We start from the raw sequence: 113,861 nt of genomic DNA on the forward strand, positions 1-113,861 counted from the left end.
CCTCCCCGGGTGCGCGCTCATCACGCCCAGCGAGAGCGAGGCCCGGCTCCTGTGCCCGCCGCCGTACGCCGGGCCGGACGAGGTCGCCCGGCGACTGGTGAAGACCCTGCACGCGCAGGCGGTCGCGGTGACGCTGGGCGCCGACGGCGCCGTGTTGGCGCGCGAAGGCGGCCACCACAGCAGGATCCCGCCGCCCATGCTCTGCAGCGGCCACGACGTGTGCGGAGCGGGGGACAGGTTCGCGGCGGCGGCGGCGCTGGCGCTGCGCGACCGGCGGCCGGTGGAGGACGCGGTCGCCCTCGGGGTCGGGGAGGCCGCCAGATTCGTCGAAGCCGGCGGAGCCGCGGCCATCAGGCCGTCCTGCGCGCAGATGGGAGACAGGCCGCGCACGCCCGCCGAGGTCGCCGACCTGGTCAGGGCCAACGGTGGACGGCTCATCGCCACCGGCGGCTGTTTCGACCTGCTGCACGCCGGGCACGTGAGTCTCCTGCGCAGGGCCAGGGCGCTCGGCGACGCACTGATCGTGTGCCTCAACTCCGACGCCTCGGCCAGGCGGCTCAAGGGCCCGAACAGACCCGTGGTCGGGCAGCAGGACAGAGCCGAGGTACTCGGCGCGCTGGGATGCGTCGACGCCGTCATGATCTTCGATGAGGACACCCCGGCCCAGGCCATCGAACGGCTGAGGCCGCACGTGTGGGTGAAGGGCGGCGACTACTCCGGGAGAGAGCTGCCGGAGGCGGCGTCACTGCGGAAAGTGGGCGCGGAGACGGTCGTCCTGGCCAGCGTGCCCGGCAGATCCACGACTGGGATCATCGCCGCGATGCACGCGGCGTGAGGAGGGAAACGCATGCTTGGAGACATCCTGATCACCGGCGGCGCGTCGGGCCTCGGCCACGCCGTGGCCGAAGCGGTCGCCAAGGCGGGAGGCAGGCCGCTGGTGGTGGACCTGCGCGCCGCCGACGGGTTCGACCACACGGTCGCCGACCTGGCCGACAGGAACGAGGCCGAACGCGCGGTGCGGGAGCTGGCCGAGCGGGCCGGCGGCCTCGACGGCGTCGTCACCGCGGCGGGGGTCGACGCCTGCGGCCGGCTGGAGGACGTGACCGCCGACGACTGGGAACGGGTGATCAAGGTCAACCTCATGGGGACGGCCGCGACCGTCCGGGCCGCGCTGCCGTACCTGCGGGAGTCCTCCGGACGGGTGGTGACCTGCGCCTCGACGCTGGGCCTGCGCGCGGTGAGCGACGCGACGGCCTACTGCGCGGCCAAGTTCGGCGTGGTGGGCTTCACCAGGGCGCTGGCCGCCGAACTGGCCGGCCAGGTCGGGGTCACGATGCTGGTCCCCGGCGGGATGGCGACGCACTTCTTCGACGGGCGGCCGGAGCAGTACAAGCCGGGCCCCGACGCCCGGCTCAACCGGCCGGAGGACGTGGCGCAGACCGTGGTGTTCGCGCTCTCGCAGCCGCCCGGCTGCGAGGTGCGCGAGCTGGTCGTCTGTCCGTCCACGGAGACCTCGTGGCCCTAGACGTGCTGGCGCTGCGCGGGCTCGGGCTCGGTGACCTGCTGACGGCGGTCCCGGCACTGCGGGCGCTGCGCCGCGCCTTCCCCGCCCGCCGCCTCGTCCTGGCCGGGCCGCCGGCGCTCGCGCCGCTGCTGCCCGTCGACGAGGTGGTCGAGGTGCGGGGTCCCGGCCCCGTCCCGTACGACGGGGCCGAGGTGGCGGTGAACCTGCACGGCCGCGGCCCGCAGAGCACGCGGGCGCTGCGCGCGACCCGTCCGGGACTGCTGCTCACCCACGGCGGGGACGGCCCGCCGTGGCGGCCGGACGTGCACGAGGTGCGCCGCTGGTGCGACCTGCTGGAGTGGTACGGCATGGCGGCCGACCCGGCCGACCTGTACCTGGGACACGGCGACAGGAGCGGGCCCGTGGTGGTCCATCCCGGCGCGGGCGCCCCGTCCAGGATGTGGCCCGCAGAGCGGTTCGCGGCAGTGGTGAGCGCACTACGGGCACGCGGCAGGGAGGTGGTCGTCACGGGAAGCCCGGCCGAGCGGGAGCTGGCCGAGCGAGTCGCCGGCGACACGGGAGCCAGGGTCGCCGCAGGCCGCACGGACATGCGGCAGCTGGCCCGGCTCGTCCGCGACGCCCGGCTGGTGGTGTGCGGCGACACCGGGGTCGGACACCTGGCCAGCGCCTACCGAACCCCTTCGGTGCTGCTGTTCGGGCCGGTCTCTCCCGCGCTGTGGGGGCCGCCCGCCACCGGGCCGCACATCGTGCTGTGGAAGGGCCGCACCGGTGACCCGCACGGACGCGAGCCCGATGCGGGCCTGCTGGAGATCGGAGTCGACGAGGTGATCGAGGTGACGACGCGATGCGAGTCGTGGTGACCGGAGGAGCCGGGTTCCTCGGCTCCCACCTGTGCGAGAAGCTGCTGGACGGGGGAGCGGAGGTCGTCTGCATGGACAGCTTCCTCACCGGCTCCCCGCGCAATCTCGAACACCTGCTGGACCGTACGGGGCTGCGGATCGTCGAGTGCGACCTGACCGGCTTCGTGCACGTGCCCGGCGAGGTGGACCTCGTGCTGCACTTCGCCTCGGCCGCCTCGCCCGCCGACTACCTGAAGCACCCGATCGAGACGCTCAAGGTGGGCAGCCTGGGCACGCTGCACGCGCTCGGGCTGGCCAAGGAGAAGGAGGCCCGGTTCGTGCTCGCCTCCACCAGCGAGGTCTACGGTGACCCGCTCGAACACCCGCAGCGCGAGACGTACTGGGGCAACGTGAACCCCGTCGGGCCGCGCAGCGTCTATGACGAGGCCAAACGCTTCGCCGAGTCGCTGACCACCGCCTACCGCAACTCCCACGACGTCGACACCGGCATCGTGCGCATCTTCAACACCTACGGGCCCCGGATGCGGCCCTTCGACGGCCGGGCGATCCCGACCTTCATCAGGCAGGCGCTGGCGGGCGAGCCGATCACGGTGACCGGCGACGGCAGCCAGACCCGCTCCATCTGCTACGTCGACGACACCGTGGACGGCATCCTGCGCATGGCCGGCAGCGACTTCGCCGGACCCGTGAACATCGGCAATCCCGACGAGCTGACGATGGTGGAGCTGGCCGGCCTCATCCGCGAGCTGGCGGGGTCGTCGTCACCGATCGAGTTCATCGACAGGCCCGTCGACGACCCGAGCGTCCGCCGGCCCGACACCAGCCTGGCCGAGACCGAGCTGGGCTGGCGGCCTGTCGTGGGGGCGGAGGAGGGCCTGCGGAGAACCATCGCATGGTTCTCCAGGCTGGACAGCCCCGTCCCCGCCACCTGACCGGCTCCCGCTCACTCCGGTGGCGCGGTCATGGGTGCGGCGGCCAGCGCTCGCGCGACGGTGACCAGGTTGGCCGCCATCGCGCGAGCGGTCTGGTGCGACCACTCGTGGCCGCGCTCGTCGTCCAGGTAGTCCGGCCCGGCGCCCGGCCGACTGGAGCAGCTTGTCGTGCACGGCGGGCCAGTCGTCGCCCGGGCCCATGTCGGTCTGGACCCCGGGACGGATGTTCAGGTCCACGGCCCTGATCGTCTCCACGTCGACATCGCGTTCGCGCAGTTCGGCACTGACGACCACGGCTCGCATGCTTGGGGCCTTCCCGATAGACGTTGAAGGCCCGCATACCCAAACAGGGCCTGTCAAACGGTTTGACGTTAACCGCGACCCAGAACGGGCAGAGGGCGACACCATGAGCACGATCGAGTACTCCCTAGACGTCAAGGTCCCGATCCGCGTCGCCTACAACCAGTGGACGCAGTTCGAGACGTTCCCCGAATTCATGGAAGGGGTGGAGTCGGTCAAGCAGCACACCGACACCCGCGCCAGCTGGCTGGCCGAGATCGCCGGGGTGAAGCGCGAGTTCGAGACCGAGATCACCGAGCAGCACCCCGACGAGCGCGTCGCCTGGCACACCCTCGACAAGCCCCACCACGCCGGCGTCGTCACCTTCCACCGCATCGACGACACCACCACCCGCGTCACCCTCCAGATGGAGTACGACCCCGAGGGCTTCGTCGAGACCGCCGGCGACTGGCTCCAGATCGTCCGCATGCGCGTTCAGGGCGACCTGCGCCGCTTCAAGGACTACATCGAGACCCGCGGCACCGAGACCGGTGCCTGGCGCGGCACCGTGCCGCCCCAGCACGCCGGCGACGCGGTCCCTCGGCCCGATGCCCCGCTACCGGGGACCGGCACGCCGTCGCCGCGCCCCGGCCCCGGCTACCCGCCGCCCACGCAGCCCGGCCTGTAGTCCACTCGGCCGCGCCTCCCGCCCGGGAGGCGCGGCCGATTCGTTTCGTGGCTTTCAGCTGGGTAGATGGCAGACAAGCCAACCGCGAACAGTGGCAAAGGGGGAAACATGCCTCGCGGATCGAGCCGGAAACGGGAACGACAGTACGAACACATCAAGAACAGCGCCAAGAAGCGGGGCGAAGGCGACAAGCGGGCCAAAGAGATTGCCGCGCGGACCGTGAACAAGGAACGCGCCAGGGCCGGTGAGTCGCGGACCGCCAGCCGTACTTCGACTCAGGACATCTCCTCGAGCCGACGCGGAGGGCTGCGCTCCCACTCCGGAGCGGGCGGCCGTACGCGGGATCAGCTCTACGAGGAGGCCAAGCGCCGCAACATCAAGGGCCGCTCGAAGATGAGCAAGGCGCAGCTGGAGAAGGCCCTCGGTTAGCCGGATTCCCTGCCGGAGAGCCGTGGGCGCGCTCCACGGCGTTCCGGCAGGGTGTCAACCGCGCCAGTCCAGCTCGCCGCGTCCGGCGAGGAACTCCTCGGCCACCGGCCATTCCAGGGGGCGCGGCATCGGGTAGGTCGTGCGGATCCGGGCCAGCTCCCGGTGGGCGCGGGCGAGGCCGGCGAAGTCGCGCGGGTAGGCGCGGGTGTCGACACCGGTGAAGACGCCCAGCTTGCGGGCCCGCGCCAGCATCTTCCGCCAGTCCTCGGCCGAGGCCAGACCGATGGAATCCACGCCGTGGGAGAACAGGATGAGCCTGATCTCGTCGAACGCTTCCGCCCGGTCGAGGTAGTCCTGCACGTGCGCGAGCGACTGCTCGGTGTTGAACACCATCCAGTACGGGACCGACCCGCTGCGCAGCGCCCACCAGGGCTCCATCAGCAGGAAGGACTCGACGAGCAGCCGGTCACCGGGCAGGTCGCGCCGCCGGTACCAGGTCCGGTACAGGTCGGCGACCACCGGGCTCAGGTCCTCCGGCTCGCCGAAGCGCATGCGGACCAGCCGCCACCGGTTGCGTTCCGCGAGCTCTTCCAGGTCGGTGAGCAGTTCGGGCTGGAATCCCCACTCCGCTTCCGGGCTGTCGCCGTCGGCCGGGGGATATTCCCAGCGCGACCGCCCGGCTCGGTAGCGGGCGAGGTAGTCGGCCACGCGCGGGCCGCCGTCCTCGTACTCCTGCCTGGTGGCGCCGCCGAGCGCGCCGTGCTGGAACACGTGGCGCTCGCTCACGGTCGTGGTGGGCCAGCGCAGCGCGCAGTCCACGACGACCAGCGTGGCGCCGGGCGGCAGCGACGACTCCAGGAACGCACGGTAAGCCGCTGCCAGGCGGCGCCATTTGATCCGGAAGTACGTCATGCCGGCGATCATCAGCCGGTCCTGGTTGGCGTCGTGCATGTGGTGCAGCACCAGGTCGGGGTTCGCGTTGAGCAGCGCCTGGCCCGCGGCGCGCGTCTTCGCCAGATCGCCCTGCGGGTCGTCGGGCCGGACGCCGTGGCGGCGGACCGGGATCAGCAGCGTCTGCGGCAGCCACGGCGCGGACAGGGCCGCGGCCAGGTGGATCATGGCGCCGTTGGAGGACCCGATGAAGGCCACCGGGTACGGGCGGCGCGGATAGTGCCCGGTCACCCATCGCGCCAGGTCGGCGGAGCGGAGTTCGGACACCCGGCGCATCGGCACGGCCTCGGCCCATCCGCTCAGCGCGTACGCCTTCTCCTGGAGCGCTCGCGGCAGCTTCGCCGCCCCGCCGAGCACCGCGGACGCCACGCCCTCCAGCGCGGCCGGCCCCTGGCCGATCAGGGGCATGTCCTTGCCGTGCAGGAAGCGCGACAGCGCACGCAGCATGCCGGACGCCGAGTCGAACGACGCCACCGCCTTGGCGGGCCTCATGAGCCGGCCTCCCGCAGGAAGGCGGCGACCTCGCGGGCCAGGCCGTGCGGGTCGCGGTAGGGCACCATGTGGGGCAGTCCTTCCATGACCGACAGCCGCCCGCGCGGCAGGAGCCGGGTGACCTCCTCGGCCCAGGCCTGGCTGACCATCCTGTCCTTGCCGCCGCGTACCACCAGAACGGGCACGTCCACGTACGGGAGCTTGTCCTCGATCCGGTCCCGCATGGAGGCGCCGAAGCTGGCCAGCACCCGCCGCAGCCCGGCGTCCCGGTAGTCGGCGACGTTCAGCGGCGTCATGCGCGGGCTCTCCCGCACCGAGTTACGCAGCCACTGGCCGGCCAGGCGGACGGCGGACCGCGCGTGCGGATCCACCGTGGGGCCGACCAGCACCAGCGCGCCGATCAGCCCGGGGAAGCGGGTCGCCAGTTCGACCGCCACCTGGCAGCCGAAGGAGCCGCCCAGCAGGCAGGGCTGCGCCGGCTCGGCAGCCTTCAGCCAGGCGGCCAGCGCGTCGGCGAGCCCCGTCACGGTCGGAAGGTCATCGGGCTTGTCGCTACGCCCGAAGCCGGGCAGGTCGACGCTCCAGGTGTCGTGAGTCCGTCCCAGGACCTCGACGAACGGCAGCATCTCCCGGCTGGAGACCCCGGCGCCGTGGACGCACACCACCGCGGGTCCGGGGCCGTGTCTGCGCCAGCTCGCCATGGTCAGGTCCATGACGGTATGGGTGAGCGGTTCGAGCGGCACGCCTCTCCTTCCTCGAAGGCGCCCCTCTACCCGGATCGTGATCGCACGAACCCCACCGGGTGATCTGTCTCCGTAATGCCAATTTCACGTAGAGCAGTCGTTGCCGACCGAACGAAGGTCTGTCCATTTTTGGGGTTTATGTGTTTCTGTGTCTGCTTCGCGGGCAGGGTGGGACCGATCGGGTCAGCCGAGTAAGGAGGGCTGGTCATGAAGGACAGGTGCCGAGTGGCGCTGGCTCTCGCCGCAGGTTATTACCTGGGCCGGCGTCGCAAGCTGCGCTGGGCCACCGCCCTGGCGGCGGCCGGGGTGGCCGGTGCGTTGCGGAAGAGCAATGGCGGTGGGGGCCTCCTGGGGCAAGGGCTGAAGATTCTCGGCTCGTCCCCGGAGATCGAGCAACTCACCGGCCGGCTGCGCGGAGAACTGCTTGAGGTCGGCAAGGCGGCCGCGGTCGCCGCGACGAGCAGGCAGATCGACTCCCTGAGCGAGAAGCTGCACGGGCGAGCCGAGTCGATCCGGCAGGGAGGCCGGCCGCGTGTCGCGGAGGAGGAGCCGGAAGAGGAGGAAGAAGAAGAGTACGGCGAGGAGGCGTACGACGAGGAGCCTCCGGAGGAGAAGCCCCGCGTGCGGCGGCCGAGAGTCGGGCAGGTGCCTTCCGTTCCGCCGGTGCGCAGAGGGCGGAGGTGAGACCCATGGCGCAGGAGAGCAAGGCCGGGCCGGCCCAGAAGGTCGCGCAGGAGGTGCTGCCGAAGGACCTCCTCATGGAGGGGGCGCAGAAGCTGGTCCAGGCTCTGGTGGAGCGGGCGCTGTCGTCTCTCACCGATCGGCTTGAGGGCATGACGGGCCGGCTCACCGACTTCGCGGAGGGTGGCGGAAGCGGCGGACTGTTGAGCGCCATCACCGGATCGGAGGGCGTAGGTCCGGGGAAAATCCTCGGGAAATCGCTTCTGTCCGGAGCGGGGACGGCAGTGAAGGAGACGCTCAAAGGACTGGGGAAGAAAGGGAAGAAGGCCGGGAAGGCGCGGATCGTCAATATCGTCGAAGGGATTGATGTGGGGGCCCCGATCCGGGTCGTCTATAACATGTGGACCCAGTTCGAGACTTTCCCGGGCTACATGAAAAAGGTGGAGAACGTCGACCAGGAATCCGATCAGAAGGTCAACTGGAAGGCGCAGATCTTCTGGTCCCACCGGACCTGGGAGTCGCACATCGTCGAGCAGGTGCCCGACCGGCGGATCATCTGGCGGTCGAAGGGGCCCAAGGGCTACGTCGACGGCGCGGTGACCTTCCACGCCATCACTCCCGACCTCACCCGCATCCTGCTCGTCCTCGAATATCACCCGCAGGGCGTGGTCGAGCGCGTCGGCAACATCTGGCGGGCGCAGGGCAGGCGGGCGCGCCTGGAGTTCAAGCACTTCCGGCGGCATGTGATGACGCAGACCATGCTGCATCCGGAGGAGGCGGAGGAAGACGGCTGGCGTGGCGTGATCCACGACAGCAAGGTCGTCAAGACGCACGAGGAGGCCGTCGAGGAGGAGCGGGCCGAAGAAGAGGAAAGGCCGGAGGAAGAATACGGCAAGCCCGAGGAGCCGGAGGCAGAAGAGAAGGAAGAGGAGCCCGAAGCAGAAGAGAAAGAAGAGGAGCCCGAAGAGGAAGAGGAAAGAGAGGAGGAGCCTGAGGCCGAGTACGAAGAGGAGCCGGAAGAAGAAGAGGAAGAAGAAGAGAGAACCCGTCGCCCCGCCGAGACCGCCAGGAGTCAGGGTGCCCGGCGTCCGGTGCGACGGCGTCCCGCGGAAGAGGAGGAAGAGCCCCGGCGGCCGGTGCGCCGCAGGGTGGCGACCCGACGTGGGTGATGCCGCCGGCAAAGCGGGGTGACGATCGAGGAGCGAGGAAATGACTGTACAACCCGCGGCGGGCGGAATGGCAGAGCGTCCGACCCCGACGGGTCTGGCGGACGTGATCGACACGATCCTCGACAAGGGACTGGTGATCGACGCCTACGTCCGGGTCTCACTGGTCGGCATCGAAATCCTGACCATCGACACGCGCATCGTGATCGCCAGTGTCGACACGTACCTGCGCTTCGCCGAGGCCGTGAACCGGCTGGACCTCGCCGAACAGGGCCAGGGCCTGCCGGAGATCATGCAGGAGATGAAGGGCGGCCAGATCGGCGACAGGACCAAGGACATCACCCAAGGGGTGCTGGAAGCCGCGGGGGACAAGCTGCACGAGCTCGTCGGCGATTTCACCGAGGACTCCGAACGCAGGCCCGCCCGGCGTCGCCAGAGGGAGGAAGGCTGACCATGGCCGAGTCTGTCGACACCGCCCCCTCCGCGACCGAGGAGGAGCGCACACCCCTGGACCGGGGCCTCAGCACCTACGTCTACGGGATCGTGCCGGAGGACGTCCAGGTCTCCGACGAGGCGCGCGGCGTGGGCACCCCGCCGGCCCCCGTGCGCCTGGTACGGCACGGCGAGATCGCGGCCCTGGTGAGCGAGGTGGCGATCGACCGCCCGCTGGGCACGCCCGACGACCTCGTGGCGCACCAGCAGCTGCTGGACGCCACCGCGGCCGAGGTCCCCGTGCTTCCCCTCCGTTTCGGCGCGGTGCTGACGAACCGGGAAGCGGTGGTGGGCGAACTGCTGGCCCCGCACCACGACGAGTTCCGCGCCGCCCTCGGCGAGCTGGAGGGACGGGCCGAGTTCGTCGTCAAGGGACGCTACGACGAGCGGGCGGTGCTCATGGAGGTGCTGAACGAGAACGTCGAGGCGGCCCAGCTGCGCGACGAGATCAGGGGCAAGCCGGAGGCCGCGACCAGGGAGACGCGCATCCGGCTCGGCGAGTTCGTCAACCAGGCGGTCAGCGCCAAACGGGAGGCCGACACCGAGGCCATCCTCGACAGGCTCGCCCCGCTCAGCGTCTTCACCGTCGTACGTGACCCGTCCCACGAGCAGGACGCCGTCCACCTGGCGCTCCTGGTCGAGAACGACCGCCAGGGCGAGCTGGAGGACGTCGTGGAGGAGTACTCCAGGCTGTGGGCGGGGCGGATCGAGCTGGAGCTGCGCGGCCCGCTGGCGCCGTACGACTTCGTGGTGAGCTCCGGGGAGGGCGGCTGATGGGCCTGATCAGCCTCGTCTTCGGCTGGCCGCTGGCGCCGCTGCACGGCGTGATCCGGCTCGGTGAGCTGATCCAGGAACAGGTCGAGCGGGAGATGCACGATCCGAAGGTGGTCAGGCACCGGCTGGAGGAGATCGAGGCGTCCCGGGCCGCCGGCCTGATCTCCGAGGAGGAGGAGGCCCTGGAGATGCAGGAGGTCCTGCAGGGCATGATGGGCGGCCCCGGTCCGGTCGAGCCGATGTGGCGGGATCAGGGGAGGTGATCCTGTGCCTGAGAGGCGAAGGTCTCGCGAAGAGGGGGTTCCGCCTCCGGGGCGTTCGAGAGACCCCGCCGGCGAGACCACCGAGCGGCCGAGGCGTCGCCCTCGTGGCCTGTCCGCCGCGACCGCGGGCGAGTTCGGGCTGCAGCACATCGCGGACCTGACCCACAGGGAGACGGAGGGCGTGACCCGGGTGAAGCCCGAGGACGACGGGTGGCTGGTCAACGTCGAGGTCGTCGAGGACCGGCGCGTCCCCTCCTCCGGCGACATCCTCGCACTCTACGAGGCCGAGCTGGACACGGAGGGCGATCTGCTCTCCTACCGGAGGCTGCGGCGTTACCGGCGTGGCAGCGGCGACTACCAAGAGGAGCCGCGATGACCGAGCAGTACCGGCCGGGGGTCGTGGGACGCCAGTCCTACCCTTCCTCGGTGTCCTCGGGGCGCGAACCGGCCAACCTGGGCGACATCCTCGAGCGGGTCCTCGACCGGGGCGTGGTGATCGCCGGGGACATCCGCGTGAACCTGCTGGACATCGAGTTGCTCACGATCAAGCTGCGGCTGATCATCGCCTCGGTCGACACCGCCAGGGAGATGGGCATCGACTGGTGGGAGCACGATCCCTGGCTCACCGGCAAGGACCAGGCCCTCGTCGAGGAGAACCGCCGCCTGCGCGACCGGGTCGCGGCTCTGGAGGAGGGCCGGCCCCGGCGCCGTGCCATCGAGCCGATCGAGGGCGAGGTCGAGTCCGTGGAGGACCGGCCGGTCAGAAGGACGGAGGCGAGAAGGGACGAGCGCGGTGGATGACGCGGGCACGTACCTCTACGCCGTGGCGAGCGACGTGGCCGTCCCCTGCCCGGAGGGCCTGAAGGGAGTGGCCGGCCGGGACGTGCGCGCCATTGCCCAGTCCGGTCTCGTCGCGTACGTGAGCACCGTCCCGCTGGACCAGTTCGGCGAGGAGCCGCTGCGGCGATCCATGGAGGACCTCGACTGGCTGGGCGCGACCGCCCACGCCCACCACCACGTGGTGGAGGCGGTGGCGCGGCTGGGGCCGGTGGCCCCGGTGCGCCTCGTCACGGTCTACAGCGGCGAGGAGCAGGTCCGCCGCCTGCTGGAGGAACGGCACGACGACTTCGCCGACACGCTCGCACGCGTCGCGGGCCGGCAGGAGTGGGGGGTGAAGGCGTACGTGGTGAAGACCGAGGCCGCCCCGGTGGCGCCCGAGCCGAGCGGCCCGGAGCCGGCCAGCCCCGGCACCGCCTACCTCAAGCGGCGCCAGGCGAGCCTGCGCACCCGCGAGGAGTCGTGGCGGGACGCGGGGCAGCACGCCGAGCGCATCCACGACGCCCTCAGGCGCGTCGCGGTCGCGAGCCGGCGGCATCGGGCGCAGGACCCGCAGCTTTCCGGCAGGGACGAGTGGATGGTCCTCAACGGCGCCTACCTGGTCGACGAGGAGCGCGCGGAGGAGTTCGCACAGGCTCTGGACGAGCTGCGCGGGCACGGGATCGAGCTGGAGCTCACCGGCCCCTGGGCGCCCTACTCGTTCACGGTTCTGGAGGAGGGAGGCCCGCGGTGACCCACGACGCACCCCCGCGCGGCGCCGTCCTGGCCGCGGAGGAGCGCCTGCCGGCGGAGCGGGTGGCGCTGGTCGACCTGCTGGACCGGCTCCTGGCCGGGGGCGTGGTGGTGAGCGGGGACCTCGTCCTGTCCATCGCGGACATCGACCTGGTACGCATCTCCGTTCGCGCGCTGATCATGTCGGTTCGCGAATCCGACACTTTCGGGAGCTTCGATGGCGAGACCAGGAGATGAGCCGGCCACCCGGGTGCGCGAGGCGCGATCCAGCCGCCTGCGCATCGAGGCCGACCGGGAAGCGGTGGAACGTGACCTGTCGCGCCTCGTCCTCACCCTGGTCGAGCTCGTGCGCCAGCTGGTGGAGCGGCAGTGCGTGCGGCGGATGGAGCAGGGCGACCTGTCGGACGAGCAGGTCGAGGTGCTGGGCGTGACGTTGATGCGGCTCGAGGAGGCCATGACCGAGCTGTGCGAGCGCTTCGACCTGTCGCCGTCGGACCTGAACCTCGACCTCGGGCCGCTCGGCACGCTCCTCCCCGAGGACCGCTGACCCGGCTCAGGGGTCGCTCTCCCGGTAGAGGTCGTGGACCGAGGCCAGCTCGTGCTGGGGGACGCGCAGCAGGATGCCGAGGTCGTCGATCCTGTCGACGTGCTCCCACGGGACGTAGCGGGTGTGGCGGTGCAGCACCTGGAGCAGGGCCCTGACCAGCCAGGGGCCCTTGATGGCCGGGCCTCGTTCGTAGCCGAACAGCCGCCCGGTGTGGCGGGTCACGACGATCAGGCCGGCCACCCGGAAGGCGTTGTGGACCTGCAGGAGCAGGGGCCCGTCCTGCACCAGGCGCACATCGGCGACCTGGCCGACGGTCCGGCCCGCGCTGTCGCGGACCGGGCGGGAGAGCAGGTCACTCAGTCTCATGCGATGCTCCGGGGATGGGGTCGACGAGGTGGGTGCGGACCCAGCGTTCGAGCGCGGGCCGGTCCAGGTCGCCGCCGACGTGTACGGCACTGGCGATGCGGCTGACGTCCGCCATCGGGATGCGGGGCGGGGCCTGGGCGCCGAGCAGGCGGGCGACGCCTGTCATGAGCCTGCCGAGCACTCCTCCGATGCGCGGCCCGAGCGCGAGCGGTCCCATCAGAATCGCGGTGACGTACGGCCGGCGCTGATCGTCGAAGGCCAGCTCCAGATCGTCGACCTTGCACACCAGGCGGCCGTCCCTGTCGTGCACGACCTGCCGGTCGAGCAGGTGCAACTGGGCGTGCAGGACGCGTGCTTCCGTCATTGGCCCGCCTTCGTGGCCAGCATGAGGGGGATGGCGGCGATCGACACCGCGACGAGGAGGATCATGAAGACCGTGCCCAGGGTGTTGGAGAAGCCGCCGTTGACCTTGCTCCCCATGTAGTCCCGATCGTTGGCGATCATCAGCACCGGCAGGTACGTCAGCGGCAGCGCCGCCGCCGAGAACACCAGCGAGTACTCGGTCACCATGATCGGGTCGATGGTCGTCAGGATCAGCGCGGTCGCCACGATCATCACGATGAGCACCGTGGCGTGGAAGCGGCCCGCCTCGCGCGGGCGTACCCGCTTGCCCCACTGCCAGCCGAAATACTGGCTCAGGCAGTAGCCGGACGACAGCGCCACCTCCAGCGTCGCGCCGAGCGTGGCCGCGAACACGCCGAGGATCACCAGCGCCAGCCCGATCTGGCCGGCCCCGAGCGCGACCGGCAGCACCATCTGGTCCAGCGAGTCCACCTGCACGTGGACCGGCAGGAACACCGTGGCCGCGCACGCCACGACCGGCACCCACAGCAGGTAGTTGACGCCGGTGGCCAGCTCCAGGGCCAGCGCCGCGCCGCCGATCTCGGCCGCCACCGTCATCGCCAGGATGAAGAACGACGCGCCCAGGTTCGCCAGCCCCGCCTTCGGGCCGAGCCGCTCACGCACCAGGTCGAACACCGCCCGCCCCGAGACCGGCGCGATCCGGCCCGACATCTCGGCGAACACGCAGATCCCCAGCACGCCCAGCAGCACCACCCACGCCAGCGACATGCCGAAGCGCGAGCCCACCAGGGCGTTGGCGACCAGATCGCCGATGTCCACGAAGCCGCCGATCGCGGTGAGGATTCCGAGGGTTATGCCCAGGAACCGCTTCATTCGTGCTCGTCGAACCGCCGCAGGCTCTCGCCCAGCCCCGCCAGCTCCCGCGCCGCTCCGGCCGGATCCTCGTCGTTGACGCCCTGCACCTGCTCGGCCGCCGTCGTCAGGAGCACCTTCAGGTACGGCCGGGTCAACTTGCCGTTGCCGCCGACGGCCAGCCGCACCACCTCGACCGTCGAGCCGACCGCCTCCGCCGACGAGGCCGCCTTCAGCTCGTAGTCGCGGTCGTTCCGCGCCGGACTCGAACACCCCGTCACCAGCAGGCACACCAGCGCTAACGCCCACGCTCGCCTCATGCGCGGCGCCGCGACAGCAGGTACGCGAGCGTGCCCAGCAAGGCGAGATACTGTCCCCAGGCCATCAGTAAGACAAGGCCCTCATCCATCATGAACATCGACTGCCCGAGCCGACGACGAACAGTCACGGATGATGACGCTGCTCAAAGGCAGGGCACTGACGGCCTGGGGACGGATTCAGTTCAGGAGCGTCCCCGGCCGGTGAGGGCATCGCGGATGCGATCCACCAGCCCCGCGCCCGGTGCCAGCAGCTTGTTGGCCGGCGGGGTGTCGGGCGCCGACGGATGCGGCCTGGTCGGAGCCAGCTTCTTGGCCCGCTGCACCTTGGCCCCCAGCTCCGTCAGCTCCTCGGGCGCGCAGGCCTCGCGCAACCGCGGGAACAGGTCGTTCTCCTCCTCCCGGACGTGCGCACGGATCTGGCTCATCAGCAGATCCGTGGTGGGCCAGAACTCGGCGTCGCCCGGCTCCAGCCCCTCGAGCCGGTTCATGGTCTCTTCGGCGTCGGCGTGCTCGGAGATCTCCTGATCGGCCAGCTTGCCGCCTCCGGGGACGTGCTCGCGGACGGCCGGGTACAGGTACTGCTCCTCGGCGATCGAGTGCCGGACCAGTTCGATGACCACCTGCTCGGTCAGCGTCTTGGCTTGCTCGCCGATCGCGCCCCTCATGTGGTCGAGCTCGGAGAACATCTGCTCGACCTCACGATGGTCGGTGACCAGGACCTCGATCACATCTTGCTGCGTGTTCATGAGAGCCTCCTCTCGCGGCCCCCATTCCCACTGACAGTGGCCGAAACCTGCCACGGCGAGGCTGTCGTCAGGCGACCGTACGGCCGAACCACACGTTGCGAGCGCGGAAATAGGTGTCGCCGTCAGGACCGGGGCGCTGGTCGGCCCAGCCGTCGTCGCCCTCCTCGATATTGGAGGCCCAGGAGCCCATCTGCAGATTGATGATGAGCCGCTGCGGGACATCGGCCCAGCCGTATCCAGTGTGGGTGTCCACGTAATCGCCGTCGAAATAGTAGTCGAGCTTGACGTCGGCGCCGCTCTTGTACATCCAGACGCGATACTTGTGAAACCCGTCATTGGGGTCGTCGACGGGGACCTCGGAACGCTGGTACGTCGCCGCTCCACCGGCCGTCTTGTAGTGCGTGTTGAAGAAGTTGACGGCCTCGCCCTGCTCGTTGACGCCGACGTATTCCAGGATGTCGCTCTCCGGCGGCCACGCCGCCCCGATGCCGGTGGTCCAGAACGCCGGCCAGATGCCCGGCCCGGTCTGGGTCTGGAACTCGCCTTCGATGTCGTACTCGGGGAACTCGTCGCTGACGATGATCTCCGGCTTGGCGTGGATGGCTCCGGAGCGGTACCACAGCGGGGCGTGCGGCTCATGCGGGCTTGTCCCGGGCGAGGCGGACAGCCGGGTCGCCTTGAGGGTCAGCACGCCTTGACTGAGGGAGACCTGGCCGGCGTCCATTTGCGCGGCGCCATTGTGGGTGTCCTCGTCGCCGTCCCAGGGGTACAGATGATTCCACGACGCGTTGAAGGCCGTTTGGCTGTCGAAGGAGGATTTCTCGACGAGGTTCTGCCAGGTGGCCGCGCTGCGGCGGGCGCGACTGGGGGCTGAGGATTCGGCCTGGGCTCCGGAAGGTATGAAGGAAAGCCCCAGGCCCATGCCGCCGGCTGCCGCCGCCGAGGCCAAGAATTTACGCCGATTGATTTCCTGATCGGACATTTCTTCCTTACGCACGATGAGAGTGGGGGAATGCCACCGGCGGCCCTGATCGGGTTAATGATCATGGTCAGGCGGACTCAGTATGCCTCATCGTCCGTCACATCCGCCACCACAGTCCCGCCCTTATCGCGGTTCGGATGGCCCTGGCGTACCGAGGTTGATGGAGCCGGAGACGTCGCCGGCCTGGATGACCGTGCCGGTGATGCGCGCGTTGCCGCTGATGGTGTTGCTCACGTCATGCTTGTACTGAAGGAGCCGGGCCGTTTCGCCGGCCCAGTCCGCCAGTGACCGCTGGAACTCGTCATCCGCGTGCGCGTGCTCCACCAGGACGCGCGTCGTCTCTTCCGGTGACCTCGTGTCAGCCTGCTCCAGGGCGGCCGTGACGGCGGCATCCGTGCCGAACCGTCGCCGTACGAGAGCCGTCAGCGAGCCCCATGCGCTCTTGCCGGCCTCGCCCGCGGCGCCGCCGACGATGGCGGAGACCACCGCCGTCAAGGTGGCGATGACGCTCGGATCCATCGCTCCTCTTTCACGTGTGAGAGGTGTCCTTCGAGCGTAGAGCCGCACCGGGGCGAGCGAGCGCGGGACAGGCACTCATGCCGATCGGTTATGGCTTCCCTTGCCAACGTCCCGGCCGGGGGAACACTCCTGAATCGTGACCGGCGAAGAGCGTTCATGGGCGAGGCGGGCGTGGTGAGCGCCGACGGGGGCGGAAGTGTCCGCAATGAGCTCTCCGGGCAGGTGACCGGCGCGGTGGTGCAGGCCGCGGACGTCGGTGTCATCAACATCGGCGCCGTGCCGCCGGCTCCCGTCCGGGTTCCGCGGCAGGTGCCCGCGGAGCCGCCCGGTTTCGTCAACAGGACCCTTGAGCTGTCGTTGCTCGATCGGCACCTCGCCGACGGTCCCGCCGTGGCGGTCATCAGCGGCCTGAAGGGGGTCGGTACGAGCGCGGTCGGGCGGCGCTGGGCCCACCAGGCGCGAGAGCGCTTCAGCGACGGCCAGCTCTACGTGGATCTCGGGGCGTTGCGGCACGGCGGAGCGACCGGGGTGAGCGACGTCCTCGCCGCCTTCCTGCGGGCGCTCGGTGTCCACGAGAGCTGGATCCCGGAGGAGTTGCCGGAGCGGGCGGCCATGTTCCGCTCGATGACGGCGGGGTCGCGGCTGCTCGTCCTGGTGGACGACGCGGAGCACGCCGCGGAGGTGACTCCGCTGTGCCCGGCCTCGCCCGGCAGCGCCGTCGTGGTGACCAGCCACCGTCAGTTGCGCGGGCTGCTCGCCGCGGGCGCGGTGCCCATCACGATCGGCCCGCTGGACGTCGAGCAGGGGCTGCGGCTGCTGGCCGGGATGCTCGGGGAGGAACGAGTCGACGGCCAGCATGCGCATGCCATCGAGCTGGTGCGATTGTGCGGCGGTCTGCCGATCGCCCTGCGGATGGCCGGTGCGCAACTGCTGCGGCACCCGGCATGGTCGGTCGAGCGGCTGCTCCGGGACCTGGCCAAGGCGGAACGGCGTCTTGACCGGGCGGCGTCGGAGGACGGGGTGTTCGTGGACGCGTTCTTCGAGGCTGTCTATGAGGGATTGCCGGAAAGCGCCGCCCGGCTCTACCGGCTGCTCGGCGTGCTGCCCGGCAGCGCGTTCAGCCCGGGGCTGGCCGCCGCCGTGCTGGACGACGAGCCGGATCAGGCGCTGGACCTGCTGCTCGACGCGCATCTGGTGGAGGAGTTCGCGCAGGACCGCTACCGGATGCATGACCTCGTACGCCTGCACGCGGCCCGCCGTGCGCGAAGCGTGGACCCGCCCGAGACGCGTGAGCCGGCGCTGCGGCGGGCGGCCGAGTGGTATCTGACCGGGGCGGCCGCCGCCGACGCCGCGATGGGCAGGAGGTTGCGGCTGGCCGACCACGGTGAGCGGCTTTCCGGCGCCGGCTGGTCGTTCGCCTCGCGAGGTGAAGCCCTCGACTGGCTCGACGCCGAACGCGCCGACCTGCTGGCGGTGCTGCGCGCCGCCGCCGCGCGCGGGTGGGACGAGATCGTCTGGCAGCTGGCCGAAGCGCTCTGGCCGCTGCACCACGATCGCGGCTATCACGCCGACTGCGCCGAGGCCAACGCTCTGGGGGTGGAAGCCGCGCTCCGCCTGGAAGCTCCCGCCGTGGAGGCGAGGATGCGCAACCAGGTGGCGCGCGCCCAGCTGATGCTCGGCGAGCTCGACCAGGCTCGCGATCAGCTCGTACGGGCCCGGCGGGCGGCACGCGCGTCCGCCGACCCGAGGATGGAGGCGGTGATCCTGGAATCGCTGGGCCGGGCCGCCCTCATCCAGGCGGAGCCCGATGCCGCCGCCGAGAGCTTCGCCGCGGCCCTGGCCATTCACGAGCGCGCGGGCAACGGCCGAGGGGTCGGCATGCAGCAGTACCACCTCGGCCTCGCCCACCTGGACGCCGGCCGGCACGGGGAAGCGGCGGCCGCCCTCGGTCGCGCCCTGCCCCTCATGGTCGCCGCCGGAGACGCGCTCAGCCAGGGGCGGATCCACCTGGAGCTGGCCAGAGCCCAGCGCGGGCTCGGACGTCGTGCCGACGCGATCCGGTCGGCGCGGGCCGCCGCGGAGATCACGCGCGAGTGCCGGGTGCCGGTGAAGGAGACCCAGGCGTGGGAGCTCCTGGCGGAGCTGGCCGAGGACGGCGGTGACCGCGAGGAGGCGGCGGACTGCCTGCGGCGGGCCCTGGCGGTCTGCCTCGCCTCGGGCAACCTGCCCAGGGCCGAGACGTTGCGTGCCCGCCTGGCCGCCGTGGACCGTCCCTGATCTCAGGCGTCACAAGGGCCGGCGTCGATGACGGCCTGCCGGCCGCCCACCCGTACGGTGATCCCGGAGCCGAGCTCCTCCAGGCTCCGGCCCCGCACCAGCCAGCCGTACACCGCGGACGGCAGGCAGCGGGGATCGACATCGCCGAGGGTGCTGACCCGCAGGCGTTCTCCTTCCCTCAACGTCAAGTCGATCGACCGGTCGCCGGCGATCTCGGCCGTCATGAAGCAGCCGGGGTACCGTCGCAGCGTCTCCTGAGCCCAGCCGGGCCGCGTGTCCCGGCCGACCACGATCGCGGCGTTCTCCAGCAGCCGCGGGTTCACCTCCTCGGCGTCCACGACCAGATGCGGGTCACGCACCTGGCCGCCGGGTCGGCGCTCCAAGACGGCGGGGTACCGGCGTACGGTCACGCAGTCGTGGCCGACCACCGCTTCCACCTCGAAGGAGAGCACCTCGTCGCACTCGGGCAGCGGATCGGCGAGTGGCCGGGCAACCGCGGGTGCGGCGGGCTCGGGCAGCTCCATCAGCCCGTACGCCAGGCGCCGCAGCAGGCCGTCCGCCTGGCCGGGCAGGCCGAGGGTACGGCCGGTGATGTCGTCGTGCGGTCCGTGGGTCGCCATGACCTGCTCGATCTGCGGCAGGACGGCGCCGGCCGGGTTCAGCCGGGGCAGGGTCCGGGACAGCAGGGCGGTGGGGGAGTCGGGGTCGAGTTCGTCCGCCTCCCGCCCCGAGGAGGCCAGGAGCACCGGACGGCCCAGGGCGGCGCCGTAGAAGGTGACGGAGCCGTGATCGCCGACGATGACGTCCGAGGCCACGAGCGCGGCCTGCCAGCCCTGCTGCGGCGGGAGCAGCAGCAGGCCGCCGTCACGGGCGTCGGCCAGCCACAGGCGTACCTGCAGTCCGCCGTGGCCGTACCAGGCGTTGGGGTGTGCGGCCAGCACGACCTGGTATTCGTCGACGGGCAGCTCGGCCACCAGCCGGGCCACCAGGTCGCCGTTCGCGCCGAGCAGGGAATGCTCGCCCCACGTGGAGCTGACCAGGACCAGCTTGCGGTCCGGGCCCACCTGCAGGGCTCGCCGATAGCGGTCGCGGCGGGCGAGGTTGGCCCGGATCCGGTCGAACACCAGGTCGCCGACCACCACGGCCCGCGGGACCGCCTCGGGGCAGTCGCGCTTCAGCCGCGCCAGTTGCTCGTGATGCGACAGGGCGATGGCCGCCGGCACGATCCTGCCCTCGTGGACGAGCTGGCGCCGCGCCAGGCCCGAGACCCCGCCCTCAGGGCCGTCCGCCGGGTTGAGGAGCCGGTTGTACCCGGCACCGTGCGGCACCACCAGCAGCGGGGCCTTCAGCTGGTGCAACGCGCCGTTGGCGCTGGCCGAGACGGCCAGGTGGAACGGCGTCTCCACGGCCTGCGACCAGGGCACGGTCCGCGCCTGGACGCTGCGCAGGTAATCACCGACGCCGTCGCCGAACGCCGAGCCGGCCGCGACGGTGAACAGCACCTGCACGCGAGGGTCGGACCGGAACAACGGCAGGATCTCGAGCAGCCGGCCGGCCGAGGTCACCGTGCGCGCCACCGCGAGGACCGTGCGGCTGGAGCCGACCGTGCGCCACCGGGACGCCTCGTCCCCGACCGGCACGCGAAGCCGGCGCTCGCCGCTCACCGCCCCTCCTCACAAACTCGCATGATGAAAGTTTCAGCAGCGTTCGCCGCCTTATTCAAGGTCGGCGCGGATGCCCCATCCCCGGCGCCGGGCGCGTTGTTGCGAAGCGGACCGGTCGGGAAGAACGTTTGGGAGCGCTCCCATTCATAGAGAAGTCACGGAGAACCCCCATGTCCATCCCCTCGTGGCGCAGAGCCGCGACGGCCGCGGCCGCCGTGCTGCTCGCCGGGTTCGGTCTCGCCACCGTGCAGACCGCCGCTGACGCCGCCGTGTCGTGTTCGGCCACCTACTCCAAGGTCTGGGACAACGGCAGCGCCTTCGGCGCCAACATCACGGTCACCAACACCGGTGACCCGTTGACCACGTGGTCGTTGGGCTTCGACTTCCCCGGCAACCAGGTGATCACCCAGATGTGGGAGGGCGTGCCTACCCCGGCCACTCCCACTCCGGCGGGTGCGGCCGTCACCGTCAACCCGACCTCCTACAACGCCGCCAAGGGCACCGGGGCCACGTGGACCGTCGGCTTCAACGGCACGTACACCGGCGTCAACACCCCGCCGCCCAGCGTCTCGTGCGCCGGCAACGGCACCGGAGGCCCGCAGCAGCAGGCTCTGGTGGTCTCCGCGACCAGCGTGAACGTGCCCGAGGGCGGGACCGCCGGCTACACGGTCCGCCTCCAGTCGCAGCCGTCCGGCAACGTGACGGTCACCAGCACCGCGGGCACCGGCGACAGCGACATCACCGTGAGCGCCGGCGCCTCCCTGACCTTCACCACGGCCAACTGGAACACCCCGCAGAGTGTGACGCTCCGCGCCGCGCAGGACACCGACAGGTTGAACGGCACCCGGCCCATCAGCGTCGCCTCCTCCGGCCTGACCAGCGTCACGGTGAACGCCACCGAGGCCGATGACGACGACGGCACCAATCTCCCGGCACCGAGCCTGCGCGTCTCCGGGAACAAGCTGGTCGCCAGCAACGGCAACACCTACCGGCTGCTGGGCGTCAACCGGGCCAGCGGCGAGTTCGCCTGCGTGCAGGGCAAGGGCATGTGGGACAGCGGCCCGGTGGACAAGGCCTCGATCGACGCCATGAAGGCGTGGAACATCCACGCGGTCCGGATCCCGCTGAACGAGGAGTGCTGGGTCGGCACCAACGGCTCGCCCAGCGGCGCCACGTACCAGCAGAACGTCAAGGACTACGTGAACCTGCTCGTGAACAACGGCGTCACGCCGATCGTGGAGATGCACTGGAACTACGGCCAGTACACCGGTCAGGGCGCCGGCTGCTCCGACACCGCGGCGACCTGCCAGAAGCCGATGCCCGACGCGCAGTACGCGCCCACGTTCTGGACCGGCGTGGCGAACGCGTTCAAGGGCAACAACGCGGTCATCTTCGACCTGTTCAACGAGCCCTACCCGGACGCCGCCGCGAACTGGAACGCGACCGCCGGCTGGACCTGCTGGCGCGACGGCGGCACCTGCACCGGCATCAGCTACCAGGTGGCCGGCATGCAGTCCCTGGTCAACGCCGTGCGCGCCACCGGCGCCACCAACGTGATCATGCTCGGCGGCCTGACCTGGTCCAACGACCTGAGCCAGTGGCTGACCTACAAGCCGACCGACCCGGCCGGCAACCTGATGGCCGCCTGGCACACCTACAACTTCAACGCCTGCTCCAACGTCTCCTGCTGGGACAGCCAGGTCGGCGCCGTGGCCGCGCAGGTGCCCGTGCACGCCGGTGAGATCGGGCAGAACTCCTGCGCCCACGACTACATCGACCAGGTGATGGCCTGGGCCGACGCGCACGGCGTCGGATACACGGCCTGGACCTGGAACCCGTGGGGCTGCAGCCAGGGCAACGTCCTCATCACCGACTACAACGGCACCCCCACCAGCACGTACGGCGAGGGCTTCAAGGCACACCTGCTCACCCAGAACCCCTACTCCTAGAACCCCCGGCCCGGCCCGCCACCAGGCGGGCCGGGCCGCCCGCACACGGGGAGTCACCGATGCTTCGCCGATCCCACCTGTACGCCCTCCTCACCGCGCTCCTGCTGGCGGTCACCCTCGGGGCCGCCCTGCCCGCCACGTCCACGGCGGCGCCCGTGCGCATCATGCCGCTCGGCGACTCCATCACCGCCGGGCCCGGCTGCTGGCGCGCCATGCTCTGGCACCGCCTGCAGACGACCGGCTACACCGGCATCGACTTCGTCGGCAGCGACCCCGACGGCGGCTGCAACTACGGGTACTCCTACGACGGCGACAACGAGGGCCACGGCGGCTATTCCGCCACCGGCATCGGCGACCAGAACCAGTTGCCGCCGTGGCTGGCCGCGGCCAGGCCCGACATCGTCCTCATGCACCTGGGCACCAACGACATGTGGGGCGGCTTCATCCCGACCAGCACCGTCCTGGCCGCGTACACGAAGCTGGTCGGTCAGATGCGGGCGAGCAACCCCAATATGAAGATCATCGTGGCGCAGATCATCCCCATGAATCCGTCCGGCTGCCCCACCTGCGCGGCCAGCGTGACGGCGCTCGACAACGCGATCCCGGGCTGGGCCGCCGGCCTCACGACCGCGCAGTCGCCCATCGTCGTCGTGGACCAGTGGACCGGCTTCAACCCGGCCACGGACACCGGCGACGGGGTGCACCCCAACGACGCCGGCTTCCAGAAGATGGCCGACCGCTGGTACCCGGCCCTCGCGCGGGTGCTCGACGGCGTGATCCCGCCGACAACGCCCACCCCCACCCCCACCCCGACCGTGACCCCTACGTCCGGTGACGGCCGGTGCACCGCCACCTACCGGGTGATCTCCCAGTGGGGCGGCGCCTTCCAGGCCGAGGTCACCGTGAAGAACACCTCCACGCGCGCGGCCTCCGCCTGGACGACGACCCTCACCTTCGCCGACGGCCAGCAGGTCCGCGAATCGTGGAACACCGCGCTCACGCAGAACGGCGCCACGGTCACGGCACGGAACGCCGCCTACAACGGCGGCCTGCCGGTCGGCGCGTCCACCGCGTTCGGCTTCAACGCCACCTGGAACAACGCGACCAACACGCCGCCCCAGGTGAGCTGCGTGCTCAGCTGAGCCCCTCGGCCAGCGAACGTGGGCGCAGGTCGGTCCAGTGCCGCTCGATGTAGTCCAGGCAGGCGGTGCGGCTGTTCTCGGGGAGGACGACGGTCCAGCCGGCGGGGACCTCGGCGAAGGAGGGCCACAGAGAGTGCTGGTTCTCGGCGTTCACCAGGACCAGGAAGCGGCCGTCGGCGTCGTCGAACGGGTTGGTGGTCATGCTTGATCCCTTCTGGGTTCACCGGGCCACGGCCAGGCGGTAGTTCTCGTCGGTGGTGAGCAGGTTGCGATGGGTGTCCTCCGCCGTGATGACGCCGTCGTCCAGGACGAGGACCCGGTCGGCGGCGTCCAGGAGGGCCGGGCTGCTGGTGATCACGATGGTGGTGCGGCCCCGGCGCAGCTCGGCGACGTTGCGCGCGATGAGCTGTTCGGTGACCGCGTCGACGGCCGTCGTCGGGTCGCGCAGGACGAGGATGTCGGCATCGGCGGCGAGGGCGCGGGCCAGGGACAGCCGCTGGCGCTGCCCGCCGGAGAGGTTGGCGCCGCGGTCGCGGACGCCGTAGTCGAGCCCTTCGGGGTGCAGGGCGACGACGTCGATCAGCATGGACGCCTCGACGGCCTCGGGGACCAGGCGGCCGGTGCCCGCCGGGTCGATGTTCGTGCGGAGGGTGCCCGCGAAGATCTCCCCGTCGTACGGGTTCACCAGCATGCGCTCGCGGACCGCCTCGACCGAAAGGTCCTCCATGTCGCGCCCGCTGACCCGCACCACGCCCTCGTACGCGCCGGGCGGGACGTTCACCGCCAGGATCGACGCGAGATCGGCCGCCGCTCGCGGCCGGTAGGCGGCGATCGCCACGAACTCGCCGGCGGACACGTGGAACTTCAGCTCGCGCAGCGACCCGAACCGGACGCCGTCGACCTCCAGGTCTCCGCCCGCGGACGGGTGCTCCGCCCCCGGGGTCATCACCGCGGGCGCGGCCAGGACCAGCGCCATCCGCTCGGCCGACGCGCGCGCGATCATCACGTACTTCGGCATCTCCGAGAACAGCTTGAGCGGTTCCATGATGAACTGCGCCAGCCCCACGGCCATGACGAGCTGCCCGATGGTGATCCGGCCGTCGAACGCCAGCCATCCGGCCGTCAGGGTCACAGCGGTGGCGAGGACCGCGTTGAGCGTCTGCGCGGCGCCCGCGTACGCGCCGTTCACCTTGGCGACGGTGACCGCCTGGCTCCTCGCCTCCGTGCTGACCCTCCGGTAGGACAGGAACGCCGCGTGGGTGCCGCCGAAGCCGTGCAGCGGGCGCAGGCCGGTGATCAGGTCGGCGACCTTCGCGCCCGCCCGCGCCACCCGGGCCTGCTGTTCGCGGGTACTGGCGCCGATCCGCTTGGACAGCACGCTCAGGATCGACAGGATCGCGACGGTTCCCACGATCACCAGGACGCCGAGCCACACGTTGGCCGTGCCCAGCGCGACCGCCGTGACCAGCACCGCGACCAGCGAGCTGACCAGCAGCGGCACCACCTCGATGATGTCGGCGGTCTGGTCGGCGTCCTCTGTGGCGATGGTCAGGACCTCGCCGGACCTGAGGTCGACGTCCCTGGCCACCGGTTGGAGCCCGCAGGCGGCGACCCGCACCCGCCAGCGGTGCGCCTCGGTCGTGTTGGCCTTCTGCAGGATGCGCATCCCGAACCGCCACGACAGCGACACGGTCGTGATGATCACGGCCAGCGCGGCGATCGACACCGCGAGCGAGCCGAGGCTGCGCTCCCGCATCGTGTGCTCGACGATCAGGCCGAGCGCGATGGGGAAGGCGGTCTCGCCGGCCTGGTACATGCCCATGAGGACGGTGCCCCAGGCCATGGCGCCCGCGTTGCGGCGCAGTGCGGTCCGGAGGATGCCGGACCCCGTACGGTCAGGAGTTGTCATCGAGGTGCCGGGCAATCGCTTCGGGGGTCCGCAGGGTGAACAGGTCACGAATGGTGATCACGGGACCGTACTCGCGGCGGAGCAGCCCGATCAGCCGCACCGCCAGCATGGAGTGCCCGCCGAGGGACACGAAGTCGCTCACCGCGCTCACCTCGTCGTCGTCCAGGTCCAGCGCCTCGGCGAAGAACCCGCACACCACGGTCTCCGTCTCGGTCACCGGGCCACGCTCGCCCGCCGTGGTCAGCGCGCCCAGCGGCCTGGCCTCCGGCAGCGCCCTGGCGTCGGCCTTCCCGTTCACGGTCAGCGGGATGGCATCGACCTGGGCGTAATGCGTGGGGCGCAGGAAGTCCGGCAGCCCGGCGCCCACCTCCGCGGCGACGGTCGCGAGGTCGGAGTCGCCCAGCACGAGGTAGGCGGCCAGCCGGTACGCGCCGTCGACCTGCGGGTCCGGCTGGGCGACGGCGGCGGCGAACCGCACCGCCGGGTGCGCCTCGAACGCGGCCTCGACCTCGCCCGGCTCGACCCGGTGCCCCCGGATCTTGACCTGCTGGTCGGTGCGGCCCAGGTACATCAGGTTCCCGTCGGGCCGCCGCACCACGAGGTCCCCGGTGCGGTACATGCGCTCGCCGGGTTCGCCGAACGGGCACGCGACGAACCGGTGCGCGGTCTGGGCGGGCTGCCCGAGGTAGCCGCGCGCGATGCCGATGCCCGACACGTACAGCTCGCCTGGCACGCCGTCCGGTACGGGCCGCAGCCACGGGTCCAGCACGTACACGTCGGTGTTGTCGATCGCCACGCCCACCACCGGGTCCTGGCACTCGAAGGTGCCGACGCCGAGGGTGTTGATGGTGTACTCGGTGGGGCCGTACAGGTTGTAGCCGACCGTCCCCTCGGTCTCGGCCAGCCGACGCCACAGCGCCGGGGTGACCGCCTCGCCGCCCAGCAGCACCAGCGCGGGCCGCCGCGCGGGGTCGTCGAGCAGCCCCTCGGCCACCAGCTGCTGCGCGTAGGTGGGGGTGACGTTGATGACGTCGATCCCGTGCTCCAGGCAGTACTGGACCAGGCGGGGCGCGTCGCGCCGCAGCTCCTCGTCGCAGATGTGCACCTCGTGGCCGTCGGCGAGCCACAGGAGCTCCTCCCACGACATGTCAAAGGCGAACGACACGGTGTGCGCGATCCGGAAGACCCGGTGCGCGTGCTGCGCCAGCACCGGTTCGAAGATCCGGCGCTGGTGGTTGATCAGCATGTTGGTGAGGCCGGCGTACTCGGTCACCACGCCCTTGGGCTTCCCGGTCGACCCGGAGGTGTAGATGGTGTACGCCGGGTGCCGCAGGCGGTCCGGGTCGTCCGGCGCGAACGTCGTGAACGGCTCGGCCTCGGGCAGGGGGCGGTCCAGCTCGATCAGGTCGCCGGTCAGCCGGGGAGAGACTGCGCTCACGGTGAGGATCACGTCCGGGCGGGCGTCCGCGACGATCGCGGCGATCCGCTCGTCCGGGTGATCGAGCTCCAGCGGCACGTACGCGGCCCCGACGCGCAGCACGGCGAACAGTGCCACGATCGAGTCGAGAGAACGCGGGATCGCCAGCCCCACGGTCGTCTCGGGGCCGATCCCGCGCCGGGCGAGCACCCCCGCCACCGCCCGGCTGCGGTCCCTGAGCTGGGCGAACGTCATGGTCCTGCCGTGGGCGACGAGCGCGACCCGCTGCGGGCTGCCGTCCGCCGCCTGGTCGAATCTGTCGACCACGGTGTCCGTGCCGACCTCCGTCCGTACGGCGGGCCCGGGCTCCGGCCCCAGGCCCCGCAGCGCGCCCACCGGGCCGGTCGAGCGGGCCAGATCCCCGAGCACGCGCACGTAGTCGTCCAGGAGAGCGCGGGCGCGCTCCGCGTCGTCGTCGCGATGCTCCAGCTTGATCGTGAGCCGGTCGCCGGGCGTGACGACCCAGGTGAACGGGTAGTGCGTGGAGTCCTCGGCGCGCACCTCGGTGATGCCGTGCCTGGCGTTCATCGTGGCGAGCGCGTCCAGGTCCAGGAAGTTCTGGAGCACGAACAGGTTGTCGAACAGCGTGTCGTGCCCGCTGGCCCGCTGGATCTCACCGAGCCCCAGGTGCTCGTGCTCCATCGCCGCGACCCTGGCCGCCTGCACGGCGGACAGGTACTCCCCGACCGTGTCGTCCGGCCGGGCCCGCGTCCACATGGGCACGGTGTTGAGCAGCACGCCGACGATGTCGGACAGGCCCTCGCCCTCCCGGCCGGAGACGGTCACGCCGAACACCGCGTCGCTCCGGCCCGTGTGCGCGCCCAGCAGCAGGCCGAACGCGCCGGTCAGCACCGAGTTCAGCGTGACACCGTGGGCCCTGGCCGCTTCGCGCAGCAGGTCCGACTGCTCGGCCGACAGCGTGCGCACGAGGGCGCGCGGCAGCTCGTCCGGCAGCGACGGCGAGGGTCCGGCGAGCAGCGTCGGGCCCGGGAGGCCGGTCAGGTGCTCCGCCCAGAAGCGTTCCGACGCGGCGAGGTCCCTGGCGGCGAGCGCCCGGGCGTAGTCCTCGAAGCTCGGCGTGGCGGGGGCCGGGTCCAGCGGCTCTCCCGCGACGATCGACTGATAGGCGTCGAACAGGTCCCGCAGCACGATCTCGCGTGACCAGCCGTCCCACAGCAGCAGGTGGTAGCTCAGCAGCAGGCCGTCGCGGTCGCCGGGCAGGCGTATCACGGTCAGCCGGATCAGCGGCGGCTCGCCCGGGTCGAAGCCCGTGTCGCGGTCACGGGCGCGCAGGGCCTCGACCGCCGAGTCCGTTTCAGTGTCCGTTTCCGTGTCCGTCGAGAGCGTGACCGTGCGGACGTCGACCCGCCGGCCCGCCGCGAGGACCTGGACCGCGTCACCACCGGCGTCGGTGGTGAAACCGGCGCCCACGACCGGGTGCCGCGCGATCACGTACGCCATCGCCTCGGCCAGGGCGCCGGTGTCCAGACGCCGGTCGAACGTGAAGTAGTTCTGGGCGACGTAGTGCCCGGCCGGGCCCGCCAGCTGCGCCTGGAAGAACAGGCCCCGCTGGAGCGGGGTGACCGGCGCCGTCCACTCGGCCGTCGCGGCGGCGTCCGCGATCCGCTCCAGGGCGTGCCGCCAGTGCTCGGTGAGCTCGTCGGGGACGCCGTCGGCGAGGGTGAAGGCCGCGCGCAGGCTTCCGGTGGCCGCGTCGATCCAGGCGTTGACCTCGACCGCGTACGGGCTCCCCGGGTCTCCGCCGGTGATGTGGAGCGCCTGGGACTCGCTGCCCCGGCCGAGGTAGTTGAACAGCACCTGCGGGCGCGCGTTCAACAGCGGTGCCGTCTGCGGGTTGAGGTACCGGAGCCGGCCGTAGGCGACGTGCCCCCGCTCGTCCGGCTGGCGTTCCGCGACCTCGCGCGCCGCCGCGACGGGGTCGGTGTGCGCGGTGAGCCGTACGGGCGCGATGGAGGTGAACCAGCCGACCGTGCGGGTGTAGTCGTGGTGTTCGAGCGCGGGGACCCGGCCATGCCGCTCCAGCTCGATCGCGAGATCGGTGGGCGAGGGCTGGACGTACGTCAGCGCGGTCCGCAGCGCGCCGCACAGCAGCTCGGTGACACCGACGCCGAGCGTGGCGGGCGCGGTACGGGTCACGCGGGCGGTCACCTCGGGCGCGATCTCGACCACGGTCTCGCGCAGCCCCTCGACCACGGGCAGCAGCGGGGGCGCTTCGAGCGTGGTCACCCAGTGGCCGAGGTCGTCGATCACCTGGGCGGACCCCGTTGCCAGCGCGTCGGCGTACTCGGCGTACGACGTGGTCGGCGGTGACAGGGCCGCCCCGCGCATGGCGGCGGCCAGGTCGTCCAGCAGGACCAGCCAGGACACCGAGTCGACGGCCAGGTGGTGCACGGTGACCACCAGGGTCCGGCTCGCCGCCAGCCACGAGAACGCGATCATCTCCCCGGACCCGGGATCGAGCCGTCCGGCGGCCTCGTTCGCGACGGCCGTCGCGTCGGTCGCGTCGGTCCGGGCGACGGTGACCTCGCGGGCGGGTTCGGTGCGCAGGGCCCACACGCCGTGCTCGACGCGCAGCCGCAGCCGCAGTGCCGGGTGCGCGGCCACGACGGCGTTCGCGGCGCGCTCAGCGTCGGCGAACCCGGTTCCCTCGGGCGCCACCAGCGTCCTGGCCTGGGCGAACCGGGCGAGAGAGCCGCCCAGCTCCCGCTGGCGCAGGATGATCGGCGTCGGCGTCAGCGGGCCGTCCTCGGGGCCCGCGGGCATGGACCGCGTGGTCTGAGGCGTTCCCAGGTGTCCGGCGAGTGCGCGCGGCGTCCTGAGCAGGAACACATCCCGTGGAGTGATGTGCAGGCCGAGCGCCCTGGCCCGGTTGACCACGGTGATGACGACGATGCTGTCGCCTCCGGCTCTGAAGAAGTCGGTGTCGCCGTCCACCTCGCAGCCGGGCAGCGCGTCGGCGAAGATGCCGACCAGCGCGGCGAGCTCGGAATCGCCCGCGGGCACCGGCGGGTCGTCCCGCTCGGCGTGCTCGCTGTCGTCCTGCGCGGCGTGTTCGCTCAGGGCCTTGCGGTCCAGCTTGCCGTTGACCGTCAGCGGCAGGGCGTCGACCAGTAGCACCCGGCGGGGCACCATGTGGGCGGGCAGCTTCGCCGACAGCAGGCCGGCGACGTCGCCAGGCACCCGGCCCACGACATGCGCGACCAGGTGGTCGCCGCTGCCGGCCCCAGCGACGGCCCCAGCGACGGCCCCAGCGACGGCCCCAGCGACGGCCACGGTGACGGCCGCGTCGACCACGCCGTCGAGGTCCCTGATCGCGGACTCCACCTCGCCGAGCTCGATGCGGAACCCCTTGAGCTGCACCTGGTCGTCGGCGCGGCCGGCGAACTCCAGCTCGCCGTCGAGCGTGCGGCGGGCGAGGTCGCCCGTGTGGTACATCCGGGAGCCGTCGCCCGCGAACGGGTCGGCCACGAACCGGCTCGCGGTGAGCCCCGGCCTGCCCAGGTAACCGAGCGACACCTGGTCGCCCGCGACGTAGATGGCGCCCACCCGGCCCGGCGGCACCGGCCGGAGCCGGTCGTCGAGCAGGTAGGTGACCAGGCCGGGGATCGGGCCGCCGATCGGACTGGCGTCAGGGCTGGCGTCGGGGCCGACGGCGAAGTCCTCGTCGGTCAGCACCCGGTGGGTGACGTGGACGGTGGTCTCGGTGATGCCGTACATGTTGACCAGCTCGGGCGAGCGCGTGCCGTGCCGCTCGACCCAGCCGCGCAGCCGCCCGAGGTCCAGCGCCTCGCCGCCGAAGATGATCCGGCGCAGCGCGGCGACCGGCTCGCCGGCGTGCCGGTCGGCCTCCATGAACTGGTAGAACGCCGACGGGGTCTGGTTGAGCACGGTCACTCCGCGCTCGCGGACCAGCCGGTGGAAGTCGACCGGGGAGCGGGTCAGCCCGTACTCGGGCACCAGCAGCTCGCCGCCGTGCGCCAGCGCGCCCCACAGCTCCCACACCGCGAAGTCGAAGGAGTAGGAGTGGAACTGCACCCACACGTCGTCGGGGCCGAAGTCCATGTCGGGCCGGGTGTTCGCGAGCAGCGACACCACGCTGGAGTGCGGGACGACGACGCCCTTGGGCCTGCCGGTCGATCCGGAGGTGTAGATCACGTACGCCGGGTCGTGCCAGCTCACCTCGGGCGCGGTGGTGTCCACCGGCAGCTCGTCCCCCTGGACGAGCACGCGGGCCGGCACGCCCGCCCTGGCCGCCAGCTCCGTGAAGCGGTCCCGCTGGTCCCGGTCCACGAGCACGACCTGCGGGGCGGCGTCGGCGAGGATGTACTCCAGCCGTTCGTCCGGGTACGCCAGATCCAGCGGCACGTACGCCCCGCCCGCGCTGACGATCCCGACCAGGGCGACGACCTGCTCGACGGAGCGCGGCACGGCGACGGCGACCCGCTTGCCCGGCTCGACCCCGGCCGCGCGCAGCGCCGAGGCCAGCTCGTTCTTCGCCCGCGCCAGCTCGCCGTAGGTCAGCGACCGGGTGCCGCCGTCGAGACCGCACTGGGTGACGGCGGTGGCGGCCGGGTCGCGCTCCGCGGCGGCGTCGAACAGCTCGCCCAGGGTCACCGGGGTGACCCGTGCGGGGTGCCCGGCGCCGTCCGGCACCAGGTCGTCCAGCCGGGTGAGCAGGCCGGTCAGCCCCCGGGTGAACGCGCGCAGGATCGCCCGGGCGCGCGTCTCCCGCAGCAGCTCGCTGTCGTAGATCAGGTTGAAGCGCGGACGGCCGTCGCGTGCGCGCTCCACCACCAGCGTCAACGGGTAGTGCGGGGCGCCCTCGTTCACGATGCCGGCGATGGCGAACTCGTCGCCGGGCCTGCGCAGACCGTCCACGTCGGTCGCGACGTCGAACACCACCAGCGTGTCGAACAGGGGACCGCCGCCGGCCTGGCGGCCGATCCTGGTCAGGGAGACATGCTGGTGCGGCAGCACCGCGCTCTGGTGGTCACGCACCGAGGCGAGCAGCTCGCGCGCCGTGGTGGCGCCGTCCCATCGGACGCGTACGGGGATCGTGTTGATGAGCAGGCCCACCATGTCCTTGATGCCCGGCACGTCCGCGTCACGCCCGGACACCGTCGAGCCGAACACCACGTCCTGGCCGGGCAGGACGCCGCCCAGCGTCACCGCCCACGCGCTGTGCACGGCGACGCTCAGCGGCACACCCGCCGACCGGGCGGCCGCGTCGATGTCGTCGTCCGGCTCCACGGTGGTCTCGGCGAACCGGCCGGACGGGGTGTGCCCCTCGGCGACCAGCGAAGGGCCGGGCAGACCGGCGAGCTGATCGCGCCACACCCGGTCGCTCTCGCCGTCGTCGCGCGCGGCCAGCGAGCGCACGTAGTCGGCGAAGCCGCCCTGCGAGTACGCGGTCCACGGCGCGTGATACTCGGCCAGCAGCGCGCGCAGCATCGGGGGCACCGACCAGCCGTCGGCGATGATGTGGTGCACGGTCTGCACCAGGACGTTCCCTCCGGAACCCGTGCGGATGAGGGTGAATCGCATCAGCGGGCCGGTGGCCAGGTCGAACCCGGCGCGGCGGTCCCGTTCGGCGTGGTCGCTGATCTCGTCCTCGGTGATGCCGGGGCGCTCCAGCGTGGTGAACGGCGCCTCCACCCCGCTCTCCAGCACCGAGACCACGCGGCCGTCGGCGAGGGCCACGAAGCGCGCGGCCAGGTTCGGGAACAGCTCGAAGAGCCGGGTGGCCGCCGCCGCGAGCCGGCCGGCGTCCACGTCGCCGTCCAGCGTCATGATCTGCTGCTCGACGTAGCTGCCCGCCGAGTCGTCGTCGAAGACGGAGTGGAAGTACAGGCCCTCCTGCAACGGGGTCAGCGGCAGGATGTCCCGCAGCGCCGGGCCGTCCAGGGCGTCGACGTCGGCCTGCGTGAGAGACACCGCGGCGAAGTCGCTGGGGGAGTGGCCGCCCTGGTCGAGCGCGGCGAGCCCGGCCAGGGCCGCCCGGAAGTACTCGCCGATCGTCGCGATGTCCTCCTCGGCGAACACCCCGTCCGGCCAGGAGATGGTGGTGAGCAGCTCGTACTCGCCGCTCGCGCCGGGCTCGGCGATCGCGTTGAACTCCAGGGCGCGCGGCAGCCCCATCCCCGGGTCGCGCTTCTCGCCCAGCTGCCCCGTGGCGCCCGCGAGCCGCCAGTCGCCGGACGCGCCCGCGTCGTAGCGGCCCAGGTAGTTGAACAGCACCTGCGGGGCGGGCGCGTCGAACCCGGCGCCGGTCAGGTAGCGCAGGGCGCCGTAGGACACGCCGTTGCTCGGCACCCGGGCGAGGTCCTCCTTGACCGCCTTGAGCGCCGCGGACAGGTAGTCGGGCGCGGTGAAGTCGGCCGTCGCGCCGGGGTCCACGGTCACCGGGAACAGCGTGGTGAACCAGCCCACGGTCCGTGACAGGTCCGGCTCGTAGCCGGCGGCGTCCGCCACGAACCGTCCCTCGCGGCCGTGGCCCTCGAGTTCGATGTGCGCGAACGTCTGGTCCTGCCCGAGGTCGCGGCGCCACCGGGCGAGGGCGACGGCGAGCGCGGTCAGCAGCACGTCGTTGACGCCCGCGTGGAACCTCGCCGGGATCTCGCCCAGCAGCGCGGCGGTGACCTCGGGGCCGACCGCGACGACCTGAGCCCTCTCGCGCGCGACGGTGTCGGACGCGGACAGCGGACGCCTGCCCAGCGGTCCGTCCGACCCCGGCAGGGGCCGCTGGAAGTAGTCGCGGTCCGCGTCGAAGGCCGCGCGCTCCAGCAGCTGCGTCCAGCGCCGGAACGACGTGCCCACCGGGGGCAGCTCGATCGGCGTGCCCGAGGTGAGCTGCCGCCAGGCCGTGGCCAGGTCCTCCATCAGGATCCGCCACGACACGCCGTCGATCACCACGTGATGGGCGACCAGGACGAGTTGCCGTGCCGCGCGCCGCCAGACGGCACGGAGCATCACGCCGTTGTCCGGGTCCAGCCCGCCGGTGGCGAGCTCGACGCACTCGTCGAGCGGCCGGTCGCTCTCCTGCCACTCCACGACGGCCCGGTCCGCCACCGGGATGTCGAAGCCCCATCGGTCGCCGCGCACCAGCTTGGCACGCAGCATGTCGTGCCGCCTGACCAGGGCCGCGAGCAGCTCGCCGAGGGAGTCGGCGGTCAGGTGGGCCGGGGTGTTCAGCACCACCGACTGCACGAAGCCGTCGATCGCGTCCGTGCGCTCGCCGAGCCACTGCACGATGGGCACCCCCGCGACGGGGCCGGTCGCGACGTCCCCACGATCCACGGTGGAGACGTCGTCGCGGGTGGCCGCCGCCGCCAGCGCTCCCACGTTGCGGCAGGCGAAGATCTGCGTCGCCGTGACGTGGAGGCCCGCGTCGCGCAGCGCGCTCAGCAGCGAGATCGCCAGGATGCTGTCCCCGCCGAGCCGGAAGAAGTTCTGGTCGACACCGACCTCGTCCAGCCGCAACACCGACGCGACCGCCGCGCACACCAGGCGCTCGTTCTCGGTGGCCGGCGGGACGATCGCGCCCGTCTCGATCGCCGGCTCCGGCAGCGCGCCCCGGTCCAGCTTGCCGTTGGCGGTGAGCGGGAACTCCTTCATCACGACGACGTGCGCGGGCACCATGTACTCGACCATGTGCTCGGCGGCCCACGCCTTGACCTCGTCCGCCCGCAGGTCGCCGCTCCCGGCCGCCGGGATCACGTACCCCACCAGGTAGGTGCCGCCCGCCGCGTTCTTCTTCGCGACGACGCAGGTGTGCCGCACGCGGGGGTGCTCCGCGAGGCCGACCTCGACGTCCTCGATCTCCAGCCGCATGCCGCGGATCTTGATCTGGTTGTCGGCCCGGCCGAGGAAGTCCAGCGACCCGTCCGGGGCGAACCGCGCGAGGTCGCCGGTCCGGTACAGCCGGGACCCGTCGCCGGCGAAAGGGTTCGCCACGAACCGGGACGCCGTCAGGGCGGGCGCGTTGACGTACCCGCGGCCCAGGAGGAAGCCGCCCACGTACAGCTCGCCACCGACGCCGACCGGGACCGGGCGCAGCTCCTCGTCCAGCACGTACAGCTCGGTGTTGGGGTTGGCCTTGCCGATCGAGGTCGACAGGCGTTCGGCCGCGCCCCGGTAGATGACGTGCGAGACGCCGATCGTCGTCTCGGCCGGGCCGTAGCCGTGGTACATGGGAATGTCGAGCCGGGTGCGGAACCGCTCGTACAGCTCCGGGGTCAGCACCTCGCCGCCGCACCACACGTGCCGCAGGCTGTCCAGCCGCCCGGAGTCGCCCGCGATCTCCAGCAGCACGTCCAGCATGGACGACACCAGGTACGTGAAGGTGACGCGCTGCTCGGCGATCACGCTCAGCAGGTGATGCGGGTCGCGTTCGCCGCCGGGCCGCAGGACTACCAGCCGGCCCCCGCACACCAGCGGCAGGAAGATCTCGTTGATGGAGATGTCGAACGACAGCGGCGCCTTGAACAGCGACGCGTCGTCGTGGCCGAAGCCCAGGATCTCGCGGGACTGCCACAGCAGGCGCTCGCTGATCGCCTCGTGCCGGATCATCGCGCCCTTGGGCCGCCCGGTCGAACCGGACGTGAAGATCACGTACGCCAGGGCGGGACCGGGGACGGCGATCTCGGTGTTCTCCGTGGGACAGCAGCCGAACCGCCAGTCGTCGAGGTCGACGGCCAGGGCCTCCGGTTCGCCCGCGTCGTGCTCGCCGGAGTCGTTGAGCTGCGCCACGACCCCGGCGTCCTCGATGACGACCGCCCGGCGCGCGGCGGGCCACTGCGGGTCGAGCGGCACGAACGCGCCTCCCGCCTGGAGCACGCCCAGCAGGCCGATCACCATCTCGGCGGAGCGGCCCAGCGAGATGCCGACGATCTGCTCGGCGGTGAGCCCGCGGTCGATCAGGTGGTGGGCCAGCTGGTTGGACAGCTCGGCCGCCTCGCGGTAGGTCAGCGACCGGCGCTCGTCGACGATGGCGACGGCGTCCGGCCTGGTCCTGGCCTGCTCGCGGAACATCTCCACGATGGTCGGGCGGACCCGGTCGACGTCGTTGTCGTTCCACCCGGCCAGGGTCGCGAGCCGCGCCGCCACGCTGGAAGGGCCGATGGTGCCGATGGGCCGATCCGGGAAGTCGGCCAGGTCGTCCAGCGCGAGCTGCGCGTCGGCCGGCGCGACGCCCTCGGGGACGGTGATGCTCCGGCCGTCCGCGCCGACCTCCCAGCCGGCGACCCCGTCCCCGCCGTTGTCGGCCCATCCGAGGACGTCGGCGAACAGGGTGCCGGAGGTGAGATCGAGACTGTCGGGGCTCTGGCCGCTCGCCCAGTAGGCCAGCCCGATGGCGCACGCCTTGGTGATGGTTCGGTCGGAATAGTCGCCGGTCCGCCGGCGCACATCGGCCAGCCGCGCGGCAGAGAGCAGTGCGAGACGAGTGCTCGGTTCCGTCATCGAAGACTCAGCCGTCCCTTTCGAAGGATGAAGGTTCTTGCCACGCGCGCCACAGCCGCGCGTACCTGCCGCCCAGAGCCACCAGCTCCTCGTGGGTGCCCTGCTCCACGACGCGTCCCGCGTCCAGCACGGCGATGCGGTCGGCCGCCATCGCCTGGGTCAGCCGGTGCGCCACGAACAGCGTGGTGCGGCCCAGGCACGCGGCGGCCACGGCCCGCTCCAGCTCGGCGGCGCCCTGGCTGCCCGCCTCCGCGGTCGACTCGTCCAGCACCACCACCGGAGATCGGCCCAGTACGAGCCGGGCCAGGGCGATCTGGGCGACCTTGGTGCCGTCGAGCCGCTCACCGCCCTCGCCGACCACGGTGTCCAGCCCGTCGGGCAGCGCCGCGACCCACGTGTCGGCGCCGACCCTGCGCAACGCGTCCATCAGCTCGGCCTCGGTCGCCTCCGGCGCGGCCAGCCGCAGGTCGTCGGCGAGCGGACCGGAGAACACGTGCGTCTCCTGCGTCAGGATGCTCACCAGGGCCCGCGCGCCGGCCTCGTCCAGCCCGGCGAGGTCGGTCGATCCGATACGCATCGACCCGGCCTGCGGGGTCCCGATGCCCGCGATCAGCGCCGCCAGGGTCGACTTGCCCGCGCCCGTCGCCCCCACCAGCGCGAGCGAACCGCCCGCCGGGATCACCAGATCGACGTCCCGCAGGACCGGCCGCTCGGAGCCGGGATAGCTGAACGTCAGCCCCTCGACCACCACGGGGTACGGCCCGGTGTCCGCCGCCACCCGGCCCACCAGCCTCTCCTCCGTGGCCTCGCCCAGCACTCCGACGAGCCGGGTCAGGCTCGCGCCCGACTTCTGCGCCTCGTCGAAGGTGAACAGGATGGCGCCCAGCGGGTTGAACAGCCGGTGGAACAGCAGCGGCGCCACCGACGCCTCGCCCAAGGTGACGGCGCCGGCCTCCAGCAGGACGTAGCCCACCACGAGGATCAGCACCAGCCCGATGAACTCGGCGCGGTTCTCCCTGCCGACGAACCGGCCGAAGAACCGGAACACCTCGACGCCGAGCTCGCGCACCCGCCACGACTCGCGGGTGACCTGCTCGCGGAAGGCCTCCTCCAGGCGGTAGGCCCGGACGGTGTCGATCCCGTTCAGGCCGCTGATCAGCGCCTGCGCGCGATCGGCCTGCGCCTCCCGCTGCTTCTGGTAGAGCGGCGCGGACCGGGGGAGATACCAGCGCAGGGCCAGCGCGTACGCGGGCAGCGCGCCGGCGCCCGCCAGGCCGAGCCGCCAGTCCAGCCCGAACATGCCGGCCGTGGCGATGACGACCAGCACCCCCGACGAGAACACCGTGGGGACCGCCGTCCGGATGCCCTTGGACACCACCGCCACGTCGTCACCGACCCTGGACAGCACGTCGCCCCGGCCGACCTGCTCGATCCGCGCGCTCGGCATGCCCAGCACCGCCCGGACGGCGCCTTCCCGCAGCCGCGCGAGCAGGTCCGCGCCGAGCCGCCCGATCAGGTACGTCGAGGCCGTGGTGGCCGCCGAGCCGAGCAGCGCGGCGGTCACCATCAGCACCCCGACCGTGACCAGGATCGAGCGCGGCTCGCCGTCCACCACCCCGTCGACCACCCGGCCGAGCAGGAGCAACGGCAGCACCTGGAGCGCCGCCGCGGCCACCGCGGTGAGCACGGTGGCGCTCGTCAGCCAGGGCACCTCGCGGCAGTACGCCGCGACCCATCGGGTGGCCTCGCGTCCGGTCGCCGTGCGCAGGATGGCCGGGGCGACGCGCGTGTCCGTGGTGCTCACACCTGGACCACGGCAGGCCGGGGACAGGACACGTTCACCGGCATCACTAGACGGCCGACTTGACGAGCTCGTCGATCGCGTACGGCAGGGACAGCAGCGTGCCCTGCGACATGGCCGCGCCGATCGCCGGGCCCTCGCTGTCCAGCAGGTACGACACCTTGCCGCCCTTGACCGCGGGCAGGTTGGCGAACAGCTTGAAGTTCTTCAGCGCCGTCTGGTCCGCCTGGTCGGCGATGACGAAGATGTGGTCGACGTCGATCAGGTCGATGCGCTCGGGGGACAGCACGGTGTAGAAGCTGCCGCCCGCGATCTTGTCGATCTCGGTCGCGCCCTTGAAGCCGATGCCCGACACCAGCCGTCCGCGCACGTCGGTGGTGGTGAACGGCGCGACCGAGTTCTTGTACCAGGACACCGCGACGGCGGTGCGGTCGGCGAACTCCGGGTGCTCCTTGCGGGCGGCGTCGAGCTTGTCCTGGATGCCCTGCACCAGCTTGGCGCCCTCGTCGGCCTTGCCGAGCGCCTTGGCGATGTGCAGCGCGTTGTCCTGCCACGGCGCGCTGAACGGCTCCTTCTCCGTCTTGGTGCGGCCCACCGTCGGAGCGATCTTGGAGAGCCGGTCGTAGGCCGCCTGGTCGATCTCGGAGTAGACCGCGATGATCAGGTCGGGCCGCAGGGCGGCGATCTTCTCGTAGTTGGGGCCGGAGTCCCCGTTGTTCATGATGACCTCGGGGCGGGTGTCGCCCCACTTGTCCTTCACCCAGGGCCACTGGGTGTTGATGTCGGGGGTCTTGCCCGGCGGGTTCGGGTACTGGTCGACCATGCCGACCGGCTTGATGCCGAAGGCCAGGATGGCCTGGTCGTCGGTGTAGCCGACGGACACGACCCGCTGGGGGGCCTTGGTGATCTGCGTGGACCCGAACGCGTGCTCCACGGTCACCGGGAACGCGCCGCCGCCGCCGCTCGTGGCGGCCGCGGTAGTGCTGCTGCTCGGCTTGTCCGCCGAGCCGGAACCGCATCCCGCGATGAGGCCCGCGCCTAATGTCGCAGCGGACAACACCGCTGCGACCCGCCGCAAGGTCTTCGTAACTGTTGTTCGCTGGAGGAGCATTCGGAATCCCTTGCTTTCGTGCAATCCACTGGAACCGTAACACGCGGATATTAGGTTAGCCTAACCTTACTTCTTTAGGTTCGCCCGCACCAGGAGGTACACGAGGAAAGGGCCGCCGATCGCGGCGGTGACCAGGCCGACCGGGAGGCTGACCGGCAGCGCCGTACGCGCCACCAGGTCCGCGCCGAGCAACAGCAGCGCGCCCACCAGCCCGGAGGCCACCAGCGGCGGCGTCGGACACCGCGACAGACGCATCGCCACCTGCGGCGCCACCAGCGCGACGAACGGGACCGGACCCGCCGCGCTCACCGCCACGCCTGCCAGCAGCACCGCGCACAGCAGCAGGACCGCCCGCACCATCGAGTACCGGACGCCCAGGCCCGCCGCGACCTCGTCACCGAAGTGCAGCGGCCTGAGCTGGAACGCCACGCACGACACGACGGCCATGAGGGCGAGCGCGCACCACAGGGCCACCCAGACCTCGCCCCACGACCGGTTGTCCAGCGAGCCGACCAGCCACGCCTGCGCCCGGGCCACGTCCCGGATGTCGGCCGTGACCAGCAGCCAGATCGTGATCGCCTCCATCACGGCGCTCACCGAGATGCCGATGAGGATGAGCCGCAGGCCGTCGATCCCGCGCCGCCACGCCAGGAAGTACACCAGCAGCCCGGTGCCGAGACCGCCCGCGAGCGCCGCCGCGGACAGCCCGACAGAATTGACGATCGCCGTGGCGGCCCCGCCCGACACCGTCACCAGGAACACCGCGACCGCGCTCGCGCCCCCGGTGATCCCCAGCACGTCCGGGCTGGCCAGCGGGTTGCGCGCGATGGACTGCGTGATCGCCCCGGAGACCCCCAGCGCGACCCCCACGACGAGTCCGGCCAGGGCGCGCGGCATGCGCAGATCCATGATGACGAACTCGTCGACCCGCTCGCCCTGGCCGAAGAGCGTGGCGATCACCTGGGACAGGCCGATGGGGAAGTCCCCGGTGCCGATGGACAGGCAGAACACCAGAAAGGCCGCCGCCGCCAGCAGCAGCGTGACCAGCACCATCCAGGGCCGCCACACGAACGACGCGTGGCCGAGCCGCACCCCCGGCGTCACCGGCCGCTTCACCGCTGTCTCGTTCATACCGTCTTGAACTTTCCGCGCCAGACCAGCGCCGCGAAGAACGGGGCGCCGACGATGGCGACGACGACGCCCACCTGCAACTCGCCCGGCCGGGTCACCACGCGCCCCACGATGTCGCAGACCAGCAGGACGACGGCGCCGAGCAGACCCGCGCACGGCACCAGCCAGCGATAGTCCGGCCCGGTGAGATACCGGGCCACGTGGGCCACCATGAGCCCGAGGAACGCGATGGGGCCGCACGCCGCCGTCGTCGCGCCCGCCAGCAGGGTGATGGCGACGATGCCGACGGTGCGGGTCCGCGTGATGTTCACGCCCAGCCCGCGCGCGACGTCGTCACCCAGGTTGAGCAGGTTGATGGCGGGCAGCGTGGTGAGCGCCAGCAGCAATCCGGCCACGATGAACGCGACCACCGGCCAGATGACGTCGAATCCGACACCGGCCACGGTGCCCGCGTTCCAGAACCGCAGGGCGTTCAGCGACGCCTGGTCCGACAACGCGACCGCCGTGGTCATCGCCGCCAGGAACACCGCGACCCCCTGCCCGGCCAGCGCGAGCGTCAGCGGGCTGCCCGCCCCCCGGCCGATGCTCGCCAGCCCGAACACGACGGCACCGGCGGCCGCCGCCCCCAGGAAGGCGAACCAGACGTACTGGTACGGATTGGCGAGCCCGAACAGGAGGATCACCGACACCACGGCGAACGAGGCGCCGGAGTTCACCCCCAGCAAGCCCGTGTCGGCGATCGGGTTACGCGTGTACCCCTGGATCAGCGCCCCGCTGACCCCCAGGGCGACGCCCGCCACGATCGCGAGCACGGTCCTGGGCACCCGTACGGTCTGCACGATGAGCGCGATCTCGGTGAGCCGCTGGCCGGAGCCCGGCTCCGGGAACAATCCCTGCCACACCTCCGAGAGACTCAATCCGCGCGCGCCGACGGCCAGCGACACCGCCCCCGCGACCAGGAGAATCACCGCGAGCGCGCCCAAGCCCACCACCCGCCGCCGGTGGGCCCCTGTGGCCTCGGACGTGGGACGTTTCTCCAGAGTCGTAGTCATCGACCTACAATCCACGGGGCCTATCTCGATCATGAAACTTAGGTAAGCATATCCTTAGTTTCTGGCCGACGGTAGGGACGGAGTACGACCGCGCATGGAGAACACCTTCGCCAAGTTCGGGTTGCCCGGTGAACCCGGTTCCGAGGAGTTCTGGGCGGCGGCGGGGGCACCCGCGTCGCTGCCTGCCGGCGACGGCTGGGCGGCCCTGTTCCTGTGGCGTGGGTCCCCGGCGAGTGTCGGCTTCGAGAGCTGGTCGGAGCCGGTGCCGCTGCGCCGGTGGGGCGACACGGACTGCTGGTACGCCGAGGTGGTCATGCCCGCGCGGCTGCGGGTGACGTACCAGTTCGTCACGGATGACGCGGCGTACGCCGACCCGTTCAACCCGGCAGGGGCGGGCGGTGACCGCTCCATCGCCGCGACCCCGGACGCCCCCGCCCAGCCGCACTGGCCGGCGGTCGGCGCCGAAGACGTCCTGCCCCTCCCGCGCACCCGTTTCCGCTGGACCAGTGAACGGCTCGGCGGGCGGCGCACCGTGCGGGTCCACCCGGCGGGCGGCGGCGGACCGGTGGTCCTGCTGCTCGACGGGGACGACTGGCTGTACCTGCACCCGGCCATGACCGCGTTCGACTCGGCCGTCGCCCAGGGCGAGATGCCCGCCGTCACGCTCGTCTTCCTGCCGGCGCAGGCCAGGGAGGCCGAGTTCGCGTGCAGGCCCGAGCTGTGGGAGGCGGTCCGGGACGAACTGCTGCCGCTGGTCGCCGGGAGCGGCGTGCCCGCCGACCTGGACCGGCTGGTGGTCGCCGGGCAGAGCCTCGGTGGGCTGAGCGCGATGTACGCGGCACTGGAGTTCCCGGAGCTGGTGTCGGGCGTCGCCTGCCAGTCGGCGTCCTTCTGGTGGACGCCCGGCGCAGCGGACCTGGCCGACCCCATGGGCGGACCGGTCGGCGGCGCCGTCGCCGCGCGCCTGCGGGAGCGTCCCGACCTGTCCGATCTGCGGGTCGCGTTCGACGTGGGGGAGCACGAGACGCGGATGCTCCCGCACTGCGAGCTGGTCGAGACCCTGGCCGAACGGGCCGGCGCGACCGTGCGGGTGTCGCGGTCGGCCTCGGGCCACGATCGGGCGGGCTGGCGGCACGCCCTGCTCAGGGATGTCGCCTGGGTGCTGCGGTGACGGTCGGCCCGGCCGTCACCACAGCGGACATCAGCGCGGGGACGTCAGCGCGAGAACGCGAAGGTGGTGCGCAGCCGCCCTGCCACCGCGTCGACGATCTCCCCGGCCCGCACGGCGGTGTTCGACAGCAGCGTCGAGGTCAGGCCGTGGGTGTGCTCGGTGGCTCCCTGCACGTAGATGCCGCAGCGCAGGTGGGCGGAGGCGGCGATCCGGTAGTCGCGCTCGATGCGCAGGTCGCCCGAGGGCAGCCGCTCGCAGTGCTCGCCGACGGCGCCCAGCAGGGTCAGCGGGTCGCCGGGCCGGTAGCCGGTGGCGTAGACGAGCACGTCGGCGTCCAGGACGGTCCGTTCCCCGGTGGGCAGGAACTCGACGGTGGCGCGCACGCCCTCGGTGTCCCGGGCGACCTCGACGAGCCGGGAGGCGTTCAGGATGCGCAGCCGCTGCCTGCCCTGCACCTTCTCCTGGTAGTGCCTGCGGTACAGCTCGTCGATGAGGTCGAGGTCGACCACGGAGTAGTTGGTGGAGGCGTGGTAGGCGCGCAGTTTGTCCTTGACCGCCTCGGGCGCGCCGAAGTAGTGGTCGACCGCGACGGAGTCGAAGATCCGGTTGGCGAAGGAGCTGTCGTCGGCGGGAGTGTAGCCGTACTTGGAGAACACCGCGCACACCTCGGCGTCCGGGAAACGGCCGTGCAGGTGGTCGGTCACCTCGGCGGCGCTCTGGCCGGCCCCGACGACCACCAACCGGCGCGGGTCCGTCAGCGAGGGGAGCCTGTCCAGGAGCTCCTCGCTGTGCCAGACGCGTTCGTCGCCGACCATCCCGTCGGGCAGCACCGGAACCAGGCCGACGGCGACGACCAGGTTGCGGGTGCGGCGGGTGCTGAGCTCCCCGTCGCCCTGGCGGACCACCACGTCGAGGTACTCCACCGCGCCGTCCACGGTGACGGGAGTGACCGCGACGACCTCCGAGCCGTACTCGACCTGGTCGGCGAAGGGCGCCGCGGCCCACTCCAGGTAGTCGTGGAACTCCATGCGGGAGGGGAACATCGTCTTGTGGTTGATGAAGTCCAGCATCCGGCCGCGCGCCTTCAGGTAGGACAGAAAGCTGAACTCGCTGGTGGGATTGCGCATGGTGACCAGGTCCTTGAGGAAGGAGACCTGCATCGTGGTGCCTTCGAGGAGCATGCCGCGGTGCCATCCGAACGAGAGTTGCTTCTCCAGGAACACCGCGTCGATTCGCTCGCCGGTGCGGGCCTGCCGCTCGCGCAGCGCGATGGCCAGGGCGAGGTTGGAAGGTCCGAAACCGATGCCGACGAGGTCGTGGACGGGCTGCTCGGCAGTGGGCATGAAAGGCCTTTCGAGAGAGCGGTCCGAGACGGGAGCCATGGGTGGAATCAGCAACCAACTTAGGTTAGGCTCGCCTAATTAGGCGAGCCTAACCTTTATTCCACTCACCTCACAAGGAGAGCTGCCGATGCGGGTCGTGATGTTCGGCTACCAGACCTGGGGGCATCGCACCCTCCAAGCCCTGCTGGACTCCGGGCATGACGTGGTGCTGGCGGTCACTCACCCTCAGAGCGACCACGCCTACGAGAAGATCTGGAGCGACTCGGTGGCCGAGCTGGCCGAGGCCCACGGCGTCCCGGTCGTGCTTCGCAACCGTCCCGACGACGAACTCCTGCTCACCCTCAAGGAAGTCGAGCCTGACCTCATCGTCGCCAACAACTGGCGCACCTGGATACCGCCGGAGATCTTCACCCTGCCCCGGCACGGCATCCTCAACGTGCACGACTCGCTGCTTCCGGCCTACGCCGGCTTCTCCCCGCTCATCTGGGCGCTCGTCAACGGCGAGAAGGAGGTCGGCGTCACCGCCCACATGATGAACGCCGAACTGGACGCCGGGGACATCGTGGTGCAGCGCGCGGTCCCGGTCGGCCCGGCCGACACCGCCACCGACCTGTTCCACCGCACGGTCGACCTCATCGGCCCCATCGTCGCCGAGGCCCTGGACCTCATCGCCTCCGGCCGCACCGACTGGACGCCCCAGGACCGCACCAAGGCCAGCTTCTTCCACAAGCGTTCGATCGAGGACAGCAACATCGACTGGAACTGGCCCGCCGAGGACATCGAACGCCTGGTGCGCGCCCAGTCCGACCCCTACCCCAACGCTTTCACCCACTACAAGGGCGAGCGCGTCCGCATCCTGAAGGCCTCGGTCTCCAAGGGCGTCTACGGCGGCACCCCGGGCCGGGTGTTCATCCGCGAGGGCGACGGCATCGTCATCGTCGCCGGCGCCGAGGCCCGCCGGGGCCGCAGCCACGGCCTGGTGATCGAACGGGTGCGCACCGAGGACGGCACCGACCTGCCGGCCGGCGAGGTGTTCCGGACGATGGGAGGCTACCTCTCCCGCCACCCGTGAGCGATCACTTGTAGGCGGAGGCCTGGAGGTCGTACAGGTGGGCGTACCGGCCTGACAGCTCGATGAGCTCGGCGTGCGTGCCGCACTCGGCGATGCGGCCGCCGTCGAGCACGACGATCAGGTCGGCCATCCTGATGGTGGCGAACCGGTGGGAGACCAGCAGGGTGATCCCGCCGGTGGCGTGCTGCCACTCCTGGGCCGCCTCCGCGTAGCGCTGGTAGACCTCGTACTCGCTGGCCGCGTCCAGCGCGGCGGTCGGCTCGTCGAGCACGGCGAGCAGCGGCGTCGACCGCATGAACGCCCGCGACAGGGCGATCTTCTGCCACTGGCCGCCGGAGAGCTCGACGCCGTCGCCGAGGGCCTTGCCGAGCCGGGTCTCCTCGCCCTCCGGCAGGCGGGCGAAGACCAGGGCGGCGCCGCCCTTCTCGGCGGCCTGCGCGATGTCGTGCATCCTGGGCAGGTCGCCCACGCCGACGGCCTCGCGGGCCAGGAACGGGAACCGGCTGAAGTCCTGGAAGGCCGAGGTCACGCGGTCGCGCCAGGCGGCGGGATCCAGCTCGGCGAGGGGCATTCCGTCCACGGTGACGGTCCCGCCGGTCGGCCGGTAGAACCCGCACAGCAGCTTGACCAGCGTCGTCTTCCCGCTGCCGTGGTCGCCGACCAGCGCCACCGTGGCCCCGGCCGGCAGCCGCAGGTCGATGCCGCGCAGCACGGGCGGCCCGCCGTAGGAGAAGTCCACGCCGGACAGGGTGATGCCGTCGCGCAGCCGGTCGGGCGGGGCGAGCGTGCCGCTGGTGCCCGCCCCGTGCAGCTCGCGCAGCCACAGGTAGTGGCCGGCCATGGTCAGGCCGCGGCCGGCGAGGGTGAGCGCGTGGGTGAGCAGGTCGAGCTGGCCCCTGATCTGGCCGCCGAGCGTGGCCACCAGCAGCAGCGCGCCCGGACTGACCGCGCCGGACAGGGCCAGCTGGACGGTGAGGAACAGCGCCCCGATGAAGGCCGCCACGAAGACGAGCGAGCCGAGCAGCGTGAGACCGCCGACGGCGAGCGTGGCCCGCCAGAGGACCGCGGTCCGCTCCTCGCGCAGGCGGCGCGCGATCGCGGCGGCGTGGGCGCCGGAGGCGCCGAGCCGGAGCTCCTTGGCCGAGTTCGCCTCGGTGATCACCGTGAAAAGGTGCTGCTCGGCCCGGTTGCGCTCGGCGGTCCGCGCCCTGGCCGCCTCGGTCCGGCGCGAGGTGGTCCGGGTGAGCAGGATCGACGGCACCGCGAACAGCGGCAGCGCGAGCAGCACGGGATGGACCCTGGCCAGCAGGATCGTGGTGATGACCAGCCAGAGCCCGCTCTGCACCACGCTCAGGCCGGCCAGCCCGGTGGTGACGGTGCGCGGGCCGAGCCCGCGGATCTGCTCGATCCGGCGCAGCGACTCGGTGTCCTCCAGGTGCGCGGTGGTCGGCAGGGTCGCGCACCATCGCATGATCCGCTTGTCCAGTACGGTGCCGACCTCGCTGCCCACCAGGCCGGCCTGTACCTGGATGACGCGAGTGCCGGCCAGGACGAAGGCGCCCGCCGTCGCCGCGCAGATCGCCCCGCCGACGATCAGCGGCCGGGACCCGGTGAGGGCGCCGTCCACGATCCACTGCAGGCCGAGGGCGGTCAGCGCGGGGGTGATCGCGCCCAGCGGGGTCAGGACGAGCAGCAGCCAGGTGCGTCCCGGCGCGTGGCGCAGGCACTCGCCCAGCAGCGTACGGATCTCGGCGAACCTCATGCGCTCTCCTTGAACTGCCGGGCCTGGAGGTGGAACATCCGCGCGTACTCACCGCCGGCGGCGAGCAGCTCGTCGTGGGTGCCGTTCTCGGTGATCCGCCCGCCGGACAGCACGACGATCCGGTCCGCCTTCCGCACGGTGGAGAACCGGTGTGAGATCAGGACGACCGTCGCCTGCCCGCGCACCTGGCGGATGCGGTCGAAGGCCTCCAGCTCGGCCTCGATGTCCAGGTTGGCGGTCGGCTCGTCCAGCACGAGCAGCCGTGCCCCGCAGGCGGCCGCCAGCGCCGCCCGGGCGAGCGCCAGCTTCTGCCACTGGCCGCCGGACAGGTCGCCGCCGTCGGCGTACTTGGGCGAGAGCACCGTCTCCCAGCCCCTGGGCAGCCTTTCGATCAGCCTGGTCGCGTCCACCGCGGCGGCCGCCGCCTCGACCTGCTCCCGCGTCGCCTGCGGCGCCGCGATCCTGATGTTCTCGTACGCGCTCAGCTCGTACCGGTTGAAGTCCTGGTACACCGCGTACGCCGTGGGCTCGGTGACCACGGTGCCGCTGCGTGGGCGGTACTGGCCGGTGAGGAGCTTGGCGAGGGTCGTCTTCCCGGCCCCGTTCACGCCGACGACCGCGATCACCTCGCCGGGTGTGAGCGTCAACGTCACGTCGTTCAGCACGCGGACCTCTCCGTACCCGAACTCCACGTCCCGGAGGGCGATCTCCCCGCCGCCGTCCGGACCGGGCGGCGGCTCCAGGCCGGGCGCGAGCGCGCGGATCCGGGTGACCGCCTCCACGGCGGGCATCGCGACCTCGTCCATGTCCTCGCCCTGGCTCGACATGGAGATGACGAACATGGCGGACACCGCGCCGATCGTCGCCGCGATCCGGCCGACCGAGACCTCACCGGAGGTGGCCACCGCCACGTACACCACCGACGCGGTCGCCGCCCACCCGAGGAAGACCGACATCTCGCGCCGGAGCAGGGCCACCCTCGACTCGATGACCCGCCGCGCGGCGTCGGCGATGTTCTCGTCCGCGTGTCTCTCCAGCCAGCCGGTCAGCCCGAAGATCCGGACCTCCTTGGCGTCCCGGTTGTCCGACATCATCGCGGCCCACGCGCGGCCGCGCATCGCGGCCGGCATGGTGCCCGACACCACCCTGAAGAACTCCCGCCACATGTTCGCCCGGTAACGGCCCAGCAGCAGCGCCGCCGCGGCCGTCGCCGGGCCCCACCACCACACCACGGAGGAGAGCACCAGCATCGCCGTCACCAGCCCGGCCATGGTCAGCCCGGCCCGGAACCGGCCCACCGCCCCCGCGCCGATGCCCTCGTCCGTCCAGGTCAGCAGCGGCGAACGCATGGTGTTCAGCTCGTTCTGGACGGCGACGTCCTCCACCCGGTCCAGGGTCGGCAGCGCCAGCACGCGGGAGGTCAGCTCCTCGCGGACCGCGGCGTCGATCCGCTGCCCCACCCGTTCGGCCAGCGGCCGGCTCATCGAGCGGAGCACGTTGCCGGTGACCAGCAGCGCGCCGAGCAGCGCCAGCGGCGTCCCGATGCCGCCCTGCCCGGCCGCGCCCGTGGTGACGCCCTGCGCCAGGCGGCCCACCAGCTCACCGGTCACCAGGGCCACCGCGGTCGGCTCCACCAGGAGGAACAGTTCGAGGAGGGAGAGGGCCGCCAGCCACGGCCAGCCGGCCAGCAGGAGGAAGCCCAGGAACCGGCGTCTGGGGGATGCGGCCACAAACCGCACCCTATCGACGTTTCGGCCGAGTGATCATTGATCAGCGCAGCTTCTCAATATGACAGTACGCCAATATGTCAGGACAAAGTCTTGACGAGAGCCGTCGCGCCGAGGCAGGCTTCACATCATCGCCGACCGCTCTGTCCAGGGCGTTTCCCGAGATGGAAGGGATCGAGTAGCCATGACCACCCCGTTCACCCCGCCGCCGGTTCGCCCGTGGCGCGGCGCGATGATTACCCCGACCGGGCCGGGCGCGGCGGGGCGTGAGTGATGGCGCGGTCATACGACCTGGTGGCCATGGGGCGGTGCGGGGTGGACATCTACCCGCTCGACCACGGCGTGGGCCTCGAGGACGTGGAGCGGTTCGGCAAGTTCCTGGGCGGCAGCGCGACCAACGTGACGGTGGCAGCGGCCCGGCACGGCCGCCGGGCCGCGATCATCACGCGCACCGGGCGCGACCCGTTCGGCCGCTACGTCCGCCGGGAGCTGCGCGGCTTCGGCGTGGACGACGCCTTCGCCGGCGAGGTGGACGGCCCGCCGACGCCGGTGACGTTCTGCGAGATCTTCCCGCCGGACCATTTCCCGCTGTACTTCTACCGCTATCCGACCGCCCCTGACCTGCTGATCGAGCCGGACGAGGTGCCGCTGGAGGCGGTGCGCGAGGCCGGGGTCTTCTGGGCCACCGTCACGGGGCTGTCGCAGGAGCCGTCGCGCTCGGCGCACTTCGCCGCGTGGCAGGCCCGCGGCCGCCGTGCCCACACCGTTCTCGACCTCGACTACCGGCCGATGTTCTGGCCGGACCCGAGTGAGGCGAGCGCGCAGATCGGCGAGGCGCTGGAGCGGATCACGGTCGCGGTCGGGAACCGGGAGGAGTGCGAGGTCGCGGTCGGCGAGAGCGATCCGCAGCGGGCGGCGGACGCCCTGCTGGAGCGGGGTGTGGAGCTCGCGATCGTGAAGCAGGGCCCCAAGGGGGTGCTCGCGGCGACCGCGGACGAGCGCGTCGAGGTGCCGCCCTTCCCCGTCGCGGTGGTCAACGGGCTCGGCGCCGGCGACGCCTTCGGCGGCGCCCTGGTCCACGGCCTGCTCAGCGGCTGGGACCTGACCCGCGTCGTGCGCTTCGCGAACGTGGCCGGCGCCATCGTCGCCGGGCGGCTCGAATGCGCCGCCGCGATGCCGACCGAGGCCGAGGTCGAGGCGGGACTGAAGAGTGAGGGGGAAGGACGATGACGACCCAGGCGCCGCGCCGCCCCGGCATCGCCGATCTGACCGAGATCCGGGTACGCGAGCCGTGGCGGATCACCGAAGCGTGGGCCGCCCGCAAGCGCCGCGACCTGGTGGGCGCCGACGGCAGGCTGCTGATCGTGGCCGCCGACCACCCGGCCCGCGGCGCGCTCGGCGTCCGCTCCGACCGCCGGGCCATGGCCTCACGCGGCAACCTGCTGGAACGCCTGGTCATCGCGCTGTCGCGCCCCGGCGTGGACGGCGTGCTCGGCACCCCCGACATCCTGGACGACCTGCTGCTGCTGGGGGCACTGGAGGACAAGGTTGCGATCGGCTCGATGAACCGGGGCGGCCTGCAGGGCGCCATCTTCGAGCTGGACGACCGCTTCACCGCCTACACCCCGGGCGAGATCGCCGCCCGCGGCCTGGACGGCGGCAAGATGCTCACCCGCATCTGCCTGGACGACCCCGGCACGGCCGCCACGCTGGAGGCCGGCGGCCGGGCGGTCACCGAGCTGGCGGAGCACGGCGTCATGGCGATGGTGGAGCCGTTCCTGTCGGTACGGGGGGCGGACGGGCGGGTGCAGAACCTCCTCGATCCCGACTCGGTGGTCACCTCCGTCCACATCGCCGCCGGGCTGGGCGCCACCAGCCGGCACACCTGGCTGAAGCTGCCCGTGGTCGAGGAGCTGGAACGCGTCATGGACGCCACGACCCTGCCGACCCTGCTGCTGGGCGGCGACCCCACCGGCCATCCGGACGAGACCTACGCCGGCTGGCGGCGGGCGCTGGACCTGCCGGCCGTGCGCGGTCTGGTCGTGGGGCGCGCGCTGCTGTTCCCGCCGGACGGCGACGTGGCGGCCGCGGTGGACATCGCGGCGGCGCTCGTACACGGGGATGGATCATGAACGACAACGCGCCCTGGGTCAGTCCGCACGGCACCGCCGCCGATCCCTGGCTGCCGATGGGAGGATCCCGGTGAAAACCGTACGGCTGACGGTGGGCCAGGCTGTCGTGCGTTTCCTGGCCGCCCAGTGGACCGAGCGCGACGGGCACCGCACGCGGTTGTTCGCCGGATGTCTCGGGATCTTCGGGCACGGCAACGTCGCCGGGCTCGGGCAGGCGCTGCTGCAGGACGAGCTGGCCGGCGGGCCGGAGCGGCTGCCGTACGTGCTGGCCCGCAACGAGCAGGCGATGGTGCACACGGCCGTGGCCTACGCGCGCCACAAGGACCGCCTGCAGACCTGGGCCTGCACGGCGTCCGTGGGCCCCGGCTCGACCAACATGCTCACCGGGGCCGCGCTGGCCACGGTCAACCGGATCCCGGTGCTGCTGCTGCCGTCGGGCACCTTCGCGACCCGCGTGGCCGGGCCGGTGCTGCAGGAGCTGGAGGCGCCGTACGCGGCGGACGTCACCGTCAACGACGCCTTCCGCCCGCTGTCGCGCTTCTTCGACCGCGTCAACCGGCCGGAGCAGCTGCCCGCGGCGCTGCTGAACGGCATGCGGGTGCTGACCGACCCGGTCGAGACCGGCGCGGTGACGATCGCGCTGCCCCAGGACGTGCAGGCCGAGGTGTACGACTGGCCGGTCGAGCTGTTCGAGTCGCGGGTCTGGCGGGTGGGCAGGCCGCTGCCGGAGGCCGCCGACATCGCCGACGCCGCGGCGCTGATCTCCGCGGCCCGGCGGCCGTTCGTCGTGGCGGGCGGCGGCGTGCACTACTCCGGCGCCGAGGACGCCCTGCGTGCCTTCTGCGAGGCGACCGGCATCCCCGCCGGTGAGAGCCAGGCCGGCAAGGGGTCGTTGCCGCACGGCCACCCGCAGGCGATGGGCGCCGTCGGCTCGACCGGCACCACCGCCGCCAACGCCCTGGCCAGGGAGGCCGACCTGGTCATCGGGATCGGCACCCGCTACAGCGACTTCACCACCGCCTCGCGCACCGCCTTCCAGAACCCCGGCGTGCGCTTCGTCAACATCAACGTCGCCCGCCTCGACGCCGGCAAGCTCGCGGGCCTGCAGGTGGTGGCCGACGCCCGGCGGGCCCTGGCCGCGCTCACCGTTGCGCTGGACGGCCACCAGGTGGAGCCGTCCTACCGCGAGCGGCAGGCCGCGCTCTGGCGGGAGTGGGACGCGCGGGTGGAGGCGGCCTACGACCCGCCGCCGGAGGTCACCGACGCCCTCGCCGACGGCGTGCTCACCCAGGGCGCGGTGCTCGGCCGCGTCAACGAGCTGTCCGACCCGCGGGACGTGGTGGTGTGCGCGGCCGGGTCCATGCCCGGTGACCTGCACAAACTGTGGCGGGTACGGGACCGCAAGGGCTACCACGTCGAGTACGGCTTCTCCTGCATGGGTTACGAGATCCCCGGCGGCATCGGCGTCCGGCTGGCGGACCCGAGCAGGGACGTGTTCGTCATGGTGGGCGACGGCTCGTACCTGATGATGCCGACCGAACTGGTGACAGCGGTGCAGGAACGCGTCAAGATCATCGTCGTCCTGGTGCAGAACCACGGCTTCCACTCCATCGGCTCGTTGTCGGAGGAGCTCGGCTCCCAGCGCTTCGGCACCGGCTACCGCTTCCGCGACGGGACCACCGGCCGCCTCGACGGGGACCGGCTGCCGGTCGATCTGGCCGCCAGCGCCCGCAGCTTCGGCGCCACCGTCATCGAGGTACGCGACCTGCCGCAGCTCGAACAGGCGATCAAGGACGCCAAGGCCGCTCCGGCCGACGGCGGGCCCGTCGTCATCCACGTCGAGACCGACCCGACCGTGCACGCCCCGGACAGCGAGTCCTGGTGGGACGTCCCCGTCAGCCAGGTCAGCGAACTCGACTCCACCCGACGCGCCTACGAGCGATACACGACGCGCAAGGCCGCGCAGCGCCCGTTCTTGGGCCCGCACGCGGCCCCCACGCCCCTCGACCCGGAAGGACCAGCACGTTGACCACCCGCATCACCCACCTCATCGGCGGCCGTTCCTGGGAGGGCGCCTCGGAGCGCGCCGGGGACGTGCACAACCCCGCCACCGGCGCCCTCACCGGCCGCGTCGACCTCGCCTCCGCCGAGCTCGTCGGCCAGGCCGTCGCCACCGCCAAGGCGGCCTGGACCGGCTGGGCCGGCACCTCGCTCGCCAAGCGCGCCCAGGTGGTGTTCGCGTTCCGCGAGCTGCTGAACGCGCGCAAGCACGAGATCGCCGCGCTGATCACCGCCGAGCACGGCAAGGTCCTCGACGACGCGCTCGGGGAGGTCACGCGGGGGCTGGAGGTCGCCGAGTTCGCGTGCGGCATCCCGCACCTGCTCAAGGGCGGGTTCAGCGAGAACGTCTCCACCCGGGTCGACGTCTACTCCATCCGGCAGCCGCTCGGCGTCGTGGCCGTGATCTCGCCGTTCAACTTCCCCGCGATGGTGCCGCTGTGGTTCGTCCCGATCGCCATCGCCTGCGGCAACGCGGTGATACTCAAGCCCAGCGAGAAGGACCCCTCGGCGGCCGTCGCCGTGGCCCGCCTGTGGAGCGAGGCCGGGCTGCCCGACGGGGTCATGAACGTCGTGCACGGCGACAAGGAGGCCGTCGACGCCCTGCTCACCCACCCCGACGTGCGGGCCGTCTCGTTCGTCGGCTCCACCCCGATCGCCCGCTACGTCTACGAGACCGGCACCGCGCACGGCAAGCGCGTGCAGGCCCTCGGCGGCGCCAAGAACCACATGCTCGTCCTGCCCGACGCCGACCTCGACCTGGCCGCCGACGCCGCCGTCAACGCCGGCTTCGGCTCGGCCGGCGAACGCTGCATGGCGATCTCCGCGCTCGTCGCGATCGACACCATCGCGGACGAGCTCGTCGAGAAGATCACCGAACGGATGCGCAAGCTGCGCACCGGCGACGGCACTCGCGGCTGCGACATGGGCCCGCTGGTCACCGGCCGGCACCGCGACAAGGTCGCCGGGTACGTCGAGGAGGGGGTCGCCGCGGGCGCGAGGCTCGTCGTGGACGGTCGCGAGGGGGACTTCGACGGCGGCGAGGACGGCTTCTGGCTCGGGCCCACCCTGTTCGACCACGTCACGCCGGACATGTCCATCTACCGTGACGAGATCTTCGGCCCCGTGCTGTCCGTCGTCCGCGTGCGCTCCTACGACGAGGGCCTCGCCCTCATCAACGCCAACCCGTACGGCAACGGCACGGCCGTCTTCACCAACGACGGCGGGGCGGCGCGGCGCTTCCAGAACGAGGTGGAGGTCGGCATGGTGGGCATCAACGTGCCGATCCCGGTGCCGGTGTCGTACTACTCCTTCGGCGGCTGGAAGAACAGCCTCTTCGGGGACACCCACGCGCACGGCGCGGAGGGCGTGCACTTCTTCACCCGCGGCAAGGTCGTCACCTCCCGCTGGCTCGACCCGTCGCACGGCGGGCTCAATCTCGGCTTCCCGCAGAACGACTGACGATCCCCCAATTAATTCGCCTTCGGCCTGAATTTGAATAATCGCCGCATTATCCGGCGACGCCGGTGCTGCCCCGGACGATCAGCCGCGTGGGCAGCACGATTTCGCGGCGTTCCGGGCTCTCGCCGTCCAGCCGGTCTATGGCCGCCTGGACGGCCAGCCGCGCCTGCTCCAGCGGCAGCTGGCTGACGGTCGTCAGGGCCATCCGCGGGTGGCGCGCCATGAGGCTGTCGTCGAAGCCGGCCACCGACATGTCCGCCGGCACGCTGACGCCCGCGCTCTCCAACGCCTCGAGCAGCCCCACGGCCGTGCGGTCGTTGAACGCGACGATGGCCGTGACGCCCGCGCCGGGATCAAGATGTCGCAGCGCCTCCGCCCCTTTGCGCTCGGTGATCCCGCCCGGCAGGACGACGGGCTCGATCCCGTGGCGGCGTACGGCCTCCTGGTAGGCGCGCCGCCGGACGTCGGCGATGTGCCCAGGCCCGCCGTCGACGTGCGCGATGCGCCGATGGCCGAGCGCGGCCAGGTGATCGACCACGTCGGTGATGCCCTGCTGGTCGTCGGCGCGGACCACGTCCACGTCCGGCAGGTTGAGCGGGCGTCCCACGCAGACCGTCGGGATGCCGTCGACGAGGGTGGCCAGCTCCTCCTCGGGCATCGTCGGCCCCAGCAGCAGGAGCGCCTCGCACCGGAAGTCGATGAGCGTCTCGATGGCGCGCCGCTCGTCGTGGGTGGCGGTCATGGCCCCCAGGACGGTCTCGTAACCCGCGGCGTCGACCATCGACTGGATCTCCTCGGCGAGCTCCCCGTGGTAGACGTTGCTGGGCAGAATGGTCACGCCGATGAGCCGCGTCCGCCTCTTGGCGAGGAGCGTGGCGGTCCTGTCCCTCCGATATCCCAGGCGCTCGGCGACGGCCAGGACGCGCTCGGTCGTGGCGGCGCTCGGCCCCACGGAGCCGTTGAGCACCTTCGAGACCAGCCCTTTGGACACGCCCGCGGCGGCGGCGACATCGAGGATCGTGGGCCGGTGGCGCCCTGGGCGGGGCGGTTGCGGAGCGGTCTGGTCGGCCATGCGAGCACGATAATGCCGAAGGGTTTGTCAGCACAAACCCTTGACATATGCCGGTAACAAGTCGCATGCTCGGCGCATTCACTTAAACCGGTTTCCAAACCGGTCGAGAGGGCGGTTTACGCGACGCGGACGCCTCTATTCAGTTACGCCCATGATCGAAGGAGCCGGCATGTTCAACGACCGTATCGGCGTTGCCGTCATCGGTGCCGGGATGGCCGGAAGATCGCACGCGCCGGATATCGCAGCGCAATGACGACGTACGACGCGGGCCTGCCGGACGTGCGGCTGGTGGCCATCGCCGACGTGAACGAGCACTTCGCGGAGGAGACCGCGCGCCGGTTCGGGTACGAGCGGGCCGAGACGTCCTGGCAGGCCGTCGCTGAAGCTCCGGACATCGACGTCGTGAGCGTGGTGGTCGCCAACCACCTGCACCGGGAAATCGTCGAAGGGCTCCTGGCGGCGGGCAAGCACGTCCTGTGCGAGAAGCCCTTCGCGCCCACCGTCGAGGAGGCCGCGGCCATGGTCGCCGCGGCCCGGGCCAGGCCGGAGCTGCAGGCGGGAGTCGGCTTCACCTTCCGCCGCTCGCCCGCGATCGCGGCGGTCAAGCGGCTCGTCGACGACGGCGCGACCGGGCGGCCGATCCACTTCAACGGCCACTACTGGTGCGACTACGGCGCCGACGCCTCGGGCCCGATGAGCTGGCGCTACAAGGGCGGCCCCGGGCTCCGGCGCGCTCGCCGACATCGGCAGCCACCTCGTGGACCTGGCCGAGTTCCTCTGCGGCCCGATCCGGTCCGTCCGCGGGGCGATCCTGTCGACGTTCGTCACCGAGCGGGCGCTGCCGCTGGGCGCCGCGGTCGGGCACGCCGCAGCGGCGCTGAGCGACCGGCGTGAGCCGGTCGAGAACGAGGACCTCGTCACCTTCACCGCGACCTTCGAATCGGGCGCCACCGCGACCATGTCCGCCTCCCGCGTCGCGCTCGGCCTGGCCAACTCCCTGGGCTTCGAGCTGTTCGCCGAGAACGCCGCGGCCACCTTCGACCTGCTGCGGGCCGGCGAGTTCGGCTACCTGGACCGCGCGGTGGACGGGCCCACGAAGGGCTACCGGCAGGTCGCCGTCGGCCCGGCCCACCCCTACCTCACCGGCGGCCTGCCCATGGACTTCCCCGGGGTCGGATACGGCCAGAACGACCTGTTCGTCTTCCAGGCCCGGGCGTTCCTGGAGCAGGTGGCCGGGCTCGACCGGCTGCCCGCGGTGCCCTCGTTCGAGCACGGGCTGCACAACCTCCGGCTCCTGGCCGCCATCACCGAGTCGGCGCTCAACGGCGGCGCCGAAGTCAAGGTCCCCTCGCATTCCGCCTGACCAGAAAGTGAACCCATGAAACTCGGCGCCTACACCGCCTGCCTGCACGACAAGCCGCTGACCGGGGCCCTGGCCGTCCTCAAGGGGATGGGCCTGGACAGCGCGGAGATCAACTCCGGCGGGTTCATCCCCGAGCCGCACCTCCCGATCGACGACATCCTCAGCAGCGAGCAGCCGGTGGAGAGGCCATGGCGGACCTCGAGGCGGAGCTTGCGGAGCTGGAGGCGTCGGCATGAAGATCGCCCTGGACCCCTACATGCTGCGGTCCGTCCCCCTCCTGGAGCTGCCCGGCGTCGTCGCTGAGCTCGGCTACGAGTACATCGAGCTGTCCCCGCGCGGGGACTTCATGCCGTTCTTCCTGCACCCGCGGGCGGACGACGCGAAGGTCAGGGCCTTCAAGAGGGCCCTCGACGGCGCCGGTGTGAAGGTCGCCTCCAACCTGCCCCTCTACCGGTGGTCGGGCCCCGACGAGGACGAGCGCGAGGCCGCCGTCCGATACTGGAAGCGGGCCATCCAGATCACCGTCGACCTCGGCTGCAACGTGATGAACAGCGAGTTCAACGGCCGTCCCGAGCAGGCGAGCCTGTCGGAGGCGAAGTTCTGGAAGTCGATGGAGGAACTGCTGCCGATCTTCGAGCGTGAGGGCGTGCAGCTGCGCCTCGAACCGCACCCGGACGACTTCGTCGAGGACGGCAAGGTCGCCGCCGACATGGTCCGCGGGATCAACTCCCCGCTCGTGTCGTTCCTGTACTGCGCGCCGCACACCTTCCACATGGGCGGCGACATGGTCGGGATCATGGAGTACGCCGGGCCGCTCCTGACCCACCTGCACCTGGCCGACGCCTTCGACCACACCGGCTCCTCGGGGCTGCGCTACATCGTCAACCCGCCGGGCTCCACGGCTCGGGTGCACCAGCACCTGGACATCGGGCAGGGGGAGGTCGACTGGCACACCTTCTTCGCGACCCTGAACCGGCTCGGGTTCGCCGACGGTGCGGACAACGTCATGACCGCGTGCGTGTTCGCCTGGGAAGAGCGGGCGCGTGAGTCCGCGACCTTCATGCGGGAGACCATCGGCAAGTACATCGGGTCCTGGTGACACCGTGACACTCCGCGCCGGCCGCACTTGCGCGGCCGGCGGCGCGGCGCCGATGCCGCCTGCCGCTCATGTGCCGGTCTGCGTGGCCAGGCGGTGGGCGATGTCCGCGCGCAGGGCCTTCTTGTCGATCTTGCCTACCTTGGTGGAGACGAGCTCCTCGACGACCACCAGGTGTTCGGGGATCTTGAAGCGGGCCACGCCGCTGCCCTCCATCCACGCGCGGATGTCCTCCAGCGTCATGGTCGCCCCCGGCCGGGGCACGACGTACACGCAGACGCGTTCGCCGAGCACGCTGTCGGGCATGGCCACAGCGGCGACCTGGCTGACGGCCGGGAGCTGGTAGATGAGGTTCTCGACCTCCTCGGCGGAGATCTTCTCGCCGCCACGGTTGATCATGTCCTTGTCGCGACCCTCGACGATCAGGTTGCCCTCGGGGGTGCGGCGGCAGATGTCGCCGGAGCGGTACCAGCCGTCGGCGTTGAAGGCGCGGGCGTTCTGCTCGGCGGCCTTGTAGTAGCCGCGCGGGGTGTAGGGGCCACGGGTGAGCAGCAGGCCGGGTTCGCCCTCGGGGACGTCGTTGTCGAGCTCGTCCACCAGGCGCACCTCGTCGGCCGGCGACAGCGGACGGCCCTGGGTGGTGCAGATCACGTCGTCGGGATCGTCGAGGCGGGTGTAGTTGAGCAGGCCCTCGGCCATCCCGAACACCTGTTGCAAGGTCGTCCCGAGCGTGGGCTTGACCTTGCGGGCCGGCTCGTCGGCGATGCGGGCACCCCCCACCTGCAGGACCCGCAGCGTACGCAGGTCGCCGGCACCGTGCTCGGCCGCGTGCTCCAGCCAGCGCAGCGCGATGGCGGGGACCGCCGCGGTGTGCGTCACGCCCTCGGCGGCGATCGTGGCGAAGGCACGGACGGGCTCCGGCGACGGCAGGGTGACGACCCGGCCGCCCTTCAGCAGCGTGCCAAGGATGCCAGGGCAGGCGAGCGGGAAGTTGTGCCCGGCGGGCAGGGACACCAGATAGACCGTATCGGCGTCCATCCCGGCGATGTCCGCGCTGGCCAGGGCGTTGTAGGCATAGTCGTCGTGGGTGCGGGCGATGAGCTTGGGCAGGCCGGTCGTGCCGCCGGACAGCAGGAAGACGGCGACGTCGCGACTGCCGGGACCGCTCGCGTCCAGGCGGGCGCGGTCGGCCTCGGGCGCGGCGGACGGCGCGCACAGGGCGCGCAGGTCGACGCTCGCGGGGCTGATGTCGTCCCCGGCGACGAGGACGTGCCAGCGCGCGCCGGTGGCCGTCCGCACCTCGTCTGCCAGCTCGTGCCCGAGCGCCTGATGGTCGAAGTCACGCATGCGGTCGGGGACGGCGATCGCGACGGCCTCGGCGTGGGTGGCCAGGTAGCCCAGCTCGGCGCGCCGGTGCCCGGGCAGGGCCATGACCGGCACGATCCCGGCTCGCAGGCACGCCAGGGTGAGGACGACGAACTCCCAGCCGTTGCCGAGCTGCACCACGATGCGGTCACCGCGGCCGATGCCCAGCTCCAGCAGCCGTACGGCGGCCGCGTCGGCGCGCTCGGCCAGCTCGGTGTGGGTGAGGCGGAGCCCGGCCACGGGGTCGATCAGCGCGGGCGCGCCGGGCGTCCGGTCGGCGACCTCGCGAAGCAGGTGCCCGAGCGGGATGCCGGCCCAGTAGCCTTCGGCGGCGTAGCGCCGCGCCTCGGCGTCCGGCCAGGGCACGACGTGGTCAGAGATGGGGCTGGGCATCGTCGGCCTCCCTGGGGATGATCACGGCGTCGAGTGCGACGAGTCCGTCGGCGGTGAGTCTCAGCGGGTTGACCTCGATCTCGTCGAGGAGGGGGTTTGCGGTGAGCAGGTCGCCGAGGGCGACCACGATCCGGCTCAGCTCGTCCACGTCCAGCGCGGGGCCGCCGCGCCACCCGGCGAGCAGGGCTCGCCCGGCCAGTTCCGCGGGCATGGAGGCGGCCTGGGCGAGGCTGAGCGGGGCGAGCCGGATGGCGACGTCCGCCAGCGCCTCGGCCACCGTACCGCCCAGACCGATGAGCACGACAGGGCCGAAGACGGGGTCGCGGCGGGCGCCGACGATGAGGTCGACCCCGGGCGGCGCCATCTTCTCGATCAGGTAGCGGCGGGCGCCGACGGCGTCCAGCCGGTCGAGCGCCGCCTCCAGCTCGTCCGGGCCGGCGATGTCCAGGTGCACGCCCCCGAGCTCTGTCTTGTGCAGCACCTCGGCGTCGAGCAGCTTGACCGCGACGGGGCCGCCGAGTTCGGCGAACGCCGCGCGGGCGGCGGCCCGGTCCGGGCAGGCGCGGTGCGGCATGGTCGCCACGCCGAGCCGGCCGAGCAGCTCCTTGGCCTGGTGCTCGTCGTGCGGGCCGGTGACACCTCCGGGCACCTCGCCGCCGGGGGAGGAAGGCGGGACGGCGCGCGCCCGGGCGTCGGCCAGGAGAGCGGCGGTCGCCGCGGCGACACCGCGCGGTTCGGCCGCGACGGCGATGCCCGCCTCCAGCAGGGCCTGCCGCTGCCGGGCGACTTCCTCGCCGGTTCCGGCCAGGCCCAGCACCATCGGCACCTCAGCGGTCCGGCTCTGCCGCACGGCGGCGACGATGTCGACGGCGTCGGGCTCGTGCAGCGTGTACGCGGCGATCACGTCCACGCCCGGGTCGGCGGCGACCGCGGCGAAGATCCGCCCCAGCTCGGGGCCGGGGCGGCCGGTGTCGACCGGATTGCGTTGGTAGGTCAGCGGTGGCAGCAGCTCCGTCAGGGTGTCCCGGGTGGCAGCGGACAGCTCGGGGGTGCGGGCCCGGCGTCCGCGCAGGTCGTCCAGGAGGAGCAGGCCGGGGCCCGCCTGCGCGGTCACGACGCCCACTCCCGCGCTCGCCTGTGGAGACAGGCGGGTGACGGACAGGGCGCCGACGGCGTCCACCAGCTCGCGCTCGTCGCCGGCCAGCACCGCGCCTGCCTGGGCGAGGGCGGCGCGGGTGAGACGCCACGACGTCGCCAGCGCGCCGGTATGCGAGGCGGCGAAGGCGCCGACGTCGTTGCGGCCCACCACGAGGGCGACGACCGGGCGGCGCGAGGCGAGCCTGCGCACGGCGGCGACCAGGCGGGGGCCGTCGGTGACCGACTCGATGTGCAGCGCCACGGCCCCGGTGGCGGGGTCGTCGGCGAGATGGTCGAGGACGTCGGGGGCGTCGACGTCGACGGCGTTGCCCATACCCACGGCCAGGCTGATGCCGTGCCCGGCCTCGGCCAGCAGGAACGCCAGGGCATGGTTCACGCCGCCGCTGGCCGCGACGACGGCCACCTTGCCGGGCCGGACCTGTGCGGCGCCGGGGACGAAGGTGGCGGTGAGGCCGGCGTGGGGAGCCAGGAAGCCGCTCGTGTTCGGGCCCAGCACCCGGATGCCCGTCTCGGCGACGACGTCGGCGAGCCGTCGCTGGTGGTCTGCTCCGGCCTCGCCGGTCTCGGCGAACCCTCCGGCGTGGATCACGGCGGCGCGGGCTCCTGCGGCCGCGGCCGCCGCCAGGGCGTCGGCGCAGGCGGGGGCGGGCACGCAGAGCATCGCGAGATCGACGGGGCCGTCGGCGGTGGCCTGCGCGACGGAGGCGTACATGGTGTCGTCGCGGCCGTTGACCAGCGCGAGCCGGCCTCCGGCGGCGGCGAATCCGGACAGCGAGCGGGCGAGTGTGGCGCCCAGCTTGTGCGGATGGCGGGAGGCTCCGACGACGGCGATGCCGCGCGGCGCGAACAGCGCTTTCAGGTCCCCCGAGACCGCCGTGGCGGTGGTGGTGCTCACGCGGCGACCCCCACGAGGTCGGCACGGCCGGACAGCACCAGGGTGTGGGCGCGGTCGCGGTCGAGGGCCGGCTCGATCGTCAGCGCGGGGATCCGGTGGTGCATGCGTGCCTGCTCGCAGACCAGGGTGCGGGTCAGCGGCGTGCCACCGGCCACCGCTACCAGCACCGGAGACCCTGCCAGGTCGGCGAGGCGGGCGAAGACGCCGGGCAGCCCGGCCTCGGTGTCGGGTGCGTGCAGCAGCGCACCCCACGGTCCCGGCAGCGGAGTGACCGAGAGCGGGAGGTCGTGAGCCGTCGTAGGTGTGGCGTCGGCATCCGTGGTGATCTGGACGAGCCGGCTCCCGACCTGCCATCCGCCGCTCTCGAACGGGGTGTGCAGCGGCTCGGCGCCGTGTGCGGCGGCCCACCTGCCCCGGCTGGCCTCGACGAAGTCCGGGGCGCGGCGGGCCAGGCGGGCGTCGGTGATGCTGCGCGACAGGAAGTGGTAGGCGAACTGCCATGGCTCGAAGGCGTCGTGGTACCGGCCGAAGTGCTCCCACCAGGACAGGCTCGGCCGGGCGGCGTCCTGCACCTGACGGACGGACGGCTGGGCGGCCTCCTCGTAGGCGGCGAGCGCGCCCGGCAGGTCGTCGCCGTGCTCGGCCAGCGCGCGGGCGAGCGCCACCGCGTCCTCCATCGCCATCTTCGTGCCGGAACCGACCGAGAAGTGCGCCGTGTGTGCGGCGTCACCCAGCAACACAACTGGTTGCGGCGTCAGGGTATGCCACCGTTTGGTGCGGCGAGTCCGGAAATTTCCCCACCGTGAGTTGTTGGTGAGCAGCCGTTTCCCGTCGATCTGGTCGGCGAACAGCTTCTCCAGGTACGCCTTGGAGGCCAGGTCGCTGGGGCCGGGCGGCTGCGTGACGTCGAACGCGTCCAGCCCCGCCTGCCGCCAGGACGCCTCGTCGGTCTCCACGATGAACGTCGACATGTCAGCCGAGATCGGGTAGCCATGCACGGCGAAGACGCCGTCCGGCCCGCGCTCGTGCACGAACGTCAGCCCGTCGAAGAGGTAGTCCGTGCCGAACCAGATGAACTTGGCGGTGGCGCTCTCCACTTCGCTGCCGAAGTCGAGCCGGTCGCGCAGCTGCGAACCGGTCCCGTCGGCGGCCACGACGAGGTCGTAGCCGGCCAGGTCGTCGAGCCATACCTCGGCGGCGAAGCGCAGGTCGGCGCCGAGGTCGCGGGCGCGCTCCTGCAGCAGCAGGAGCAGGGTGCGCCGGACGATCGCGGCCATGCCGTTCCCGCCGCAGCGGATGCGCTCGCCCTTGAGCCTGACCTCGATGTCGTCCCAGTGGCGGCCGTGCTCGTCGAGCGCCCGGCGCAGCACCGGGTCGGCCTCGTGGATGCCGGCCAGGGTGCGGTCGGAGAAGACGACCCCGAAGCCGAAGGTGTCGTCGGCCCGGTTGCGCTCGAACACGGTGACGTCGGCCGACGGGACGAGCCGCCTGATCATGGTGGCGAAGAACAGCCCGCCCGGGCCGCCCCCCGCGACAGCGATGCGCATTCAGCTCCCCCTGACCATCGTGTTGCGCTGCTCGCCGACACCTTCGACGCGCGTGACGAGCTGTGATCCCTCGCGCAGGTAGCGCGGCGGCCTGCGGGCGTGCCCGACCCCGCCCGGCGTGCCGGTGCCGTGCCGCACCTCGGCGCCGATGACGACGCCGAGCTCGGCCTCCCGGTCGCCGAAGCGGAAAGCGTCCAGGCGTGGAAGCAGGGTGGTCATGCGGTGGTCCTCCCTGTCGTCTGGCGCTGGGCGGCGCCGGCCGCCATCCGGGCGGAGCGCATTCCCGGCACCGCGACGATGAAGACCGCGCCCAGCAGGGCCGGGAGCACGAACGCGTAGAAGTTCCACTCCACGCCGAGGCCGGACCCCAGGATCCAGCCGCCGAGGAGCGGGCCGAGGATGGCGCCCAGCCGGCCGACTCCCAGGGACCAACCCAACGCCGTCGCCCGTACGGACGCGGGGAAGTGCGTGGCGACGTAGCCGTTGACGAGGATCTGAGTGCCGACGCTGCCGAGCCCGGCCACGGCGACGCACGCCATGAGCACGGCCGTGCCGAGGCGGAGGCTCAGGAGATACAGGCACAGGGTCGCGGCGAGGAAGGCGCCGACGGTCACGATCTTCGAGCCGACGCGGTCGGCGAGGTAGGACACCATGATGGTGCCGACGATGGCGCCCAGGTTCAGGGCCAGCAGGAACTGCAACGAGGAGCCGAGCGGGTAACCCGCGGCGCGCATGATCTGCGGTAGCCAGGTGTTGAGACCGTAGACCAGCAGCAGGCCGCAGAAGCTGGCCGCGCCGAACAGCGCCGTGGCCGCCAGGTTCTCGCGCCGGAAGAGCACGGCGATCGAGCGGGTACGCGTCGCGGGCCCCTGCTCGGCGCCGGCATCGCCCGCGGCGATCTCGTCGAGAGCGAGCCCGTATCGGGCGGCCAGCGTTTCGGCCTCGGCGCGGCGTCCCCGCGCCAGCAGGAAGCTCGCCGATTCGGGCAGGTATCGGACGGCCAGCGGCAGGACCAGGACCAGCGGCGCGGCGCCGATCCAGAACATCAGCCGCCATCCGTGCTCCGCCAGCAACGTCAGCGCCAGCACCGCTGCCAGGATGCCGCCGACGGAGTAGCCCGAGTACATCAGGGCGTTGTAGAGGTTGCGCCGCTCCCTCGGGGCGTATTCGACGGTGAGCGCGATGGCAGTGGGGACGACGCCGCCAAGTCCGAGCCCGGCCACGAAGCGGAACAGGCCCAGCAGCTCCGGGGAGGGCGCGAGGGCGCAGAGGATCATGGCGAGCGAGAACCAGGTGACGCTGGCGATCACGATCTTCCGGCGACCGATGATGTCGGTGATCACTCCGGCGGCCAGGGCGCCGATGAGCATGCCCATGAGCGCGTAACTGCCGATCGCGCCGACCTGCGCGGGCGACAGGCCCCATGACTTGTCGGCGAGCAGGTTCGGCACGACCGATCCGTAGACGATGAGGTCGTAACCGTCGAAGACGATCGAGGCGAAACAGATGGCGACGACGGGCAGGCTGCCCTTGCGGCGGATGGACGGGGGATGCGTGACAGCGTCCATGATCACTCCACGGAGCGAGAACCAGAGGGTCCGGCACGCGGCCGGAGGTGTCGCCGACGTTACACAGCAATCAGACGACCGTCAATGAAATGTAACTAGTCGCGCGTTCTCTGGGGCTGGATCTGCTATTTTGGGCATGTCAAGGACGGGGCTGACGGCCTCTCCTTGACGCATCCGGGGAGTCACGCGTGGGCGGCCGCCTTGTTCAGCGGGCCGACGCCCAGGGAGGCGCAGAAGTCCTCGGCCTCCAGGGCGAGTCGTTCGTGCAGATCGAGGAAGAGATCGTGCACGTCGCGTCCCACCCAGCCGGCAGGCACCAGTTCCAGAGGCAGATCGGGGTCGTCGAAGGGCAGCATGCGGTAGTCGTGCACGAGGCTGATGCGCTCGACCAGCGCCTCACGCCCGCGCGGCGGCACCGAGGTGAAGCGCGCCAGCAGCGCCCGGTAGGCGTCGCGCTTGGCGAGCAGGGCGACGTGCAACTCCTTGAGGTCCCAGCACCGGTTGGCCATGTCGATGTCGGCGGCGGCTCCCATGGATCGGCTGGTCAGCAGGTCGAGCCGGACCGAGGGCTCCTGGGCGAGCTCCTCCGCGGCCTCTTGCAGGCGGTCGTGGGGAGAGATCCACGTGGACGATGCCAGCGGCCCGAAGCCCAGCCACCTGAGCTTCTTGCGAACGCGCTCCCTGGCGGCGCGATCGGTCTCGGGAACGTGATAGATGACGACGCGCCACTGCCGGTCCCACGGCTCGCGCTCCCGCTGGAAGATGCGCCTGCGTCCCTCGTCGAGCAGGCGCCAGCTCTGGTCGGTCAGGCGATAGAGGGTGGTCCGGCCCTGCTTCTCGGTGTCGAACCAACCTTCTTTGCGCAGCCGTGCCATCACCACCCGGGCCGTGGCCTCCGGGATGTCGAAACCGGCCAGCAGATCGGTGAGAGTCTGCAAGGGGGCCGCGCCGCCGTCGTAGCGCAAGTAGTCACCATAGAGATCGAACACGATCGACCGCGGCTTCACCTGACCCGCCTCCGCTCATCGCAGCCCAGAACGTGAAACAGGCTAGCATGCATGACGATTTGATCTGACGCTCGTCAAATCGCTACTCGAGGCGCTCTTGGCGAAGTAATAGTTTCAAATGAACAGCGACCGTCATTCGAGTGTCGGCTCGAAATCCGGCGATCGCGGGCCGCGGTCGCGGCCCGCGTCGTCGGTGTTCCCGGCGCACCCGGGAAGGCACCACCAGATCAAGGGCTGGAGCAACCGATGCCCGTGGGTGCGTTGGCGCCGTTGCCGCCGGCGACGTATCCGAACGTCGTGGTGCCGGCGCCCGCCAGGGTGCCGTTGTAGGAGGCGTTGCGGACGCTGATCGCGCCGCTGGTGCCGGTGGCGACGCCGCCCCACAGGTTGGTGACGGCCTGCCCGGCGGCCAGGGTCATGCGTACGGTCCACCCGTTCAGCTGCGCCGACCCGTTGTTGCGTACGGTCACCTCCGCCTGGAAGCCGCCGCTCCAGGTGTTGACCGTCCGGTAGGTCGCCGTGCAGGCGCCGCCCTGCCCCGGAGGCGTCGGAGTCGGCGTGGGGGTGGGTGTCGGTGTCGGTGTCGGGGTCCCCTCCAGGCTGCCGGGGACCGAACGGAGGGCGTTGTACCAGACGGTCGCCATCTTGCTGTAGCCGCCGGCGTTGGGGTGGACGCCGTCGGCCAGGTCCGCGGTGGTCAGGGCGCTGTACATGTCGACCAGGTGGACGTGTTTGCCGGCCGAGGCCCTGGACTGCACGATCCCGGGGATCGCCGAGTTGAAGCCCCTGACGGTCGGGTCGGCGCCGTTGAGGGGGATGATCGTGGCCACGAACACCTCTGCGTCGGGCGCGGTGCCGGTGATGCGGTCGATGAGCGTGGCCAGCCTGGAGGACGCGCCGTTCGGGTTCTGGTACATGTCGTTGGTGCCGATGTGCAGCAGGATCGTGCGCGGCTGGTAGGTGCGCAGCCAGCTCACGATGTTGGCGTCGATCTGGTCGATGCGCCATCCGGAGTGGCCTTCGTGGTCGTGGTCGCCCAGGCTCGCCGGCCCGTTGAACTGGGATCCGACGAAGTCGACCCGGTAGCCGCCCGCCACCAGCTTCTGCCACAGGTCGACGCGGTAACCCCCTGGCACGTTGAACCCGTCGGTGATCGAGTCGCCGAGTGGCATCACCCGTACGCCGCCGTTCGACTCCGCGCCGGCCGCCGTGGTGTACACCGTGGCCGCGAGCAGCGCCAGCACGGCGACCAGGCCGCTCAGCAGGCGCACCATCCTCACCATGGACGTCTCCGTTTCTGTGAGCGCCAACAGAGAGCGCGGTCCCCGAACGGTCGGCTCCTTGCACGTGGAGCGAACCTTGCCAGGCGCAGATACGTCAATGCGGTTCCCCGCCGAGGATGTCCTCCCGCTCGCCGTCTTCCCTGGTCGCGGAGCGCGGGCCGGCCGGACGGGAGATGAAAATTTCACGCCACCGGCCACTGAAACGTTTCGGATATCGGGCCTGACTGAACCCCCTGGGCACGCTCCGTACAGGGCTTGGAGGGGCCGGTAAGGCTTCCGAAACATTTCGGATAGCTATTGACACCTTTCGGAGCGCTTTCCACACTGGCCGACGTCAGAGCGCGTCGGCGTCCTCGAAAGGCATGAGGAGTTCACCTTGGGCACATCCCTCCGAACGGCCCGCAGGCCGACACTCGCCGCGCTCGGCGCGGCCGTGCTCGTCGCCGCGGCCGTCCTCGTCCACCTCGTCTCGCCGAGCGCGAACGCGGGCGCGGGCGCGGCTGCCTGCGGCTCGCTGCCGTCATCCCTGCCCGCCCCCGGGTCGCTGCCGGCGGTCCCGGAACTGCCCGATCCGTTCAAGTCGTGGGACGGAACCAGGCTGGCCGGCTCTTCGGAGTGGGCCTGCCGCAGGGCGCAGCTCAGCGAGCTGATCCAGTACTACGAGTACGGGCACCTGCCGCCCGCGCCCACCAGCGTCACCGGCACCCGCAACGGCACCACGCTGGCCGTGACCGTGCAGGCCAACGGCCGCTCGGCCACGTTCAACGCGACCGTGCGGCTGCCCGGCGGCAACGGCCCGTTCCCCGCGCTCATCCTGTTCAACCCGCTGGCGGCAAGCGCGACCAGCCGCGGGTATGCCGAGGTCAGCATCGATCCCAACAGCATCGCCGCCGACAGCACCTCCAAGACCGGCGCGTTCTGGACGCTGTACAACGGCGCCAACGTGGACACCGGGGTGCTCATGGCCTGGGCGTGGGGCGTCCACCGGACGCTGGACGCGATCAAGGCGGCGGTGCCCCAGATCGACGCGACCAAGGTCGGCGTGTCGGGTTACTCCCGTTACGGCAAGGCGGCCGTGGTCGCGGGGGCGTTCGACGAGCGGATCGCGCTGACCGTGCCGGGATCGTCCGGCACGGCCGGGATGGGCAACTACCGGTTCTTCTTCACCGGCAACACCAACGACGAGAAGCTCGAGGACATCCTCGGCGCCGCCTACTGGTTCACGCCGCGGTTCGCCACGTTCCGCAACCAGGCCAACCGGCTGCCGTTCGACCAGCACTCGGTGGCGGCGCTGGTGGCGCCCCGCCCGCTGCTGGCCACCAACGGCACCGAGGGCTCGGACGTGCGGACCAACCCCCAGGGCACCGGCCTGACCTACCGGGGGGCCAAGATGGTCTACCAGTACCTCGGCGCCGCCGACCGGATCGGCATCGCCTACCGCCCGGGCGGCCACCAGATCGATATGAACGATTACAACGCGATCATGGACTTCGCCGACAAGCACCTCATGGGCAAGCCCGTCTCGCGTACGTTCGACAACGTGCCCTATCCCGCGCCCACCCCGGCGCAGATCCCCTGGACCATCCCTGCCGACGGCACACCCGGCCCGACCCCGACCCCGACGCCCACCCCGACGCCCACCCCGACGCCCACCCCGACGCCCACCCCGACGCCCACCCCGACCCCGACTCCGACACCCACTCCCACGCCGGTGCCGATCGGATGCGCGGCGACGATCGAGACGGTCAACGCCTGGCCCGGAGGCTTCCAGTCCACGGTCACCGTCCGCGCCGGCAACGCGGCGGTCAACGGCTGGACGGTCACCTGGAACTGGCCCGGATCGCAGAGCATCACCCAGCTGTGGGGCGGCGTCCGCTCGGGCACCGCGCCGTCCGTCAGCGTCCGCAACGAGTCCTGGAACGGCAGGCTCGCCGCCAACGCCACCGCCAGCTTCGGCTTCACCGCCACAGGGACCGCCGCCACCCCGGCGCTCACCTGCACCGCCACCTGACCACGGCCGTCACTGCGCTCATCTGCACGGCCACCTGACCGCGGCCGCCCGGCGCTCACGCCGTGGCCGCCGGACAACTCCATCCGCGACGCGCCGTACGACTCGCGCCGGCACGTGCTCGGCAGCGACGAGGCGGTGGACCTGCTCACCGCGTTCTACGCAGATGCCACCCCGCTGCTGTTCGGCATGCTGGAGCACGTGCGCGCGGGCCGGGACAGCAAGACGGGGCTGGCGCTGAGCCTCATGCTGACCGTCGCGCACACGTCGCGGCGCATCGACCGCAGCTACCTGTCGTACCGGATGCACGCGGAGGGATTCATCACGTGGGCGGCCGACCCGGCGGGGGTCCGCGCGTCGTTCGAGCAGAGCTTCCGGGAACGGCGGGCGGCGCTGACGGGACGCGTGCGGGACGTCGTCGCCGCCCTGGACGACCGCGCCGCCCCGCCCGTGCCGTTCGTACGGGAGTGGGCGGCGCTGCTGGAGGAGTACCGGCGGCGGGCCGGGGCGCTGCTGGACGACGGCCGGCTGACCGACCCGGCCTTCCTGCGCTACCGGGTGCTGCTCAACTACACGTACCTGCACCTGACCCGGCTCGGGCTCACCCCGCTCGACCGGTTCAGGACCTGCCACCTGCCGGCCGACGCGGTGGAGGACGTCTACGGCCTGTCGGGGCTGGACACCCTGCGCCGCTTCGCCGACCGGGCGTCATGAGCCGACGTACTGCTCGGCGTACTCCGCCGAGGGTGCGATCGGGGTGATGACGTCGATGAGGACCCCGTTGGGATCGGCCACGATGAAGTGCCGCTGCCCGAAGTCCTCGCTGCGCAGCGCGAGCTCGGCGGTCAGCCCCGCGCCGACGACGAGCCGTTCCCATTCGGCGTCCACGTCCTCCACCTCGAAGTTCAGCAGCAGCCCGCGGACAGGGGTGCGATACGCCTCGGGCAGCGTCGGGTGGGTGTGGTCGAGCAGCGCGAGCTCATACGGCGGCGTCCCAGGGCGCCGCAGGCTGACGTACCAGTCGGCCTTGAACGTCGTCTCGAACCCCAGCAGCCCGGTGTAGAAGTCGCGCGACTCCTGAAGCCGGGTGGTGCAGATCACGGGATAGAAGCTGGTCAGTTCCATACGAACCCCTTTCACGTACCATCGGTACGTGAATGTGTATTTGACGTACCATCGGTATGTCAAGGGAGGAAACATGAAGACGCACGGCGTCAGGGCACAGCAGCGGGAGCAGACCAGGCAGACCCTGCTGCGGGAGAGCAGGCGCCTGTTCGCGGAGCGGGGATACGGCGCGGTGAGCCTGTCGGAGATCGTTTCCGAGGCGGGGGTGACCAAGGGCGCGCTCTACCATCTCTTCGAGAGCAAGGCCGAGTTGTTCAGGGCCGTCCTGGAGCAGGTGCAGCAGGAGGTGGCCGAGACGGTGGCGCGGACCGCCGACGTCCACGACGACCTCTGGACCCGCCTGACCGTCGGCTGCCAGGCGTTCCTGACCGCCAGCACGGCCCCGGGCGTGCAGCGGATCATGCTCGTCGACGGCCCCGCCGTGCTCGGCTGGAACGAGTGGCGCGCGATGGACGAGGCCGCCTCGGCCCGCCACCTGGCCGACGCGCTCACCGACCTGATCAAGGAGGGCACGATCGCGCCCCAGCCGGTCGCGCCGCTGACCCACCTGCTGTCGGGCGCGATGAACGAGGCGGCGCTGTGGCTGGCCGGGTCGCACGACCCCGCCGACCTGCCTGCCACCCAGGCCGCCCTGGCGCGGCTGCTGGAGGCGCTACGCGACGGTCAGCCGGACATCCCCGAGGAGGTGTAGCCCTCGACGAAGCGGCGCTGCAGAGACAGGAACAGCACCAGGGGCGGCAGAGCCATGATCAGACCGGCCGCGCTGACGAGCGCCCAATCGGGGGAGAAACTTTGCTGGAAGGAGTAGAGCGACAGGGAGACCGGCAGCTTCTCGCTGTCCTGGATGAACGTCACGGCCAGCAGGAACTCGTTGTACGCCTGCAGCCCCGCGATCAGGCCCGCGGTGAGGACACCCGGCCAGATCAACGGGAAGACGATGCGGACGAACAGCCGCACCTCTCCCGCGCCGTCCAGACGCGCCGCGGCTTCGTACTCCTTGGGGACGGCGAGCAGGAACGAGCGGATCAGCAACGTGGCGAACGGACTGTAGATGGCCCAGTAGATGACGATCAGACCGAACCTGCTGTCGTACAGCCCGAGCTTCGTCCACAGGGACAGCAGTGGCACCAGGAACAGCTGGATGGGCAGCGAGCTGGCGACCAGCAGGTAGAGGATGAACAGTCCGGGTTTGGGCAGGTCGAGCCGGCCGAGTGCGTAGGCGGCGCAGCCGGAGATGACGCAGACCCCCGCCGCGGTCGACACGGCGATGATCGCGCTGTTGACCAGCCCGGCGCCCATGTTCGCGTCGGCCCAGGCCGTCGCGAAGTTCTCCCAGCGGAACTCGCCGGGAAGTCCGAGGGGGTCGGCGCTGATCTCGCTCGGAGTCTTCAGCGAGGCCAGGACGAAGACCAGCATCGGGCCGAGGGCGTAGACGGCCAGGACGGTCAGGATCAGGTAGGCGAACGGGCGCCGGGTCATATCTCCCACCTCAGGCGGCGGCGCAGGTAGAGGTAGCCGCCGACGGTGACCGCGCTGATCAGGGCCAGGATGACGCCGATCGCCGAGGCGTAGCCGGCCTGCTGCTCGCTGAACGCGGCGCGGTACATCACGGTGCTGAGCACGTCGGTCGAGCCGGCGGGACCTCCCTGGGTCAGGATGTAGATGTAGTCGAAGACCAGGAACGACCAGATGACGGTCATCAGCGACAGGAACATGAAGGTCGGGCGGATCGACGGCAGGGTGATGTGCCAGAACTCGCGCCAGCTGCCGGCGCCGTCCATCCTCGCGGCCTCGTAGAGCGACGGCTCGATCGACTGCATGGCCGCCAGGAAGATCACGACCAGGAAACCCCGCCACTGCCAGTTGTTGATGAAGGCGACCGCGCCGAGGGCGAACCGCCCGTCACCCAGGAAGTTCACGTCGTTGAGCCAGGGGATGCCCAGGCTGCCGAGAGCGGGTGCTAGACCGCTGGCCGGGCTGAGGATCTGCCGCCAGATGGCGGCCGAGACGACGGTCGCGATCACGTACGGGATGAAGTAGAGCAGCCGGAACAGCAGCTGGCCGCGCCGGATCCTGGACAGCAGGAAGGCGCCGAGCAGCCCCATCGACATCGGCACGACCAGGAAGAAGGCCGTCCAGAGCAGGTTGTGCAGCAGCGCCCCGCGGAAGTCGGGGCTGCCGAACAGCGCCGCGTAGTTGGCCAGCCCGACGAAGTGCGCCTCGTCGAGGCCGTCCCAGTCGGTGAAGGAGTAGTACACCGACATCAGGCCGGGCCCGGCGACGACGAGCAGGTTCACGAGCAGCAGAGGGGCGATGAACAGCCAGGCCGTCAGCCGGGCGCGGGCACGGGGCGCGCTCACGACTCGGGGGCGAACGGCTTGGCCACCGCGCCCGCCGCGAACTCGGCGGCGAAGGTCTTCTGCAGTCCGGCGCAGAAGTCGGCGGGCGACATCGCCCCCGTGATGACCTTGTCGAACTCGGTGTAGAGATAGGTGTCCGTCTTCGGCGGGACGAAGCTCCAGCTCGCGTAGCCCAGGTTCGTGGTCTCGGGGATGGCCTTGTACAGCCGCGCCACCCGCTCGTCCATCCCGGCGGGGTAGGCGTCGGCGGAGACCTTGAGCGGCGGGGGGTTGGTGCCGGTCGTGGCGAGGAAGCCGAGCATGCGCTTGGGATCGGCGATGAGGTAGTCGATGAACTCGGCCGCCCCCGCCGGGTTCTCCGAACGCGCGTTGATCGACAGCGTCGTGCCGATCGCCAGCGGATAGACCCCGGCGGGCACGCGAAGACCTTGTCGTCCCACTTGCGGACGCCGGTCAGCGCCTCGTGGATCGCCTTCGGGCCCGCGGCGGCGTTCAGGACGCAGGTCAGGTACCACTCGCTCTGCGCCTTGTAGCCGCTGTTGCCCGCCCCGACGGGGATCAGGCCCGCGCTCTTGGCGGCGGCGCACACGGTCTCGAACTCGGCCAGCGTGGTCGGCACCTTCCAGCCGTGCTGGGCGAAGGTGTCGGGGTTGTAGTAGAGCACCAGCGAGCCGTAGCCGACGGGCACGGAGTGGAGCTTGCCGTCGATCTTGCTGACCTCGTACGCCCAGGGCAGCAGCTTGTCCTGCCAGCCGTACTTCTTGGCGTATTCGTCGAGCGCCACGGTCTTGGAGCTCTTGGCGAAGGACAGGGCGGCCGAGGGGCCGTCGGCGTAGACGACGTCGGGGCCCTTGCCCGCCGCCACCGCGGTGTTGGTCAGGTTGCCCAGCGTCATGAGCTGCTTGACGTCCATCTTGACGCGGACGTCCTTGGCGCTCTTGTTGAAGGCGTCGACGAGGTTCTGCCGGAAGTACTTCTCGCTGTCGGGCGTGGCGAAGGCGGCCCAGTAGGTGACGCTCTTGCTGCCGGAGCCGGGGGACGAGCTGCCGCACGCGGCGAGCGCCAGACCGGCGGCCACGGTGGTGCCGCTCAGTTTGAGGAAGTCACGGCGGGCGAGGTTGAGGGACAAGGTGGATCTCCTTACGGACGGCTAGGACGAGTCGCGGACGATGAGCCGGTGAGCGAGGACGATCTCGCGGGCCGTGTCGTCGTACTCGCCGGCCAGCCGGTCGAGCAGAAGACGTGCGCAGGTCCTGCCGATCTCGCGGGCCGGGTTGAGCACTGTGGTCAGGGCGGGGGTGATGAGGGAGGCGGCCTCGATGTCGTCGTAGCCGGTGACGGCCACGTCGCCGGGCACGGACAGGCCGAGCTGCCTGGTCACGTCGAGCGCTCCGACGGCGATCAGGTCGTTGGCGCAGACCAGGGCGTCGGGGCGGGGCGAGCGGGCGAGCAGGACCTTGGCCCCCTCCACGCCTCCCGCCCGGGTGAACGTGCCCGAGTGGATCAGCTCGGGCAGGATCGGCCGGCCGGCCTCGCGCAGCGCCCGCTCGTAGCCTTCGAGCCTGATCTGGCTCGGGTGCGCCGGGCTGGCCGCCGGCGACGCCGCCGGCCTTCCCGCCCAGTTCCACCGCAGGGCCGGATCGGCCTGGGCGCGGGCCGCCGGTTGGCGGCTCTCGGCCGCGCTGGACGAACAGCGGGTCTCGCGCCCGTTGCTGCCGTTCACCCTCGGCATCGGGGACGACATCCCGCTGTCTCCCACGGACGACGCCGAGAGCGCGGCCATGGCCGCGCTGGTGCTCCTCGAGGCGCCGGGCCACGACTCGGCCGCGCTCTTCGCCGAATGGCGCAGGCGGATGTCGGCCGACGTCTGGACCGGTGTGGCCGAACGCTCCGCGATCATCAACGCCGCCAGGGGCCTGACGCCGCCCGCCACCGGCAACGACAACCCGATGCACTACTCCGACAGCGCCGTGCCCGCAGGAGTCTCGACCGGCCTCTACTACGCCGGCGACCCGGCCACCGCCGCCGAGGTCGCGGGACGCTACGCCGAGATCACCCACGCCGAGGACGGGGTCTGGGCCGCTCAGGCCATGGCCGTCGCCATCGCCTCGCTGGTCGGCGGCGCCTCCCTCCGCGACGCGCTACGGGAGGCGGCGAGCGCCTTCCCCGAGGACAGCTGGACCGCCCGCAACCTCGCCGGGGCGGCTCGCGTCCGCGAGTCGGCGCGCACGGCCTTCGACGCCGTTCCCGGCCTGGTCGAGCGGCTCAGCCCGGCCGTGTACAGCCATGGGGGAGTGGCCGCCGAGACCCTGCCCGCGGCCTTCGTCCTGGCGGAACTGGCGGACGGCGACCTCGCCACGGCCCTCGGCCCGGCCGCGCTGGTCGCACGGCAGTCCGACAGCATGCCCGCCATGGTGGGCGCGCTGTGCGGCGCGGCGTCGGGAGCCGCCGTCGTCCCCGACGCCTGGCGCCGGCACGTCGACGAGATCGCGGGCGTGCTGATCCCCGACCTGAAGGGGCTCAGCCTCACGGCTCTCGCGGGGCGGCTGTTGGCCGCATCGGAGGCGGACGTCGACGGGCCCGGATGAGAGGACAGCCGCCTGCGGGTCGTCCGCGTCGGCCCGCAGGGTGATGCCGGTCCGCAGGGTGATGAGGCGAGGCCGAGGGCCCATGACGCCGGGCGCGAGCGCCGTCGGCACGGTGAGCACCCTCGTTCGCCCGATCTCGCGGTGCGTGGTGCGGCGCTAAAAGCGGGTGACATTTCGCATCACGTGCAGGAATGTTGGACGTGGGCGATGAGTTTTGTCGGTGGCGTCGGTCAGTCTGTGTATGACCACGACTACTCGTGAGACCCAAGGCTGGAATGCCAGCCGTGACCACACCATGTTCGACGACTCCGATAGAGGTACCGTGCCCAGCCCACAGCTCGACTCACCCGCCAAGTCCGCGGCCCCCCGCTCAGGCCGCACCCCGGCCGTGATCCGGCTGCTTGTGCTCGCCACGTTCGTGGTCATCCTCAATGAGACGATCATGATCAATGCGATCCCGCGGTTGATGGACGCGCTGCACATCACCGAGCAGACCGCGCAGTGGCTTTCGACCGCCTTCATGCTGACCATGGCCGCGGTCATCCCGATCACCGGCTGGTTCCTGCAGCGGGTGTCCACCCGCAGCGCGTACACGGTCGCGATGGGCCTGTTCCTGGTCGGCACGGCGTTGGCCACCGTCGCGCCGACGTTCGAGGTGCTGCTGGGCGCCCGCATCATCCAGGCGTCCGGGACGGCCGTGATGATGCCGCTGCTGATGACCACGCTGATGCAGGTCGTGCCCGAGGAGGACCGGGGCCGGGTCATGGGCAACGTCACCCTGGCCATCTCGGTCGCGCCCGCGATGGGCCCGGCGATCTCGGGGGTGATCCTGCAGTTCGGCTCCTGGCGCCTGCTGTTCGCCGTGGTGTTCCCCATCGCCGCCCTGATCGCCTGGAGCGGCCTGAAGCGGCTGAAGAACATCGGCGAGCCCCAGTTCAGCACCATCGACTGGTTCAGCGTGGTGACCGCGGCGGCGGGCTTCGGCGGCCTGGTCTACGGGCTCAGCCGGTTCGAGGGCGGTGACGCCCGCGTTGCCGCCGGGATCGTGGCGGCCGGGTTGATCACCATCGCCGTCTTCGTCTTCCGCCAGCTGTCGTTGCAGAAGCGCGACGTACCGCTGATGGACCTGCGCACCCTGCGCCACCGCACCTACACCGTCGCGCTGATCCTGATGTCGGTGGCCTTCATGGCGATGCTCGGCTCGATGATCCTGCTGCCGTTGTACCTGCAGAGCATCCGCGGACTCAGCGCTCTCGAGACCGGGCTCCTCGTGATGCCGGGCGGCCTGGCGATGGGCCTGCTCGGCCCGACCGTCGGCCGCCTGTTCGACAAGTTCGGCGGCCGGGTGCTGGTCATCCCCGGCGCGATCGGGATCATGGTCGCGCTCACCGGCTTCACCCAGGTCACGATGACCATGCCGTACTGGCAGATCCTCGGCCTGCACGCGCTGCTGATGGTGGGCCTGGCCGCGACCTTCACCCCGGTGTTCACCCTCGGGCTCGGCGCGGTTCCCCCGCCGCTCTACTCCCACGGCAGCTCGATCCTGAGCACGCTGCAGCAGGTCTCGGCGGCCTTCGGCACCGCGCTCGTGATCACCGTGATGAGCGCGCGAGCCGACGCCCTGAGATCCGCGGACGTCCCCGAGGCGCTCGCCACCCTCGACGGCATGCGACTGGCCTTCATCATCGGCGCGGTGCTGTCCGTGGCCGTGGTCATCACCGCCCTGCTCCTGCCGGCGAAGGCCGAACGCGCCGGCGAATTGGAGGGACACGGCCACTGAAGCGCATCACCGGCCCTGACCCCGCCCCGGCACTGTGCTGCCTGGGTCGGGGCCGAATGAAGGTGTCTTGCGGGCCCCGCTGACCTGGCCGGGTGGTGCCTGCACGCGGTCCCCCGTCTGCCGGTGAGCACGGGCGCGAGGGCCGCCCGGTTGCTGAGGGGGCGGTGGTCAGCGGCCGGGCGGCTGGGGAACGCGGCGGTGCGGTGCCTGAGCGCCGTCGTGGTGGCCGAGGCGTTGGGAGAGGGTGGCGGCGCCGGCGCGGACGAGGTCGGTCCACTGCCGGCGGCGCTGGTCGGTCCAGCGGACGGTGGGCACCGAGACGCTCATCGCGGCCACCACGCGTTCGGTGTGATCGAGCACGCCGACGGCGACGCAGGCGACCGCTTCGTTGGACTCGCAGTCGTCGTAGGCCACGCCGGCCCGGCGGATCTCGGTCAGTTGCGCACGTAGTCCGGCGTGCGTGGTGATGCTGTTCGGGGTCATCGACTGGAGGGGCCGGTCGTGCGGGTAGCGCGCATCGAGTGCCTCGGGAGCCAGGGCGGACAGCAGCATCTTCCCGACCGCGGTGCAGTGCGCCGGGAGCCGGCGGCCGACCGCGGAGACCATCCGTACCGAATGAGTGCTGTCCACCTTGGCGATGTACACCACCTCGGCCCCGTCCAGGATCGCCACGTGCACGCTCTCGTCGCAGGCGGCGGCCACCTCGGTGGCCGCGTGCTGAGCCTGCCGGGCCAGGTCCAGGCGGTCGGCGAACAGCCCGCCCAGCTCGAAGAGCTTCATGCCCAGCTGGTAGCGGATCGGGGCGCTCGGCTCGGCTACCAGGTAGCCGCGGTCGACCAGGGTGTTGACCAGCTCGTGCACGGTGGTCCGGGGCAGGCCGAGCCGGGCGGTGATGTCGGAGGCGGCCAGCGCGCCCTCGGCCAGGAACAGCTCGAGGATGTCGAGCGCTCGGTTGAGCGCCGGAACCGTTCGGGCCATCGCTTCTCCTGCCGGTCGGGGTCGGGTGGCCGCAGCATATCCATCGGCCGGCATTGACGACCGCGAGCCGGAATCGTTAGCCTCCGCATGTCGATATACCGAACTCTGTTCGAGATTTCGAACAATATGGGACTGGGAGCGCGATGTCCACCACCAATGAGCTGCTCGTCCGGCTTGGGCTGCCTGCTGACGACGGGTCCACGCCGCCGCCGTCTCCCGGCCGGTTCCCCGACGGGGCCCAGTACCGCGTCGAGATTCCCAGCGTGGAGGGGCCGGCCAGCCTCGCCGCCGTCCTGCGCGAGGCGCGACGGCTGGACGTCCCGGTCACCCGGGTCTCGCAGGGCACCGGGGTGGGGCTGCTCACGGACGGCGAGATCACCGAGATGGTCGGCATGGCCGCCGACGCGGGGGTGGAGCTGTCCTTGTTCGCCCGGCCGTGTGCCGGCTGGGACACCTCCGCGATGAGCCGCGCGCCCGCCGGGGGTGGCCTGGCCCCGGCGGTGCGCGGGCAGGACCAGCTGGTCGCCGTGGTGGACGAGATCCGCCGGGCGGCCGAGCTGGGCGTGCGCAGCGTTCTGATCGCCGACGTGGGCGTGCTCTCGGTGTTCGGCCGGCTGCGCGACAGCGGGGAGCTGCCTGCGGAGATGCAGGCCAAGGTGTCGGTGATGCTCCCGATCGCGAACCCGGCCACCGCCAAGGTGATCGGCGGGCTCGGCGCGGACACGCTCAACCTGCCGACCGACCTGACCCTCGCGCAGATCGGGGCCATTCGCAGCGCGGTCACCCAGCCGCTGGACATCTACGTCGAGTCTCCGGACAACCTGGGCGGTTTCGTCCGCCACTACGAGCTGCCCCGGCTGGTGGAGCTGGCGGCGCCGGTGTACGCGAAGTTCGGCCTGCGCAACGCCCCGGACATCTACCCGTCCGGCAGCCACCTGGAGGCAACCTCGGTGGCGCTGTCGATCGAGCGGGTCCGCCGCGCCAGGCTGGGGCTGGACCTGCTGGCGCGGGCCGGTTCGAAGGCCGTGTGTTCCGCCGCCGGCGCTGCCGGGCTGGCCCTGCCGGTCACCGGCTGACGCCGGGTGGGGCGGACCTGCCAGGTCGCGCCCCACCCGGATCGGTCATCGCCCGCCGTCGACGTTGTATCGGTACGCGTCCAGCGCGGGCAGCGCCTTGCCGGTGAAGTCGAACAGGGTGGTGTTGCTGACGAAGTTCGGCTCGCCGACCTCCCAGCCGACTCCGGGCGCCGGGATCATGACCGGGTCCCAGTAGAGATCGCCGATCACGGCGCCGTCGGGCACGCTCTTGAGGGCGGCGAACAGCTCGTAGAGGAAGTCGCGCTGCCCGGCGGGCGTCTCCCCGTAGGGCACGGGGCCGTTGTCGTGCAGCTGGCCTTCAAGACCTTCGTGGGTGACCGGGTTCCAGTTGATGCCGGTCTCCATCACCATGATCTTCTTGTTGAACTCCCGGCTGATGGTGTCGAAGAACTGGACGACGGTGGGGATGTCACGGCGGGTCCAGAACGGGTAGTAGGACGAGCCGATGAGGTCGTACGGGACGCCGAGCTGGTTGAGCAGGCCGAAGAACCAGCGGTACTCGTCGTAGTCGCCGGCGTCGGTGATGTGGATGATGACCTGCGTGTCCGGCGACACCTCCTTGGTGGCGCGGTAGCCGGCCTTGAGGAACCGGGCCAGCGCCGGTGCTCCGTCAGCGGTGTAGGAGTAGCCGTAGGGGTAGAGCAGCCCGCCCTGCATCTCGTTGCCGAGCGAGACGAAGGCCGGTGGCGTGCCCTGGGCGGCCATCCGCCGGAGGAAGTACTTGGTGTAGTCGTAGACGTAGGTCTCCAGCTTGTCGACGGCCTGGTCGCGGGGCAGGTCCGTGACGTCGCGCCAGTCCTTGGGGATGTCCTGGATCTCGCCGTTGGTCCAGTAGTCGCTGTAGTGGAACGTCAGCTGGATCCGCATGCCGTACCGGGCGGCGCGCCGGGCGAGGTCGAGGATGTCCTCCTCGTCCTGGTAGCCCTCGGGTAGGTAGTGGCCGGGATAGCCGACCCGCGGGTGGTCGGGGCCGGTGTCGTTGTAGAGGCGCAGGCGGACGATGTCCGTCCCGTTCTCCGCCATGATCTTCAGCGGGTCCTGGCGGCTACCGCGCTCGTCGTAGTACCTGCCGCCGCTGTCCTCCACCCAGTTGAGCATCGTGATGTCGCCGCCGGCGAGGAAGTCGTACGGCGCTCCGGCGGTCAAGCGCACGTCGTCGAGCCGGGTCCAGCCGCCCTGGGGAGCCTCGGTGTGCAGGCCGATGGTGAGCCGGCCGTGCCGGACCTCGATGCCGCGGATGGTGACGACTGTCCAGGCGGACGACACCGGCACCGCGGTGCGTGCCTGGCGTCCACCGGCCGGCGTGGCGAACAGGTAATCGGCGCGCTGCCCGCCGCCGCTCTGGGCGTAGGCGGTGAGGGTGTAGTGCCCGTCGGGAACGCGCACGGTCTGGGTGGTGGTGGCCGTGTACGCCCGCGTGCCGTTGTGCTGCAGCGCGAACGCGCCGGTCCGGGCGGGCCCGGCGACCGTCGCCGCGCCGCGGGTGCCCGCCGTGCGCCAGCCTGGTAACTCGGCCGGCTTGGTGGGCGGGGTCTCGAAGCCGGCGTTGCGGAGCTCGGGGGAGGGCGCTGCTTGGGCGGCGGCAGGCACAACGGGCCCGAGCAGGCTGAGGACCAGTCCGGCGGCCAGGCATGCGCGAGCACTCCAACTGGCCATGGGCATCACGGCTCCTTCGAAATGGGGGGATGGGAGCGATGGCACGGCCCAGTGTGGCTCTCATGTTTCAGGAGCGTCAACGGGATTAATACTATTTTTCACTGCAAAAGTATGCTTGTTTGCGGTAGGGTCGCCGCCGTCGGCCGGACCTCGCCGAGGTCGGGAAGCAAGGAGGCCACGTGCTGTTCGGTGCCAGCTACTACCACGAGTACCAGCCGGTGGAACGCCTGGAGAAAGACCTCGACCTCATGGTCGCCGCCGGGTTCACCGTGATCCGGGTGGGTGAGTCGACCTGGGCGTCGTACGAACCCCGGGACGGGGAGATCGGTTTCGCCGCGCTGAGCCGGGTGGTCGACGAGGCGCATCAGCGCGGCCTCAAGGTGATCGTCGGCACCCCGACGTACGCCATCCCTCCGTGGCTGGCGCGCCAGCATCCGGAGGTGATGGCGCAGCCGCACCCGGGCCGGCCGTTGCCGTACGGGGCCCGCCAGAACGTCGACTTCACGCACCCCGCGTTCCTGTTCCACGCCGAGCGGATCCTGCGCCGGATGGGGGAGGAGTTCGGCCGCCACCCAGGGGTGATCGGCTTTCAGGTGGACAACGAGATCGGCGTGCACCAGATCGCCAATCCACATGTCGTCCAGCGGTTCCGGGAGCACGTGACGGAGGCCCTCGGCGGCGTCGACGGGGTCAACGAGAAGTGGGGGCTGACGTACTGGAGCCACCGGATCTCGCAGCCGGCCGACATCTGGCCACCCGACGGCAACACCAACCCCGGCTACGCCCTCGCGTGGGACCGTTTCCAGGCCGCGCTCACCGTCGAGTTCCTCGCCTGGCAGCAGGCTCTGCTGCGCGAGTACGTCGGCGCGGACCGGTTCGTGACGCACGACCTCATCGGCGGCGACGGCGGCCGCAACACCGACCTGCGCGCCACGGCGCAGCAGATGGACGTCACCGCGGTGAACATCTACCTGCCGCTCCAGGGCGCCCTGCGACTGCCCGAACCTCCTGCGGAAGAGATGGCGGGCCTCGGGCCGGACTGGTCACGTGACTACGGCGCCTGGGTCGCCTCGTGGAAGGCCGACCTCGCCTACAGCATGCGTGGTCCGACGGGGTCGCGGTTCCTCGTCACCGAGGCCCAGGCGACGTCGATCGGCGGGTCCGCGACGAACATCCCGCCGTTCCCCGGCCAGCTGCGGCTGCTCGCCCACGCCTTCGCCGCCCACGCCTTCGCCGCCCGCGGCGCGGACCTGCTCGCGTACTGGCACTGGCACACGCTGCACTACGGCTTCGAGACCTACTGGGGCGGCGTGCTCGGGCACGATCTGGAGCCGGGCCGCGTCTACGCCGAGGTCGCCGCGCTCGGCGAGGAGCTGAAGCGGCTGGCCCCGGAGCTGAAGGACGCCACGCCGGACGCCGACGTCGCGATCCTGTACTCGCGCGACAGCCTCAAGGCGATGGAATTCATGCCCGCACTCGTGAAGCCGGGCACCTCGGAGCCGGACCCTGAGAGCTATCACCGGATCGTCACCCGGTTCTACCGGAGCGCGGCCGACGACTGCGTGCAGGTGCGGTTCGTCCATGCGGACTCGGACTGGAGCCACCAGCGGGTGCTCGTGGTCCCGGCCCTGTACATCGCCGACGACACCCTCCTGGAGCGGTTGATCGAGCACGCCCGCGACGGCGCTCACGTCCTGCTCACCTTCCGCAGCGGCTACGCCGACGAACACGCGCGAGTACGGTGGCAGCGGCAACCAGGGGTTCTCCGCGCCGCCGTCGGAGCGTCCTATCAGGAGTACTCGACCGTACCGTCACCGGTTCCCCTCAGAGCGCGGCCGGTGGCGGGCGTGCCCGAGCTGGCGCTGCCGGAGAGCGCGACCGCGACCGGATGGGCCGACGGGCTCCAGCCGGAAGGCGCGGACGTCCTGTGCGAGTACGAGGACCCGTTCCTCGGCCGGTTCGCCGCGGTGACCACCCAGGCGTACGGCCGTGGCCGGGTGACCTGGGTCGGCACTCTCCTGGACCGGCCCAGCACGACCGCTCTGGTGCGGTGGGCCCTGGCCGAGCGGGGACAGCAACCGGCGGCGGACAGCTGGTCGCCCCGCCCGCCGTCGGTACGCGTGAGCAGCGCCACCCGGCCCGACGGCAGCCGGCTGTGGTTCGTCGCCAACCACAGCTGGGAGCCGGCAGCCGTCGAGAACGGCGGCACCCTGCAACTGGGCCCGTGGGAGAGCCGGGTCATCGTGAAGGAGACGGCATGACGCGGATCGTCGGCGTCGACACGGTCGTGGTCAACGCGCGGCTGCGCAACTGGGTGTTCGTCCGGGTCACCACCGACCAGCCCGGCCTGATCGGCTGGGGTGAGTCCACGCTCGAGTGGAAGACCCGGGCCGTCGTCGGAGCGGTCGACGACCTCGCCCCGCTGCTGCACGGCCAGGATCCACACCGCGTCGAGCACCTGTGGCAGCTGATGCACCGCGGGCACTTCTTCCGGGGCGGCGCCGTGACGATGAGCGCGATCGCCGGGATCGACCAGGCGCTCTGGGACATCAAGGCGAAGGAACTCGGCGTGCCCTGCTGGCAGCTGTTCGGCGGCGCGGTCCGGAGCAGGCTGCGGATGTACGACCACCTCGGCGGCGGCGATTCCGCGGTCGTCTACGGGCCGGCCGAGGCCGGCCGATTCGCCGAGGCGGCGCAGAAGAGCGTGGCCGACGGCTTCACGGCGGTGAAGATCCTCGCGGTCCCGATGGGCGGCGCCCTCCCGGCCGCGGCCGACCTGCGGGCCGCGGCCGCGGCGATGGGCGCCGTACGCGCCGAGGTCGGAGCCGATGTGGACATCATGGTCGACCTGCACGGCAGGACCACGGCGGCCGGAGCGCTGGCGTACGGGCACGCGCTGGCGGAGTACCGGCCGTACTTCTTCGAGGAGCCCTGCCAGCCGGGCAACCCCGGCACCATGGCCGACCTCGCCCGCAGGCTGCCCTTCCCGGTGGCGACCGGCGAACGGCTGATCGGCCTCCAGGAGTTCCGCGAGCACCTGGCCGCCGGGGCCTGCGCGGTGCTCCAGCCCGACGTGTGCCACGTCGGCGGTCCGACCGCGCTGCGGAAGATAGCCGCGCTGGCGGAGACCTGGCAGGTCCCGCTCGCGCCGCACAACCCGCTGGGTCCCGTGGCCACGATGGTCAACCAGCATGTCGGGTTCAGCACACCGAACTTCCTGATCCAGGAGGTGATGCGCGCCGACGTGCCCTGGCGCGACGACGTGGCCCACGGCACCTTGCCCATCACCCATGGTCACGTCGAGCTGCCCGAGCGACCGGGCTGGGGCATCGACATCGACGAGGCGCAGGCGCGGCGGCACCCGTACGTGCCCGAACCGGCACTCGACCTGATCCGGCCCGATGGCTCACTCACCGACTGGTAGGCAGGCATGACGCAACGGCTGACAGGTGAGGTCGTCCTGGTGACCGGGGCCGCCGGCGGCATCGGCTCCGCGGTCGCCACCGTGGCCGCGCGCGAGGGCGCGGTGGTCGCCGGGGTGGACCTCGTCGAGCCGGAGGTGACCGGCTGCGCGGCGTTCGTACGGGCGGACGTCAGCAGGGAGGAGGACGTCACCCGGGCGGTGGCCGAGCTCGCCGACCGGCTCGGACCGCCCACGGTGCTGGTGAACAACGCCGGGGTGAACGCGCACTCCGACCGGTCACCATGACGGTCGGAGACTGGGATCACGTGTTCGACGTCGACCTGCGCAGCGCCTGGTTGATGTCGCGTGCGGTGCTGCCCGCCATGATCGGCGCCGGTGCCGGGTCGATCGTCAACGTCGCGTCGATCCACACCGGGCAGACGGCCAAGGGCAACCTCCACGGACCCCGCGGCGGAGGAGACCGCCCTGCTGGACCGGCATCCGCTGGGCCGGATCGGCTCACCGGAGGAGATGGCGGAGGTCATCTGCTTCCTCGCCGCACCGGCGGCCTCCTTCGTGACCGGCGCGGAGTGGCGCGTCGACGGCGGGCTCAGCGCGCGGTTCCCGTAACCTCATCGCGCGCGGTCACGGTACGCGGTGGGCGCGAGCCCGTGGACGCTCGCGAACTTGCGGGAGAAGTACAGCGCGTCGTCGTATCCGGCCTCGCGGGCGATGGCCCTGACCGTGAGGTTGGAGTGGTCCAGCAGTTCTCGTGCGCGCGCCATGCGGAGCTGCGTCTGGTACTTCAGCGGAGAGACCCCGAGCTGTTCCCGGAAGAGGGCGCCGAGCTGGGACGTGCTCAGGCCGACCATCGCCGCCAATGAGTCTGTGGAGGTGCGCTGGGGCGTGGTCGCGCGCAGGTGTTCGACGGCACGCTCGACCGGGCTGAGCGAGGTTCCGAGGGGACGGCGGCCGGTGGCGACGACCTGGGCGAGCGCGTTCCATGCCGCGCCGGAGGCCCGTACGAGGCCCCCTGTGGTCCCCGCGTCGAGGCCGTCGATCACCTGTGAGATGAGACTGGCGACGGGCGCGGGATCCCGAAGATGCGTGACGATCCCACCGGCCGCCGCCCGCGCCGCGTTGACGAGGTCGGCGGCGTCGGAGCCCACGGCGTGGAACCACCACAGGGTCCAGGGGTCGGTGTCGGAAGCCCCGTACTCATGGGCCATCCCGGCGGGCAGGAGGACCGCGTCGCCCCGCCGAACGGCGAAACGTCCATCGTCGGTCTCGACCCATCCCGAACCGTCCGTGCAGACCAGGAGGATGTGCTGCCCGGCGCCGCCGGGCCGGGCCGCTCCATGCCGCGCGGCGTGGAGAAAGATCCCGGTATCGGTGACGAGGAGCCGGTTGGTCACGGGCCGGCCGAGCGCCTTGCGCACCGTGGGCCGGGGGACGACCAGCATCCGTCCGCCGGCGAACCCCTCGGGCAGCGAGCTGTCCTTCGCCCTGCCCGTCGTTTCATCCATATAGGGCAGTGAAACGCCTATCGGCCCGCCGGGTCAACCGGCCGTACGATCACCCACGGCCCGCCCCTCTCGAAGGAGAACAATGAACAACAAGGCCCGCATGTTGCGTGTCTCCCGACAGTCCCCGCCCCGCCGGGGACACCTCCCGCTGGGAGACGACACGAGGACGTCGGACCGGATCGAGGTCACGAGCCGGTGGCTCGAACGTGGCGGCAAGCCCTGGTTCCCGGTGACCGGGGAGATCCACTACTCCCGCATCCCGCGCGAGCGGTGGAACGAGGTCCTCGGACACGCGCGCGCCGGCGGCCTGGACACGGTGGCCACGTACGTGCTCTGGCAGGCGCACGAGCCCGAGCCCGGCCGGTTCCGGTGGGACGGCGACCTCGACCTGCGCGCGTTCATCGAGCTCGCCGCACGGCACGGCCTGGACGTGATCGTCCGGATGGGCCCGTGGGCACACGGCGAGGCGCGCCGCGGCGGATTCCCGGACTGGCTCGTCGAGCGCGGACTCAAGACCCGCACCAACGATCCGGTCTACCTCGAGCTGGCCCGGGCGCTCTACGCCCAGACGATCAGCCAGTTGGCCGGCCTCACCCACGCCGAGGGCGGGCCCGTGGTGGGCGCCCAGATGGACAACGAGCTGTACGACCAGCCGCAGCACCTCGCCATGCTCAGACGCATCGCCGAGGACCTGGGACTGCGGGTGCCCCTGTGGACCGCGACGGGCTGGGGCGGCGCTCTGGTGCCCGAGACGCTGCTCCCGCTCTACAGCGCCTACTCCGACGGATTCTGGGAGGACTCGCAGACGGAGTGGCCCCGGTTCGCCGCCCATCACTTCCGCTACGGCGAGGTCCGCGACGATCTGTCCGTCGGGGCGGACCTGCGCGAGGCGCTCGACGGCATCGTGCTCGACCCCACCGCGGTCCCGCTCAAGGACGACGACGCGACCCCCTTCGCCACGTGCGAGATCGGCGGCGGCATGCACGTCGCCTACCACCGGCGCCCGCTGGTCACGGCTCAGGACGTCGCCGCGCTCGCCCTGGCCAAGATCGGGAGCGGGTCGATCTGGCAGGGCTACTACATGTACGCCGGCGGCACCCAGCGGGTCGGGGCGCACGGCACCGAGCAGGAGTCCCACGCCACGGGTTACCCCAACGACGTGCCGAGCCTGAGCTACGACTTCTACGCCCCGATCGGGGAGCACGGCCAGATCCGCCCGCACCACCACCTGCTGCGCCGCCTGCACCTCTGGCTGGCCGGAGAAGGCGCCCGGCTCGCGCCGATGAGCGTCACCGTCGGCGGCGGCAGCGACGACCCGGGCGAACTGCGATGGGCCGTCCGTTCGGACGGAGAAAGCGGCTACCTCTTCCTGACCACGTACCAGCCGCCCAAGCGGCCGCTCGACGCGCAGAAGGACGTCCAGGTCACGGTGTCGTTCGAGGACGCCGACGTCACCGTTCCGACCAGGCCGGTCGACCTTCCGACCGGGGTGTCCCTGGTGTGGCCGCTTCGCTATCGGCTCGCCCCGGGGCTCGTCCTGCGCAGCGCCACCGCGCAGCTCGTCACCCGCGTCACCGATGAGGACGGCGACCTGGTCGTCCTGTGCGCGACCGACGGCGTCCCGGTGGAGCTCGTCCTCGAAGGCGACGTGGCGGTCGGCGGGGGCCGGTCCGTCGGCGACACGACGGTGGTGGACGTCGCCCAGCCCGGGACGGAGCGCGTCGTCGACCTGCCCGGCGTTCGTGTCCTCGTCCTCGACGAGGCGAGCGCGAACCGCCTGTACCGGCTTGAGGTCGCCGGTCGCGAGCGGCTCGTGCTGTCCGACGCGCCGGTGTACGCCCTCGACGGCGCCCTGGTGCTCCACCCGGAGGCCGAGCGGTGCACCGTGGCCTTGCTGCCCGCGCTCGCCGGGCTGGCGGCCGAAGGCGGCGAGGTCGACGGCCCCCGGACGGAACAGCTGTGGCAGACCTGGTCGGTGAGCGTTCCCGGCGCAGGGACCCGAACGGTCGCCGCCGGCCTGCACCCGCACGCCCCCGCGCCCCCCGACCCGGTGCGCGGCGGCCCGATGGACCGGCTCAGCGCGCCGACCGACTACTCCGGCGCGGCGCGCGTGCACCTGGACGTGCCGCGTGACGCGCTCGACGGCGTCGACCGCGTGCTGTTGCGGGTGAGCTGGACCGGTGACGTCGGCCGCGCGTTCGTGGGCGACCGGCTCGTCAGCGACCACTTCTGGTACGGGCGCGCCTGGGACGTCGACCTCACGCCCTGGCGTGACGAGGTCGCCGAGCACGGGGTGCGGCTCGAACTGCTGCCGTGGCGCCGCGACACCGGCGTGTGGGTCGACCCGGCCGTACGGAACGTTCCCGACGGCATCGCCGTCGCCTCCGCGGAGGTGGTGCGGGTGGGCCGAGTCACCCTGCGCCCAGCATGATCATGTTTCGAAAAATCGTATCAATGTAAAAAATAGTAGTACTGATTATTGACACTGGCCCCGCCGCCGAGCATGCTGCTCGACACGCCCCCTGAGGCGAATCCCCCATCCTGAAGGAGTTCCAGATGACCGACGTATCGCGTCGCGTGTTCCTACGTCGGAGCGGAGCGGTCGGTGGCGGCCTGCTGGCGGCGGGCGTGCTCGCCGCCTGCGGCGGTGAGAGCAACGGCGGCGGCTCGGCGCCCGTGTCGTCGGGCAAGGTCGAGCTCAACGTGTGGACGCACGACCCGGGCTACGTGAAGACCTTCACCGAGCAGGCCAAGCGCCTCACGGACGCCCCGGGCGGCCGTTACGACTACACGATGAAGTTCACCAACGCCGACAGCGAGGCGCTGGTGACCCGCATGATCTCGACCGGTGCGGCGGGCCGGGGGACGCCCGACATGATCGGCATCGTGATCAGCGTCTTCCCGCGCGTCATGTCCGGCGGCATCGGCAAGCAGCTCTTCGCCCCGCTGGACGACCTGGTCACGCCGGTCAAGGACGACCTGCTGCGCACCGCCCCCTACTCGATCGACGGCACCCTGTACGCCCTGGAGTCCGACACCTGCCTCAGCGTCCTGTACTACCGGGAGGACGAGTGGAAGAAGAACAAGATCCCCGCCGACATCGCCACCTGGGAGGAGCTCGCCGAGGTCGGGGCGAAGCTGCACGAGAAGACCGGCCAGTCGCTCGGCATGGTCTCCACCGGCGACAACACCTCCATCACCAACCAGTTCCTCCAGCTCCTGCTCCAGCGGGGCGGCGGTTACTACGACGAGGGCGGCAACCTCGTCCTCGACTCGCCCGAGGCCGTCGAGGTGCTGGAGTTCATGGCCAAGGGCGTGCAGAGCGGTTTCCTGATCGCGCTGCCCGACCCGTACGGCGCCCCGAACACCGCGGCGCTGAAGAACGGCAAGCTCATCGCGACCGTCATGCCCAACTGGTACAACGTCTACGGCCTCCAGGCGAACGTGCCCGAGCAGAAGGGCAAGTGGAAGATCCGCAACCTGCCGAAGTTCGCGGGCGGCGGCCACATCGCCTCGGCCATGGGCGGCACCGGCTTCGCCGTCCTCAAGGACAAGCCGGGCACCGCCGCCGCGCTCGAGCTGCTGAAGCAGACCTACCTCACCCCCGAGGGCCAGCTCCTCCGCTTCCAGATGGGCGGCTTCCTGCCCACCCTCAAGTCGCTCTACAAGGACCAGAAACTGCTGAGCACGGAGGACGCCTACCTCGGCCAGCGGGTGTTCGACGTCTACACCCCCGCCGCCGCCGACAGCCCGACGTTCTACCAGAACGAGAAGCTCAACACGCTGATCGAGGCGCTGGGCGGCCCGATGCTGGAGACCCTGCAGGGCAAGAAGCCCGCCGCCCAGACGATCAAGGAGGCGGCGGCCGCGTACAAGAAGAACGGCGGATGAGCGTGACCGAGGTCCGTGTCACCCGGAGGCGGATGACGACGCCGCCGCTCACCGCCCGCCTCCGGGGACCCGGCGCCGCACCCTACGTCTTCGTCCTGCCGTTCTACGTCCTGTACGGCCTGTTCCTGGTCGTGCCGATCGGGATCGGCGGCTACCTCAGCCTCACCGAGTGGGCGGGCCTCGGCACGCCCGAGTGGGTCGGGCTGGCCAACTACGAGCGGCTGCTGTCGGACAGCAGCTTCCGGACCGCCGTGGGCAACACGGTGATCTACGTGGCGTTCTCGGTGGGCGTGGTCGTCCCGGCCGCGCTGCTGGTCGCCCAGGCGCTCAACACCCGAGGGCTGAAGGGCCGGGACTTCTTCCGGCTGACGTTCTTCATGCCGGTGGTGCTGTCACCGATCATCATCGCGCTGGTCTTCACCCTCCTCTACGACCGCGAGTACGGCCTGCTCAACGCTGCCCTGCGCGGGTTCTTCGGCTGGGGCGGCATCGACTGGCTGGGCGAGCCGAGCTGGGCCAAGGTCAGCGTGATGCTGCTGGTCCTGTGGCGCTGGACCGGCTACCTGACGATCTTCTTCCTGGCCGGGCTGAAGAACATCCCGCGCGACTTCTACGAGGCCGCCGAGATCGACGGCGCCGGACGGGTGCGCACCTTCTTCAGCGTCACCGTGCCGATGCTCAAGCCGGTCACCGCGTTCGTCGCGGTGACGGTGCTGGTCGGCACGGCGCAGATCCTGGAGGAACCCATGCTGCTCACCAAGGGCGGCCCCGGCGAGGCGACGCTGTCGGTGGCGATGTTCATCTACCGCGAGGCGTTCACCCGACAGCAGCTCGGCTACGCCGCGGCGGCCGGGGTGGTCATGTTCCTGCTCGTCTTCGTGCTCGGGCGGGCCGCCAACGCGGTGTACGGCGTGGGGAGGGACCGATGAAGGCCACCCCGCGGTCCCGGCGCGGCCTGATCTACGTGTTCCTGGCCATGCTGGTGGTGCTGTTCGCGGTGCCGCTGCTGTGGGCGCTGACCTCGTCGTTCAAGCCGCGCGGCGACATCTTCGCCTATCCGCCGCAGCCGCTGCCGATCCCGTTCACCTGGGAGAACTACACCCGGCTGCTGGAGACCCAGCCGTTCTGGGGCTGGTTCCTGACCAGCACCGTCGTCGCGGTGGTCTCCACGGCGGTGTCGGTGTTCGTCTGCGCGCTGGCCGGGTTCGCCTTCGCCAAATACCGCTTCCCGGGCAAGAAGTTCCTGTTCAACGTGATGTTCAGCTCACTGGCGGTGCCGTTCGCGGTGATCGTGGTGCCGCTGTTCATCATGCTGATCAAGGCCGGGGTCACCGATGTCTACTTCACCCTGATCGTGCCCTGGCTGGCTCCGGCGTTCGGCATCTTCATGATGCGGCAGTACGTCGAGCAGTCGGTGCCCGACTCGATCCTGGAGTCCGCCCGGCTCGACGGGGCCTCGGAGTTCGGCCTGTTCCTGCGGATCGTGCTCCCGCTGCTGCGCCCGGCGCTCGGCGCGCTGGCCGTCTGGAGCTTCCTGAACAGCTACAACAGCTTCTTCTGGCCGCTCATCGTGGTCTCCGACCCGGCCCAGTACACCCTGCCCCTCGGCATCCAGGCGCTCTACGGCGCCGAGAGCCGCCAGGTCGACATGGTGCTCGCCGGATCGGTCCTGGCGGCCATCCCGAGCCTGATCATGTTCCTGCTGCTGCGCAAGCAGCTGCTCGACGGACTGACGGCGGGGGCCGTCAAGTCCTAGGAGATCCCTGTGACCCCTTCCCGCCTGACCATCACCCTCTGGGACTTCACCTGGTACACGCGCACCGGGCCCGGTGAGCCGTTCGCCGACCTGGACAGGGCCTTCGCCGACGCCGTGGCGCGCGGGTACAACACGGTGCGCGTCTGCGCGATGCCGTACCTGCTGTTCGGCTCCGGCCTGGACACCACGGCGCTGACCTTCAGCCCCTTCGGCGGCTACGGCGGGCGCACCCGCTGGTACGACGTCCGCGAGCGCACCACCCTCGACGGGCGCCGGCACCTGCTGGCCCTGTTCGAGGCGGCCCGGCGGCACGACTGCCACGTGATCGTCTCCAGCTGGGAGTTCCAGCAGAGCTCGGTCTTCCTGGACGATCCGTCCTGGTACGAGGCGCTGCGTGCCGTACCGCCGGCCGACCGGGCATTGGCGCTGGCCACGGCGCTGGCCGACCTGGCGGACTTCCTCGACGCGCACGGCCTGGCCGACCGGATCGCCTTCGTCGAGCTGCACAACGAGATCCAGTCGACCTGGCTCAACGAGGTGGTCGAGCCGGGTCAGCCGAAGGTGCTCGGGCTGCGGCCCTACCTGGAGGCGGCGATCGACGCCTTCAAGGCCCGCCGCCCCGAGCCGGTCACCGCCAACTACGCCCGGGTGCCGGTCGGTGAGATGCGCGGCCTGCCGCGCAACGCCGACGTCGGGGTGTTCCACCCCTATGTCTACGGCGTGCTGGACGAGCTGATCGACACCTTCGCCCTGCGGGACGCCGCGCGGCCGTTCCCGCAGGAGCGGGCCTACCGTGAGCTGCTGCGGCCGGACGCCCCGCCGCTGGAGGAGTGGGGCCCCGACCAGGAGTGGCGGCGCGCGGCGACGGTGGTGCCCGCCCGGGAGGTCTACGTCCATGACTGGTGCGACCCGGTCCGGTTCGACCAGTGGCTGTACGACCGCTACTCGGCCTACCGCTACGGCATGTCCGAACGGCTGCGCATCTGGATCGACGCCGCCGCCGACTGGGCCGCCCACGCGGAGGTGCCGCTCGTGCTCGGCGAGGGCTGGATCGGGTACACCCCTCTCCACGGGACCTTCGAGGAGGGGCCGGTCGGCCGCGCGGTCTGCCTGGAGGCCGTCGGCCACGCGGCCAGGGTCGGCGCATGGGGTACGGTCGTGTGCTCCAACGCCGCACCCCACCACCCGATGTGGCAGGACCGCGCCCTCCAGGAAGAGGCCAACGCACTGTTCACGGGAGCCGCACGATGATCCGTTTCGCAGGGAAGGTCGCCCTGGTCACCGGCGCCGCGTCGGGCATCGGCGCGGCCACCGCCCGGCTGCTGGCCGAGCGGGGCGCCTCCGTCGTCGTCATGGACGTGGCCGACGACGAAGGGTCGAAGGTCGCCGCCGAGATCGGCGGCCACTACCTGCACGGCGACGTCGCCTCCGCGGCCGCCTGGGCCGCCGCCCGGGACCTCGTCACCGACCGGTACGGCCGCCTGGACGTCCTGCACGTCAACGGTCCCGGCCGGGTCGTGCCGTCGGTCCCCGTCCACGAGCTGCCCGAGGACGACTGGGACCGGCAGATCGCGGTCTCACTCAAGGCCGCCTACCTGGCCGCCCACGTCTTCTGCCCCCTCCTGGTCGAGACCCGGGGCGCGATCGTCATCACCTCCTCCGTGCACGCCCGGACCGGCATCCCCGGCTGCGGCCCCTACGCCGCGGCCAAGGGCGGCCTGCAGTCGCTGGCCGGCCAGCTCGCCGTCGAGTACGCCCCGGACGTGCGGGTCAACGTCGTCGTCCCCGGGCCGATCATGACCGCGGCCTGGGACGGCATCGGCGAGCAGGGCCGTGCCGCCACGATCGCCGAGACCCCCGCGGGCCGGTTCGGCCGCCCCGAAGAGGTGGCCGCCGCGGTCGCCTTCCTCGCCTCAGCCGAGGCCTCCTTCATCACCGGCGCCTGCCTCAACGTGGACGGCGGCTGGAGCATCTCCACCACCTCCTCCTAGAACGGACCCCCATGAAGATCGTGTCCATGGACACCTTCCTCGTCCCGCCGCGCTGGTTGTTCCTGCGCGTCCGTACCGACGAAGGCATCACGGGCTGGGGCGAGCCGGTCGTCGAAGGCCGCGCCGAGACCGTCCGCGCCGCCGTCGCGGAGATCGGCGAGTACCTCGTCGGCGAGGACCCCTTGCGTATCGAGGACCACTGGCAGGTCCTGACCAAGGGCGGCTTCTACCGGGGCGGCCCGGTGCTGTCCAGCGCGGTCGCCGGCATCGACCAGGCCCTCTGGGACATCGCCGGCAAGGCCGCCGGGCTGCCCGTGCACGCCCTGCTCGGCGGCCCGGTGCGCGACCGGGTCCGCATGTACGCGTGGATCGGCGGCGACCGCCCGGCCGACCTCGCCGCACTGGCCCGAGCCCAGATCGAGGCGGGCTTCACCGCCGTCAAGATGAACGGCTCGGCCGAGCTGGCCCCCATCGACACCCCGGCCCGCACCCGCGAGGTCGTCGAACGGGTGGCGGCGGTCCGCGAGGCCGTCGGCGAGGAGAACGACGTCGTCATCGACTTCCACGGGCGCATGTCGACGGCGATGGCGCGGCGGGTGCTGCCGCTCATCGAGCCGCTCCTCCCGCTGTTCGTCGAGGAGGCGGTGCTGCCCGAGCACACCCCCAACCTGGCCGCCCTGGCCCGGTCGACCTCGATCCCGCTGGCCACCGGCGAGCGCCTCTACTCCCGCTGGGACTTCCGCGAGGTGCTGCGCGACGGCATCGCGGTGGCCCAGCCGGACGTCAGCCACGCCGGCGGCATCTCGGAGGTGCGCCGCATCGCCGCCATGGCCGAGGCGTACGACGTGACGATGGCCCCGCACTGCCCGCTCGGCCCGATCGCGCTGGCGGCGAGCCTGCAACTGGCGTTCGCGATCCCGAACTTCCTGATCCAGGAGCAGAGCGTGGGCATCCACTACAACCAGGGCAACGACGTGCTGGACTACCTGGTCGACCGCACCCCCTTCCAGTTCGTCGACGGTTTCGCCGAGCGCACCGCCGTACCGGGACTCGGTATCGAGGTCGACGCGGCGGCCGTGGAGCGCGCGGCCGAGCGCGGGCACCGCTGGCGCAACCCGGTCTGGCGGCACCCGGACGGCTCCTTCGCCGAATGGTGACGGGGTTTCTCAGGCGGGCAGGGCCGTCGCGACCGCGGTGAGGGCCGTGCGGGCGTCGGGGAGGGGCTCGCCGTGACCGACGCAGGCCAGCTGCGCCTCTACCTCCGCGAGCCTGCGGAAGGAGCGGAGCAGCTCTGCGCGGTCCAGATTGAACACCCCGGGCATGACCTGCCCGTTGACGTGCGCGACCGTGTCGCCGGTGAAGAGCACCCCGGAGCGCGGCAGGTGGATCGCGATGCTGCCGTCGGTGTGGCCGGGGGTGTGGATCACCTCGGCGCCGCCGCCGAAATCGATCGTGTCGCCGTCCTCCAGCTCGCGGTCCACGCGGGCGCGGCGGGCAGCAGGTGGGCCCCGAGGCCGCGGTGCAGGACGCGCTCCTCGTCGGTGAAGCGGGGCGGAGGAGCGGGCTTGTCGCCGCGGATCACCGGCGCCTCCAGCCGGTGGGCCAGCACGGTGACGTCTCCCCACCCGCTCATCTCGGCGGCCCCGCCGCAGTGGTCCTCATGGAAATGGGAGAGCACGACGCGCTTGACGTCACTCTTGCGGTGGCCCAGCTGACCGATCGCGGCCGCGATGTCCGTGCCGGGGGTGGCGATGCCGTGTCGACCAGCGTGAGCGCGCCCGCGTCGTTCCAAAGGTACGCCTGGCCGAACTCCAGCAGGATCAGGTGCAGCTCTGGACGGATTTCCACGATCTACCCTGGGGTGTGGGTGCCCGAGATCGACCTGACCCCTTTGGGCTCCTCCGGCTGACGCCGGCCCGTCGTCAGGTGTACGTGTTCAGGTGGTTGCGGATGGCGGTTCTGGCTCGCTCGTAGGCGTTCGGGTCGTCGTGCAGCAAGGAGACGACGTTGGCGTTCTCCATGAAGGCGATCAGCTCGAAGGCGAGCTGGTCGGCGTCCGTGTCGTCGGCGAGCTCGCCGAGCTGGCGGGCATCGTCGACGGTACGCGCCACGAAGCGGGTCCAGTCGAGGCCGGCCGCGGCGACGGCATCGCGTACCCGGCCGGGGCGGGCGTCGAACTCCGCGGTGACGGCGAAGAAGAAGCAGCCGCCGGGGAAGACCCGCCGCTGTGAGTAGCTCAGCCAGCTCTCGCACAGCCGCCGCAGCCTCCCCAAGCCTGGTGGCACGGCCAACGCGGGCTGGATGACCTCGTCGACGTACACGCTCGTCGCGGTGCGGATCGTGGCGAGCTGCAGCTCTTCCTTGGAGCCGAAGTAGCCGAACAGGCCGCTCTTGCTCACGCCGAGCTCCGTGGCCAGCCGGCCGATCGACAGCCCTTCCAGCCCGTCCTGCGAAGCGATGTCCGCCGCCCGGCGCAGGATCACGTTTCGTGCCCGCTCGTCCCGCGGCCGTCCCGCCATCTTCACCCCTCCACGTACGAACGTTCGGACCAGGATAGCGGCTTGACGTCGTCTTCGATACGTCTCTATTCTCGGCACGAACGTTCGTACAAAGAAAGGTTGTCGCCCGCCATGAACCTTGTGAACCCTGGACCGGCGTCATGCTGAGATCCCGCTGGACCCCTGGACCCGCGGTCGGCACCACCGGCTCGGTGCTGATCAGCGTCACCGACTTCCGGATCGACCGCCTGCGCGACCTGCCCGGCGTCTACCAGGCCGGGCTCACCCTGCGCCGCGCGTGGCCCGACCTGCCCGGCGCGGTCGGCATGTGGCTGTGGACCGAGCCGCTGCGGGGCAGGTGCGGCTCGGTGTCGATCTGGCAGGATGAGCAGGCCCTGCGCAAGTTCGTCGCCTGGCCGGACCACGTCGCCATCGTGCGGCGCTACCGCGGGCGGGGACGGCTCAGGTCCACCACGTGGACTACCACCCAGCCCGACCCCGGCATCTGGGCCCAGGCCCACTCGTACCTCGCCGGCGAACCGTGACCGGCCACACAACACGAAGAAGGACATATGCCACGCGAGACCGGCGAACACGAAGTGCTGCGCGTCATAGCCGAACGGGTCCGCAGCGGTAGCCGTCCCGGCGCTCGCCAGGACGGCCACCGGGTGGCACTGGCCATCGAGGGCGGCGGCATGCGTGGCACGGTCTCCGCCGGCATGGCCTTGGCCCTGCACGAGGCCGGAGTGGCGCACGCCTTCGACGCGGTCTACGGAGCGTCGGCCGGGGCCATCACGGGCGCCTGGCTGCTGAGCGGGACTCCCGAGCAACTGACCGGCTGGGCCGAACCCGTCTACGCGAGAGCGATGATCCGCCCGTCCAACCTCCTGCGCGGCCGTCCGATGGTCGATGTGCGGAACCTGGTCGAGCACCTGTACTGCGAAGTGACCCGGATGGACTTCGAGGCCGTCCTGACCAACCCCATCGAGTACCATCCGCTGGCCACCGACGTGCAGACCGGGCGGTCCACCGATCTGCGCCCGCATCTGACCGGTCCCGCCGAACTGCGGCTGGCCCTGCGGGCCAGCGCCGCGCTGCCGTTCCTCGCCGGTCCGCCGGTCGAACTGGCCGGGCGGCTCTTCTACGACGCGGGGCTCGCCGAGTCCATCCCCTACCGCACCGCCCTGGCGCAGGGGGCCGGCCACGTCCTCGTACTGCGGTCCCGTCCAGCACCTTCACCCGCGATCGGGACGCCGGCCGCGCGACCGTCGTACGGGGCGCGCCTGATCGCCGCGACCGTGCTGCGGGACTATCCGGAGGCACTGCACCGAAGTTTCTACGCGCGCGACCACCGCTTGCTGCACGACGACGAGCTGCTCGCCCAGTACGACCGACCCGTGCCCCCGACGGCCGGCGCACCCGCCGACGGCCAGGACCGGCCCGATGCGGCGGTGCTTTCCGTGCGGCCCGCATCCGACGCCCCGCAGGTCGGTCGCCTCACCCGCAACGGCAAGCCCCTCAAGGCCGCGCTCGAAGCCGGCCGCGCGGCCGTCAACCGGCTGCTGCAACCGCTCGGCCGGCCGACCGCCGCACCATAGACGCGACGGCTACCGAGGCGCCCCGGCAGCCGTCCGCCGCGCCGGGGCCGCGCGCGTCCCGCCACGCGGCCCCACGTCACCGATGTCCCTCCGGGTCGGAACCGCCGGTGTCGCGCGGCTCCGCGTACGGTTCCCGTTCGGGTGGCTGACCGGCCTCGATGGCGCGGCCGCGGGCGAGTTCGGCGTCGAACTCCACGCCGAGCAGGACGGCCACGTTGGTGATCCACAACCAGATCAGGAAGACGACGACGCCGGCCAGCGCCGCGTAGGTCTTGCTGTAGGAGCCGAAGTTGGTCACGTAGAAGCCGAAGGCGGCGGAGGCGACGATCCACACCGTGACCGCCAGGATGCTGCCCGGAGTGATCCAGCGGAATCCGGGCTGTACGACGTTGGGGGCGGCCCAGTACAGCAGCGCCAGCACCAGCATCACGATGATCACCAGGGCCGGCCACTTGGCGATGCTCCACACGGTCAGCGCGCTCTGGCCGATCCCGAGCAGCCTGCCCGCCTGGCCGGCGAGCTCTCCGGTGAGCGTCACCACGACCGCGCCGGCGGCCATCAAGATCACTAGTACGGTGGTGATGGCGAGGCGCAGGGGGAGGATCTTCCAGATCGGCCGGCCTTCCGGCATTTCGTACATCACATTGGCGGCACGCATGAACGCCCCCACATAACCGGACGCCGACCATAAGGCGACGGCGACACCGATGACGGTGGCGATGCTCGCGGCACGCGGGCTGCTCTGCAGGGCCTGGAGTACGTGGTCGATGACCTCCCGTGCGGGGCCGGGCGCCATGGCTCCCAGGTTGTCGGCGAGCGGCCGGGTCGCCGACCGGCCGAACACGCCCAGCAGGGAAACCGCCGCGAGCAGCGCCGGGAAGATGGACAGGACCGCGTAGTAGGTGAGGGCGGCAGCCCAGTCGGTGAGCTTGTCGTCCCGGAACTCCCTGGCCGTGCGCTTGAGGACTCCCCACCACGAGCGCTTGCTCAGCTCGGCCGGACTCTCCGGCGCCGCATCGTGGCGTTTCATCGGACTGCCTTCCCGGGGCTGCGCATCATGGGACCGCGTTTCGCTACCCCGCCCTTCCGGGGCTATTCAAAATCGGGCTTCGAACCGCTCGCATGCAGAGTTGACCTTGGGGTAGCGGGGGCCTCATGAGGATTTTGCTGTGAGATGGCTCAAGGAGAACTCGCTGGCGCTGGCGTTCCTGATCCTCTTCGTGCTCGCGATCGCCGGACAGGCCGTGGCGGGGATGCTCGACTACAACGACCAGGAGCTGGCCCAGGGCGGCGAGCCGGTCTCGATCCTGCAGTACGTGACCTCATCGACGTTCGCGGTCGACGTGGCGGAGAACTGGCAGTCGGAGTACCTGCAGTTCTTCCTGTTCATCGTGCTCACCGTCTGGCTGGTGCAGAAGGGATCGCCCGAGTCGAAGACGCCGGATCAGGCGGGGCCGGAATCGGATGAGGAGCAGCAGGTCGGGCGGTATGCCCATGACAGCTCCCCGGCATGGGCCAGGACCGGAGGGCTGCGGTCGCGGTTGTACGGCAACTCGCTGGCGCTGGTGATGGGGACGATCTTCGTGCTGTCGTGGCTGGCGCAGTCGGTGGCGGGACTGGCCGCGTACAACAGCGAGCGGCTGGCCGACCTGCGTGATCCCGTCGGATGGGGTTCGTACGTCACCTCGCCGGAGTTCTGGAACCGAAGCCTGCAGAACTGGCAGTCGGAGCTCCTGGCCGTGCTGTCGATGGTGGTGCTGGCGATCTACCTACGGCAGCGTGGCTCGCCCGAGTCCAAGCCGGTCGGGACGCCCCACACGGCCACGGGCGTCGAGAACTGACCGCCCTTGCCTCGGCGCCAGTCAATCAGCCGTCGTCGGGGACAGCAGCGGGAAGCCGCCCAGGATCTGCCGCAGGTGCATCACCTGCCGGGGGAAGAACTCCGCGATCGTCAAGGCGACGACGTCGGCGGGCCGAGCCCCCGTACCGGCGGCTCGGGGCGGCGGCGGGCCGAGCCCGCGACCTCCTCGCGCCGCACACTCGGCAACCTTACGAGCGCCGCCGCCGTCGCGGAAAGCCACGCCCACCTCCTCCGGCCGCAGGCGGGCGCGGCCATTCGACGTCGGCTTCGGTCTGGCGGCCCGGCGGTCGATTTGCGAGCTGAGGGTGCTGCAGTCCTCTCGGGGCGCCTCTGTGATCTCGTGCCCGTGACCCGCCCCGCGCATGTACAACAGTGCCTATGAAGGAAGACGATGACCTCCAGGCGCAGGGAGAGGACCTTTCGGCTGTCGTCACGGCGGTGTTGACCGGGTCGCGGCTGTTGGTGGCGGTCGCCGTGAGGTCATTGGGGGCGGTCGGGGACAGGGTCACGTTGCCGCAGTTCAGGATGCTGGTGGTGCTGGCCGGTCACGGTGAGACCAAGCTGGTCACGATGGCGGAGCTGCTGGGCGTCAACTCCTCGACGGCGATGCGGATGGCCGATCGGCTGGTGGCCGCCGGGTTGATCGTACGGGAGGTCAATCCGCACAACCGGCGCGAGAGCCTGATGCGGCTGACGGATGAGGGACGCCGCATCGTGGACGAGGTGACCGCGCGCCGCAGGGAGGAGATCGGCGCGATCGTGGCGCGGATGTCGGCCAGGCAGCGCCGGGCGCTGATCTCGGCGATGAACGCCTTCAACGAGGCGGGCGGCGAGCCACCCGTGAACGTGCCGCACCCGCTGGGCTGGTCCGCTGTCTGAACCGCGACCGCTATGGCGATCCCCTCCCGTATCAGCGTGTGATCAGCCGTTCGGGCCCCCGGCCGTCAGGTGGACGGTGTGGGGAAGCTCTCGGGTGTGGTCAGGCCGGTGCTCTCCAGGAGGCGCTGGTGGTTGAGCACCGCGGCGTTGGCCTGTTCGGAGAAACGGCGGACCAGGGTGTTCTGCGTGGTGCCGCGTACCGTCCCGATCAGGGTGAAGATCTGTCCGTGCGCCAGGCGTAGCCATTTGACGTACGTGGTGTCATAGGCGGATCCGGACCTGCCGGAAATATCGGCCATCCAGTCCTGTTGCTGATCTGTGGGCTTCACCGGCAGTTTGACCTTCAGCTTGGCGGCCAGGTCGCGAACTTGCCGGTCGAGCACGTGGTGCTGAGCCGCGATCTCCTTGCTGATCTGGCGGACGCGGGCGCTGTCGGCCCGCTGTATCGCGTCCTGCGCCATGGGCATCTCCCACAGGCTGGCGAGCCGGACCTTCTTGATGAGCTCCTGGTCGGCCTCCGACAGCGGTCCCCATTTGGTCTGCCGGGTGCCGGTCTCCGGCTCGTCCTCCACTGCTTGGACGGTGGGCGCGTCGGCCGGCTCGGTGTCGGTGGCGGTTGGCCCGGTGTCGGTGTCGGTGTCGGTGTCGGTGTCCGTGGCGGTGTCGATGACGGTCGGCTCGGTGTTGAGGCCGGCGGTGTCGGCGACGGGCGTCGGCGTGTAGCCGGCGCAGGCGGTCAGAGTGCAGAGGGCGGCAATGCCGCAACTGATGAGAGCGCGACGGCTGTCGAGGAGTCGCATACGCCGTCATCCCCTTCCGGTCCTTCGATGCGGCCTTCGTGAGTGGCGCCGGTCACTGAGGGATACGCGGAAGGGGTGCGGGAGTGTTCATGGCAGTGTGCAAGATTTGCATTGGGCAAGACTGCCGGCTGCTGCTCACGTCGACGACCGGCCGCCATGCCGCTGCCCGAGGCGGATGACGGCGAGTTCGCCGGCGCCATCGAGGCGTCTACCGCGTGCTCCTCCGGGCCAGGAGGAGCACGTTGTGCGAGAGTCGTTCACCCGGGAGGAGTTGATCGCAGTGACGGCTCTCGCCTTGCTTGCTCAGGCAGTGCGGCGGCCCAGGTCGCGCAACTGGTCGGCGGTCAGCGCGGAGACGTTCTGGTCGACAGGGGACTCGGAGTACTGGTGGATGGTCCAGGACTTCCAGTCGGCGGGCGGGGTGATCGCGCCCTTGGCCCTGCTGTAGTGGGCGACCCACAGCGGGTACTGGGCCAGGCCCTTGCCGTACTTGTTGGCGAAGTTCCAGCCGCTGTAGAACATCGGGGTGATTCCCGTCTTGGCCTTCACGTACGACAGCCACGTCTTGGCCCAGGCGTTGACCTCGGCGACGGATTTGCCGTCCGTGGTCTCCAGGTCGAGGACCAGCAGGTCGCCGGCCTCGGCGGGCTGCGAGTTCAACACGGACAGGAAGTGCTCGGCCTCCGCGACGGGATTGTTGCGGGGGTGGCCGTAGTGGTACGCCCCGCGCACGATCCCCTTCTTGCCCAGCTCGCGCCAGTGCCTGGCGAATGAGGCATCGCGGAAGTCCGTGCCCTCGGTGGCCTTGATGATGCCGAACTTGGCCGGACTGGCGTTCCAGTCGTACAGGGGCTCGTAATTGGAGATGTCCAGGCCGTAGATGAGAGATTCGGTCCCATGCCGAGGTGCTTCCACCGGGCCCTGCTCGGGCGAGGCGAAAGCCAGGCCGGCGATGGTGGTGGTTCCGGCGAGGATCGCGCCGGCGACGGCGAAGCTGAAGTACCTGGTGAGAAGATCGTGTTGATTCTTGAGGGTACGGGCGATTGTGGCAAGCCGAGGCTTGGGCATGACGGCATTGACTCCTTGCTTCCATACCGCCTACCGGGTTAGCTGACGGGTTCGGGCCTGGAAGTGCCCTACGGGCGCAGCGTGGGCTGGCGTCCGATTCACCCCGAGAAGATGGGTCCCCGGCTCCGCGAGGCGCGGATTCGGCGGCCGAACGCTGTCCCTGAAGAGCTTCTTCGGTCAGCGCACGGTCCGGTCAACGAAGCGGCAACGATGCGACGAAAGGTGGCCACATCTGTGCCGCGACTAGGCAAAAGATAGACATATGCCCATAGATAGTGCAAGTAGTGCAAATGGGATTCGCGGGTGTTGGCGACTGGGTGGCGCTGGAACGCCGTGCCTGTAGGGGTTCTGGGAGTGGGCAAAAAATCGGGGCCGTTGCTTCCGCGCCCTACGATCTCGGCACAGGTGGGGCAGACTATTCGTGCGTTGCCATTGTGACTAAATGTCGTTCTATGGGTAACCGTGACCTTCGACGTTCCCGGCCGACCAGCACCGCCGTGCCTGGCGCCTCGGGGAGGCCGCTCGTCGGGCACGATCAGCACACTGCCGACTGGCTCGAGCGCTTGACCGCACAGGCGCCTGCACGGCGGAGTGCTCGACCGTGCAGGCGCCTGCGCGACAGCTCGGCTGTACATGCGGCCCGGCGTGGCGGCCCGATTCGGCGGCAGGTGCGCCGGCAGGAGCGGCGGTCCGGTCGCGGTCGTGGCCGCGCCGTCGTGGGTGGCCGAGCCTACGGTCGATGGCCCGCGCCGGGGGACGGCGTGCGTGGCGTGACGCGCGTTCGCCGTCCGGGGTGGGTGGTGTGGCGCGAGTTCGCCGTCCGCGTCAAGCGGTTCGCTCGACGCGCTCACGTCCAGTAGGGCCGCAGCTCGTCGAGACGCTTGCGCGGCAGGCGGAAGAGGCACACCCCGGGGCGGTCTCGAACTCGCCCCGGGCGCGGACGGCGGCGCGTCGCCGGATCCCGGCAGGCGGCCCAGCGCCGCCGTGCCGAGGGTGGTCAAGAGGGGTCCTCGTCGGGAGTGGCGATGGACAGGCCGGCGTCGGCGGCCTGGGAGTAGGCGTCGTCGATGTGGACCACCTGGCGGCCGCTGCGGGCCAGCAGGCTCGCGGCCGCCGCGGCCCGGTAGCCGGTGCCGCAGTGCACCCCCACCGTTCCCTCCGGCACCTCGGCCAGGCGCCCCGGCAGCTCGGGCAGCGGGATGTGTACGGCGCCGGCCACGTGCCCGGCCCGCCATTCGTTGCCCATCCGCACGTCCAGGACGGGCGGGCCGCCGGCCGGTCCCTCCGCGCGAGCGGCGGCCAGGTCGGCGAAGCTCGCGGTGGCCAGCCCGGCGATCAGGCCCTGGTCGTGACCGGCCCACTGCTCGACGGTACCGGTCGCGGCTGCGGCCGGGCGGTCTATGCCGATGCGGGCCAGCTCGCGCTGGGCGGCGGCGACCTGCTCGGCCGACTCGCCGAGCAGCGTGAGGGGCGTGCCCCAAGGGGCCAGCCAGCCCAGCCAGGTCGCCATCGGCCCGTCCAGGCCGAAGCTGAGCGTGCCGGCCAGGTGCCGGTCCGCGAACGCCTTGCGTGAGCGCAGGTCCACCACCCATTCGCCCGCCCGCAGGCGGGCCAGCAGCTCCGCGCTGTCGGCCGGCCGTACCGGGGTCAGGTCGATCGGCTCCCCGCCGGCGGCGTTGCGCGCGCCCATATGGGCGTAATAGGCGGGGTAGGCGTCCAGGCCCTCCAGGATGTGGGCGACGAAGTCGTCGGCCTCCATCCGCAGCACCGCGTTGACGTCCTTCTCCCGGCCGATGGTCGAGGCGGACGCGCCGGACTGCGTGGCCGCGCAGAAGCTGCCGAACCCGTGCGTGGGCCAGAGCCGCGCGCCGTCGGGCAGCAGGCCGGACAGCCGCCGAGCGGAGGCGTGCTGGTGGCGGGCCAGAGTCCGGGCGTGCTCGGCGCCCAGCAGGTCGGTACGCCCCGTGCCGCCGAACAACAGTGATCCTCCCGTGAACACCCCTTCCGGCCCGCCCGGACCGGCCAGCACGTAGGACAGGTGGTGGAAGGTGTGTCCCGGCGTGCCCACCACGTCCAGCCACATCCGTTCGGAGGCGGCGATCCGATCGCCGTCGGCGACCGGCACGCGGTCGAAGCCGACCTCCTCGGCCCCGCCCACCAGGTACGCCGCCCCGCTCACCCGGGCCAGCGCCAGCCCGCCGGAGACGTAGTCGTTGTGCAGGTGGGTCTCCACCACGTGGGTGACGCGCACGCCCAGGCGGCCGGCCAGGGCGAGGACGCGGTCGATGTCGCGCTGCGGATCGATCACCACCGCGACGCGCCCGTCGTGGGCCAGGTAACTGCGGTCCCCCAGCGAAGAGGTCTCGATCACCTCGACCTGGATCGTCATGTCCTTGTCTCCTTCCGATAATCAAATACCCCAGGGGGTATCAAGAGAACACGCGGGTGCCCCCACCCGCCCGATCAAGCGGTCACGAAAGCGCGAGGAACAGCTTCTCCAGCCGCTCCGGGCTGATCGGCGGCTCCTCGCCCCGCTCGCGCGCCACCTGGCACTGCTGCAACCCGGTAGAAATGATCTTGAATCCGGCCCGGTCCAACGCCTTCGACACCGCCGCCAGCTGCGTTAACACCTTCTCGCAGTCCTCGGCGTTCTCGATCATCGCGATCACCCCGCCGAGCTGGCCGTGGGCCCGCTTCAGCCGCGTCAGCGCGTCCCTCAGGACAGTCGCATCCATCTCCACCCGAACCACCTCCGCGCCCAATATACCCCGGGGGGTACATGTCCTCGCGAGCGCCCGAGCCGGCCCCAGGTCCCGGGCGCCTCAGGGGTTCGGCGAGATCGGAGCGTTTACGCGTCGTCAACGAATCGTGTACGCCCGTCCACCAGAGTCGCTCCGGACAAGATGATCGGGATGGAGGGGTACATGAAGACCGAGATCCGTCACCCTGGTTCGTTCGCGGTCGCGCGCTGCCATCTGGACGGCGGGGAGACTCTGCGGGTCGAGTCGGGCGCGATGTACGCGACGAGCGCGGGAGTCCAGCTCCGGGCCAAGATGGAAGGCGGCCTGCTGCGTGGTCTGGCGCGTTCGGCGCTGGGCGGGGAGTCGCTGTTCACCACTCGCTACACCGCTCCGGACGGCGGCGGTTGGGTGGACGTGGCGCATCACCTGCCGGGCGATGTCCAGGCCGCCGAGGTACGGAGCGACAGCGCGCTGCTGATGACCAGGGGGTCGTGGATCGCGTCCAGTGACGGCGTGGAGATCGTCACCAAGTGGGGCGGCATGTCCAACCTCATCGGCAGCGAGGGCGGCTTCCTCATCAAGGCGCAGGGCGACGGCGTGGCCGTACTCGGCTGCTACGGCGCGATGGACGTGATCGAGCTGGCCGACGGGCAGCAGGTCGTGGTGGACTCCGGGCACCTGGTCGCCTACGACGAGACGGTCAAGAGCAATCTGCGCCGGGCGGTCGAAGGCAAGACGGTCCAATCGCTCAAGTCGGGCGAAGGGCTGGTCTTCGAGTTCACCGGGCCGGGCAGGATCATGACGCAGACCAGGAACCCTGGGGCCTTGATCCTCCACCTGACGGAAGTGCTCCCCTTCGAGCGCGCCTGATCTCCATGCAGCGCGCCGGGACAGCTTTCTGATCCATGGGACGGTTTGCCGGGGGGTGTCCGCACCGTGCGATTCGGGCCTGCCCGCCGCTGCGGCGAGCCGATCTGGCGCCGCCCCGCCCGGCGGTCGCGTCAGAAGCCCGTGGAGAGGCGTGGCCGGCGGAAACCGTGGGTTTCTCGGCCGCCGACGATGGGATCGACGGCCGGGGCGATGCGGACGTGACCATGCCCCGCCATCAGGAATCGCCCGGGCCGGCTTTCACGAGCGTTGCCTGGACTCCGCGGCGGCCCAGGCGAAAATGCCCTTCGCCATGAGGGACAGTTCGCCGGCCGCCCTGGCGGAGAAGACTTCCGCGCGTACGCGATGCACCCCCGCGTCGTCCGGAGCCGCCAGGGCGGCCATTTCCGCCAAATGCCCGGCCAGCCGCTCGTTGCCTTCGGAAAGGGCCTTGAGCGCCGCGTCCGCGAGGGCCTGCGCCCCGCCCGCCAGTTCCGCGACCGACTTCGCCAGCACCGCCTCGGGAGCGGGCTTCAGGTTGGCCGGATTGCCGTCGTACCAGCCGCCGTAAAGGCGCCACAGATTGCGTACGACGAATTCCGGCTCGTCGTAGCGCGCCCGCAGATAGGGCCGGTCGGCGAGATGTTCTGGCGCCTTCACGGAGTGGACGATCTCGTCGAGCCGGGCACCCGCGTTGAGCAGTTCCAGTGTCTGCGTGACGAGCGACTCCAGCCATTCGGCCGTTTCCAGCAACGCCTGCCGGATGCGGTCGCGGCCGAAGATCGGGGCGCCGTGGCCGGGGAGCATGATCTCGGCGTCCATGGCGGCCATCCGGTGCAACGCGTGCACCCATTCCCGGGGATAGCGCTGCGCCTTCTGCGGGTTGCCGCAATTGGGCGTCACCCAGATGAACAGGTCGCCGGGCAACAGCAGTTTGTGCTCGCGCACGTAGCCGATGGTCCCGTCGTCGGTCTCGCCCTTGGCGTGCACGAGGTCGAACGTGAGCCCGCCGCGCCGCACGGTCAGCGCGTCGCTGTAGGTCACGTCCGGACGGCGGTAGTCGGTGGGCCAGCGGAGCCCGGCGGCCTGGAACTGCCGCTGGTTGATCACCGAGTTATAGCCATTTGTCAGTACATAACGGTCGAAGCGGTCAACAATCGCTTTATGGGCATAAATCGTGGCTGGCGGTCCCGATTCCTCGAACGGCCCCGTCCCGAAGACGTGGTCGACATGCCCGTGCGAGTAGAACGCGGTGGTCAGCGGCGCCCGCGTCCATGCCCGCACGTCCTCATGCAATTTCGCCGCCGAGAACGTGCTGCCGGTGTCGAACAACACCAACTCGCCCTCGGTCTCGAACGCGGTCACATTGCCGAACCCCGGCCACCATCCGAGGCCGTCGGCGATCGGCTGAATGCCCTTGCCCTGCATGCCCGCGTCCACGACGCTGTCGTCTGATTCGCCGCGCCACACGCGCTCCGCGTACTCGATAATCATGGGCCAACCCTGCTTCCAGAACGTCATTCTGGGCAAGGGGTTCGCGGCAGGATGCCGCCCTTTGACGCGTGCGCGAGCGTGAGTCAAAGGGCGCAGATGCTCGGCTTTCTTGCAGGCGCAGGTCAGAGATGATGACACGTTATGGGAGCGCTCCCAGATATATGACGAGGATGTTTCCGAACTGTCAAGGACCCGAAAGACAGGGTGCCCGGAAACGCCGGGACGACGTGCGCACATCGCGAAGGGTTCTTGTTAGACCACGGTGGGCATCCGGAAATGCGGATCTAGCCCTTGACCTCGAAGGAGCCGAAACCTAGCCTCCCTCGTGGGAGCGTTCCCACGGCCTCATCAGGCTTCGCCGTTCCGGCTGCAGCACATCCGCGTCATCGCCGCGGACCTCCGTACGTGTACGTGTACAACCGCGTGTTCCGAGGAGAAAGACGCGTGACCAGGAGCTCCCTTTCACCGGCCAAGCAGGCCCTGCTGGAGCGTCGCCTCCGGGCGCGCGACACCAAGGTCAGCGTTCCACGCCGTGACCCCGGCACCGCCCCGCCGCCGTCGGCCATGCAGGAGCGATTGTGGTTCCTTGAGCAGTACGCCCCGGGCACGGCCGCCTACACCGTGCCGTTCGCGGTCCGGCTGACCGGCGAACTCGACGAGAACGCGCTGGCCAGGGCCCTCACCGAGCTCACGCGGCGGCACGAGAGCCTGCGGACCAGCCTGGTCACCACCCCGGACGGCCGCCCGGAGGCGGTGGTCGCCGAGGAGCCGGTCGTGGAGTTCCGCGTCACCGACGACCCCGGCGAGATCGACGGGGAGCTGGCCCGGCCGTTCGACCTGGCCCGCCCGCCGCTGCTGCGCGCCCTGCTGGTGCGCTCGGCCCCCGAGGAAATCACGCGTGAGCACGTGCTGCTGCTCACCATGCACCACGCGATCACCGACGGCTGGTCGTGCGACATCCTGTTCCGGGAGCTGCTGGCGCTGCACGCGGGCCGGGAACTGCCGCCGGTGCCGCTGCAGTTCGGCGACTACGCGCACTGGCAGCGCGGCCGGACCTTCGACGACGACGTGCGCTACTGGGTGTCCCGGCTGGACGGGGTGCCCGCCCTGGAGCTGCCGACCGACCTGCCCCGGCCCGCCGAGCAGCGCTGGGCCGGCGCCGCCGTGGACGTCGTCGTGGACCCCGCCCTCACCGCGTCGATCGCGGAGCTGGGCAAGGCCCACCGGGCCACGCCGTACATGACGCTGCTCGCCGCCTTCCAGGTGCTGCTCGGTCGGTTCGCCGGGCAGGACGACTTCGCGGTGGGGTCGCCGGTGTCGGGGCGGGAGCTGCCCGAGCTGGAGACGGTCGTCGGGCCGTTCATCAACACCCTGGCCATCCGGGCCGACCTGAGCGGCGACCCGACCTTCGGCGAACTGCTCGGCCGGGTCCGCGACTCCACCCTGGACGCCTTCGCGTATCAGGCGCTGCCGTTCGACCGGCTCGTCACCGAGCTGGCCGTGGAGCGGGACGTCAGCCGCACGCCGGTCTACCAGACCATGTTCGCGCTGCAGAACTATCGCGGCCGGACCCTGGACACCTCCGGGCTGGGCGCGGAGCCGTACCCGATCCCGACCGTGGCCAGCCGGTTCGACCTGGCGCTCTACCTCTTCGAGGGCGGCGGCGGGCTGCACGGGCAGCTCACGTACAGCACCGCGCTGTTCCGGGAGGACACGGCGCGGCGGCTGGCGGGATGCCTGGAGACGCTCCTGCGGGCGGCGGTCGCCGACCCCGACCTGCCGATCTCCCGGTTGCCGCTGCTCGGCCCGGACGAGCGGCGGCGCGTGCTGGCCCTCGGGGTGGCCGAGCCGGCTCCACCCGCCGGGATCCGGCTGCTGCACGAGGTCGTCGCCGGGCAGGATCCCGGAGCGGTCGCGGTGGTCGCGGGGGACATCTCGCTCACGTACGGCGAGCTCGGCGCCCGCGCCGACCGGCTGGCCCGGCGGCTGCGGGCCCTCGGCGCCGGGCCCGGCGAACGGGTGGCGCTCTGCCTGGAGCAGTCGGCCGGACTCGCCGTGGCGGTGCTCGGCGTGCTCAAGGCGGGGGCCGCGTATCTGCCGCTGGACCCGGAGCATCCGCTCGAGCGGCTGGCCTATGTGGTGCGGGACGCCGGGGTACGGATCGCGGTGACCGATGCGCCTTCCCGGGGGCGGTTGCCCGATGGGCTGCTCACGGTCGGCCTCGACGAGCCCGACGGTGGCGAGGTGCCGGTCCCTGATGACGTGACCCCCGACGACCTGGCCTATGTCATCTACACGTCCGGCACCACCGGAAGGCCCAAGGGCGTCGCGATCCAGCATCGGCAGGCGCTCGTCTATCTCGCGGGCCTGCGGGAGCGGCTGGGGATCGAACCCGGCGGTTCGTACGGGCTGCTGCAGTCGCTGGCCTTCGACTTCGGGGTGACGGTCTTCTACGCGTGCCTGATGACCGGCGGGACGCTGCACATCATCCCGCCGCGCACGGCGGGGCACGAGCTGGCCGAGTACATCCGGGACACGGGCATCGACCACCTCAAGATCACCCCGTCTCACCTGGCCGCGTTGCAGGCCGACGTGCTGCCGCGCAAGCTGCTGATCCTCGGCGGTGAGGCGGCGCCTCGCGACTGGGCCGAGGAGCTGGCCGCGTCCGGGCGCTGCCGGGTCGTCAACCACTACGGCCCGACCGAGGCGACGGTGGGCGTCACCACATATCAGGTCGAGGGCCCAGTTGGAGGCGACGTCGGCACGACCACCACGCTGCCCATCGGCCGGCCGCTGCCGGGGGCTCGGGCGTACGTGCTGGACGAGCATCTGGAGCCGGTGCCGATCGGCGTCGCGGGGGAGCTGTACCTCGGCGGGGACCGGCTGGCCAGGGGCTATCTCGACCGTCCCGCCCTGACGGCGGAACGGTTCCTGCCCGACCCGTACGGCCCGCCCGGCGCCCGCATGTACCGCACCGGCGACCTGGCCCGGCACCTTCCCGACGGGAACCTGGAGTTCCTCGGCCGCCGCGACCTGCAGGTCAAGATCCGGGGCTACCGCGTGGAACTGGCCGAGGTCGAGTCGGTGCTCGGCCGGTATCCCGGCGTGACGTCGGCGATCGCCGACATGCGTGGCGGCCTGCTCGTGGCGTACCTGGTCGGCGAGGTCCGGCCGGAGGCCGCCGAACTGCGGGCGTGGCTGGCCGAGCGGTTGCCCGACTACATGATCCCCGCCCGGTACGTGTGGCTGGACGAGCCGCCGCCGCTGAAGTCGCACGGCAAGGTGGACCGGGCCGCCCTCCCCGACCCGGCGCCGGAGACGACCGGCCGGTTCGAGCCGCCCCGGACCGCCGCCGAACAGACGGTCGCCGCCGTGTGGGCCGAACTCCTCGGGGTCACCGAGGTCGGCGCCACGGACGACTTCTTCGAGCTCGGCGGCCACTCCCTGCTGGCCATGCGCGTGGTGGCCCGGCTCAGGCAGGAGGCGCCGGAGCGTACCGTCACCGTGCTCGACCTGTTCAAGCACCGCACCGTACGGGAGCTGGCCGCGCTGCTGGAGTCGGCCGGTGACGGCCCGCGCAGCCTGCTGCACCGGCTCACCCCCGCCAGGACGGCCACCTCGACGTTGGTCTGCGCGCCGTACGGGGGCGGCAGCGCGGTCATCTACCAGCCGCTGGCCGACGCGCTGCCGGCCGATTGGGCGCTGTACTCGATCGCCGTGCCCGGGCACGAGCTGGGCGAGGAGGCCCGGCCGCTGGACGAGGTCGCCGACGGCTGCGTGCAGGAGATCCTCGACGGCATCCAGGGCCCCGTCACCCTGTACGGCCACTGCGGCCTCGGCGTGATGCTGGCCGCGGAGATCGCCCGCCGGCTGGAGGACGCCGGCCGCGAGGTCGAGGCGGTGTACCTCGGCGGCGTCTTCCCCTTCGCCCGCCCCCGCGGCCGCCTCTCGGGCCTGACCGAGCTCATGGAGCGCATCCGCGGCGACCAGGCCTGGATCAACGACCTGCGCTCCGCCGGCCTGGACGTGGAGGAGGTCGGACGCGACCAGCTCGACCTCATGGTCCGCAACCGGCGGCGCGGCACCCGGCAGGCGGAGCGGTACTTCACCCGCATGTTCGAGGAGTCCTCGGCAGGGTCGGACGGGGCCCCGCTGCGGGCGCCGGTGATCGCGCTGGCCGGCGAGCGCGACCCGGCGATGGAGTTCTACCAGGAGCGCTACCGCGAATGGCACGTGCTGTCGGAGCTGACGGCCCTGGTCGTGCTGGACGAGGCGGGGCACTTCTTCCTGAAATATCGGGCGGAGGAACTGGCGGCCATCGTGACCGGCACGCACCGCGCCATCGCCGACGGGCGGGCCGAGCGGCTGGCACGCACACCGCGATCGACGTGGTGGCTGGAGGGCGTGTCCTCCGGAGACTCCCCGGCCCCCTCGGCGGAACGCCGGGCACGGCCGGGCATGGGGCGGTTCGCGCTGGTCGCGGCCGGGCAGCTGGTGTCGATCCTGGGGTCGGCGCTGACCGAGTTCGCCGTGCCGCTGTGGATCTACACGACCACCGGCTCGCTGGCGAACTTCGCGCTGTTCGCGGTGCTCGGGCTGCTACCGGGCATGCTGGTCGCGCCGCTGGCCGGGGCCATCGTGGACCGGTACGACCGGCGCGCGGTGATGCTCGCCGGGGACGTCACCGCGGGCGGCGTGCAGCTGGTCCTCGGGGTGCTGCTGTGGACCGGCAACCTGGAGATCTGGCACGTCTACCCGCTGCTCGCGCTGCTGTCGGTCGCGCTGACCTTCCAGCGGTTCGCGTACGCCTCGGCGATCCCGCAACTCGTCCCCAAGCGCTTCCTGGGCCACGCCAACGGGGTGGTGCAGCTCGTCACCGGCACGGCCCAGGTGGCGGTGCCGCTCGTGGCGGTCGGCCTGATGGCGGTCATCGGGCTGGAGGGGATCCTCGTCATCGACGTGCTGTCGTACGTGTTCGCGGCCGCGGTCGTGCTCGTGGTCCGGTTCCCCCGGAGCATGGCGTGGCGGCGGCGCGAGACGGTCATGGCGGAGATCGTCGGCGGCTGGCGGCTGACCTGGGGAAACCGGGGCTTCCGCGGGATGCTGGTGTTCTTCGCCGTCCTGAACGTGTTCCTGTCGCCGCTGTTCCTGATGATCTCGCCGCTGGTGTTGTCGTTCGCGACGCTGCAGGACGTCGGGCGGGTGTCGCTGGCGGGCGGGATCGGCGTGCTGGCCGGCGGGCTGCTGATGGCCGTGTGGGGCGGGCCGCGCCGGCGGCGGTTGCGCGGGGTGCTGCTGTTCACGCTCGCGCTGGCGGTCTTCTGCGTGGTCGTCGGCGTACGGGCGGATCTGGTGGCGATCGCTGCGGGGGCGTTCGGGATGTCGCTGTGCCTGACGCTGCTCAACGGGGTGTACGCGACGATCATCCAGGTCAAGGTGCCCCAGCGGTTCCACGGGCGGGTCATCGCGCTCAACACGCTCGTCGCCTGGTCCACGCTGCCGATCGGGTTCGGGCTGGTGGCGCCGTACGGGGCGACGGTGCTGGAGCCGCTGATGGCGCCGGACGGGCCGCTGGCCGCGACGGCGGGGGCGTTGCTCGGGACGGGGGAAGGGCGCGGGATCGGGCTGATGTACGTGGCCTTCGGGCTGGCCATCGCGCTGATCGCGGTGTGCGCGATGCGGGTGCGGGTGCTGGCGCGCTTCGATCGCGAGGTGCCCGACGCGCTGCCCGACGATCTCGTCGGCATCGAGGAGCTGGCGCGGCGTGCGGGAGACGAGTCGATGATCGTTCAGGAGCCGCGGCGGCGCGCGGGAGGCGAGTCGTGATCGTTCAGGAGCTGCGGCGGCGCGCGGGAGGTGAGTCGTGATCGTTCCGGAGCTGCTCGCCAGGCGGGCCGCGGAGGAGCCCGAGCGGGTCGCGCTGGAGGTCGCCGGTGGCGGCACGCTGACCTTCGCGGAATGGCAGGCGCAAGTGGACTCGCTGGCGCGCGGGCTGGTCCGGCGCGGGGTGCGGCGAGGCGACCGCGTGGGGCTGCTGTTCGGCTCCGACAACTGGACCGACTTCGCCGTGGCCTACTGCGCCGCGCAGCTGGCCGGCGGGGTGGCCGTGCCGATCTCCGACCGGTTCGCGCCGGCCGAGGTGGCGTACATGCTGGAGCACTGCTCGGCGACGGGCGTGCTGCACGCCGGCAAGGGGCCGGCCGCGCCGCCGGACGGCGGGTACTGGAGCGCCGTGCCGGCCGAGCTGGAGCCCGGTTCGCGGGAACCCGAGCCGCCGGGGCCGGGGGATCTGGCGCAGATCCTCTACACCTCCGGCACCACGGGCAGGCCCAAGGCGGTGGCGGCCACCCACGCCAACCTCACCTACGGCAGCGCCACCCGGGCCAATCGCCGCAGGTTCGGGCATTCGCAGCTGCTGCTGCACGCCTTTCCGATCGGCACCAACGCCGGCCAGGCCATGCTGATCAACGCGCTGGACGCGCGGCCGGCGGTGCTGACCCTGGCGCGGTTCACCCCGGGCAGGTTCGCCAGGCTGATCGAGTCGCGGCGGGTGGGGACGGTGTTCCTGGTGCCGGCGATGGCCCTTGAGCTGCTCAACGCCGGGCTGCACGAACGGCACGACTTCTCCGGCGTGGTCCTGCTCGGCTCGGCGGCCTCGGCGCTGCCGGCGGCGCTGTGCGCGCGGCTGGCGGCGGCCTTCCCCAAGGCGACCGTGACGAACTACTACACCTCGACCGAGGCGGCGCCGGCCCAGACCGTCATGATCTACGACCCGTCGCGGCCCGCGGCCCTGGGCCGGCCGGCGCTCGGCAGCGGGCTGAGGATCACCGGTCCCGAAGGCAAGCCGCTGGCGGCAGGGGAGACGGGGGAGATCTGGCTGCGCTCTCCCGC

Annotated in this window: 96 protein-coding genes, 4 pseudogenes and 1 riboswitch (2 of these 101 cut by a window edge); of the genes and pseudogenes, 53 read left to right on the forward strand and 47 right to left on the reverse strand. The window is 71.4% G+C overall.

Annotation, left to right across the window (positions count from 1 at the left end; translation table 11 throughout):
* The 6 genes from ACIBI9_RS32245 to ACIBI9_RS32270 form a co-directional block, all read left to right on the forward strand.
* Window positions 1-835: the 3' portion of a PfkB family carbohydrate kinase gene (locus tag ACIBI9_RS32245; RefSeq protein ID WP_397227438.1), read on the forward strand. It extends 518 nt beyond the left edge of the window; 835 of the gene's 1,353 nt are visible here — the last part of the coding sequence; its start codon lies off the left edge, out of view; its stop codon occupies window positions 833-835.
* A 12-nt stretch (window positions 836-847) separates the two neighbouring features.
* Window positions 848-1,525, forward strand: coding sequence for an SDR family oxidoreductase (locus ACIBI9_RS32250; protein ID WP_397227440.1), 678 nt, complete (start codon window positions 848-850; stop codon window positions 1,523-1,525).
* Complete coding sequence (locus ACIBI9_RS32255; protein ID WP_397227442.1) at window positions 1,516-2,385, forward strand: glycosyltransferase family 9 protein; 870 nt, start codon at window positions 1,516-1,518, stop codon at window positions 2,383-2,385. The genes ACIBI9_RS32250 and ACIBI9_RS32255 overlap by 10 nt, the downstream gene beginning before the upstream one ends.
* On the forward strand, window positions 2,370-3,317 hold the full coding sequence (locus tag ACIBI9_RS32260) for a UDP-glucuronic acid decarboxylase family protein (RefSeq protein WP_397227444.1): 948 nt from the start codon (window positions 2,370-2,372) through the stop codon (window positions 3,315-3,317). The genes ACIBI9_RS32255 and ACIBI9_RS32260 overlap by 16 nt, the downstream gene beginning before the upstream one ends.
* A gap of 406 nt (window positions 3,318-3,723) precedes the next feature.
* On the forward strand, window positions 3,724-4,284 hold the full coding sequence (locus tag ACIBI9_RS32265; RefSeq protein ID WP_397227446.1) for an SRPBCC family protein: 561 nt from the start codon (window positions 3,724-3,726) through the stop codon (window positions 4,282-4,284).
* A 108-nt stretch (window positions 4,285-4,392) separates the two neighbouring features.
* Entirely contained in the window at window positions 4,393-4,713 is a 321-nt protein-coding gene (locus ACIBI9_RS32270) for a plasmid stabilization protein (RefSeq protein WP_397227448.1), read from the forward strand.
* 54 nt (window positions 4,714-4,767) lie between these two features.
* Here ACIBI9_RS32270 and ACIBI9_RS32275 read toward each other — a convergent pair whose 3' ends face one another.
* Complete coding sequence (locus tag ACIBI9_RS32275) at window positions 4,768-6,156, reverse strand: hypothetical protein (RefSeq protein ID WP_397227450.1); 1,389 nt, start codon at window positions 6,154-6,156, stop codon at window positions 4,768-4,770.
* Complete coding sequence (locus tag ACIBI9_RS32280) at window positions 6,153-6,899, reverse strand: alpha/beta fold hydrolase (RefSeq protein WP_397227452.1); 747 nt, start codon at window positions 6,897-6,899, stop codon at window positions 6,153-6,155. Before ACIBI9_RS32280 ends, ACIBI9_RS32275 begins: the two co-directional genes overlap by 4 nt.
* A gap of 207 nt (window positions 6,900-7,106) precedes the next feature.
* On the opposite strand from ACIBI9_RS32280, the gene ACIBI9_RS32285 reads away from it, so the two are divergent.
* The 10 genes from ACIBI9_RS32285 (at window position 7,107) to ACIBI9_RS32330 (ending at window position 12,391) form a co-directional block, all read left to right on the forward strand.
* Complete coding sequence (locus tag ACIBI9_RS32285; protein ID WP_397227454.1) at window positions 7,107-7,583, forward strand: hypothetical protein; 477 nt, start codon at window positions 7,107-7,109, stop codon at window positions 7,581-7,583.
* A 5-nt stretch (window positions 7,584-7,588) separates the two neighbouring features.
* On the forward strand, window positions 7,589-8,749 hold the full coding sequence (locus tag ACIBI9_RS32290; RefSeq protein WP_397227456.1) for an SRPBCC family protein: 1,161 nt from the start codon (window positions 7,589-7,591) through the stop codon (window positions 8,747-8,749).
* A gap of 67 nt (window positions 8,750-8,816) precedes the next feature.
* On the forward strand, window positions 8,817-9,197 hold the full coding sequence (gene gvpJ, locus ACIBI9_RS32295; RefSeq protein ID WP_397227920.1) for a gas vesicle protein GvpJ: 381 nt from the start codon (window positions 8,817-8,819) through the stop codon (window positions 9,195-9,197).
* Window positions 9,198-9,199: 2 nt separating this feature from the next.
* Entirely contained in the window at window positions 9,200-10,012 is an 813-nt protein-coding gene (locus tag ACIBI9_RS32300) for a GvpL/GvpF family gas vesicle protein (protein WP_397227458.1), read from the forward strand.
* The gene (locus ACIBI9_RS32305) at window positions 10,012-10,275 is read left to right on the forward strand and encodes a gas vesicle protein GvpG (RefSeq protein ID WP_397227460.1); all 264 of its coding nucleotides are present in this window, start codon (window positions 10,012-10,014) and stop codon (window positions 10,273-10,275) included. Before ACIBI9_RS32300 ends, ACIBI9_RS32305 begins: the two co-directional genes overlap by 1 nt.
* Window positions 10,276-10,279: 4 nt before the next feature.
* Window positions 10,280-10,651, forward strand: a complete 372-nt coding sequence (gvpO, locus tag ACIBI9_RS32310) for a gas vesicle protein GvpO (protein ID WP_397227462.1) — start codon at window positions 10,280-10,282, stop codon at window positions 10,649-10,651.
* Window positions 10,648-11,076 (forward strand): gas vesicle protein, encoded by a 429-nt coding sequence (locus tag ACIBI9_RS32315; protein ID WP_397227464.1) that lies wholly within the window; start codon window positions 10,648-10,650, stop codon window positions 11,074-11,076. Before gvpO ends, ACIBI9_RS32315 begins: the two co-directional genes overlap by 4 nt.
* On the forward strand, window positions 11,069-11,845 hold the full coding sequence (locus ACIBI9_RS32320; RefSeq protein ID WP_397227466.1) for a GvpL/GvpF family gas vesicle protein: 777 nt from the start codon (window positions 11,069-11,071) through the stop codon (window positions 11,843-11,845). The genes ACIBI9_RS32315 and ACIBI9_RS32320 overlap by 8 nt, the downstream gene beginning before the upstream one ends.
* Window positions 11,842-12,081: a gas vesicle protein gene (locus tag ACIBI9_RS32325; protein WP_397227468.1), complete on the forward strand. Its 240-nt coding sequence runs from the start codon at window positions 11,842-11,844 to the stop codon at window positions 12,079-12,081. Before ACIBI9_RS32320 ends, ACIBI9_RS32325 begins: the two co-directional genes overlap by 4 nt.
* Window positions 12,062-12,391: a gas vesicle protein K gene (locus ACIBI9_RS32330; protein WP_397227470.1), complete on the forward strand. Its 330-nt coding sequence runs from the start codon at window positions 12,062-12,064 to the stop codon at window positions 12,389-12,391. The genes ACIBI9_RS32325 and ACIBI9_RS32330 overlap by 20 nt, the downstream gene beginning before the upstream one ends.
* Window positions 12,392-12,397: 6 nt before the next feature.
* Here ACIBI9_RS32330 and ACIBI9_RS32335 read toward each other — a convergent pair whose 3' ends face one another.
* From ACIBI9_RS32335 to ACIBI9_RS32370, 8 genes are all read right to left on the reverse strand, one after another.
* Entirely contained in the window at window positions 12,398-12,757 is a 360-nt protein-coding gene (locus ACIBI9_RS32335) for a hypothetical protein (RefSeq protein WP_397227472.1), read from the reverse strand.
* On the reverse strand, window positions 12,744-13,121 hold the full coding sequence (locus ACIBI9_RS32340; RefSeq protein ID WP_397227474.1) for a hypothetical protein: 378 nt from the start codon (window positions 13,119-13,121) through the stop codon (window positions 12,744-12,746). Before ACIBI9_RS32340 ends, ACIBI9_RS32335 begins: the two co-directional genes overlap by 14 nt.
* Complete coding sequence (locus ACIBI9_RS32345; RefSeq protein ID WP_397227476.1) at window positions 13,118-13,993, reverse strand: divalent metal cation transporter; 876 nt, start codon at window positions 13,991-13,993, stop codon at window positions 13,118-13,120. Before ACIBI9_RS32345 ends, ACIBI9_RS32340 begins: the two co-directional genes overlap by 4 nt.
* Entirely contained in the window at window positions 13,990-14,292 is a 303-nt protein-coding gene (locus tag ACIBI9_RS32350) for a hypothetical protein (RefSeq protein ID WP_397227478.1), read from the reverse strand. The genes ACIBI9_RS32345 and ACIBI9_RS32350 overlap by 4 nt, the downstream gene beginning before the upstream one ends.
* Window positions 14,289-14,420, reverse strand: a complete 132-nt coding sequence (locus tag ACIBI9_RS32355) for a hypothetical protein (RefSeq protein ID WP_397227480.1) — start codon at window positions 14,418-14,420, stop codon at window positions 14,289-14,291. The genes ACIBI9_RS32350 and ACIBI9_RS32355 overlap by 4 nt, the downstream gene beginning before the upstream one ends.
* 54 nt (window positions 14,421-14,474) lie before the next feature.
* A complete protein-coding gene (locus tag ACIBI9_RS32360) occupies window positions 14,475-15,038 on the reverse strand; it encodes a hemerythrin domain-containing protein (protein WP_397227482.1) in 564 nt (187 codons plus the stop codon).
* Window positions 15,039-15,105: 67 nt separating this feature from the next.
* Entirely contained in the window at window positions 15,106-16,035 is a 930-nt protein-coding gene (locus ACIBI9_RS32365; protein ID WP_397227484.1) for a family 16 glycosylhydrolase, read from the reverse strand.
* Window positions 16,036-16,143: 108 nt separating this feature from the next.
* Window positions 16,144-16,539: a hypothetical protein gene (locus tag ACIBI9_RS32370; RefSeq protein ID WP_397227486.1), complete on the reverse strand. Its 396-nt coding sequence runs from the start codon at window positions 16,537-16,539 to the stop codon at window positions 16,144-16,146.
* Window positions 16,540-16,695: 156 nt separating this feature from the next.
* Between ACIBI9_RS32370 and ACIBI9_RS32375 the strand changes: the two genes are divergently transcribed.
* The gene (locus ACIBI9_RS32375) at window positions 16,696-18,816 is read left to right on the forward strand and encodes a hypothetical protein (protein ID WP_397227488.1); all 2,121 of its coding nucleotides are present in this window, start codon (window positions 16,696-16,698) and stop codon (window positions 18,814-18,816) included.
* A gap of 2 nt (window positions 18,817-18,818) precedes the next feature.
* Here the strand turns inward: ACIBI9_RS32375 and ACIBI9_RS32380 are convergent, their stop codons facing one another.
* Window positions 18,819-20,480, reverse strand: coding sequence for a hypothetical protein (locus tag ACIBI9_RS32380; RefSeq protein ID WP_397227490.1), 1,662 nt, complete (start codon window positions 20,478-20,480; stop codon window positions 18,819-18,821).
* A gap of 170 nt (window positions 20,481-20,650) precedes the next feature.
* Between ACIBI9_RS32380 and ACIBI9_RS32385 the strand changes: the two genes are divergently transcribed.
* Together ACIBI9_RS32385 and ACIBI9_RS32390 are read left to right on the forward strand one after the other, a co-directional pair.
* Complete coding sequence (locus ACIBI9_RS32385; RefSeq protein WP_397227492.1) at window positions 20,651-22,429, forward strand: cellulase family glycosylhydrolase; 1,779 nt, start codon at window positions 20,651-20,653, stop codon at window positions 22,427-22,429.
* Between the two features lie 59 nt (window positions 22,430-22,488).
* On the forward strand, window positions 22,489-23,571 hold the full coding sequence (locus ACIBI9_RS32390; protein WP_397227493.1) for a cellulose binding domain-containing protein: 1,083 nt from the start codon (window positions 22,489-22,491) through the stop codon (window positions 23,569-23,571).
* On the opposite strand, the gene ACIBI9_RS32395 is transcribed toward ACIBI9_RS32390, so the two are convergent.
* The 7 genes from ACIBI9_RS32395 to ACIBI9_RS32425 form a co-directional block, all read right to left on the reverse strand.
* A complete protein-coding gene (locus tag ACIBI9_RS32395; protein WP_397227495.1) occupies window positions 23,564-23,773 on the reverse strand; it encodes an MbtH family protein in 210 nt (69 codons plus the stop codon). The two genes, ACIBI9_RS32390 and ACIBI9_RS32395, sit on opposite strands and share 8 nt — an antisense overlap.
* 18 nt (window positions 23,774-23,791) lie before the next feature.
* Window positions 23,792-25,480, reverse strand: coding sequence for an ABC transporter transmembrane domain-containing protein (locus tag ACIBI9_RS32400; RefSeq protein WP_397227497.1), 1,689 nt, complete (start codon window positions 25,478-25,480; stop codon window positions 23,792-23,794).
* A complete protein-coding gene (locus tag ACIBI9_RS32405; protein WP_397227499.1) occupies window positions 25,467-36,437 on the reverse strand; it encodes an amino acid adenylation domain-containing protein in 10,971 nt (3,656 codons plus the stop codon). The genes ACIBI9_RS32400 and ACIBI9_RS32405 overlap by 14 nt, the downstream gene beginning before the upstream one ends.
* 7 nt (window positions 36,438-36,444) lie before the next feature.
* Window positions 36,445-38,241, reverse strand: a complete 1,797-nt coding sequence (locus tag ACIBI9_RS32410) for an ABC transporter ATP-binding protein (RefSeq protein WP_397227501.1) — start codon at window positions 38,239-38,241, stop codon at window positions 36,445-36,447.
* Between the two features lie 46 nt (window positions 38,242-38,287).
* Window positions 38,288-39,316, reverse strand: a complete 1,029-nt coding sequence (locus ACIBI9_RS32415; RefSeq protein ID WP_397227503.1) for an iron-siderophore ABC transporter substrate-binding protein — start codon at window positions 39,314-39,316, stop codon at window positions 38,288-38,290.
* 99 nt (window positions 39,317-39,415) lie between these two features.
* The gene (locus ACIBI9_RS32420) at window positions 39,416-40,480 is read right to left on the reverse strand and encodes a FecCD family ABC transporter permease (protein ID WP_397227505.1); all 1,065 of its coding nucleotides are present in this window, start codon (window positions 40,478-40,480) and stop codon (window positions 39,416-39,418) included.
* A complete protein-coding gene (locus ACIBI9_RS32425) occupies window positions 40,477-41,532 on the reverse strand; it encodes a FecCD family ABC transporter permease (RefSeq protein ID WP_397227507.1) in 1,056 nt (351 codons plus the stop codon). Before ACIBI9_RS32425 ends, ACIBI9_RS32420 begins: the two co-directional genes overlap by 4 nt.
* A 94-nt stretch (window positions 41,533-41,626) precedes the next feature.
* On the opposite strand from ACIBI9_RS32425, the gene ACIBI9_RS32430 reads away from it, so the two are divergent.
* Window positions 41,627-42,703 (forward strand): alpha/beta hydrolase-fold protein, encoded by a 1,077-nt coding sequence (locus tag ACIBI9_RS32430; RefSeq protein WP_397227509.1) that lies wholly within the window; start codon window positions 41,627-41,629, stop codon window positions 42,701-42,703.
* A 44-nt stretch (window positions 42,704-42,747) separates the two neighbouring features.
* Here the strand turns inward: ACIBI9_RS32430 and ACIBI9_RS32435 are convergent, their stop codons facing one another.
* Window positions 42,748-44,046 (reverse strand): lysine N(6)-hydroxylase/L-ornithine N(5)-oxygenase family protein, encoded by a 1,299-nt coding sequence (locus tag ACIBI9_RS32435; RefSeq protein ID WP_397227511.1) that lies wholly within the window; start codon window positions 44,044-44,046, stop codon window positions 42,748-42,750.
* 127 nt (window positions 44,047-44,173) lie between these two features.
* Here ACIBI9_RS32435 and ACIBI9_RS32440 point away from each other — a divergent pair, with 127 nt between their 5' ends.
* Complete coding sequence (locus ACIBI9_RS32440; protein WP_397227513.1) at window positions 44,174-45,118, forward strand: methionyl-tRNA formyltransferase; 945 nt, start codon at window positions 44,174-44,176, stop codon at window positions 45,116-45,118.
* 4 nt (window positions 45,119-45,122) lie between these two features.
* Here ACIBI9_RS32440 and ACIBI9_RS32445 read toward each other — a convergent pair whose 3' ends face one another.
* Window positions 45,123-46,880: an ABC transporter ATP-binding protein gene (locus ACIBI9_RS32445; protein WP_397227515.1), complete on the reverse strand. Its 1,758-nt coding sequence runs from the start codon at window positions 46,878-46,880 to the stop codon at window positions 45,123-45,125.
* Window positions 46,877-48,610 carry an ATP-binding cassette domain-containing protein gene (locus ACIBI9_RS32450; protein WP_397227517.1) on the reverse strand — a complete coding sequence of 578 codons (1,734 nt, stop codon included), beginning with the start codon at window positions 48,608-48,610 and terminating at the stop codon, window positions 46,877-46,879. Before ACIBI9_RS32450 ends, ACIBI9_RS32445 begins: the two co-directional genes overlap by 4 nt.
* A 270-nt stretch (window positions 48,611-48,880) precedes the next feature.
* Between ACIBI9_RS32450 and iolC the strand changes: the two genes are divergently transcribed.
* The 4 genes from iolC (at window position 48,881) to ACIBI9_RS32470 (ending at window position 54,258) form a co-directional block, all read left to right on the forward strand.
* Entirely contained in the window at window positions 48,881-49,837 is a 957-nt protein-coding gene (gene iolC, locus ACIBI9_RS32455) for a 5-dehydro-2-deoxygluconokinase (protein ID WP_397227519.1), read from the forward strand.
* Window positions 49,834-50,739 (forward strand): deoxyribose-phosphate aldolase, encoded by a 906-nt coding sequence (locus ACIBI9_RS32460; RefSeq protein ID WP_397227521.1) that lies wholly within the window; start codon window positions 49,834-49,836, stop codon window positions 50,737-50,739. Before iolC ends, ACIBI9_RS32460 begins: the two co-directional genes overlap by 4 nt.
* Before the next feature lie 64 nt (window positions 50,740-50,803).
* Window positions 50,804-52,768 carry a 3D-(3,5/4)-trihydroxycyclohexane-1,2-dione acylhydrolase (decyclizing) gene (iolD, locus tag ACIBI9_RS32465; RefSeq protein WP_397227922.1) on the forward strand — a complete coding sequence of 655 codons (1,965 nt, stop codon included), beginning with the start codon at window positions 50,804-50,806 and terminating at the stop codon, window positions 52,766-52,768.
* Entirely contained in the window at window positions 52,765-54,258 is a 1,494-nt protein-coding gene (locus tag ACIBI9_RS32470; protein ID WP_397227523.1) for a CoA-acylating methylmalonate-semialdehyde dehydrogenase, read from the forward strand. Before iolD ends, ACIBI9_RS32470 begins: the two co-directional genes overlap by 4 nt.
* A 49-nt stretch (window positions 54,259-54,307) precedes the next feature.
* On the opposite strand, the gene ACIBI9_RS32475 is transcribed toward ACIBI9_RS32470, so the two are convergent.
* Window positions 54,308-55,330 (reverse strand): LacI family DNA-binding transcriptional regulator, encoded by a 1,023-nt coding sequence (locus ACIBI9_RS32475; protein ID WP_397227525.1) that lies wholly within the window; start codon window positions 55,328-55,330, stop codon window positions 54,308-54,310.
* A 249-nt stretch (window positions 55,331-55,579) separates the two neighbouring features.
* Between ACIBI9_RS32475 and ACIBI9_RS32480 the strand changes: the two are divergent.
* From ACIBI9_RS32480 to ACIBI9_RS32490, 3 genes and pseudogenes are all read left to right on the forward strand, one after another.
* Window positions 55,580-55,864, forward strand: a pseudogene (locus ACIBI9_RS32480) (Gfo/Idh/MocA family protein); the annotation flags it as partial.
* 223 nt (window positions 55,865-56,087) lie between these two features.
* Entirely contained in the window at window positions 56,088-56,693 is a 606-nt protein-coding gene (locus tag ACIBI9_RS32485) for a hypothetical protein (protein ID WP_397227527.1), read from the forward strand.
* A gap of 232 nt (window positions 56,694-56,925) precedes the next feature.
* Complete coding sequence (locus ACIBI9_RS32490) at window positions 56,926-57,792, forward strand: sugar phosphate isomerase/epimerase family protein (protein ID WP_397227529.1); 867 nt, start codon at window positions 56,926-56,928, stop codon at window positions 57,790-57,792.
* A gap of 66 nt (window positions 57,793-57,858) precedes the next feature.
* On the opposite strand, the gene ACIBI9_RS32495 is transcribed toward ACIBI9_RS32490, so the two are convergent.
* The 7 genes from ACIBI9_RS32495 to ACIBI9_RS32525 all read right to left on the reverse strand — a co-directional run bounded on the left by ACIBI9_RS32495 (window position 57,859) and on the right by ACIBI9_RS32525 (window position 67,005).
* Window positions 57,859-59,547, reverse strand: a complete 1,689-nt coding sequence (locus ACIBI9_RS32495; RefSeq protein ID WP_397227531.1) for a (2,3-dihydroxybenzoyl)adenylate synthase — start codon at window positions 59,545-59,547, stop codon at window positions 57,859-57,861.
* A complete protein-coding gene (locus tag ACIBI9_RS32500; RefSeq protein WP_397227533.1) occupies window positions 59,528-61,600 on the reverse strand; it encodes an acetate--CoA ligase family protein in 2,073 nt (690 codons plus the stop codon). The genes ACIBI9_RS32495 and ACIBI9_RS32500 overlap by 20 nt, the downstream gene beginning before the upstream one ends.
* Window positions 61,597-63,147, reverse strand: a complete 1,551-nt coding sequence (locus ACIBI9_RS32505; protein WP_397227534.1) for an FAD-dependent monooxygenase — start codon at window positions 63,145-63,147, stop codon at window positions 61,597-61,599. Before ACIBI9_RS32505 ends, ACIBI9_RS32500 begins: the two co-directional genes overlap by 4 nt.
* Entirely contained in the window at window positions 63,148-63,366 is a 219-nt protein-coding gene (locus tag ACIBI9_RS32510; protein WP_397227535.1) for a hypothetical protein, read from the reverse strand.
* Window positions 63,363-64,715, reverse strand: coding sequence for an MFS transporter (locus tag ACIBI9_RS32515; RefSeq protein WP_397227536.1), 1,353 nt, complete (start codon window positions 64,713-64,715; stop codon window positions 63,363-63,365). Before ACIBI9_RS32515 ends, ACIBI9_RS32510 begins: the two co-directional genes overlap by 4 nt.
* Window positions 64,716-64,897: 182 nt before the next feature.
* Window positions 64,898-65,704 (reverse strand): PaaX family transcriptional regulator C-terminal domain-containing protein, encoded by an 807-nt coding sequence (locus ACIBI9_RS32520; protein WP_397227537.1) that lies wholly within the window; start codon window positions 65,702-65,704, stop codon window positions 64,898-64,900.
* 245 nt (window positions 65,705-65,949) lie between these two features.
* Window positions 65,950-67,005: a cellulose binding domain-containing protein gene (locus ACIBI9_RS32525; RefSeq protein WP_397227538.1), complete on the reverse strand. Its 1,056-nt coding sequence runs from the start codon at window positions 67,003-67,005 to the stop codon at window positions 65,950-65,952.
* Window positions 67,006-67,381: 376 nt separating this feature from the next.
* Here ACIBI9_RS32525 and ACIBI9_RS32530 point away from each other — a divergent pair, with 376 nt between their 5' ends.
* The gene (locus tag ACIBI9_RS32530) at window positions 67,382-69,016 is read left to right on the forward strand and encodes a cellulose binding domain-containing protein (protein ID WP_397227539.1); all 1,635 of its coding nucleotides are present in this window, start codon (window positions 67,382-67,384) and stop codon (window positions 69,014-69,016) included.
* Between the two features lie 81 nt (window positions 69,017-69,097).
* Window positions 69,098-69,727, forward strand: coding sequence for a lantibiotic dehydratase C-terminal domain-containing protein (locus tag ACIBI9_RS32535; RefSeq protein WP_397227924.1), 630 nt, complete (start codon window positions 69,098-69,100; stop codon window positions 69,725-69,727).
* Here ACIBI9_RS32535 and ACIBI9_RS32540 read toward each other — a convergent pair.
* The gene (locus ACIBI9_RS32540) at window positions 69,722-70,138 is read right to left on the reverse strand and encodes a VOC family protein (protein ID WP_397227540.1); all 417 of its coding nucleotides are present in this window, start codon (window positions 70,136-70,138) and stop codon (window positions 69,722-69,724) included. The genes ACIBI9_RS32535 and ACIBI9_RS32540 overlap by 6 nt on opposite strands.
* A gap of 73 nt (window positions 70,139-70,211) precedes the next feature.
* Here ACIBI9_RS32540 and ACIBI9_RS32545 point away from each other — a divergent pair, with 73 nt between their 5' ends.
* Window positions 70,212-70,829 carry a TetR/AcrR family transcriptional regulator gene (locus ACIBI9_RS32545; RefSeq protein WP_397227542.1) on the forward strand — a complete coding sequence of 206 codons (618 nt, stop codon included), beginning with the start codon at window positions 70,212-70,214 and terminating at the stop codon, window positions 70,827-70,829.
* Here the strand turns inward: ACIBI9_RS32545 and ACIBI9_RS32550 are convergent.
* The 5 genes and pseudogenes from ACIBI9_RS32550 to ACIBI9_RS32570 all read right to left on the reverse strand — a co-directional run bounded on the left by ACIBI9_RS32550 (window position 70,802) and on the right by ACIBI9_RS32570 (window position 74,131).
* Window positions 70,802-71,617: a carbohydrate ABC transporter permease gene (locus tag ACIBI9_RS32550; RefSeq protein ID WP_397227544.1), complete on the reverse strand. Its 816-nt coding sequence runs from the start codon at window positions 71,615-71,617 to the stop codon at window positions 70,802-70,804. The genes ACIBI9_RS32545 and ACIBI9_RS32550 overlap by 28 nt on opposite strands.
* Window positions 71,614-72,498, reverse strand: coding sequence for a carbohydrate ABC transporter permease (locus ACIBI9_RS32555; RefSeq protein WP_397227546.1), 885 nt, complete (start codon window positions 72,496-72,498; stop codon window positions 71,614-71,616). The genes ACIBI9_RS32550 and ACIBI9_RS32555 overlap by 4 nt, the downstream gene beginning before the upstream one ends.
* Window positions 72,495-72,917 (reverse strand): hypothetical protein, encoded by a 423-nt coding sequence (locus tag ACIBI9_RS32560; RefSeq protein WP_397227548.1) that lies wholly within the window; start codon window positions 72,915-72,917, stop codon window positions 72,495-72,497. The genes ACIBI9_RS32555 and ACIBI9_RS32560 overlap by 4 nt, the downstream gene beginning before the upstream one ends.
* Window positions 72,918-72,934: 17 nt before the next feature.
* Window positions 72,935-73,576 (reverse strand): annotated as a pseudogene (locus ACIBI9_RS32565) (ABC transporter substrate-binding protein); the annotation flags it as partial.
* A 72-nt stretch (window positions 73,577-73,648) separates the two neighbouring features.
* Window positions 73,649-74,131, reverse strand: a complete 483-nt coding sequence (locus ACIBI9_RS32570; RefSeq protein ID WP_397227926.1) for a substrate-binding domain-containing protein — start codon at window positions 74,129-74,131, stop codon at window positions 73,649-73,651.
* Here ACIBI9_RS32570 and ACIBI9_RS32575 point away from each other — a divergent pair.
* Window positions 74,085-75,086 (forward strand): ADP-ribosylglycohydrolase family protein, encoded by a 1,002-nt coding sequence (locus ACIBI9_RS32575; protein ID WP_397227928.1) that lies wholly within the window; start codon window positions 74,085-74,087, stop codon window positions 75,084-75,086. The genes ACIBI9_RS32570 and ACIBI9_RS32575 overlap by 47 nt on opposite strands.
* A 322-nt stretch (window positions 75,087-75,408) precedes the next feature.
* Window positions 75,409-76,866 (forward strand): MDR family MFS transporter, encoded by a 1,458-nt coding sequence (locus ACIBI9_RS32580; RefSeq protein WP_397227550.1) that lies wholly within the window; start codon window positions 75,409-75,411, stop codon window positions 76,864-76,866.
* Between the two features lie 168 nt (window positions 76,867-77,034).
* Here the strand turns inward: ACIBI9_RS32580 and ACIBI9_RS32585 are convergent, their stop codons facing one another.
* Window positions 77,035-77,844, reverse strand: coding sequence for an IclR family transcriptional regulator (locus ACIBI9_RS32585; protein ID WP_397227552.1), 810 nt, complete (start codon window positions 77,842-77,844; stop codon window positions 77,035-77,037).
* 143 nt (window positions 77,845-77,987) lie between these two features.
* Between ACIBI9_RS32585 and ACIBI9_RS32590 the strand changes: the two genes are divergently transcribed.
* Window positions 77,988-78,920: a U32 family peptidase gene (locus ACIBI9_RS32590; protein WP_397227554.1), complete on the forward strand. Its 933-nt coding sequence runs from the start codon at window positions 77,988-77,990 to the stop codon at window positions 78,918-78,920.
* A 45-nt stretch (window positions 78,921-78,965) separates the two neighbouring features.
* Here ACIBI9_RS32590 and ACIBI9_RS32595 read toward each other — a convergent pair whose 3' ends face one another.
* On the reverse strand, window positions 78,966-80,603 hold the full coding sequence (locus ACIBI9_RS32595) for an arabinogalactan endo-beta-1,4-galactanase (RefSeq protein WP_397227556.1): 1,638 nt from the start codon (window positions 80,601-80,603) through the stop codon (window positions 78,966-78,968).
* A 173-nt stretch (window positions 80,604-80,776) separates the two neighbouring features.
* On the opposite strand from ACIBI9_RS32595, the gene ACIBI9_RS32600 reads away from it, so the two are divergent.
* The 5 genes and pseudogenes from ACIBI9_RS32600 to ACIBI9_RS32620 all read left to right on the forward strand — a co-directional run bounded on the left by ACIBI9_RS32600 (window position 80,777) and on the right by ACIBI9_RS32620 (window position 84,630).
* Window positions 80,777-82,858: a beta-galactosidase gene (locus ACIBI9_RS32600; RefSeq protein WP_397227558.1), complete on the forward strand. Its 2,082-nt coding sequence runs from the start codon at window positions 80,777-80,779 to the stop codon at window positions 82,856-82,858.
* Window positions 82,855-84,021 carry a galactonate dehydratase gene (dgoD, locus tag ACIBI9_RS32605; protein ID WP_397227560.1) on the forward strand — a complete coding sequence of 389 codons (1,167 nt, stop codon included), beginning with the start codon at window positions 82,855-82,857 and terminating at the stop codon, window positions 84,019-84,021. The genes ACIBI9_RS32600 and dgoD (ACIBI9_RS32605) overlap by 4 nt, the downstream gene beginning before the upstream one ends.
* Window positions 84,022-84,027: 6 nt before the next feature.
* Complete coding sequence (locus ACIBI9_RS32610; RefSeq protein ID WP_397227562.1) at window positions 84,028-84,306, forward strand: SDR family NAD(P)-dependent oxidoreductase; 279 nt, start codon at window positions 84,028-84,030, stop codon at window positions 84,304-84,306.
* Window positions 84,303-84,386: pseudogene (locus ACIBI9_RS32615) on the forward strand (hypothetical protein); the annotation flags it as partial. The gene ACIBI9_RS32610 and the pseudogene ACIBI9_RS32615, both read left to right, overlap by 4 nt.
* Before the next feature lie 10 nt (window positions 84,387-84,396).
* A complete protein-coding gene (locus tag ACIBI9_RS32620; protein WP_397227564.1) occupies window positions 84,397-84,630 on the forward strand; it encodes an SDR family oxidoreductase in 234 nt (77 codons plus the stop codon).
* 2 nt (window positions 84,631-84,632) lie between these two features.
* Here ACIBI9_RS32620 and ACIBI9_RS32625 read toward each other — a convergent pair whose 3' ends face one another.
* Window positions 84,633-85,526 carry a helix-turn-helix domain-containing protein gene (locus ACIBI9_RS32625; RefSeq protein ID WP_397227566.1) on the reverse strand — a complete coding sequence of 298 codons (894 nt, stop codon included), beginning with the start codon at window positions 85,524-85,526 and terminating at the stop codon, window positions 84,633-84,635.
* Window positions 85,527-85,608: 82 nt separating this feature from the next.
* Here ACIBI9_RS32625 and ACIBI9_RS32630 point away from each other — a divergent pair, with 82 nt between their 5' ends.
* From ACIBI9_RS32630 to dgoD (ACIBI9_RS32660), 7 genes are all read left to right on the forward strand, one after another.
* Complete coding sequence (locus tag ACIBI9_RS32630; protein ID WP_397227568.1) at window positions 85,609-87,957, forward strand: beta-galactosidase; 2,349 nt, start codon at window positions 85,609-85,611, stop codon at window positions 87,955-87,957.
* A 125-nt stretch (window positions 87,958-88,082) separates the two neighbouring features.
* Window positions 88,083-89,417, forward strand: a complete 1,335-nt coding sequence (locus tag ACIBI9_RS32635; protein ID WP_397227570.1) for an ABC transporter substrate-binding protein — start codon at window positions 88,083-88,085, stop codon at window positions 89,415-89,417.
* A complete protein-coding gene (locus ACIBI9_RS32640; protein ID WP_397227572.1) occupies window positions 89,414-90,346 on the forward strand; it encodes a carbohydrate ABC transporter permease in 933 nt (310 codons plus the stop codon). The genes ACIBI9_RS32635 and ACIBI9_RS32640 overlap by 4 nt, the downstream gene beginning before the upstream one ends.
* Complete coding sequence (locus ACIBI9_RS32645) at window positions 90,343-91,173, forward strand: carbohydrate ABC transporter permease (RefSeq protein ID WP_397227574.1); 831 nt, start codon at window positions 90,343-90,345, stop codon at window positions 91,171-91,173. The genes ACIBI9_RS32640 and ACIBI9_RS32645 overlap by 4 nt, the downstream gene beginning before the upstream one ends.
* A gap of 9 nt (window positions 91,174-91,182) precedes the next feature.
* Complete coding sequence (locus ACIBI9_RS32650; protein WP_397227576.1) at window positions 91,183-92,424, forward strand: cellulase-like family protein; 1,242 nt, start codon at window positions 91,183-91,185, stop codon at window positions 92,422-92,424.
* Window positions 92,421-93,164, forward strand: coding sequence for an SDR family NAD(P)-dependent oxidoreductase (locus ACIBI9_RS32655; RefSeq protein ID WP_397227578.1), 744 nt, complete (start codon window positions 92,421-92,423; stop codon window positions 93,162-93,164). Before ACIBI9_RS32650 ends, ACIBI9_RS32655 begins: the two co-directional genes overlap by 4 nt.
* A gap of 11 nt (window positions 93,165-93,175) precedes the next feature.
* The gene (gene dgoD / locus ACIBI9_RS32660) at window positions 93,176-94,321 is read left to right on the forward strand and encodes a galactonate dehydratase (RefSeq protein ID WP_397227580.1); all 1,146 of its coding nucleotides are present in this window, start codon (window positions 93,176-93,178) and stop codon (window positions 94,319-94,321) included.
* A gap of 9 nt (window positions 94,322-94,330) precedes the next feature.
* Here the strand turns inward: dgoD (ACIBI9_RS32660) and ACIBI9_RS32665 are convergent.
* Window positions 94,331-94,842, reverse strand: a pseudogene (locus tag ACIBI9_RS32665) (MBL fold metallo-hydrolase).
* Window positions 94,843-95,086: 244 nt separating this feature from the next.
* A complete protein-coding gene (locus ACIBI9_RS32670; protein WP_397227582.1) occupies window positions 95,087-95,683 on the reverse strand; it encodes a TetR/AcrR family transcriptional regulator in 597 nt (198 codons plus the stop codon).
* Window positions 95,684-95,823: 140 nt separating this feature from the next.
* On the opposite strand from ACIBI9_RS32670, the gene ACIBI9_RS32675 reads away from it, so the two are divergent.
* Together ACIBI9_RS32675 and ACIBI9_RS32680 are read left to right on the forward strand one after the other, a co-directional pair.
* Window positions 95,824-96,207, forward strand: coding sequence for a hypothetical protein (locus ACIBI9_RS32675; RefSeq protein ID WP_397227584.1), 384 nt, complete (start codon window positions 95,824-95,826; stop codon window positions 96,205-96,207).
* Window positions 96,208-96,234: 27 nt separating this feature from the next.
* Window positions 96,235-97,260, forward strand: a complete 1,026-nt coding sequence (locus ACIBI9_RS32680; protein ID WP_397227586.1) for a patatin family protein — start codon at window positions 96,235-96,237, stop codon at window positions 97,258-97,260.
* A 76-nt stretch (window positions 97,261-97,336) separates the two neighbouring features.
* On the opposite strand, the gene ACIBI9_RS32685 is transcribed toward ACIBI9_RS32680, so the two are convergent.
* A complete protein-coding gene (locus tag ACIBI9_RS32685; protein ID WP_397227588.1) occupies window positions 97,337-98,290 on the reverse strand; it encodes a YihY/virulence factor BrkB family protein in 954 nt (317 codons plus the stop codon).
* Between the two features lie 139 nt (window positions 98,291-98,429).
* On the opposite strand from ACIBI9_RS32685, the gene ACIBI9_RS32690 reads away from it, so the two are divergent.
* Entirely contained in the window at window positions 98,430-99,101 is a 672-nt protein-coding gene (locus ACIBI9_RS32690; RefSeq protein ID WP_397227590.1) for a DUF6766 family protein, read from the forward strand.
* Between the two features lie 21 nt (window positions 99,102-99,122).
* On the opposite strand, the gene ACIBI9_RS32695 is transcribed toward ACIBI9_RS32690, so the two are convergent.
* A complete protein-coding gene (locus ACIBI9_RS32695; protein WP_397227592.1) occupies window positions 99,123-99,341 on the reverse strand; it encodes a hypothetical protein in 219 nt (72 codons plus the stop codon).
* A gap of 158 nt (window positions 99,342-99,499) precedes the next feature.
* Here ACIBI9_RS32695 and ACIBI9_RS32700 point away from each other — a divergent pair, with 158 nt between their 5' ends.
* A complete protein-coding gene (locus tag ACIBI9_RS32700; RefSeq protein ID WP_397227594.1) occupies window positions 99,500-100,000 on the forward strand; it encodes a MarR family winged helix-turn-helix transcriptional regulator in 501 nt (166 codons plus the stop codon).
* A 65-nt stretch (window positions 100,001-100,065) separates the two neighbouring features.
* Here ACIBI9_RS32700 and ACIBI9_RS32705 read toward each other — a convergent pair whose 3' ends face one another.
* The 4 genes from ACIBI9_RS32705 to ACIBI9_RS32720 all read right to left on the reverse strand — a co-directional run bounded on the left by ACIBI9_RS32705 (window position 100,066) and on the right by ACIBI9_RS32720 (window position 104,603).
* Window positions 100,066-100,800, reverse strand: coding sequence for a DUF4142 domain-containing protein (locus ACIBI9_RS32705; protein WP_397227596.1), 735 nt, complete (start codon window positions 100,798-100,800; stop codon window positions 100,066-100,068).
* 303 nt (window positions 100,801-101,103) lie between these two features.
* Window positions 101,104-101,868, reverse strand: a complete 765-nt coding sequence (locus tag ACIBI9_RS32710; RefSeq protein ID WP_397227598.1) for a glycoside hydrolase family 25 protein — start codon at window positions 101,866-101,868, stop codon at window positions 101,104-101,106.
* Window positions 101,869-101,880: 12 nt separating this feature from the next.
* Window positions 101,881-102,024, reverse strand: a riboswitch (cyclic di-AMP (ydaO/yuaA leader).
* An 841-nt stretch (window positions 102,025-102,865) separates the two neighbouring features.
* Window positions 102,866-104,257, reverse strand: coding sequence for a rhodanese-like domain-containing protein (locus ACIBI9_RS32715; RefSeq protein ID WP_397227600.1), 1,392 nt, complete (start codon window positions 104,255-104,257; stop codon window positions 102,866-102,868).
* A gap of 82 nt (window positions 104,258-104,339) precedes the next feature.
* A complete protein-coding gene (locus tag ACIBI9_RS32720; RefSeq protein WP_397227930.1) occupies window positions 104,340-104,603 on the reverse strand; it encodes a metal-sensitive transcriptional regulator in 264 nt (87 codons plus the stop codon).
* Window positions 104,604-104,792: 189 nt separating this feature from the next.
* Here ACIBI9_RS32720 and ACIBI9_RS32725 point away from each other — a divergent pair, with 189 nt between their 5' ends.
* Window positions 104,793-105,479: a TIGR00266 family protein gene (locus tag ACIBI9_RS32725; protein WP_397227602.1), complete on the forward strand. Its 687-nt coding sequence runs from the start codon at window positions 104,793-104,795 to the stop codon at window positions 105,477-105,479.
* Between the two features lie 258 nt (window positions 105,480-105,737).
* Here ACIBI9_RS32725 and ACIBI9_RS32730 read toward each other — a convergent pair whose 3' ends face one another.
* Window positions 105,738-106,970 carry an alkyl sulfatase dimerization domain-containing protein gene (locus tag ACIBI9_RS32730; protein WP_397227604.1) on the reverse strand — a complete coding sequence of 411 codons (1,233 nt, stop codon included), beginning with the start codon at window positions 106,968-106,970 and terminating at the stop codon, window positions 105,738-105,740.
* A 444-nt stretch (window positions 106,971-107,414) separates the two neighbouring features.
* Here ACIBI9_RS32730 and ACIBI9_RS32735 point away from each other — a divergent pair, with 444 nt between their 5' ends.
* Together ACIBI9_RS32735 and ACIBI9_RS32740 are read left to right on the forward strand one after the other, a co-directional pair.
* Window positions 107,415-112,796: an amino acid adenylation domain-containing protein gene (locus ACIBI9_RS32735; RefSeq protein ID WP_397227606.1), complete on the forward strand. Its 5,382-nt coding sequence runs from the start codon at window positions 107,415-107,417 to the stop codon at window positions 112,794-112,796.
* Between the two features lie 37 nt (window positions 112,797-112,833).
* Window positions 112,834-113,861, forward strand: the 5' portion of a protein-coding gene (locus tag ACIBI9_RS32740; RefSeq protein ID WP_397227608.1) for an AMP-binding protein. The gene runs 478 nt beyond the window's last position; only the first 1,028 of its 1,506 coding nucleotides appear in the window; its start codon is at window positions 112,834-112,836; the stop codon falls past the right edge of the window.

Source organism: Nonomuraea sp. NPDC050451 (assembly GCF_044458585.1).

What these genes read in the sequence shown, in the direction of transcription:
- ACIBI9_RS32395 (WP_397227495.1), bottom strand. Translation starts at nt 23,773, where the DNA reads ATGACCACCAACCCGTTCGACGACGCCGACGGCCGCTTCCTGGTCCTG.
- ACIBI9_RS32340 (WP_397227474.1), bottom strand. Translation starts at nt 13,121, where the DNA reads ATGACGGAAGCACGCGTCCTGCACGCCCAGTTGCACCTGCTCGACCGG.
- ACIBI9_RS32490 (WP_397227529.1), top strand. Translation starts at nt 56,926, where the DNA reads ATGAAGATCGCCCTGGACCCCTACATGCTGCGGTCCGTCCCCCTCCTG.
- ACIBI9_RS32445 (WP_397227515.1), bottom strand. Translation starts at nt 46,880, where the DNA reads ATGAGGTTCGCCGAGATCCGTACGCTGCTGGGCGAGTGCCTGCGCCAC.
- ACIBI9_RS32435 (WP_397227511.1), bottom strand. Translation starts at nt 44,046, where the DNA reads ATGCCCACTGCCGAGCAGCCCGTCCACGACCTCGTCGGCATCGGTTTC.
- dgoD (WP_397227560.1), top strand. Translation starts at nt 82,855, where the DNA reads ATGACGCGGATCGTCGGCGTCGACACGGTCGTGGTCAACGCGCGGCTG.
- ACIBI9_RS32405 (WP_397227499.1), bottom strand. Translation starts at nt 36,437, where the DNA reads ATGACGGAACCGAGCACTCGTCTCGCACTGCTCTCTGCCGCGCGGCTG.
- ACIBI9_RS32425 (WP_397227507.1), bottom strand. Translation starts at nt 41,532, where the DNA reads ATGACTACGACTCTGGAGAAACGTCCCACGTCCGAGGCCACAGGGGCC.
- ACIBI9_RS32715 (WP_397227600.1), bottom strand. Translation starts at nt 104,257, where the DNA reads ATGACGATCCAGGTCGAGGTGATCGAGACCTCTTCGCTGGGGGACCGC.
- ACIBI9_RS32730 (WP_397227604.1), bottom strand. Translation starts at nt 106,970, where the DNA reads ATGATTATCGAGTACGCGGAGCGCGTGTGGCGCGGCGAATCAGACGAC.
- ACIBI9_RS32265 (WP_397227446.1), top strand. Translation starts at nt 3,724, where the DNA reads ATGAGCACGATCGAGTACTCCCTAGACGTCAAGGTCCCGATCCGCGTC.
- ACIBI9_RS32330 (WP_397227470.1), top strand. Translation starts at nt 12,062, where the DNA reads ATGGCGAGACCAGGAGATGAGCCGGCCACCCGGGTGCGCGAGGCGCGA.
- ACIBI9_RS32585 (WP_397227552.1), bottom strand. Translation starts at nt 77,844, where the DNA reads ATGGCCCGAACGGTTCCGGCGCTCAACCGAGCGCTCGACATCCTCGAG.
- ACIBI9_RS32595 (WP_397227556.1), bottom strand. Translation starts at nt 80,603, where the DNA reads ATGCCCATGGCCAGTTGGAGTGCTCGCGCATGCCTGGCCGCCGGACTG.
- ACIBI9_RS32345 (WP_397227476.1), bottom strand. Translation starts at nt 13,993, where the DNA reads ATGAAGCGGTTCCTGGGCATAACCCTCGGAATCCTCACCGCGATCGGC.
- ACIBI9_RS32700 (WP_397227594.1), top strand. Translation starts at nt 99,500, where the DNA reads ATGAAGGAAGACGATGACCTCCAGGCGCAGGGAGAGGACCTTTCGGCT.
- ACIBI9_RS32525 (WP_397227538.1), bottom strand. Translation starts at nt 67,005, where the DNA reads ATGGTGAGGATGGTGCGCCTGCTGAGCGGCCTGGTCGCCGTGCTGGCG.
- ACIBI9_RS32315 (WP_397227464.1), top strand. Translation starts at nt 10,648, where the DNA reads ATGACCGAGCAGTACCGGCCGGGGGTCGTGGGACGCCAGTCCTACCCT.
- ACIBI9_RS32440 (WP_397227513.1), top strand. Translation starts at nt 44,174, where the DNA reads ATGCGGGTCGTGATGTTCGGCTACCAGACCTGGGGGCATCGCACCCTC.
- ACIBI9_RS32335 (WP_397227472.1), bottom strand. Translation starts at nt 12,757, where the DNA reads ATGAGACTGAGTGACCTGCTCTCCCGCCCGGTCCGCGACAGCGCGGGC.
- dgoD (WP_397227580.1), top strand. Translation starts at nt 93,176, where the DNA reads ATGAAGATCGTGTCCATGGACACCTTCCTCGTCCCGCCGCGCTGGTTG.
- ACIBI9_RS32375 (WP_397227488.1), top strand. Translation starts at nt 16,696, where the DNA reads ATGGGCGAGGCGGGCGTGGTGAGCGCCGACGGGGGCGGAAGTGTCCGC.
- ACIBI9_RS32505 (WP_397227534.1), bottom strand. Translation starts at nt 63,147, where the DNA reads ATGCGCATCGCTGTCGCGGGGGGCGGCCCGGGCGGGCTGTTCTTCGCC.
- ACIBI9_RS32300 (WP_397227458.1), top strand. Translation starts at nt 9,200, where the DNA reads ATGGCCGAGTCTGTCGACACCGCCCCCTCCGCGACCGAGGAGGAGCGC.
- ACIBI9_RS32680 (WP_397227586.1), top strand. Translation starts at nt 96,235, where the DNA reads ATGCCACGCGAGACCGGCGAACACGAAGTGCTGCGCGTCATAGCCGAA.
- ACIBI9_RS32610 (WP_397227562.1), top strand. Translation starts at nt 84,028, where the DNA reads ATGACGCAACGGCTGACAGGTGAGGTCGTCCTGGTGACCGGGGCCGCC.
- ACIBI9_RS32250 (WP_397227440.1), top strand. Translation starts at nt 848, where the DNA reads ATGCTTGGAGACATCCTGATCACCGGCGGCGCGTCGGGCCTCGGCCAC.
- ACIBI9_RS32430 (WP_397227509.1), top strand. Translation starts at nt 41,627, where the DNA reads ATGGAGAACACCTTCGCCAAGTTCGGGTTGCCCGGTGAACCCGGTTCC.
- ACIBI9_RS32725 (WP_397227602.1), top strand. Translation starts at nt 104,793, where the DNA reads ATGAAGACCGAGATCCGTCACCCTGGTTCGTTCGCGGTCGCGCGCTGC.
- ACIBI9_RS32635 (WP_397227570.1), top strand. Translation starts at nt 88,083, where the DNA reads ATGACCGACGTATCGCGTCGCGTGTTCCTACGTCGGAGCGGAGCGGTC.
- ACIBI9_RS32290 (WP_397227456.1), top strand. Translation starts at nt 7,589, where the DNA reads ATGGCGCAGGAGAGCAAGGCCGGGCCGGCCCAGAAGGTCGCGCAGGAG.
- ACIBI9_RS32285 (WP_397227454.1), top strand. Translation starts at nt 7,107, where the DNA reads ATGAAGGACAGGTGCCGAGTGGCGCTGGCTCTCGCCGCAGGTTATTAC.
- ACIBI9_RS32540 (WP_397227540.1), bottom strand. Translation starts at nt 70,138, where the DNA reads ATGGAACTGACCAGCTTCTATCCCGTGATCTGCACCACCCGGCTTCAG.
- ACIBI9_RS32460 (WP_397227521.1), top strand. Translation starts at nt 49,834, where the DNA reads ATGACGACCCAGGCGCCGCGCCGCCCCGGCATCGCCGATCTGACCGAG.
- ACIBI9_RS32400 (WP_397227497.1), bottom strand. Translation starts at nt 25,480, where the DNA reads ATGACAACTCCTGACCGTACGGGGTCCGGCATCCTCCGGACCGCACTG.
- ACIBI9_RS32475 (WP_397227525.1), bottom strand. Translation starts at nt 55,330, where the DNA reads ATGGCCGACCAGACCGCTCCGCAACCGCCCCGCCCAGGGCGCCACCGG.
- ACIBI9_RS32275 (WP_397227450.1), bottom strand. Translation starts at nt 6,156, where the DNA reads ATGAGGCCCGCCAAGGCGGTGGCGTCGTTCGACTCGGCGTCCGGCATG.
- ACIBI9_RS32670 (WP_397227582.1), bottom strand. Translation starts at nt 95,683, where the DNA reads ATGGCGGGACGGCCGCGGGACGAGCGGGCACGAAACGTGATCCTGCGC.
- ACIBI9_RS32645 (WP_397227574.1), top strand. Translation starts at nt 90,343, where the DNA reads ATGAAGGCCACCCCGCGGTCCCGGCGCGGCCTGATCTACGTGTTCCTG.
- ACIBI9_RS32625 (WP_397227566.1), bottom strand. Translation starts at nt 85,526, where the DNA reads ATGGATGAAACGACGGGCAGGGCGAAGGACAGCTCGCTGCCCGAGGGG.
- ACIBI9_RS32260 (WP_397227444.1), top strand. Translation starts at nt 2,370, where the DNA reads ATGCGAGTCGTGGTGACCGGAGGAGCCGGGTTCCTCGGCTCCCACCTG.
- ACIBI9_RS32590 (WP_397227554.1), top strand. Translation starts at nt 77,988, where the DNA reads ATGTCCACCACCAATGAGCTGCTCGTCCGGCTTGGGCTGCCTGCTGAC.
- ACIBI9_RS32270 (WP_397227448.1), top strand. Translation starts at nt 4,393, where the DNA reads ATGCCTCGCGGATCGAGCCGGAAACGGGAACGACAGTACGAACACATC.
- ACIBI9_RS32550 (WP_397227544.1), bottom strand. Translation starts at nt 71,617, where the DNA reads ATGACCCGGCGCCCGTTCGCCTACCTGATCCTGACCGTCCTGGCCGTC.
- ACIBI9_RS32675 (WP_397227584.1), top strand. Translation starts at nt 95,824, where the DNA reads ATGCTGAGATCCCGCTGGACCCCTGGACCCGCGGTCGGCACCACCGGC.
- ACIBI9_RS32350 (WP_397227478.1), bottom strand. Translation starts at nt 14,292, where the DNA reads ATGAGGCGAGCGTGGGCGTTAGCGCTGGTGTGCCTGCTGGTGACGGGG.
- ACIBI9_RS32305 (WP_397227460.1), top strand. Translation starts at nt 10,012, where the DNA reads ATGGGCCTGATCAGCCTCGTCTTCGGCTGGCCGCTGGCGCCGCTGCAC.
- ACIBI9_RS32705 (WP_397227596.1), bottom strand. Translation starts at nt 100,800, where the DNA reads ATGCGACTCCTCGACAGCCGTCGCGCTCTCATCAGTTGCGGCATTGCC.
- ACIBI9_RS32545 (WP_397227542.1), top strand. Translation starts at nt 70,212, where the DNA reads ATGAAGACGCACGGCGTCAGGGCACAGCAGCGGGAGCAGACCAGGCAG.
- ACIBI9_RS32360 (WP_397227482.1), bottom strand. Translation starts at nt 15,038, where the DNA reads ATGAACACGCAGCAAGATGTGATCGAGGTCCTGGTCACCGACCATCGT.
- gvpJ (WP_397227920.1), top strand. Translation starts at nt 8,817, where the DNA reads ATGGCAGAGCGTCCGACCCCGACGGGTCTGGCGGACGTGATCGACACG.
- iolC (WP_397227519.1), top strand. Translation starts at nt 48,881, where the DNA reads ATGGCGCGGTCATACGACCTGGTGGCCATGGGGCGGTGCGGGGTGGAC.
- ACIBI9_RS32385 (WP_397227492.1), top strand. Translation starts at nt 20,651, where the DNA reads ATGTCCATCCCCTCGTGGCGCAGAGCCGCGACGGCCGCGGCCGCCGTG.
- ACIBI9_RS32495 (WP_397227531.1), bottom strand. Translation starts at nt 59,547, where the DNA reads ATGCCCAGCCCCATCTCTGACCACGTCGTGCCCTGGCCGGACGCCGAG.
- ACIBI9_RS32655 (WP_397227578.1), top strand. Translation starts at nt 92,421, where the DNA reads ATGATCCGTTTCGCAGGGAAGGTCGCCCTGGTCACCGGCGCCGCGTCG.
- ACIBI9_RS32640 (WP_397227572.1), top strand. Translation starts at nt 89,414, where the DNA reads ATGAGCGTGACCGAGGTCCGTGTCACCCGGAGGCGGATGACGACGCCG.
- ACIBI9_RS32720 (WP_397227930.1), bottom strand. Translation starts at nt 104,603, where the DNA reads ATGGATGCGACTGTCCTGAGGGACGCGCTGACGCGGCTGAAGCGGGCC.
- ACIBI9_RS32510 (WP_397227535.1), bottom strand. Translation starts at nt 63,366, where the DNA reads ATGACCACCCTGCTTCCACGCCTGGACGCTTTCCGCTTCGGCGACCGG.
- ACIBI9_RS32710 (WP_397227598.1), bottom strand. Translation starts at nt 101,868, where the DNA reads ATGCCCAAGCCTCGGCTTGCCACAATCGCCCGTACCCTCAAGAATCAA.
- ACIBI9_RS32370 (WP_397227486.1), bottom strand. Translation starts at nt 16,539, where the DNA reads ATGGATCCGAGCGTCATCGCCACCTTGACGGCGGTGGTCTCCGCCATC.
- ACIBI9_RS32515 (WP_397227536.1), bottom strand. Translation starts at nt 64,715, where the DNA reads ATGGACGCTGTCACGCATCCCCCGTCCATCCGCCGCAAGGGCAGCCTG.
- ACIBI9_RS32420 (WP_397227505.1), bottom strand. Translation starts at nt 40,480, where the DNA reads ATGAACGAGACAGCGGTGAAGCGGCCGGTGACGCCGGGGGTGCGGCTC.
- ACIBI9_RS32685 (WP_397227588.1), bottom strand. Translation starts at nt 98,290, where the DNA reads ATGAAACGCCACGATGCGGCGCCGGAGAGTCCGGCCGAGCTGAGCAAG.
- ACIBI9_RS32630 (WP_397227568.1), top strand. Translation starts at nt 85,609, where the DNA reads ATGAACAACAAGGCCCGCATGTTGCGTGTCTCCCGACAGTCCCCGCCC.
- ACIBI9_RS32390 (WP_397227493.1), top strand. Translation starts at nt 22,489, where the DNA reads ATGCTTCGCCGATCCCACCTGTACGCCCTCCTCACCGCGCTCCTGCTG.